Here is a 115,343-nt window from a genome sequence, read left to right as displayed (position 1 = left end):
TTTTAAATTAAACTTAATTAAAAATTACTGTCAACAATAGAACCGATCTATATTTTAAATCATCGTCATAGTTATTAAAGTTATTTTAATGTATTACAAGATCCGGGTTAATCTTTTGTAAAGAAAGAGATTGATCATTTGATATCATGATAATTTTTAGAAATTTAACAGCTGACTTTTAGAAAAAATGCTGAAAGCCATCCTCTAATAAATGTCCGATCAGCCTGAAAGCACTTTAAGAAAGATTATTCATATTGATATGGATGCTTTCTACGCGTCGGTAGAACAACGTGATTTTCCGGAATACAGAGGAAAACCACTTGTTGTGGGTGGCAAGCCAGATAGCCGTGGTGTAGTTGCCACAGCTAGTTATGAGGCCCGGCAGTATGGCATCCGTTCTGCAATGTCTTGCAGCAAAGCGTATCAGCTTTGTCCCACAGCCATATTTGTATACCCAAGATTTGATGCCTACACGGCGGTATCAAAGGCTATTAGAGAAATATTCAGCCGCTATACGGATATCATTGAGCCGCTTTCACTAGATGAAGCTTATTTAGATGTTACAGAAGATAAACTGGGTATTGGTTCGGCAATTGATATTGCAAAATCAATTAAAGATGCCATTAAAAATGAATTGAACCTTACTGCATCTGCAGGTGTTTCCATCAATAAATTTGTGGCTAAAGTAGCTTCAGATATGAACAAGCCTGATGGACTTACTTTTATAGGCCCTTCAAAAATTAAGGCCTTTATGGAGAAACTGCCAGTAGAAAAGTTTTTTGGTGTTGGTAAAGTTACAGCTGCAAAAATGAAGGCCATGCAAATTAATACTGGTGCAGATTTGAAAAACCTAAGCGAATCGCAACTCATTGCCCAGTTTGGAAAATCAGGCAAATTTTATTACAAAATAGTGCGTGGCTTGGATAACAGGCCAGTCCAGGCACACCGGGAAACAAAATCTGTTGGTGCAGAAGATACTTTATCTGAAGACACGAACGACTTGGCAATACTTCATGATTTATTAAAACAAATTAGTGAAACGGTAGCCGCCAGGTTAGAGAAGCATCAGTTAAAAGGTAAAACCATTACCCTTAAGATTAAATTTGAAGATTTTAAACAAATTACCAGAAGTCGCTCATTTTCAACACCATTTAATCAAGCTGCACAAATGCTCCAGGAGGCCGTAAAATTACTGGAAGAAGCTCAATTGGGCCATGCAAAAGTTCGACTGCTTGGCATTACGCTCTCACGTTTTTATGAAGATATACCAGCTGAAGATATTGAAAGCAATCAGCTAGAATTTGATTTCTAATAAGCATGAGCAATCAACTTCATTTTAATATCAGCATGATAGAAGTGAAAAATGGAGAGCGTCAATCATTTCTTTTAATTAAGCCTTCAATCAAAAATAGCAGATTAATTAAATCTTATCATTAATGTGTTTTTAACCATTCCAGTCTGCGCTGATCTGGCAAATGTTTTACCTTAAAGTTTTCAAATTTAGCTTCAAAGCCATTCCCATCCGGACTAGCTGCCATTAAACCCACCATTACCGGTGTATTATCCTGCAAAGGTGCATTTCGGGTCATAATGTAATTTTTATCATCCAGAGAGTAAAAAATCTCCACTGCATCAAGTCGGCGTACCACTTTAATCCAGATAAATGGCGGCACTTTTTCTAGCGGAAGCACACTCCAATCGCTTTTATCATGCGTAACTACTGTGCTGATGTTAAATTTCCCATCTACAAACTCTACCCCTGTTTTGATATAGTTCTGATGATCTATCCTGATCATTAACCCCATTTGATCAAATCTGGCTTTGTAGGCCCCGGTGAGTTTTACCTTGGCTTCGAATTCGCCACCATAGGTAGCATAATAAAATGGTGCATCATCAACAGTAAAGCCATAATGAGAAATACGCCAATAATCGCTATTTGGTGTAACCTGCATGGTTAAGGTATTGTTCTTAATTTCCCATTGATCTGGTTCATTAAACCATTGCATTTTTTCTAAACTTTGCGCCTTTACTTCGTTTAGTCCGCATAAAATACCTATTGCCAAAATAATTCTTTTCATTTAATATCATTGATTAATTTATGGTCATCACTAATTGTGGGGCATGCAAGTTATTGAAAACATTTAATCCCTTGCTCAATCACCATCCAAATGAGTAAGTTCGCAAAGTTATTTAACGCTTCAACCAATTTCAATGGTCATAAATAACCATCAATTTTTAGTTAAATGCGAGATCTGTTAGATATTAAACTCTTTTCTCAATCTTTTGAAAAGATCCAAAATCCTGTTCAAAAACTGGATAATGCGAAGCGTATTGCCCAGATGTATAGTCAATTCGAAAACTGCATTGCAGTGTTAAGCGATATGAAAGCCAGGAATAGCTTCCTTTACTATGGCGCTCTAGCCAGTCAGCTTGGACTCGCTGCACAGGATCAGGAAATCAAATCCATTTGGGAAGATCAATTATTAAGCAAGGTACATCCTGAAGATTTACAGAAAAAATACAGACTCGAATTTCAGTTTTTTCAACATCTGCATAACACAGACACTGAAGAACGAATGGATTATGAGGTCATCACTAAACTTAGGATTAAAAACAAGGAGGGTAAATATGTATTGATCAGGCACCGTTTATTGTATATCTCCAGTTCGGATGATGGCAGCATCTGGTTGGCACTGTGCCTTTACCATATGATTTATGACCACCCGGAATTTGAGATTCCACAAGGCATCATAATCAATAATAAAAGCGGAAAAATCATTGAGCAGAATGAAGCGCAGTTTAAAGTACTCCTTTCCCCAAGAGAAAAAGAGATTTTACAGTTAATTAAACATGGTCAAAGAAGCAAAGAGATTGCAGATAAGCTGGCGCTAAGCATCAATACCATCAATCGCCATAGACAAAATATATTTCAAAAGTTGAATGTAAGCAATGCAATGGAAGCTTGTAGAATGGCTGAAACCATGGGACTCGTATAAAGGTAAATAATATTTAACTTATTTAATCCTTATTAAGGTAGTTTTAAAGCATAAAGCTGTAAATACTTTCGACGGTCTTGAATCAGAAGTAAAAGACTTATCATTTCATTTAACGTAAAAATGACAACAAAACATATGATGTTTAAATTAAACATCATATGTTTGTATCATGAATTCATCTACAGGACAAAAAAGTCTTTCTCAGAAAATTTCCGCAGCCATTAGGGCAGATATTCTTGATGGCAAATTTGAGATAGGATCAAAGATTCCCTCAGAACCAGATTTAATGGTTAGTTATGGCGTAGGTCGTTCAACCATTAGAGAAGCCATTAAGTCTTTAAGTCAAGCAGGCGTACTTACAGTTAGACAGGGTTATGGCACAATTGTAAATGACGTTTCAAGTGAACCTATTGAGGAACGTTTAAAAAATTCTGATTTTAAGGAAATAAATTATGTTAGGGGTCTGCTGGAAAAGGAGATTGTGACATTGGCCGTGAAGAACAGAAATGATCAGCACCTGTCTTTAATGGAAAAAGCTTTAGCGAAAAGAAAGGCGGCTATAGTTGAAGGAAATCACGAAAACTGTATCGCAGCCGATTTGGAATTTCATACCAGGATTGCTGAAGCATCAGGAAATAAAGTGCTATTTGATTTATATAAAAGCTTTACCAGCATCATTCGCGACTTTTTTACACGACGTGAGCCTTCTGGACTTACTCAATTTGCCATGAGTCACCATTTACATGAAACACTTCTGGCTGCAATAAAGGAACAACATATGGATCAGGCAATAGCCACCATCGCATATATATTAAATAATAATCATTAATATTCTAAAAATGTCAATTCTAACTTTCACCATTATACTCATTTTAGGCGCATACCTCGCCGGCCTTGTTGGTTCATTAACCGGCTTGGGGGGTGGCGTTGTTGTAATCCCATTATTAACTCTTGTATTCCACGTAGATATCCGCTACGCCATTGGTGCCGCTTTACTGGCTTCCATAGCAAACTCCTCTGGCGCTGCAAGTGCTTACATTAAAGAAGGAATGACCAATATCAGGCTAGGTATGTTTCTCGAAATTGCCACAACTGTTGGTGCGGTAATAGGCGCATTGATTGCGGTATACACCCCAACAAATACTATAGCCATTCTATTTGGAGCCGTGCTACTTTTTTCTGCAGCCATGACACTAAGAAAGAAAAACCAGGAAGCTTTAACAGAAGGGAGCAAGTGGTCTGCCAGACTGAAGCTTGATAATAGCTATCCTACCCCTAACGGATTAGTGAATTACAAATTAAAGAATATAGGTGGCGGCTTTTCGATTATGACGCTTGCAGGGGTAATGTCAGGGCTATTGGGTATAGGATCGGGTGCTTTAAAGGTTTTAGCTATGGATACTACAATGAAAATACCTTTTAAGGTAAGTACAACAACCAGTAATTTCATGATAGGTGTTACGGCTGCGGCAAGTGCAGTGGTTTATCTGCAAAGAGGTTATATGGATCCGGGTATTGCCTTTCCTGTGGTACTTGGCGTATTGGGTGGCGCATTCACCGGAGCAAAACTATTAACCAAAATCAATCCGACAACCTTAAGATGGATCTTTTGTATCGCCATCACTTTTGTAGCAATTGAGATGATATACAACGGATTACAACACAATTTTTAATTGAAGGAAAAATGAATCAAAAAATAGAATCAGCATCATTACACGAAAAAGATGTAGAGAAAACTGTTGGAAAGTTATTAAGAACAGGCGTAATCATAGCCAGTTTGGTGGTTTTAGCAGGAGGTGTGCTGTACCTTAAAAAATTTGGTGGTTTAGCCAGACCAGATTATCATATTTTTAAAGGCGAAGAATCAAGTCTGGTTACTTTTAATGGAATTTTTAAAGGCTTTTTTACGGCCAAACCTGCAGGCATTATCCAGTTTGGCGTATTGTTATTAATTCTGACGCCAATTTTTAGAATATTATTTTCGTTAGTTGCCTTTGCTATCGAGAAGGACAGACTTTATGTTTGCATTACCTTAATTGTCCTAAGCATTATTTTAGCTAGTACATTTGGTGGGCTGAATATTTAAAAAATTGATTGAAACTGATAAAGTTAACACATTGACTTACAAAGTTTAGTAAGCCATTGAATAGGGAAACTTCGTCAGTCTGTTAAGAAAATAAAACTCCAATGAAACTGATGAAGTCTGTTGACCTTCAGACCTTTGAAACTTAATAAGCTAGACAATCACAGAGTATTCCCTAAAGCACTACCTCACTCCTTTTTAGAATAAAAGGCTCATTTATCTGCCTTATAGAAGATAATAATCATTTTTTTTAAACAATGTAACTTTTATAGTGAAACAAAATATATCGGTTCATGTTAGTATGAAAAAATTGATTAACATGAACAGAAAAATTACAAAACTAACGATGGTGATGGCTTTAGTAGGATTATCATCACAATTGTTTGCACAAGAATCAACGCCAACTACTTCTGGTAGATTTGGCAAACAACCCTTAAGAACCTGGAGTGTAGGTGCACAAGGTGGTATATTTAGCCAAAACACTATTCTTGGTGGTGGAAGCGTTACCGCAAGAGAATTTAAAAGTATCGGTTACGGTGCCTTCGTTAAAAAACAAATCTTACCAGCTTTAGGCTTACAGGCAGACTTTTTACGTGGTGAAATGAAAACTATCGTAGCACCTAACGTAGAACAGAAAAACAGCATCAACTGGGCTGGATCATTAACAGCGGTATTAAATATTGCTAACTTCAGCTTAAATACTGAAAACGCTGTATTAATTCCTTATATTAAAGCAGGTGCTGGTTATATGGCTTCTGATTCTCAAGTGGGAAGTACTCAGGTTTTTACGGACAGAGAAGGCTGGTACATCCCAACCGGAGTTGGATTTAAATTTGGTGTTTCAAAAGGAATCAACATTGATTTAGGTTATGATATCAACTTCATTAAATCATCTCCTACTGTTAAAAATGCATATAACGAAAGCAGATATTCTTACTCTCACGTAGGTTTAGAGTTTGCTTTGGGTAACAAAGAAAATTCTCAATTACAAAACTATAGCGCCATTGCGGATCTTCGCAAACAAAGTGCTGAAGAAAGTGCTGAATTAAGAAGAGCTTTATCTACTGCTGAGCAAAATGCACAACGTGACAGAGATCAATATGCTAAAGACATGGCTGATGATGATAACGATGGTGTAGCTAACAAATTTGACAAATGTCCTGGAACAGGTTCAGGAACTGTTGTTGATGGTTCTGGTTGCCCAATTAAAGTACAACGTGAAATCATCAGAGAAACTAAAGTAATCACTGAAGAAGATCGTAAAGTAGTTAAAGATGCAATTTCTAACTTAGAATTTGATTTAGGTAAATCTACTATCCGTTCTAAATCATATGCAAGCTTAAACAGGGTTGCTGGTTTATTGGTAGACAAAAACTTTAGCTTAAAATTAGCTGGTCACACTGATAATACTGGTGGCAGAGAGTTAAACTTACGTTTATCTAAAGAAAGAGCTGAATCTGTAAAAGCTTATTTAGTATCTCAAGGTGCTAATGCTTCTAGAATCGAAGCTACTGGTTACGGTCCTGATCAACCTATTTCTTCTAACAAAACTGCGACTGGTCGTCAAGAAAACCGTCGTGTAGAATTTACATTATACTAGTCAGTAGTAAAATGCAATAGAAAAGCCCTGATGAAAATCGGGGCTTTTTGTGTTTTAAGAACTTTAGGAGATGGAGAAAAAGATAAGAAACAATCTCTCCATCATAATATTTCCAATCAAGATTATAGATTAGGATAATCCTTTTTTATTCTTGTATGTCATTTTAGCTTTCGTACCTGCACTATAATTATAGTTTTTTAGATTGCTGGCTTTCTTCTCGTGAAATGCAGCACCTCGTTCAGACTGATCTTCACCATCATCACTTTTCTTTTTCTTTGGCTTGGCTGTAGGGTCAACAATTTTTACATCTTCTGGTAATTCCATTGCCTCCATCCGTTGACCAATAGCCTGCTCAATCTTTTTTACCTCAATTAGTTCTATATCCGTTGAAAAAGTAATGGCAACTACTTCTTCATCCTGATGTTTGATAATCCGTTGAATTAAAGTTTCCTTTTGTTCTGGTAATTCAAAATGAATAATAAAAGGAATGTTCTGAAGGTCAAGATCACCCAGGTTTTCATTAGCCACAATTAATACCCTTGAATTTGGATTGGATTTAAAGTCCTCAACATCATCATAACCTTTATCATCAAAAAACAATGATCGGTAAATGGTATATTCCTCATCATTGGAATGATTGAAGTTTTTATAAACTGTTTGTGCTGTTAATCGCGTATTAACGAACACCACAACTTTATCAAAAAATTCAGTGTCATTCATTAATAAGGTTAACAAATTTAGTTTAGTTCTAAAATTTGGAACCTGATATAACATTTGCTGATAAACTTCAGCTTGTTTCTCACCAATCTCATCAACTTCAATAGTTGTTGCTGAATCTTTCATAAACGGTGAAATCATGAGATTTAATTTCTCATGCATCACTTCAGTAAAAACAACGTGCTGAGCTTTATAAGCACTATTTGCTAACTCCACAACAGGTAATTGTAAACCCTTTTTAACGATTAATTCTGCATTATCAACGATGAACAACTGAATTTTATTGGTATTGAGTGCAAGTTTGAGGTATAAGGCTCGTGCCCTATCTGGAACAGCCACGATGATATCACAACCATCTGTAATCTCATTCATTTGAGTATCCACTGCTCCACGACTGTCGATTCCTAATATTCTGAAAGTTTTATTTCTATTTAATAAGTTAAATTGTTCAAGCACATGATCAACATGCTCAATGTCAGGAACAAGAATTAAAGCTCTCGGCGCTTCTTCAAAAGCATATTTCAACTTCATTAGGGTGGCTAAAACATAAGTTGTTGTTTTACCCGATCCCTCTGGTCCTACCGCAATAACATCCTGCCCACCTAAAATTCTTGACATGGTTTTGAGTTGGATTTCCTTTGGAGTTAAAAATCCTGCATCAGTCATGGCTGCAACCAGTGGCTTACTTAGTTTTAATTTATCTAATGACACGCTTATTTTTTTAATGTTTGAAAATGCAAATATCCTCAAAATAATTAGCTTTTAAGAAATTGAATTTAAAGGCCCACAAAACTATACATTCAAATCATACAAAACTTTAATGCTTAATCGCCATCATTTGAGAGATATATTAGAACCAATATCAATAAATCCCATATCAATCCATCCTAATTTGATATATTAAAAATTTATTTATCTGTAAATCAGTATTTTATTTAATTTAAATGCTAAAAGACTATAAAATCTATAGATATTATATACTAATTTATATATTTGTATAACATTAATCATTAACTAAATAAGTGTTAAACCATTAAAAGCTCAAGCGATGTCTGTTTATTTTCAATATCCCGCTATATCAGAATATCCAAATTTGATTGAAATAGCAACTCCTGAAGTTAAGGATCAGAAAAAATTGAAAGATGAAGATAACTTAAATGATGAACAGATAAGAGAACTGAGTGATTTTTTAGCACTTAAATTAATTTAACGAATACGGCCAGTTGACCGATTGGAAGGTTGAGGTTTCATAAACCTTTATATAATGGTTCGAATCCATTACTAGGCCACTAAGTGTATCTCATAGCACTTAAACCTGATGATGCTCAAATCAGGGAAATTTGGTTATCTTATATTTGTTTTGTTGTTAGCAAAGGCTATTCGCGATGAATAGCCTTAACTTTTAAAGCGGCATAGTATAATTACTCATACCCCCTATCACCAATCTATTAAGCAAATATTAAAAATTCTAAAATATTTTTTAATCCAAAACATTTTATTTTATTCATGGTTATCTATATAATTCACATTATACTAATCTATTACAGATTAATTTGTTTGGTTTAAGAAAGGGATTTATGGATATAAATCCCTTTTCTTTTTTGCAAATTTTTTAAAGCCTATATTAGTTGCTTCTAAATTATGTCTTAAATTTTGATGAACAGAAAACACTTCCTTTCTTCATTTATCGCGGCAGCAACGGCATTTCCTTCATTTGAAACGCTGGCCAGTGTAGTTGATAACGAACGCTCATCATTTAAAGTTCCCCCATTTTTAAATAAAGGAGATACTATCGGAATTACCAGTCCTGCGGGATACATTACCATAGAACAGATTCAACCTTCCATATTACAAATGCAAAGCTGGGGTTTTAATATCAAAGTAGGTGAAACTGTTGGAAAACGAGATTTTACATACGGTGGAACGGATGAAGAAAGGTTAGCAGATTTTCAAAAAATGCTGGATGATCCTAATATCAAAGCCATTATGTGTGCTCGTGGTGGATATGGTTTTGTACGGATTATTGATAAACTGGATTTTAATCATTTTATAAGATATCCTAAATGGATTATAGGCTTTAGTGATATCACCATTTTACACTGCCACCTGGCGAAAAATTATGGCATTGCTTCTATCCATTCTAAAATGTGCAATAGCTTTCCTGATGATTGGTTAAAAGCTGAATCGATTCAAATAGAAACCATTTTATCTATAAAAAGTGCACTAACTGGTCAGGCCATGACCTACTCAGCTCCTGCAAGCATAAATAACAAGCTAGGTAAAGTAAATGGGATCTTGGTTGGCGGAAATTTGAGTATTATAGAAACACTCGCTGGCACAAAATCGGATTTAGATACCAATGATAAAATCCTTTTTATTGAAGATACTGGCGAATATCTTTACAGCATTGATAGAATGCTTTGGAATTTAAAGAGAAGCGGCAAATTGAATAAATTAAAAGCGCTGATTATCGGTGGCTTTAAAGTTAAACCCGATGATGAAGGTGAAGCGTTTGGTAAAACCATCTACGAAATTGTCCTTGAGAAAGTTATAGAATATAACTACCCTGTTGCTTTTGATTTTCCAGTTGGTCATCAAAAGAATAATTATGCATTAAAATGCGGCGTAAATCATTTTTTGGAAGTAAGTGCAACTGGTTCAATATTGCAAACGATCTAATTTTAGTTTAACATATAAGCCGTAAGGACATTAAGCTTATGTGTCTTATGTGGTTAGTCTTTTTCTGTAAAAAACTACAAGTCCACAAACTTTGCAATAATCCAGTTATCTCAAAGTTTACACCTTTCATCTCTACATTTCTTCCACTCGTCTCAATTCATAAATAAATGAAATGTGCGGATATATTTTTGTGTTCAACAGATCAGAAAAAGACATAAAATTTATTCGCCATGAGCAAATGCATTAAATATTTTATCATCTTCATTTTACTGGTTACCTCAAACCGGATAAAGGCGCAGGAAGTTCCAAAAGTATGGGATTTAAAAACAGCTATTGATTATGCTAAAGAGAAAAATATCAGCATCAATACTTTAAGACTCAGTTCTCAAACTGTCGAGCAAAATTTAATTGCATCAAAATCGGCTGTTCTTCCAAATCTAACAGGTAATGTTTCACAGGCCTTAACCAATTATAAATCTGGTTTACAAAATACAAGTGGTTTTGGTTTGAGTTCAGATCTGACTTTGTACAATGGAAGTTATTTGAAAAACGATATTAAAGCGAAAGAACTCAATTTACAGACTGCAAATCTATCTGTTGAGGCAGCTAAAAATGACATTACCATATCCATCACTCAGGCTTATTTAAATATTTTACTGGCAAGAGAAAACATTACTTATTTAAAGGATCTTCTTAGTACAAGTGAGGCTCAGGTAAAACAATCAGAACAGCAATTTAAATTTGGAACCATCGCTAAAAAAGATCTCTTGCAGTTGCAGGCCACTTATGCCAATGATAAATACACTTTAATTACTGCTCAAAACACCTTACAGCAAAACATTTTAACTTTAAAACAATTGCTACAGATACCTACGGCAGAAGCCTTTGAGGTGAGCACTACAGATACTGTTCAAACACCACAGGTATTGGATAATTTAGCTTCCGCACAGGATAAAGCATTACGAACCCGTCCGGAAATAAAAAGCGGAGAATTAAATATTCAGCTTCAAGGTGTCGAACTTCAAAAGGCAAAATCTACACTTAGGCCAAGCTTAAGTTTAGGTGGTTCGCTTTATACCGGCTATAATAATAACAATCTAGGGAGTTATACGAATCAATTGAACAATAGCTTTTATCAGAACATTGGGTTAACACTATCCATCCCCATTTTTGATAGACGTATCACGAAGACCAATGTAGCAAAGGCGAACATCAATATTGAACAGGCACGATTATCACTTTTAGACACCAAAACAACGCTTACTCAAAACGTTGAACGGGCATACATTAATGTGCAAAATGCCAATAGCCAATATGCAGCTGCGCAAGAGCAGTTTAATTACACAAGTGAAGCCCTAAGAATTTCGAATGCAGCATTGAAAGAAGGCACAAATAATATTGTAGAAAACCTGCAGCAAAAGAATTTATACGTCCAGGCTTTACAGGCTTTTGTTCAGGCGAAATATACGGCTAACTTATACACTAAAATCTATAATTTTTATACAGGCGTTCCTATAACTAACTAAAACATCGAATTGGCTCAAGCCACATCAATTTAATATTCAAATCATGAAGAAGAAAACCATATTTATTGTCATAGGCATAGCAGTAGCAGCGTTTGCAATTTGGTACTTTGCTTTGCGTAAAAAAGAACAGTTGATTGTTCTCGAAACTGAGAAGCCAACTACCGGTTACATTTCGGAAAATGTAACTGCAACAGGAAAAGTTCAACCAGTTGATACCGTTGCCGTAGGTACACAGGTATCGGGCACAATTAAAACTTTATACGCAGATTTTAATTCGAAAGTTAAAAAGGGCCAGTTATTGGCTGAGTTAGATAAAACCTTATTCGAAGCATCAGTAAATCAATACCAAGCCAATTTAGTAAGTGCACAAAGTGCTTTGATTTATCAACAGGGAAATTTTAGTCGCCAAAGTAATCTGTATAAAGTAGGTGCGGTAAGTAAAGCCGACTATGATAATGCTTTATACACCTATAATGCATCTAAAGCCTCCGTAAATAGTATTAAAGCACAATTGGCTACTGCGCAGAAAAACCTCTCATTGGCAAGTATCTACTCACCTATTGATGGAACTGTACTTTCCAGAAGCGTGAGTGAAGGTACAACTGTAGCAGCAAGCTTTAGTACACCAACTATTTTTAGTATTGCAAAAGATTTAACCAAAATGCAGGTAGAAGCGTCTGTAGATGAGGCAGATGTTGGTAATATCACTAAAGATGAACGTGCCACTTTTACGGTTGATGCTTATTTAGATGATACATTTAAAGGAACTATTCAGGAAATCAGATTAAGCCCTTCAATTTCATCAAATGTTGTTACTTATAAAACCATCATAAAAACGGGAAATGATGACAATAAGTTGAAACCGGGCATGACCGCCAATATTACCATCTTCACGAAAGAAGTAAATAACGCCCTGCTTATTCCGGTTAAAGCAATTAAATATACGCCAGATTCTACTTTAAACGCAAAGTATAAAATGACATGGATAAATCCTGGTAAGAAACCAGCAGGTGTAAATGAAGCCTACGTGTGGGTTCAGAAACAGCCATACGAATTGATTCAGAAAAAAATTAAGACGGGAATTAATGATAATACACATGTGGAAGTTATAGATGGATTGGGAGCAAGTGATGTAGTGATTACCGGTTCACAAATGATGGGTAAAGCTGCAGGAAGTCAAAGCCAGTCAAGTCCTTTTATGCCAAAACGGCCAAGTGGAAATAAAAAGAACTAATGGAACAGAAAATATTAGATATCCGTGATTTGAAACGCGAGTTTGTGATGGGAGACCAAACCGTTCGTGCATTGAAAGGAATCACATTTGATATCAAAGCCGGAGAGTTTGTGACGATTATGGGAAGTAGTGGTTCTGGTAAAACCACATTGCTTAATATTTTAGGCTGCCTGGATAAACCTACTGAAGGCAGCTACCTCCTTGACGGCGTTGATGTTAAAAGTTTGAACAGGGATGAATTGGCTGGTTTAAGAAACACAAAGATTGGTTTCGTATTTCAGGCCTACAACCTGCTACCCCGAACATCTGCACTAGAGAATGTTGAACTGCCCTTATTTTACAATAAAACAATTTCAGCAGATGAGCGGCACAAAAGAGCTATAAAATCATTGGAGTCGGTAAAGCTTGCAGAGCGTTTTGATCACACCCCTAGCCAGCTTTCTGGCGGACAGCAACAACGTGTAGCCATTGCCAGGGCATTAGTAAATCATCCTGTAATGATTTTAGCAGATGAAGCAACAGGAAATTTGGATACCCGAACATCATACGAAATTATGGCACTGATGCAGGAATTAAATGCTGAAGGAAAAACAATAGTATTTGTTACCCATGAACCAGATATTGCATCATTTAGTACCAGAACGATTATGCTTAGGGACGGAAAGATTCAAAAAGACAGTATAAACACCAATCAACGTTCGGCGAAAGAGGCCTTAGCCAATTTGCCAGAATCTGATGATTATTAAATAAAAGATCATGGCCATTTTAAATTTATTAAGAATAGCATTTTTAGCCCTGCAAAGAAATAAGCTTCGTGCTTTCTTAACCATGCTCGGAATTATCATTGGCGTTGCATCGGTAATCGCAATGATGGCCATTGGCGAAGGCTCGAAACAAAGTATCAGGTCCTCTCTTTCGGGCATGGGTTCCAATATGATCACCATCATGCCACAAAGTAATGAGCCTGGCGGTGTTCGTTTACAAGGAAGCAGTATACAAACTTTGAAAATGGAAGATATTACCGCCATTCAAAAATTGCAATCAGAAAACATCAACGGTTTATCTCCGGTAGTGTCTACTAGCGGACAAGCCATTAAAGGTGCCTATAACTGGCCAACAACCATTACGGGGGTAAGTACGGATTATTTAAATATCCGCCAGTTAAAATTGAAAGACGGTATTCTTTTTTCGGAAAGAGATGTAAAAAGTTTTGCTAAAGTTTGTGTTCTTGGGCAAACGGTTATTGACAATTTGTTCCCTGATGGTAGTAATCCTATCGGTCAGATTATCCGTTTCAAAAGCATTCCATTTCAGGTAATAGGCGTTTTAGAAGCCAAAGGTCAGAGTAATTTCGGACAGGATCAAGATGATATTGTTCTGGCGCCATATACTACTGTTCAAAAACGGATTACTGCAACCAATTATTTGCAGAGCATTTATGCCTCAGCAACTACCGAAGCCAGCAGTGATGCGGCGACAGTTGAAATCACCAGGGCAGTAAGAGAAAGCCATAGGTTAACAGCTGCAGAAAGTGATGATTTTCAGGTGCGTACACAGGCAGAGTTAATTAATACCATCAGTGCAACAAGCAGTATGTTAACTGTCTTATTAACTGTGATAGCGGGTATATCACTTTTTATAGGTGGGATTGGGATTATGAATATCATGTATGTTTCTGTTACTGAGCGTACCCGGGAAATAGGCTTGAGAATGTCAATCGGTGCCCGTGGGCAAGATGTGCTGATGCAATTTTTAATAGAAGCGATTCTGATTAGTATTACTGGCGGGGTGATCGGTGTAGTATTGGGTATCACTTCGGCTTATCTCGTTTCATTTTTACTGAACTGGCCAATCATGATATCTGAATCATCAATCATCATTTCCTTCATTGTTTGCGCCATTACTGGTATTTTCTTTGGTTATTATCCGGCTAAAAAAGCATCAAATTTAGATCCAATCGATGCATTAAGATACGAATAGTATTAAGTTAATAAAGGACAATATTTTTTTGAATAACTGTAGAAATATTTGCACGAAAAATTCAGCACATCATCAATAAAACATAATAAATAATAACTTAGCGATGAAGAGCGTAAAACAGCAGATAATGACAATCAATTTCTCAAATAAGTGGGTTAAAGCTACATTGCATATTCTGGTGTGGGCTGTTTTAGTTACGTTGCCATATATCATGAATATAGACAGAGGTCGCCCTCCCCGATTATTAACCAATTATGAAGAAACTCAATTCTTAAGACTTAATTTTCTGAGTTACTTTTATTGGATAGCCGTTTTTTACCTCAACAGTAAAGTGCTAATCCCCTCCTTTTTCTATAAAAAGAAATATCTTTTATATTCTTTATCTTTTTTTGCTTGTTTGCTATTGGCGATTACCGTTCATGCAGTAATGTTTACAAGTTTGCTACCTGATTTGAATTTCAACATCGGTAGAACAATTTGGTTTAATACGCCAACATTTCTACTTACCATTGCAGCAAGTACAGCCTTTACCATGATCTCGGATAGAATGAGTGAAGAAAAAAGAATTTTACAACGAGAGCAGGAAAATATGAAGACTGAACTTTCTTTTCTCCGTTCACAAATCAGTCCGCACTTTATTTTTAACGTATTAAATAACATCGTTGCGTTGGTTCGTTTGAAAAGCAATGAGTTAGAACCAACGGTAATGAAGCTATCTGGCTTAATGCAATATATGTTGTATGAAACAGATGAGGAAAAAGTCTCTATTAAAACTGAAACTGAATATTTACAAGCTTATGTTGATTTGCAGAAACAACGCTTTGGTAAAAAAGTAAATATTGAAACATGCATTCAAATTGAAAATGAATTTGATGAAATAGAACCTATGTTGCTGATTCCCTTTATTGAAAATGCTTTCAAACATGGTGTCGGAATGATTGAAAATCCTCAGATTTTTGTTGATTTGAAAACAGAAGATGGAAAACTAACTTTCAGTGTCAGAAATAAATTTAACCCTGAAGAAAATGAAGTTAAAGATGAAGCTTCAGGTATTGGCCTGGTTAATGTAAGCAGAAGGTTAAATCTAATTTATGGCGATAATCATCAACTTATAATTGATAAAAACGGCAACTGGTTTAATATAAGCTTAACTTTAAAATTAACGATATGATCAGCTGTTTAGCCATTGATGATGAACCTTTAGCTTTGCAATTACTGGCAGATAACATCAGCCGGATTCCCTTTTTAGAATTAATTGAAAGTTGTGACGATGCCTTTGCTGCTAACAAAATAATGCAAGAGCAGCCGATTGATCTGATTTTTATAGACATTCAAATGCCTGGAATTACAGGGTTACAATTTATCCAAAGTCTGGTGAAAAAACCAATGGTCATCATCGTAACTGCTTATAAACAATACGCTTTGGATGGTTTTGCGCTGGATGTAGTTGATTACCTGATGAAACCAGTGTCACTTGATCGTTTTATGAAGGCTTGTAATAAGGCCAAAGATTTATATGAGTTAAAGCAATCGGCCACACAACCAAGTTTACCAAAACAAGATTATTTCTTTGTAAATGTTGGATATAGTCTAGTGAAGATTAACTTTCCAGAAATCACTTATATTGAAGGATTAAAAGACTATGTTCAGATTCATACTGCTACAAGTCCGAAAGCTGCAATAGTGAGAACAAGCATGAAAGCAATAGAAGAAGCCTTGCCAGCTGATTTTGAAAGGATCCATAAATCGTTTATTATAAATGTTAAAAACATAACGGCTATCCGTAAAAATGCAGTATTTATAGCCGATAAAGAATTACCTGTAAGTGAAAGCTACAAAGCTGTGATTGAGAAATTAATTAAATAATTTGTATTTGGAATACCAATTTAAATTTAACTTATCTGGTTTTTGGTCGAGATAGATAAACCGAAAAGATAGATTAATCTACAAAATAAATGAATATATTGTAACCATTACCATCATCTCTGCTTAGGCCATTACGGTGACAAATAATGCTAAACAGTTTTCACCTCATCTTCTGCATAATCCTCAATATCTGTGATATAATGATTAATCAGCAGGAAATCAAATAGCGGTTTTGCTTCTGGCGTAACTGGCATATTAGCTGTTGTTACCACTTCATTAGTATTTTTGTCTAAATAAGGATATGCAAATAACCGAACATTTGTATTGAACATATCATTCACATAGCTCAACAACTGACCCGAATAGTTCTCGCCTTTGAAATTGGTAGAGTTAAACACAAATTTCAGGTTGTTAATGTTCGTAGCCAATCCTACACTTTTAGGCTTGCATCGGGCCAGGTACTTCGCCAGGCGATTATGTCTTGTAAAATTAGATACAATCACAATATTTCCGGTATCGCACATCTCCTGAGCACGCTTAGCTACAGATTCAAGGTCGATATCATCAGGCGTTTCCTGCTCATCAGTTAATACATTGGTTAGTAATACTTCTATCATCACCGCAAGATTTCCTTCTTCAACTTGATTTGTACGCTTAAATTGATCAGTAGCTTTATTGAATAAACTGAAGTTTGGCAATGATTTCTGACCATATTTGGTCCTTAAAATCATAATGTCTTTCTTATACAATAAGTCCTTTGCCTGACGGGGATGTGCATCGGCATCAAAAATGGCAGCAGCAGAAAAATCTTTCATAATCATATACAGATTAAGTAAGATGTTATCTACACCCGGAAAAGCAGGGCCTTTTACAGAAATTAAATCAATTTCTACTGAGCCTATAGTGAGGTTATCTGCTAAAGATTCCACCATCAACTTAGGATCCTGATAATGATAAAATGCTGCGTAAAGCAAATTAACACCAATAATACCCAATACCCGCTGTTGCATATTTACATCTGTATCCAGCAGGCGAACATGGAAGAAAATTTCATTTGGTAACCCTCCAGGTTCATTTTGGAACCGAATGCCTACCCAACCATGTGGCTCATTGGTGCGTTTGTAATTAAGTGTTGTTACCGTATCAGCAAAGGCAAAGAAAGTTCTACTTTCATATTTCTCGCCAGATAACCGCTCATTTAGCAAACCAAATTCATGGTCGAGCATTTGTAAAAGCCTGTTTTGAGAAACGTAACGTCCATTTGATTCTGCTCCGTAAATGGCATCACTAAAAGTCATGTCATAAGCAGACATGGTTTTGGCTACCGTTCCGGAAGCAGCACCAGCATTAAAAAAGTTTCGAGAAACTTCTTGCCCAGCTCCAATCTCGGCAAACGTACCATAAATTCTGGGATCAAGGTTTATTTTAAGTGCTTTACGTTTGGTATCCAGGATTTCTCTTGCCATGGCGCAAAAGTACAAAAAATGATGTTAGTATAATTTGGGTATTCAAACTTAAAATGAATCTAAATACAATTGGCAATCTATTACGATAAATTTATTACAGCCATTTTCAAAAAATTGACAATAATATATTCCGTAGTAAAATAATCAAAATAGCCGTATAAAAATAAGGTTAGCACCATCCAGTGCTAACCTTATAAAACCTAAACTTAAACTATATATGAAATCTTTCTATTATTACGACACTACAATTTCCCTGTGTTTCAATTTGGCATCGTCTTTTTTACCAATACTGATATTTAAAATACCATCTTTATATTCGGCGTTAATGTTATCACCATCAGCAGAATCTGGTAAATTAAATGATCTTGCAAATGAACTATAGTCAAATTCTTTACGTGTAAAATCTTTTGCTGTCTGGGTTTCGTTCTTTTTAACTTCTGCCCAAACGGAAAGTGTGTCTTTTTTCAAGTTGATTTGAAAATCTTCTTTTTTTAATCCAGGCGCAGCCAACTCAATTACATAAGCGGTTTCATTTTCATAAATATTTACGTTTGGTGACTGGTTAACCATTTTGTTTTTAGTTACAGCGTCGCTAAACAATGAATCAAAAACATTGTTAAAGTAAGGAGCTGTGTTGCGGGTTCTGTTGTTAAAATTTACAAGTGTCATATCTCTAATTTTTTATTTTTTTAATTGATATTAACCCATATTCAACTTATATACCAAACCAAAATTTTATGATTTTTAAGACATTATGGCAAAATTTTATATACAAGAAAGACAAATTGTCAGAAATAAAATCTTTTTCAGATAAATTCAACTATAAAACCAATATTCATTTGCGTTTTATAGACTTTGATATGATGGGTCATGTAAATAATTCTGTTTATTTCACTTACCTTGAAATAGCCCGAACCAAGTATTGGGAAGAAATTGTAAAATGGGATTGGAAGAAAACAGGGATTGTTATTGCTCATGCAGAACTTGATTATATTTTACCCATTGTAATGAATGATAAAATTGCTGTTCATGTTAAAACTTCAAGAATTGGAACAACCAGTTTTGATTTAGAATATCAAATTGTAAAAATTATAGGTACAGAAGAAATAATTTGCAGTAAGGGCAAAACTGTTTGTATTGCGGTTGATTACCATACAAGCAGGCCTACAGCTATACCTGAGGCTGAAAAACAGAAAATGTTAGGCTTTGAACAGCTACCCCCAACCCCATGAAGGGGGCTTTTGACTTTCTACCGGCCTGCGAAGAGTATAAAAGAGAATGCTATTTTTTCTTTTTTTAACACGTATACTCCTTTTTTGACTCCCTAATAGACTTATTCTACTTTTCTTTCGCTTGGCCAACCTGCCTGTCGCTCCCCCTTTAAGGGGTTAGAGAGTTTGGCATGATCTTGCCAGGATTTAAAATCCCATTGGGATCGAAAACATTTTTGATGCCTCTCATTAGGTTTAAATGAATTTCAGAATATTTAATTGGCATAAATTCCTTTTGAACCAACCCAATCCCATGCTCGCCAGATAGTGTTCCACCTAAGGCAGTTGTTAATTCAAAAATTTCAATAATACCGAATTTGAGTTTATTTTTCCAATCCTCATCGCTCATTCCAGCTTTAATAATATTCACGTGCAGGTTTCCATCGCCGGCATGACCATAACAAACACTTTCGAAGCCATACTTAGAACCAATTTCTTTAATTCCGTTGATTAATGCGGGCAAAGCTGCACGAGGAACTACCGTATCTTCTTCCTTATAAACAGAATTTGATTTTACAGATTCGGCCATTGTTCTACGCATTCGCCACAATTCCTCTTTCTGCTGTGCCGTATCTGCAAATAAAACCTCAGTGCAATTGTGTTGCTCAAGTACAATATTGGCTTTTTCACAATTTTTGAAAATATCATCCAGATCATCGCCATCAAATTCAATCATCAGCAAAGCAGCTACATCATCTTTTAAATCAAATTTAATGTCGTCGTATTGAATCACCCACTCCACTCCTTTTCGCTCCATAAACTCTACAGCAGATGGCGTTACACCGGCTCTAAATATGGCTGAAACTGCTGCGCAAGCAGCCTCATTGGTACCGAAAGAACCCATCATTAAAACGGACTGACTTGGTTTTGGCAAAAGTTTGGTTACAATTTTGGTTACGATCCCCAAGGTTCCTTCTGATCCAATCATTAATTGGGTTAAGTTATAGCCAGAAGCATATTTTAAAGTATTGGCACCTGTCCAGATGATTTCTCCATTTGGCAAAACCACTTCCAGGTTTAAAATGTATTCGCGGATGGTTCCATATTTAACCACTCTTGGACCACCTGAACCATGAGCCACATTTCCACCAATAAAACAAGAACCTTTACTGCTGGGATCAACTGGATAAAGCAATCCCTCTACTGCCACTGCATTTATAAAATCTTCTGTAATTACTCCTGGTTCAACTGTTGCCTGCAGGTTTTCAGTATCAATATTGATGATGGATTTAAACTTTTCCATAGATAATGAAACCCCGCCGTAAATGGGTAAAGCCGCACCGCTTAAACCAGTTCCTCCACCCCGTGGCGTTACCGGAACATGATGTGCATTACAGATTTTAAGCAAAGCTGATATTTCCTCCGGCGAAGTTGGCTTCACTACTACTTCTGGTTGATAACGTAAGTCTTCTGTTTCATCATGACTGTAATGGTCTAAACTTTCAGCATCAGTAAATACTTTTTCATCGCCTAAGGCTAACTTGATTTCGGATAAAATTGCTGCATTTATTTTAGTAAAGGTCATTTCTATTTGGCTGAAGTGTATGACAATTGAACAAAGGAATACCCGATTTGCCCAGGCATTGGAGGGTTTAATTTTTTTATATTCACATTTACATGGTCCACAAAGGGATAAATATTGATCACTTTTGAGATGATATTTTTCAAAACTGTTTCCAAAAGCTTTTGAGTATTTTTCATCTCATTCAGGATAATCTCGTTCAAATCTTCGTAATTCACTGTTTGAGCAAGCTCATCATCAAAGCCCTGAGGTATAAATTCAGTCTCCAGATCGATTATAAAATGATTTCCAATTAATTGCTCTTCGGGATAATAGCCATGCAGAGCAAAGCATTTTACATCTTTTAAAGATACGGTTTGTTTGTATTGACTCATGAATGTTTTGTATGCTGCTAAATTAAATTTTTATTCATGAATATCATGCCCCTTGTGGTAAATTGTTACCTTTGAAATAAACGCTATTTCTTAACCAGATTAGAAAACGACGATGAGCATATTAGCAAAAAAAGACCTTTACGAGGCTCCCGACTATTATTTATTGGATGAATTGTTAACAGATGAGCATAAGTTAATTCGTGCAACGGCAAGAGAATGGGTAAAGAAAGAGGTAAGCCCAATCATTGAAGATTATGCGCAAAAAGCAGAATTTCCAAAGCATTTAATAAAAGGTTTGGCTGATATTGGTGCTTTTGGACCAACTATTCCGGTAGAATATGGTGGAGCGGGTTTAGATTATACAGCGTATGGAATCCTGATGCAGGAAATTGAACGTGGCGATTCAGGAATCCGCTCTACGGCATCCGTTCAAGGATCTTTAGTGATGTACCCGATTTATGCTTATGGAAGCGAAGCACAACGCAAAAAATACCTGCCCAAGTTAGCCAGTGGTGAAATGATGGGTTGTTTCGGATTAACGGAACCCGATCATGGCTCTAATCCAGGTGGAATGGTAACTAATATTGCGGATGCGGGTTCTCATTATATTTTAAACGGTGCAAAAATGTGGATCAGCAATGCACCTTTTGCAGATATTGCTGTAGTTTGGGCAAAAGATGAATCAGGAAAAATTAGAGGAATGGTTGTTGAACGTGGGATGGATGGATTTTCTACACCCGAAACACACAACAAGTGGAGCTTAAGGGCATCTGCTACAGGCGAACTTGTTTTTGATAATGTTCAAATTCCAAAAGAAAATGTCTTTCCGGAAATTAGTGGATTAAAAGGCCCACTAGGTTGCTTAAACCAAGCCCGTTATGGCATTGCCTGGGGTGCTTTAGGTGCTGCAATGGATTGTTATGATACTGCACTTCGGTATTCTAAAGAACGAATTCAGTTTGGAAAACCAATTGGGGGTTTTCAATTACAACAGAAAAAACTGGCCGAAATGGTTACAGAAATTACTAAAGGTCAATTACTGGTATGGCGTTTAGGTGTGCTGAAAAGTGAAAACCGAGCCACTGCTGAACAAATATCGATGGCAAAAAGAAATAGTGTAGAAATAGCATTGGATATTGCGAGAAATGCCCGTCAAATGCTTGGCGGAATGGGAATTACTGGTGAATATTCAATTATGCGGCACATGATGAACCTGGAATCGGTGGTCACTTACGAAGGAACGCACGATATACATTTGTTAATTACCGGAATGGATGTGACCGGGTTGAATGCGTTTAAATAAAGAGCAGTATTTTTGTGATTATCAAGATTGGCAGGATCTAGGTGCAGAATAAAAAAAAAGGATTTTCTTGATTATCATGATCAGTATATAGTGAAAGTGATGAGTAGAGAATAGCCTGAATAAAATGAAATAAATATTTATAATTCTCAACCACAATTTTTAAAGTTTATTCTAAAAATTCTACTTCTTATATTGCAACAACAAAGATTATGTAAATACCAACGTCCCCTATTGTTGTAGTTTTCATTCCATTAATTTAATAAAATGGATATAGAAGATTTAACTTATAAAATAAATGGTTGCGCTATGAAAGTACATAATGCTTTAGGCAACGGCTTTCAGGAAGTTATTTATCAAAGATGCTTAGCAATTGAATTAGAAAAAGCTGGTATAAGATTTAGAAGAGAAGTTGAGCAGGAAATTTTTTATGATGGTGTGGTTGTTGGAAAACGACGAGCAGATTTTGTAATAGAGGATATTCTCACTATAGAGTTAAAAGCCTTTTTTAATTTGGAAGCTGCTCATCTTGTTCAAGCAAAGAATTATGTTGTCGCTTATCATTTCAATATCGGATTATTGATTAATTTTGGCGCTACAAGTTTACAATTTAAAAAGATTTACAATCCGAAAATTAACAAATATAGATCAAGCCACGAAAAACGTAGTGATTTGCTAGATGAATAATGTTATTTATTTTTTTACTGCTATTAATTTTCACAATAACTAATATAATACTCTTTAAATAATAGATTAAAAAATTACCGGATCTGACTTTCTTTAACTATGATCCTGAATATTCCTAAAATCCTATAAATCCTGACCCAGAATGGACTATAAAAAATATACCTACCTACCCGCTACACCTGAAGAAGTATACTTAGCACTTACAAAAGACATCAGTATTAAACTCTGGACGGGTGCTGAAGTAGAATTTGAAGAAAAACCAGATACCGAATTTTCTTTTTGGGATGGTGATATTGTAGGTAAAAACCTTGAGTTTGAAACCAATAAAAAAATTGTACAACAATGGTATTTTGGCGAAAACGCTGAACCTTCTATTGTAACCATCAAACTCCATGAAGATAAAAAAGGTACATCATTAGAGTTTAAGCAAACCAATATCCCTGAAGCGGATTATAAAGATTTTACAGAAGGCATTGAAGAATATTTTATCGGTGGTCTGGTCGATTTCTTTGATGAATAAAACATAAACTTTGCCTCGCTGTTTAGATTTTAAACTAAAGACAAAAGCATGAACAGAACTGTAGGACTCGTATTAATTATTGCTGGCATCGCGATGCTCATCTGGACTGGCTTCTCCTATACTAAGAAAGAAAAAATAGTAGATGCTGGTCCAATTCAAATCTCTGCTGACCGTGAAAAGTCTGTAAACTGGCCACCTTACGCCGGCGGCATTATTTTGGTTGCCGGAGTAATTGTATTTGTGACGTCGAAGAGGAAATAATTGATATGTCGTTATTAAATACGAAGCAATCTATCTTGTTAATAAGATAGATTGCTTCGCAATGTAGAATTAGTATAATTATTATATTTCACTACTGTAAACAGATCTTATTGCATCTCTAAGATTATATTTTGAAGCCATCACTTCTCCATATGCACCAGCACTGCGGATAGCAAAAATATCACCCCTGAAAGATTCAGGCTGTTCTACTTCTTTGCCAAAACAATCTGTGCTTTCGCAGATTGGCCCTACGATGTCATATTTAACTGGGGTCTGAGATTGAAGATTGGAGATTTGAGATAAATTTTGAATTTTATGGTATGCCTGATACAGTGCCGGACGCATCAATTCGGTCATGCCTGCATCCAAAACCACAAAGTTTTTCTTCTTCCCATTTTTGATATATAAGGCCCTTGTAATAAGTGATCCAGTTTGTCCGACGAGCGCTCTTCCCAGTTCAAAATGAACTTCCTGTCCGGCTTTAACGTCTAAAAATTCATTGAATATTTTAAAGTATGACTGAAAATCAGGGATTTGATGATCTGGATGATAATAGTCGATACCTAAACCTCCACCTACGTTTAAAACTTTAACTGTAAAACCTTTATCCTCAAACCAGCTGGCAAATTCATTCACCCGAACACACAGGTTTTTGTATACATCGAGGTTGGTTATCTGAGAACCAATGTGGAAGTGGATTCCAATAAATTTCAGGTTTGCAGATGCTTTCAAAGTTTCGGCACATTCCGGTAAATCCCAGGAATTAATTCCAAATTTATTTTCATCTAAACCTGTGGTGATGTTGTGGTGCGTATGTGCATCAACATTTGGATTAATCCGAATGGCAACCTGAGCAACTTTTCCTTTTGCAGCAGCCAATTCGTTCAGCACTTCAAGTTCCTGAATAGATTCTACATTAAAGCAAAAAATATCCAGATCCAGGGCTTCGTTAATTTCTTTATCGGATTTACCTACTCCAGCAAAAACGATTTTCTGATGGTCGAAACCTACTTCTACTGCCCTTCTAACCTCTCCGGCACTCACACAATCTGCACCGAAACCAATGCCTTTAATCTCCTCCAGCAGAACAGCATTGAAGTTTGCTTTCAAGGCATAGTGGATATGAAATTGATACGGAGCCGCTGCTTCTGCACAAGTACGAAGAGTTTTTTGCAGTAAATCCGTATCGTAATAGTAAAAAGGGGTTTCTATATTGTTAAACTTTGATATATCTTTATCGACGAACATGTTCAAATTCCTTATTATAATTTTAATTTTATTCTTTGGGCTGGTATACTTAGGTAATTACCTCGATTTAAAGCACGGAAGAATTACCCAAAAACAATACAATGGAAAAATCCGATTTACTATCGTATTGCTCCTGATTGTACTGTTTCTATTATTTATTAAAAAATGAAGATTGTAGCCGCTACATTTATTTTACTCATCATTTCACTGGGATTATTCAATTCCTATAAAAAATACAAGAATGATTTACTTCCGAAAAGCTTTTTAGCGCTGCACATCTTACTTGGCCTTTTGGTCATCATTGGCGCACTCTACCTTCTATTCGAATAATCTATTATGTAAGCTTCTTAGTGCTTCGGTTTTATATTCACTCAGGATAAGTAAAGACACATTGTAATTGCTCCCGCCATAAGAAATCATCCGGATTGGAATATGCTTTAAACCTTCTAAAACCCTGCTGGCGAAACCATGTTTTTCTGAACCAAAATCACCTACCACACAAACAATACTGTGGTTGATATCTACTTCAACTGTTCCGAAACTTTCCAGTTCCTCAATAATCTTTGGAAGATTTCCGATTTCATCAATGGTTAAAGAAACGGCAACCTCAGAAGTCGTAATCATATCGATTGGCGTTTTATAGCGTTCAAATACTTCAAAAACACGTCGAAGGAAACCATAAGCCAATAACATACGGCTCGATTGAATACGAATGGCAGTAATACCATCTTTTGCAGCAATGGATTTGATCTTTCCCTTTTCACTATTATGCGTAATCAATGTTCCGGCAGCCGATGGCTCCATCGTGTTTAATAAACGAACAGGAATTTTATACTTCTGTGCAGGGAACACAGATTGCGGATGCAAAATTTTCGCACCAAAATAAGCTAATTCAGCCGCCTCATCGAAAGACAATTGCGCAATTGGCTTCGTTCCTTTTACCACCCGAGGATCATTGTTGTGCATCCCGTCAATGTCTGTCCAGATTTGAACTTCTTCTGCTAAAATTGCAGCGCCAAGTAAAGAAGCAGTATAGTCGCTACCACCACGACGTAAATTATCTACTTCACCAAAGCTATTGCGGCAAATGAATCCTTGCGTGATGAATAGTTTATTCCCTTTATGTTGTTCTAAAAGCGGGGTTAAATGCTTTGTAGTAAATGGAATATCAGGCTCATTGTCTTCATCAGTTTTCATAAAATCTAAAGCTGGTAACAACACAGACTCAATTCCAATTGACTTTAAATAAATGTGATATAAAGTGGTAGACAATAGTTCGCCTTGTGCCAAAACTACTTTTTCCTCAATTGGGGTAAAAATATCATTGGTTAAAACGGCTAAGAAACTAAAATGATAATCAATCACCTCATTTCCCATTTCCTGAAAATCAGCAGCAGGCAAAAGTTCAATTACAAAATCCTTATATTTTTGATATAAATTTTCTACTGCAGTACTTCCGTTCTTCTTATCTCCAGCTAAAAAATAATTAGAAATTTCAACTAAACTATTTGTAGTTCCAGAAACGGCTGATAACACTACAATCTGTTCTTCATTTGGATTAATAATATCCAATAACTTGGTCATGCGCTCGGGGCTACCAACAGATGTACCCCCAAATTTTAATATTTTCATCTACTTAAATTATTATATTAACTGTGATAAAAACTGCCAAAACTTTACATAATTCCTTTAGAATTGTGAAAAAGTCAAGATGATTTTACTTTAATACCGGAATTTCTTTATTATTGTATCGGGGCGTGAAAATAAGCAAAACAAGCTTAAAAGCAACATCCTCAACAAAATAAAATTTGGATAAATCGAAATAAATGAATTTCGACCAAACTTCAATGATGAAATTTTGTTCAACACCAGATATTTAATTAAAAAAAAGCTCAATGCAAGCAATTGACCAATCTACACAAGCCACCATTAACCAATGGTTAGGCGGTAATTACGACGAGAAAACAAAGGCAGAAATACAAACCTTAGTTGATCAAAATGCAACAACAGAACTTATTGATTCATTTTATAAAAGTTTAGAATTTGGAACTGGTGGTTTACGCGGAATTATGGGTGCAGGCTCTAACCGAATAAATAAATATACTATCGGTACTGCCACTCAGGGTTTAGCCAATTACCTCAACAACAAATATCCTGGTGAAAAAATCAGTGTTGCCATTGCACACGATAGCCGCAATAATTCTGATTATTTTGCCAAAATTACGGCTGATGTTTTTTCTGCTAATGGTATTTATGTTTACTTTTTTGAAGAATTAAGACCTACTCCTGAACTTTCTTTCGCAGTGCGTCATTTCGGTTGTAAAAGTGGTGTGATGTTAACGGCCTCGCATAATCCAAAAGAATATAATGGCTATAAAGCATACGGGGCTGATGGCGGTCAGTTCACTTCTCCTGATGATAAATTGGTGATTGATGAAGTAAATAAAATCAGCAGCATTGATGAAGTGAAGTTTGATCGTGTTGACGCGAACATTGAATTAATTGGAGAAGCGGTAGATAAATTATATTTAGATGGTATCACTGCACTATCTATTTCTCCTGAAGCCATTAAAAGACAACATGACTTAAAAATTGTTTATTCTCCTATCCATGGTACTGGAATTACTTTGGTACCTAAAGCACTCGAGCAATTTGGTTTTACCAATGTAACTATTGTGGAAGAGCAGAGTAAACCAGACGGAAATTTTCCAACGGTAGTTTATCCAAATCCTGAGGAAAAAGACGCTTTAACTTTAGCCATGAATAAGGCAAAAGAAATAGATGCCGATTTAGTGTTAGCGACAGATCCTGATGCAGATCGCGTAGGTATTGCGGTGAAAGACAATGATGGTGAATGGGTTTTATTAAACGGGAACCAAACGGGCAGTTTATTAATCAATTACCTTTTAACTGCATGGCAGGAAGCTGGTAAATTAGATGGCAACCAATTCATTGTAAAAACAATTGTAACTTCTAACCTGATTGAAGAAATTGCAAAGAAAAAAGATGTTACTTATTATAATACACTAACCGGGTTTAAATACATTGGTCAGGTAATGACTGAACTGGAAGGAAAAAAATACTTTATTGGTGGTGGTGAGGAAAGTTATGGCTACTTGATCGGCGATTTAGTTCGTGATAAAGATGCCGTTGTTTCCGCTGCTTTCATTTCTGAAATGACTGCTTACTATAAAGATAAAGGTGCCAGCTTATACAATGCCTTGTTGGATATGTATGTAGAATATGGTTTGTATAAAGAAGATTTAGTGTCGCTGACCAAAAAAGGCAAAACCGGCGCTGAAGAAATCAAAGCCATGATGGTGAAATTCAGAGAGAATCCGCCTGCTACGTTAGGTGGTTCTAAAGTTTCTGTATTAAAGGATTACGAATTAAGCCAGGAAACTGATCTAGTAACTGGAAAAGTAAGCAAATTGGATTATCCTACTTCTGATGTTTTACAGTTTATTACAGAAGATGGAAGTATTGTATCTGCCCGTCCGAGTGGTACAGAACCAAAAATAAAATTCTATTGCAGTGTGAATGCGCCATTGGCCGATCGAACTGATTTCCCTAAAGTAAATGAAGAATTAGGAGATAAAATTAAAGCTGTGATGGCTGATTTGCAGGCATAAGAGATAGTTGCTCACATCTAAAAATAAAAACCACAGGTGATGTTTTCATCTGTGGTTTTTTTAATAAGATGCTGAATCAAGTTCAGTAGGACGCACAAAGAAATTTTTAATAAATATAGATTTCAAGATTCGTCACCCTGAATTTATTTCAGGGCCTATCCAAAAAATCCTATTTAACTTTTTCTTTGCTAACCTCAATTTCGTTTGTACATTTGCAATCGAAGTACAATGTTTAAAAAAGCCCTTATATTTTTTCTGGTAATCTGTACCATATCAAATTGCTATATGCAGTTGATCGTTTATTCAGGCTATCAAATGAATAAGGAATACATTACCTCTGTATTTTGTATTAATAAAGCCCACCCTGAACTACATTGCGACGGACAATGTTTCTTAGCTAAAAAACTAAAAGATTTAGATGGCAAGAACAAACAAACTCAGGAAACGCTGAAAAGAATAATAGAGGCCGATCCAGAGTTTCGGGTTTTAGCAATCAATCATCACATTCCCTATTTCATAATCAAATCTGAAAGTCTTTATCTTGAAAAACCAATAAAAGATCTTTCTATTTCTATTTTCCATCCGCCGAAAACGGTTTAAGTAAATCTTGTTTCTTGCGATCGTTACCTTGATCCGATAGCTATCGGATCAGCATGACGACCGTATTAGAATTTCTTCAAATATTTTACTTATCCATTTTCAAAAATGAAAATTTCGACATACTTCTTGGCATTTTTATGCCCTATTATATTCCTTTCATCATGTAAAAAAGATGCAGATGAAACCGCAACCGATACAAAATCCAGTTTCACTTTAGAATTCGAACACCAGGTAAACGGAGTAGCCCTGAATTTAAATACTACAACTTATAAAAATGCTAAAGGCGAAGATTTTAAAATCAATGTATTCAAATATTATGTGAGTAACGTTAAATTAAGCAAAGCAGATGGAACAACTTACCTGGTTCCAGAAAGTTATTTTTTAATTGATGAATCAAAACCAGCATCAAAATTAATTACCGTAGGCGATATTCCAACGGGTGATTATACTAAAATTGAATATACCATCGGTGTAGACTACGCACGTAATTTTGCAGGTGCTCAAACTGGTGCTTTAGATCCAATAAATGGCATGTTCTGGACCTGGAACAGTGGCTATATATTTGTTAAACTAGAAGGTACATCTCCGCAGTCTACAGCCGCAAATCAGGCTTTAACTTTTCATATAGGTGGTGTGGTAGATCCTAATAATACAATCAGAACCTACTCAACTGAAATTAACGGTGCCAACCCACTAAGAATCAGAACAGATTCAAAACCAGATATGCACTTCATCGTAAATGCCGCTGCACTCTTTACTGGTACAACTGATGTTAGTTTTGCTACCTTAAATTTCACTATGGGTGGAGCCAATTCAGTTATTGTAGCCAACAACTATGCAAAAGGTTTATTCCGCTTAGATCATATTCATAATTAATGGTTAAGAAAATAGTTGTCTTCGCAGTACTTACTTTAAGTATTGCGTTGATGTATGCCTGTAGTAAAAACCAGGAAGAAATTAAGCCAGAAGAAAAACCAATAACATTTTCTATTCCTGCAAATTTTCCTACCCCGGCATACCAATTCGAACAAAATAAACTGAGTAACGCTGGCTTTGCTTTGGGTAAAAAATTATTTTATGATACCAGGTTATCTGCAGACAAAAGTGTGTCATGCGGCAGTTGCCATCAGCAATTTGCCGCTTTTGCAAATCTTGATCATAAAGTAAGTCATGGTGTAAACAACTGCCAGGGAAAACGAAACGCTCCACCCCTTTTCAATCTGGCATGGCAAAAAGCATTCTTTTGGGATGGTGGAGTGAAAAACCTGGAAACATCACCATTAAATGCCATTACAGATGCCTGTGAAATGGGTGCTGATATTCAAACCATCATTACTTTTTTGAAAAGTACCTCACCCTATCCAGATATGTTTAAACGGGCTTTTGGTACGGAGGAGATCAATTCTCAATTGCTACTAAAATCACTCACACAGTTTACTGGTGTATTGGTTTCGGGAAATTCGAAGTATGATCAGGTTATCCGTAAAGACGCTGGTGTTTCATTTACCGAAGAGGAACAATCTGGTTATAATATTTTTCGGGAGAAATGTAGTTCCTGCCATGCTGAACCATTTTTCACAGATTTTTCTTACCGAAATAACGGACTTGATTTAGTTAGCTCAGACGAAGGTCGTTCTCATATCACAGGTGTGCAGGCTGATTTTGGAACATTCAGAATACCGAGTTTAAGAAACATCGAATATACTGGTCCATATATGCATGATGGTCGTTTCTACAGCCTTGACGAAGTGCTAGAACATTATGATTCTGGCGTTAAAGCAAACAAAAATTTAGATCCATCACTTAAAAATGGCATTCAATTAAATAGTGTAGAACGCACACAAATTAAAGCTTTTTTAAAAACCTTAACAGACAATGAGTTTATTAAAAACAAATTATATAGCGAATCGTAAGTGGCTAATTATTATGTTGTTTCTACTTATTAGTAGCAACGTCTTTGCTTGTGATATCTGTGGCTGTTTTATGGGGATCACACCTTATTATAATCGAAATAGCATCAGTGTATTATACCGTTACCGATCATTTAATGGTTACGATAATCAATCACACTCATTATTCCCTAACGGAGGAAAGTTTTTCATTCCGGCAAGAAGTCAGAATTCACCGATCACTGGTCATGCCGGAAATCCAGATGACTACGAATTGTATCGTTCGTTGGAAATACGAGGTAAATATTTCATTAACAGCAGACTGGAAGTTAACGCCATACTCCCATATGTGTCAAATAGCGAACGTTATAATGGCTATACTTCAACCATTGGTGGCATGGGCGATATTAATCTTTATGCAGGCTATCACATTGTTCAAAAACTGGAAGATAATTTTAAACAACAGCTGATTGCTGGTGCCGGGATTAAATTGCCAACAGGCAAAAATGATTTTAAAAATATGGCTGGCATCCGCTATTCATCTTTAATGCAAGGTGGCACAGGGAGTACCGATGGTTTTGTATACCTGAATTATCTGGTAGGATTGGGAAAGTTTGGTGCCAGTTTAAATACCTCTTACAAAGTAAACGGGAAGAACAGCCGGGAAGAAAGTATTGCGAATAGCACAACGAGTTTCCTTAATATTTTTTATACCCAAAGAATCGGGAAAGACGTTCAGGTGATACCTTCTGCACAGTTTTTTTATGAATATTCTGCTGGTGAAAAGTATAATGGTATCGAAACAGGTGAACATGTGATGAACAATTTAATGGGTGGCGTTGGAGCAGATATCTTTTACAAAAATGTAGCACTAAATGCCGGAATCCAAAAAAACATCTGGGAAGCTGAAACCGATCACCCCATGAGTGCAGGTAAAGTTTATGTCGGAATTACTTATAATTTTTAAATACAAACCATATGAAAAATACAATAACACTAGCATTATGCTTAATCGTTTTCCTTTTTAGTGCCTGCAAAACAGAACCAGACTCTAAAGCGGTAAAAAAAGAAGTACTTAATCTCCATGATAAACTAATGGTTGATGGTGGAAAAGTGATGTCAAATAAAATGCGATTAGATTCCGTTTTAAAATCTGGTAAAATGAAATCTCCCCAGGATTCCATAAATATAGCTGATCTGATTACAAATCTAAATCAAGCTGATGAACGTATGATGGATTGGATGCATGGTTTCAAAGATGACTTTAAAGGCAAAAATGAACAGGAAGATTTGGACTACTACAAATCTGAAATGATGAAAGTTAGACAAGTTGAAGATGATTACATTAAAGTAACCAAGACATCAGATTCTATTTTAAACTTATATCATGTTGCTCCGGCTACAAAGATGAACACGGAACATCATAAACACTAAACAAGTTTCTAAGCCAGTCTTACCCTGAATTGATTTCAAGGTTTTAATAGTATGAAAGATGCTGAAATGAATTCAGCATGACGATTCATTTACAATTAATTCCCTCCTACAATACAGAGGTTGTATATTTACACATTAATAAAATAACATGAATAAAATTATTTCTTCGATAGCCGTTTGCTTGCTATCCATTGCTATACTTTCATCTTGTAAACAAGATAAAAAGCTTCCATTCTATGGTGAACGCCATGCTGAAACCGTTAGAGATGAAGCTGGAGTTGAAAAAATAGATACCGTTTATCAAACCATTCCTAACTGGGCTTTTTTAAATCAGGATAGTGTGCTTACGACTAATAAAGCTACAGATGGAAAAGTATATGTTGCAGATTTCTTTTTCACGTCTTGTTCGACCATTTGCCCTACCATGCACCGCAATTTAATGATAGTGTATAAGGAGTTTAAAACGAATCCTGATGTGATGTTTGTATCGCACACCATCGATTTTAAATATGACAAGCCATCTGTATTAAAAAAATATGCTCAAAAGTTAGGCGTAGATGGCGATAAATGGCAATTTTTATACGGCAGTAAAGACAGTGTTTATACCTTAGCGGAGAAAAATTATTTAGTAGCTGTTGGCGAAGACAGTACAGCGAAAGATGGTTATATTCATCAGGGTTACCTGGTATTAATTGATAAAGACCGACGGATTCGTGGTGCTTATGATGGTACGAAAGAAGATCAGGTGGAACAATTAAAAAAGGATATTCCAGTTTTATTGGCTGAATATAAAAAATAGTATTATCACTTTAATCGTCATTTCGAACGAAATAACATGGAGAACTTTTTAATTGATATACATTAATTTCTCCAGTTCATTCGGGATGACGATTTATTTAAGCTAAATCCATGCGCAAATATATTATTCATTTTATCTTTCTATTTGCTATCGTAGCAATAATTATTTCCTGTCAAAACCAGGAAACTATCGATTTGCAAAACTATATGTCTAATGGTAAGGATATTTATAAAACCAGATGTCAGAATTGCCACGGGGAAAATGGTGAAGGTTTAGGTAAATTGGCTCCACCTTTAACGGATTCAGTTTTTTTAAAAAACAATAAAACACGTTTAGCTTGCATCATTAGGAACGGAACTAACGAACAGATGGTCATCAACGGTAAAACATATCAGGAAAAGATGCCTGCATTTCCTGAACTAGCCGATATTGATGTTGCGCAAGTGATGGTTTATATTACCAACTCATTTGGAAACAACCAGGGATTTGTTCCATATAATAAAGTTTCTGTTCAATTACAGAATTGTAAATAATCTAAATTTTTAGTGTCTTTCTAATTTAAAACAGGCATCTTTGCCCAAAATGCAGGTTGTTCTATCGCTGTTTCGATTTATCGGAAGAGAGGAAAGTCCGGGCAACGCAGGGCATCCCGCTTTCTAACGGAAAGGGATTGAGGATTGAAAACCTGAATCACGGATTAGTGCAACAGAAAATATACCGTCTTAACATAAAGTTGGGATAAGGGTGAAAACGTGTGGTAAGAGCGCACGAGCATTGCAGGTGACTGTAATGGTTTGTAAACCCCGGGAGTTGAAAGACCAAATAGGCTAACGCATGTAGGGCTGCCCGTCCGATGTTAGTGGGTAGGTCGTTAGAGATAAACGGTAACGTTTATAGTGGATTAATGATAGAAATTCTGAGTAATCAGAAAACAGAACCCGGCTTATAGACCTGCATTTTTTTATTTAAATTAGATAGATATCATTCCCCTTTCTGATTATTTTAGAATTCACATTAATAGATTTTTATCTGTATGATGTATTTCCAGTTTTTAAGAGCATGTACAACTTTATCTTTTAAGATGATTAAAACATTTTAAAAGATTCACCGTTTATAGCCTTAATTATTGTATAAAAAACTATACATTAATTAAAAAATAATATATTCGCATCAGAACTTGAACAAATAAACATTAAATGGCCAAACTATTAATTATTGACGATGAGCGGGCAATAAGAAGTACCCTACGCGAAATCCTGGAATACGAAAATTACGATGTTGAAGATATTGACAATGGTATCGACGGCCTTGAAATGATCAAAAGGACTAATTTCGATTTGGTACTCTGCGATATCAAAATGAATAAGATGGACGGCATGGAGGTATTAGAGCAGGCCCAACTTCTTAAACCTGATCTGCCTTTCATCATGATTTCCGGACACGGAACAGTTGAAACCGCTATTGAAGCCAGTAAAAAGGGAGCTTTTGATTTCATTTCAAAACCACCAGATTTAAATCGTTTACTAATTACGGTTCGTAATGGTTTAGATCGTGGAAACCTGGTTACCGAAACAAAGGTTTTAAAACGTAAGGTTAGCAAAACACGCGAAATTTTAGGTAAATCTGAAAGCATTTCGAAAATAAAGGAAACTATAGAACGCGTGGCCCCTACAGAAGCCCGTGTGCTCATTACTGGTGCAAATGGTAGCGGTAAGGAATTAGTTGCGAGGTGGTTACATGAAAAATCCAATCGTGCGGATAGTCCGCTAATTGAAGTCAATTGCGCAGCAATACCCTCAGAATTAATTGAGAGTGAATTGTTTGGCCATGAGAAAGGATCATTTACCTCAGCTGTTAAACAACGAATTGGTAAATTTGAATTGGCTAATGGTGGGACACTGTTTTTAGATGAGATCGGTGATATGAGTCTTTCCGCTCAGGCGAAAGTTTTACGTGCGTTACAGGAACATAAAATATCACGTGTAGGTGGCGAAAAAGAAATTGAAGTTAACGTTCGCGTATTAGCGGCAACAAATAAAGACTTACTGAAAGAAATTGAAGACGGCAACTTCCGGATGGATTTATACCACCGCTTAAATGTAATCAATATTCATGTTCCACATTTAACAGAACGCACAGACGATATTCCAGTGATTGCACAAAACTTTTTAGAAAACATTTGTAGTGATTACGGAATGCCGGTTAAAAAGATAAATGATGCCGGAATGGCTGCTTTACAAGCTTTACCATGGACGGGTAATGTACGTGAATTACATAACATGATTGAGCGATTAATTATCTTGAGTGATAAAGTCATTACTGAAAATGACGTTCGTGCATTTGCCAATCCTGGCGGCGGAACCAATATTGGTGCAGCTACAAGTACGCAAATAGCAGGATCAAATAGTAACTCTTCGGGAATGTCGTCATCTTTTGATAGTTTTAATAACTTTCAGGATTATAAAGACCATGCTGAGAAAGAGTTTATAAAATTTAAACTGGAGAAAAATAATTGGAACGTTTCAAAAACGGCTGATGAAATAGATATCCAGAGAAGTCATTTATATAGTAAAATTGAAAAGTTCGGATTGAAAAGGGTTGATACCCCCTAGCCCCCTAAAGGGGGAATTCCTAGCGATCGCAATTACTAGAGCTTAAAAAGGTTTAAGGATCTTGATCATAAACAACAAAAGCAGGAATCAGTTCCTGCTTTTGTTGTTTAAGAATAAATTTTACTTTACCGTCATTGCGAAATCGATTTTTCATCGATTGAAGCAATCTCATTTGTGAAATGCTTTAGGCAAAGAATGTTGTTGCATAACTTCAATAACGACCAACCAGAAGTGCAAAAATAATTTATAATTAAAACTGACGAAGTTTCCTTTCACACAGGCCGGCAAAACTTCGTAAGTTATATCACGTTCATTCCGAAATCGATTTTTCATCTATTGAAGCAATCTCAACGACCAGCCAGAGTCGCAAAAATGATTTATAATTTAAACTGACGAAGTTTCCCTTCACACAAGCCCGCTAAACTTCGTAAGTTATATTCCCGTCATTGCGAAATCGATTTTTCATCGATTGAAGTAATCTCATTTGTGAAATGCTTTAGGCAAAGAATGCTCTTGCATAACTTCAATAACGACCAACCAGAGTTGCAGAAATGATTTATAATTAAAACTTACGAAGTTTTTCTTCACACAGCCCGGCAAAACTTCGTAAGTCATATCCCTGCTCTTGCGGACATTTTTTTTACCGTATTCGGATTTAACTCATATAGTCATTCTGACGCATTAATAGTGCCCTGTATTTATTGAAAATGGCTGTTTTAGATACGAAACCTATATAGCGGTTAGCCTCGTCAACTACGGGTAAAAGCCAAACGTTGTCTTGCTCCATTTTTTGCAATACAACCTTAAGATCGTCGTTTTCCATAATGGTATTTGGGGCAGGTTGTACCAGGCTGGTAGCTAATAAATTTGCTTTATCAGGATTATTAACCATTTCGCTAAAGAGTTCTTCTATATAAATAATTCCTTTAAAATCTCCCAGCTCATCAGTAACGGCACAAATATTTTTATGCGATTGAACGATCTCATTCATTTTTTCAGCAATTAGATCGCTCATGTATAGCTGAGGATACGATTTTTCGATCAGGTACTTGAGTTTCATTTGATTTAGAACCGTTGTATCCTTATCTTCATGAGATAACAATTCACCTTTATCTGCAAGAACTTTGGTATAGATAGAGTGTTTCTGCGAGCTTCGATTAATCGCATAAGAAATTGCCGTGGTAATCATTAACGGAACCATTAAAATATAACCACCGGTAATTTCTGCAATCAGGAAAATCCCTGTTAATGGGGCATGCATAATTGAACCCAAGGCAGCGGCCATACCGGCTACAATAAAATTAGAGACATTTAAATGTGCCAGACCAGAAAGATTGACCACATAGGCAAAAATAAAACCAATCAAACCACCCATAATCAGGCTGGGTGCAAATGTACCACCGTTACCTCCGGCACCAAGTGTAATTAGCGTAGCAAGCGATTTCATAAAAATAGTAACCACTGTAAACAGCACCACCATTGCCGAAATTGAATTGTAATCTTCAAAAATACTGTTGTTAATTACCGCAAGATAATCTCCTCTTAATAAATTTTTCATGGTGATATAACCTTCACCATACAATGTTGGGAAGAGAAATACCAGCACTCCAAGCATTAAACCACCCACAACCACTTTGGTGTATGGATGCTTAATTTTATAAAATAGCCCCTTTACCGCATAATTGGCTTTTGTGAAATAGATGGAAAAAAGGCCGATTAATCCTGCCAAAAGCACATAATAAAATAGGGCATTGATTTGCCAGCCTTCTGTAACCAGGAAAAATAGTTGCTGGGTATAAAATATCCTAGCCACTACCGCTGCTGTAGCCGCAGATAATAATAATGGAATAAAGGCCGGAATAGTAAACTCCGGCAATAAGATTTCGATTGCAAAAACGATTCCAGCTACCGGACTGTTAAAGGCTCCAGCGATACCTGCAGCAGCCCCGCAAGCTACCAGCATAGTAATTTCACGATATGAAAGGCCAAGAAAGCGACCAAGATTAGAACCTATTGATGCACCACTGGTTACAATAGGTGCTTCCAAACCCGTTGATCCCCCAAAGCCTACCGTAATAGCAGCTGTTATAATTTGTGAATAGATATTATGTGCTTCTACCCTGCTCGATTTTTTTGAAATAGCATAAAGCAATGGTGTTAGGCCTGTTTCAAACTTGCTTTTTCTGATGAAATATTTGATGTATAAAACCGTAAGGAAAATACCAATCATTGGAAAGATGAAATACAGGTAGTATTTATATTTCCAGTGCCAGTCTGATTGAAGGAACTCTTCAATATGGTGGGTTAAGCTTTTAATCGCAGCCGCTGCAAGTCCGGCAAGAATCCCCACGATTACCGCCAGTATAATTAGAAAATTACGGTTTGATATTTTTGACTTTCTGTATTGATTGATCTTATCAAGGTAATTGACAAAGCGGATGTACATTCTATTGGATTTTAATAGAGAGTTAATGTGCCAAATGTAGGCAAAAACGATATCCGAGACAATTTTTAGGTCAATTATTTATGCATCAAACTTATCTAATAGCTTAATCAAAGTAGCAAAATCTTTTGGATATGGCGCATCAATAACAATATCCTGATCATCCAATCCTTTGAAGACTAAATGCCTTGCATGTAAGGCAAAACGCTTCATAATTGGCTGTTCTTCTTCACCTTTGGTTAATTTATATCCACGTTTAATAGAAGAAAGAAAAACTGGCTTACCTTTATACATATCGTCACCTACAATTGCTGCCCGTTGTGTAGCCAGGTGAATCCTGATCTGGTGCATTCGACCTGTTATAGGCTTACATTCTACCAATGTATAGTGCTTATAATATTTTAAAGAATCAAAAATAGTTTCTGCTCTTTTACCCTCTGCACGATCAATGGTTACGTTTTTATTTCCATCATTCAGAATTGGTAAATCAACCAATAACTGATCGAAAATAACATGACCATCTACGACTGCGTGATAAGTTTTATTTACTTTCCTTCTTTCAAATTGCATGGAAGCATGACGGTAAGCTTCTGGATTTTTAGCAATAATTAAAGCACCCGATGTTTCTTTATCCAAACGATGGCAAACCTGAGCATCATCACTATATTGTTTGGCTAAACGCAAAACGTTGGTTTCGCCAGAACCACCTCTTTCATCTAGTGAGGCCAAAAAAGGTGGTTTATTGATGACAATAAAATCGTTGTCTTCGAAAAGGATAAGATCTTTAAAATTTGGATACTTCAAACTGTAATGTTATTAATGAGCCGCAAAAATAAGGATTTATTTTTATTGGTATAGAAATTAACGGCATAATAAGGATAAAGGGTATTGATGTACATATTTATTTAATCTTTCATCAGTAATGTTTGCGTCCATTAGATTACTAAAAACAGAAATAAACTTAAAATCAAAAAGCCGCAGGCTCTCTGATAATCAGCGAATCTGCGGCTTAAATATTTATGTCTCTTTCTATGATAGTTCGAACTTATATCCTACTCCTTTAACGGTTGACACATAAGTTTCACCTAATTTTTCTCTTAACTTACGAATATGAACATCAATTGTTCTGTTGGTTACTACAACCGAATCTTCCCAGATGTTTTTAAGAATAGATTCACGGGTATAGACTTTACCTGGTTTTGAAGCTAAAAGGTATAACAATTCAAACTCCTTCTTGGCTAAAACAACTTTATTTCCGCCCTGAAAAACCAAATAGGCTTCTCTGTCTATTACTAAATCACCGATTTCTAATTTGTTTTCAGAAACCTCTTCAGTACCTGCATTTCTTCTTAAAATCGCATTGATTCGACTTACTAATGCACGTGGTTTAATTGGTTTTGCAATATAATCATCAGCACCTACATTAAAACCTGCAATTTCAGAATATTCTTCACTTCTTGCTGTTAAGAACACCATAAAAGTATTTTTAAATTCAGGAATGGCTCTCATCAAACGACAAGCTTCAATTCCATCCATTTTAGGCATCATGATATCCAGAATGATTAAGTCAGGATGAACCTTCTTAGCTACTGTAATGCCTTCCTGGCCATTTGCAGCCGTAAAAACCTGATATCCCTCTTTCTTAAGGTTATATTCAATCAGTTCCAGAATGTCTGGTTCATCATCAACTATTAATATTTTCTGACCTGCGTTGTTCATAGTTAAATATTTGTTACGAAAGTACTGTCTCTGCTGTAACTATTCGTTAAGCCTAAGTTAATAAATTGTTAACGACTTAAATTAGTTTAACATTGAATTTGTTTTAACGTAACGTCTTGGCTAAGAAAGCCTCTAGTTCATCTCCACGAAGGTTTTTTGCAACGATTTTTCCAGCAGGATCAATTAAATATGATGTTGGGATCGCCTGAACCTGATATTTTTTAACCGTTTCTCCATTAAAATCTTTCAATTCTGAAACGTGTGTCCACATCAAACCATCAGCTTTAATGGCGCCTAACCAGGCAGCTTTATCCGTATCTAATGAAATACCCAGGATGTCAAAATTCTTTGTTTTGTATTTATTATAAACTTTGACCACGTTTGGATTTTCCTGGCGACAAGGCTGGCACCATGAGGCCCAAAAATCTACCAAAACATATTTGCCTTTATAATCTTCTAAGCTTACTGGTTTTCCATCTGCAGTATTAATAGTGAATGATGGCGCTACCTGTCCAACCTGAACAGCTTTTAGTAAAGCCATTTGTTTAATAAATGTATCTACAGTGGCATTTCCTTTAATCTCATCCTTAATTTCGTCGGCAAAAGCCACCAATTGGGCCTCAAACTCTTGTGGACTTAAGGTATTCATTGCATAAAAACTTGCTAACGTACCTTTGTTATCTTTTGCAAATTTAAGGATTGATGTATTTAGCTGATTGATATAAGATTCATACCGTGGCTTTGCTTCCTCTAATATAGCGGCTCTGTTTTGCGGTTGTTTAGCCACCTTTGCTTCAAAATCTGCCTGCAGTTTCTCTACCTGTTTAGCGAAATTATTTCTAAGGGTATTTAATTCAGATAATTTTTCAACTTCATTGGCACCTGATATTTTATAGGCCATGGTTTTATCTGCTAAATCTGCTTCCAGTTTGATGTCATCTCCGTTTTTAGCAATTAACATAAATTCATGGTTACCTACAGAAACCCTAAAAAAATCAACCGAAGGTGTTTTCCTGATAAATTTAAATTCACCTTTCTCTGATAAATTGGTTGAATCTATCGCTACCATCTGGCTATTTTCCATGCCAAACAGAAATACTTTTTTCTCAGTTCCCGGATTTTTGAATGTACCGTCAATCGTAAAACTATCTTTAGGTTTGCATGCCGTAAAAGCAATCGCGATCAACACGATCAGGCTCAAGTTCTTTAATTTCATTATTTAAGTTTTTCTAATATTAATTCATTTAGTTTTTTGGCATCTGCTTTACCTTTTGCCAGTTTCATGACATCGCCAACAAATAAACCTAAGACACCTTTTTTCCCCTTTTTATAGGCTTCTACCTGTTGCGGGTATTTATTTAACACTTCATCAATAAATCCATCAAGCTCATTGCTATTTTCCGTAATCAATAAATTTAACTGCTTTGCTAAACCCATAACATCTGCGTTATCGGTTTCTTCAATAGCTGGTAGTAATTGTTGAATAGCAATTTGCTGCGTAATTTTTTTTTCATCAACCAGGTTAATGGCTATCGCCAACTGATCTGGTTTAACTTTATAATCTGCAATCGCTATTCCTCTTTCACTTAAAACTGCACGGATAGGTCCGATTAGCCAGTTAATGAGTGTCTTTTTGATGTTAACGATAGGTAAAGCCTGATTAAAATAATTTAATAAATCTATGTCTTCAGCAAATAGCGTTGCATCAGCTTTATTGATTCCAAATTCCGCTATCATTTGTCTGGAAATTTCGTTCGGCAAAGCAGGCATAGCAGACTTAATTTCCGATAGCCATTCATCAGAAATATGAATAGGCGGTAAATCAGGATCAGCGAAATAACGGTAATCATTTGCTTCTTCTTTTGTTCGCATAGGCGAAGTAGTACCCTTATCTGCATCGAAATTTAAAGTGCTTTGGATAATCGATCCACCATTGCTCACTACCTCTATCTGTCTTGTAAATTCAAATTCCATTGCCCTGCGTACGTTACGCATTGAATTTAAATTTTTCACTTCGCAGCGGGTACCAAAAGCGTTTGTTCCATTTTCACGGATAGAAATATTGGCATCGCAACGTAAACTGCCCTCTTCCATGTTACCATCGCTAACATTTAAATGCCGTACCAGTTTTCTGATTTCACTCAATAATGCTGATGCTTCTTCTGGACTACGGATATCTGGTTCAGTTACAATTTCAATTAAGGGCACGCCAGCACGGTTCAAATCAACCAATGAGTAATGATCGTCCTGATCGTGGATGCTTTTACCCGCATCTTCTTCTAGATGGATACGGTTTATGCCAATTTTCTTTTTCGAACCATTGCTCAATTCTACTTCTAAGTGTCCGTTAATACAAATGGGTTGGTTATCTTGTGTAATTTGATATCCCTTGGGCAAATCAGCGTAGAAATAATTTTTCCTATCAAAATGATTTACCTGATTAATGGTACAATTTAATGCCAAACCAATCCGGATGGCCTTTGCTACCACTTCTTTATTTAATTTTGGCAAGGCTCCTGGTAAAGCCAGAGAAACTGTTGAAATATTTTGATTCGGCAAAGCCCCAAAAGATGCACTGTCAGCAGAAAATATTTTGGTATTCGTATTTAACTGAACATGTATTTCCAATCCTGAAACTAGCTCGTATCGGTTTTCGGGTATCCCTGAACTCATATAAAAATGATGCTTTAATGTATCGTACTGGCAAATATAACAAAGAATGTTAAATTGAATGGCCACAATCTAACCAGAATTTTGGCTAAGCAGCTATTTCTTAAAGGAAAAGCGTTTTGCAGGTGATGATTAAATTTAATTGTATTTCTTTATGTTAAAGATTAGAGTCATTTGAAAAGCTGAAAGATATTAGCGTTCCTTATTGATCTGCATTGATGAGGTTGGTTCTCCATAAAATATAACCCAGGCGGCCACAGCATTCTGCAACAAAATATTCTATATCTGCCGGAACATCATTTACAATGCGATAACGTATCTTAAACTTTGGATTATAACTTAAATAAACCACCAGGTCATCCTTTGAAAATCCACTTCCGGTTAGCGCCTTAAGATGTACCTCAGCAAGTTCTTTTGCCGCACGGTTTAAACGGTCATTCATGATTTTTGCCAGGTGTTTTGCAGGAACAAAATCAGTCTCTAATATAGCCAGCACAGTCACAGTCATTTCGCAAATTTAGACGCATTATCCAATTTTGCAAATGCTCCGCACTAAATTACTGAAACAGAGGTAATTATTTTATACGTGCATCATATGCATGATCAACAGCACGAGTAATTAATAAATACTCGTTAAAACCTTTTCTCGCCAAATCCTGTTCCATTAATATGAAATCTTTTAATCTTGTGGTAAGTCTTGATGGTCTCAATACACCCATAACAGTGAGCGAAGCTGATGGTATTTATGAGATCATTCATGAAGGACATATTATTGCTGCTTTAAGGCCACCCGGAGAAGATTGGCAATTGCTGCCTTTAGATGAATTGATCGAAGAAGTTTCCTTATTTGAAAGTGACCTTGATCCACAAAGTCACCGCATTGTATTGCATTCGCCCGTAATTAATCAAATTATTGCGGAGATTGAAAATCATTAGTGGTTGAGCAAGATTTATTTATTGTAATCAGGCCAAATACGATAACCATTCTATTATTAATAGCACTTTATTTTCTTTTTTATTTCAAGATATAGAAATCTTTAAGATACACTTGCTTAAGGCTTTGATGATGAGATGTAGAATTATAGAACTTTTATCGAAAAAATAGTGTTCTCATTAAAAACATATCTCTCACAACCATTATGATTGTACCTCTATTTAAAAAAAACAATTCTCTATTTCCATCATTACCACATCCTCTTTTACGTGTAACTGTTGTTATTCCGGTAAAGAACGAAGCAGAATGCATTATCGATACATTAGATGCCCTTCGTATGCAGAGCGATCCATCAGGAAATCAACTTGATAGCCATCGTTTTGAAGTATTGGTGTTGGCTAATAATTGTACAGACGAAACTTTCAAGATTTGTGAGACTTATCAATTGGCTTTTCCAGATTTTGCCTTTCAGGTTGCTGAAATCACATTTAAAGGCGATGATGCACACATCGGAACAGCCAGAAGGTTATTAATGGATTGTGCATACCAACGGCTGATTCAGGTAGCAGGAAATCGTGGAATTATAGTTTCAACAGACGGCGATAGTCAGGCAGACCCTACGTGGCTATATCATATTTTAGCAGAAATGGAAAATGGAGTGGATGTTGTCGGCGGCAGAATTTTACCAAGAGATACACCTGAACAATCTAAATTACATCATTTGAGGGATGTTACCTACCGATTATTCTCCAGCCGGTTAGAATCTGTACTGGATCCGTGTATATCAAATCCATGGCCCCGCCATTTTCAATGTTATGGTCCGAGTTTAGCTGTAACCTGCGAAATTTATGATCGGTCAGGAAGATTACCCGCAATTCCCTACCTTGAAGATGAAGAGTTTAGAAAGCGACTAAAACGGGTAGATGCCAAGTTCAGACATTCTCCAAATGTGAAGATTTATACTTCTTCCCGACTAAATGGAAGAGTAGAATTTGGTTTTTCTGTGCAGTTGCAGCAATGGCAGGATATGAGTGTTAAAGGAGATCAGCAATTGGTAGAATCACTAGAAACATTGATTTTTAAATTAAGCACTAAAAATTCCCTTCGCAAACTTTGGATTAGCCGTAAGCAATGTGCTGCATTTCATGCTGAATTAAATACCTTGGCTGCTGCACTATCAATTGACTTTCAGGCACTAAAGCTGGCTGTTCAAAACAATCAATATTTTGAAAGCTTATGGGAACAAATTGAAGAGCATCTATTATCATCCGGACATACTCAAATTATCATGGAACCCATATCAAAGGCCATTGCATCTGTAAGGCAGTATTTTTCAAAAGCTATTTTTCAGCCTGAACCAAATACTATGGGTATGAATGAATCAGACGAAATGCAAAGTATTGCGGTTTAGCAAATTTATAAATGATATCCGTTTTAACCATTGTTAAAGGAAGAGCAAATGCACTTCATCATTTACTGAAGGGTTTAGAAACAAGCAGCATTTTACCAGACGAAATGGTGGTGGTGTTTATGAATGAGCCTATTAGGAAGATGCCTATTCTTCCTTTCCCTGTTTACTGTTATACCATCATGGAATCTGCACATTTACCGCTTGCTGCTGCAAGAAATCTAGCAGCTGAAAAGGCCAGTGGCGATTTCTTAATCTTTTTAGATGTCGATTGTATTCCTTCAGCATCGCTCATTACTGACTATCAAGCACATCAAAATTCAAATGCTCTGCTGAGTGGGGAGGTGAAATATTTACGTATTGGCGCTACAGATCAGCATGATTTTTTAAATGCTATGGAAATCTGGAGCGATCCAGATCCCATTCGTAGCGACATGGATGTTATACCCTATTCACTTTTCTGGTCATTAAATTTTGCCTGTAGCAAAACCATTTATCAAAAAATCGGAGGTTTTGACGAAGGTTACAAGGGTTATGGCGCTGAGGATACAGACTTTTCTTTCTCCGCAGAAAAAATGCAGGTGCCCTTACAACATGTTTCAGCAAAGGCTTATCATCAATATCACGAAAGTTATTCTCCACCGCTCAATCACCTGGAAGACATTATCGGAAATGCAAACCGATTCTATCAAAAATGGAAAAAGTGGCCCATGGAAGGTTGGTTAACAGCTTTCAGCAATATGAACCTGATTGATTGGGGTAAACGAAAAATTACATTAAACAGAAAGCCGACTGATGAAGAAATTAGGGCTGCGTTAAAAAAATAAATTTAGCCATACAAGCTCTTACCAACAGCTATAATAGCATTTGCAGCATCCTCCAAAGCACTTTCAGCAATTACATCTTTCCAGTTTGGCACTGCATCTTCCATTTCAGTAAGAATGTAATTCCAATCCGTATTATAAAGTGATTCAGGCAAAACAATGCGCACACCTGGGATTGAAGAAATAGCATCTGCTTTATCTACTTGTTCTTCAAAAGGGCGAGCTTCTGGGATACCGATAAAACGTTTGTTTAGACTAGCCATTTCCATTACGGTGTTATGGCCGGTATTGCCGATTACCATACTACAAAGATCCAGCACTTCCTTGGGTTCATCCAGGTGTCCATGATATTTAATATGAGTATGTTCTATCGGTTTACCTTCAATTTTCCCGATGATGAGAAAATAAAAATCTGGGCTTGAAATGGCAAGAAACTCTAGAAAGGAAGTATTAATAGAGGTACCTCCACTCCCAACAATTACTGCTACATGATGTGGTATTTCAGTGTTAGATTTGCTTTGAGAAAATCTTGAAAAACCGCCAGTATAAATTGTTTTCTCTTCCACCCACTTTGCTGATAAAGGTGCAATTGAACTTGAAAATGGGGCAAGAAGACATTCAGCACTTTGATAAGCCATGAGGTGCGGTAAATCATCACGAAGCCCATGTTGTCGCATGACGATGGTTGGAATGCCTGCTAGCCTAGCTAATAAAGTTACTTCTACAGATACATCTACCACCAATATCATTGGAAAAGCTGATTTGAAAAACTCCGTCATGATGGCTACCCGGTCACTGATTCCCTTAACATTTAAAGGGGCATAATGTAACGCATCAACTGTATTTCCGTTCTGAAAATATAAATCTTGATCTTCCTCAGTATCCATTGGAAGATGGATGACATTAATGTTTTTAGGGAGTAAATGAGCAAAAGGCTTTAAATTACTGCCTAACAGGGTGATGTGATAGCCAGTTAAACGGGTAATGATTTGTGCTGTTCTGGTAAAATGACCAGCGCCATGATGGTGAACGTAAAATGCCAGGTTAAATTTCATAAAACTATGCTTGCTTCCTGTAAACGTCTAACCTGTAATCAGCTGTTCGATCACCCTTTATATGTAAGAGGCCCGCATTGGCAAAGCAATGATGAACCTCATCTCCGCTTAAGGGATAATCTGCTACAAAATGTGTCCAGTGAACCAGCACTAAAATACCTTTCGGCTCCAAGGAGCTGGTAATAAGATTTCTGGTTTGCAAAAGATCCTCCTTTGATAAATAGTATCCCACTTCACTCATTACAATTAAATCGAAGCTTCCATCCGGATAATCCATTGGAATTCCGCCATGAAGAAATTTAACTTCTTCTCGATCTTTCATTCTTAACATGGCCTTTTCCAATGCTATTTCGCTAATATCCATCGAGATCAGATGTTTACATTTTGTGCTCAGCATTTGCGTAAGTACGCCAATAGAACATCCTATCTCTAGCGCTCTTTCATAGTGCTCATCCGGAATCGCTGCTAAGGTCGCCGTATATTTATTTTTTTCATATTCACTGGTTTCGAACGACCAAGGATCTGAATGGGTGCTGTAAAGCTGCTCAAAATAATCTTTAGAAAGCGTACCTGCGGGATTAGTTTTAGTACGTTGCATAAAATATTCTTTCCCGGTTAAAAAATTTCCAATCATTTCTTCCGTGAGCATAAACCCTTCAGGATCATCATCAATCAATTGGGTAGTTTGAGATTGGTGTGCATGAATGGCTTTCTTTTTTTGTTGCAAATAATTATTAACTTCTAAGGACTTAAGTTCACCTGTTTCCAATTGTGGGACATCACCTTCACTGGCATTTTCATATAACCAGATCGGATATTCCCAGATGGTTGGTTTATAATCAGTCACATTTTTTAATGCAGCTAAAAGCAGTTGGAAAGTTGCCCGATGATCCCGATGTGGATCAAGTTCGTAGGGAACTAAAATGAGTTGAGGAAGAAAAGAAGATAAATCTACATGAAGTTTTTCTGATAATGCCTCAAATCCATCTTCACCCTTTGCAGGCATTGCAGAATCTTGGTTTTGATAGCCTGAAAGTTTATCTGGGCTTAAGCCTAAAAAACTTAAGGCACTAATCATTTCGGTGTAGCGCAATTTAGCCAGACGATCTACCGGATATGTAGCTGAATGATGAGATCGGCTACCATCTGTAGTTAGAGTAACATGAACATCACAGCCCTTTAGCACCAATGATTGGATTAAACCTCCACATGCCAATGATTCATCATCGGGATGTGGCGCTAAAATAAGGCATCGTTTAATGTTATTCAAAAATTGCTCATCAATATCTATTGCTGATGACCAGAATGCTGTTTTATCAAATATCATCATCGAAAGAAAAATCGTTGTGAATAAAAAATGCTGCTGCCTTGGTACGGGTGGCATCAGGAGCTGGCTGGCGAAGATAGAAAGTAAGATCGCGATGTAGTCGTTCCAGTTCAAATGGCTCCATCAAGCCACGGGCACCTACACACTTATTACTTTCGTCCATAATGTTTAAGCAAATCTCTTCAATTACAGTTCGGGTCATATTGGCGAATGCAATTAATGCCTGATCATGTGTACCAGCAGATGACCATTGATCGTAATACTTTCCAGCACGGTTAAGCCATAACTCTCCAGTAGTGAGGGCACTCATTATATTATAAATACGCATTTGCTGGAAAGGATCATCAGTACGTTTTAATTCTTTTAAATAGGCCAGCGTCTGGTTTGAAATTGCCTCTGCGCCACCTAAATGTACAGCTGCAAAACGAATGGCTCCCCCGTTAAAATATGGCTGTGTTAAATAAGTCCCGGGTCTTGCCAATAAATCCTGATCAGTTATCACATAATTGCTGAAATTTACTTTATAACTACCGGAAGCTTTCATTCCCAGCGGCTTCCAACTCTCACGGTCTATCTTATCTTGTGAAAGATTTTCCATGTTAATAATCGCCATTTGCCATCCCTTTTCTCCGTTACGAACGATTTCTCCGGAAATTAAGGCCCGGCTTACCAAATCTGCTCCAGAACAAAAAGTTTTACAGCCTTGAATGCAAAATGTGTCTTCCTCCATTTGAAAAGAAATGCCGTCTGCTGCCTGTGTATTCCAAACACCAAATAGATGACCCTGTTCTTCTACCTCTTTAAACCATCTTTCACGTTGCTCTTTTTCTGCATATAAATGAATGAGGTAAAGGGTATTAATATGTCCTTCATAGATTCTTCCTACAGATAGATTAGCCTTTCCTACTGCCTTTAATAATTTCAAAAGCGCCGGGGTTTTAGGCAAATTAAAGTCTAACGGATGTCCTGGCAAAACAATGGATAAAGCACCACATTCACGTAACCATATAAATTCATCACGAGGTCCCGCGGGATGATGCTCTGTGGCAGCAGCACGATTAGCTATCTTATTTAAAACAGAATTAATTTGGGCCTCATCATTACTTTTTATTTGGATATCTGCTGTAATACTCGTCATTATACTTCTAAAACTTTTTGTTTATTTTTCTGCTGTGCAACTTCAGCAAGCATTTTTTCGTAATTATCCATCATCTTTTCAATATCAAATCTGCTCCTGGCATAGTTGCTTACAAAAGTCCGATCCAATTGCATGGCGCTCTTTATGGCTGCGGCTAAATCTCCTACTTCAGGATAATCAACCAGGATTCCTGTTCCTTCGGCTACAATTTCTGGTAATGCGCCCATCTTAAATCCAGCTACTGGGGTTCCACAGCTTAATGCTTCTGCAACCACTAATCCAAATGGCTCTTGCCAGCAAGGACTTACGATACACACGCTTGCACCTCCAATTAAGGCATTTAAAGACTTTTGATCCTGAATACCCAATAACACTACATTCTCATCTACCAAACCTGAAACTTTCTCTTTAAAATATCGCTGATCTGCAATGGCACCTGCAACCTTTAATTTAACTCCGGCAATTTTTGCTGCCTGAATGGCGAGGTGAAGCCCTTTATCCGGATGGATTCTGCCAAACCAGATGGCATAAGGTTCTTCATTAGCCTTTTCATATGATTTCCATAAATCAAGGTCAATCCCATTTTCTATAACCTCACAATCTGTCATGAGATCACCCCAGTTGACCGCACTTTGCTTTGAAACGGTTACATATTGAATCACAGGGTTTCGGCGTTCTGCTTTGATGGCAAGCTGAAGCTCATAAAAAGGTGGCGTGTGCAATACCGTTAACATTGGTGTAGTAACTACATTGGCCATGGTAATGGGGATATAATGCAGGCTATTATTAAAAATAATATCCAGATGATAGTCGTCGATGCGAGACATGAGACCAAAGTAAGCATGATGTTCTGCAATATATTCTGAAGGTAAATCTCTTCGTTTAATGCGCATGCCGGTATTGTCATCGTAATCTTCATCTGATAAAATTGAATCTACAGGAAGATTTTCATCAGAACTTGAACTTGCAAATAAGATTACATCGTGACCTCGTGAAACCAGCCTTCTGGTTATTTCATGTGTAAATACCTCTAAACCACCAGCAAACGGTGCTACTATAGGATGTTTTAAGTGAGCGATAATTCCAATCCTCATATTTGTTTTAGCAATTTAATAATGGTTGATAGTTATTCTATAGACAATATTTTTAGTGCTTAAGTTTTATATTTCTTTTCCGCCTGTAGCATGTCATTTAATGGCGACATTAACAATGGATGGAAAGCATTGATAACATGTTGCTTATCGTATAAAATTCAAAAGCTTCTCTAGTGGGAGAAGCTTTTGAAATAACGTTTAATGATAATTCACTATGGATGTCCGTTTCCTCCGGCAGCACCATAAATCTGGCCAGTAGCATAACTGGCATCGCTATCTGCAAGCTGAACATAAATAGAAGCCAGTTCAGCAGGTTGGCCAGGGCGACCAAGTGGTGTAACTTCACCAAAATTCACAATGGCATCCTGTGGTTGTCCGCCGCTGGTTTGTAAAGGTGTCCAAACCGGACCAGGTGCTACCCCATTTACACGAATACCTTTTGGGCCAAGTTGTTTAGCCAGTGATTTTACAAATGCAACATTAGCCGCTTTCGTTTGCGCATAATCAAATAGATTTTCTGAAGGATCATAAGCCTGAACCGAACTGGTGGCTATAATTACTGAACCTTCTGGTAATAATGGCAATGCTGCTTTGGTTATCCAGAATGGCGCATATACGTTTGTTTTCATCGTGGTATCAAAATGCTCCGAACTAATATCCAATAATGAATCAACTGCTTGCTGATGCCCGGCATTGTTAACCAATATATCTATTCCACCCAGTTTATCAGCAGCTTCAGCCACTAACTTTTTACAGAAATCTTCGCTGGTGATGTCGCCCGCAATTCCAAATCCTTTTCTGCCGGCTTCTTCGATCAGTTTAAGCACTTCATCTGCATCTGATTGTTCCTGGGGTAGATAATTAATTACAACATCGGCTCCTTCTCTTGCGTAAGCAATAGCTGCTGCACGTCCGATTCCAGAATCACCTCCGGTAATTAATGCCTTGCGACCTAAAAGTCTGTCTGAACCTTTATAACTTTTTTCTCCATGATCTGGAATAGGATCCATTTTTGAAGCCAGGCCAGGCACTTCCTGAGGCTGTTTTACAAACGGTGGTTTAGGGTATTTATCTAATGGACTCACTAATGGTTTTTGATTTTGATTGAACATATCTTTTAATTTTTTAGCCAGTTAATTTCTTGAGTATAAATCTGACCATGCGTAATAAAATATTCTTAAAGGCTTAATTAAATTCGCCTGTTTGTTTATTTCAACATTAAAAAATTACCATTTGTTCAGAAAAAATAATAATTATAGCTTATTTGTTGTCTATCAGAATGAGGAAATGATATTCTATACTGTTCTGAATAAATTACAAACCTTATGATTAAAAGTGTTGTTTGATCAATATGGATTACTATAAAAAAGAAGATGGTCGAGATGAGACGAAAGTCGATCTTAATGATCCAAACGATATTTCCTATGCGGCACAACAAGCTGGAATTAGTCCTGAGAAATACAAGGAATATGCTAAGGCAGCTGGCACTAACGGAAGACAGGCTATTGCAAAATATATTGAAGAACATGCAAAAGAAGATCTTAATTCATAATTGCGAGTAGATTGACTTTGGTTAAAATAGTATGTCTTCTTTAGGCCATGCACGTAAATCAGTAAGTCATCAATATTATAAAATTAAATAAAAATTATTAATCATATCAATTACACATACACTATAAAAATGGAAAATAATAAAGAAATCATTAGCGACCTTAAAGGTTTAGTTTCAATAATAAATGATGGAAAAGAGGGTTACGAATCTGCTGCTGAAACAACGGAAAGTTTAGATTTGAAAGCCATTTTTCTTAAATATGCAGCAGAGCGTAAAGCTTATGAACTGGAACTTAAAGCACATTTAGCCACACATGGTGGAACATCTGACAATGACGAAGGTGGTATTTTAGGTGCCATTCACAGAACCTGGATTGATATTAAAGAGGCATTAAGTAGTAAAGAAGATGCTGCTATTTTAGGTGCTATCGAAACTGGAGAAAAAGCAGCAATCGAAAAATATGATGCTTTAATTGAGCACCCTGAAACACACGCTGATCATCTTGATTTATTGAATAAACAAAGAGATGGAATCCATAAAGCATTAACAGAAATTACTTTCCTAAAGACATCAAGATCATAAATATTGCCCCGCAGAAATGCGGGGCTTTTTTTTGGCTAATTGAATATAATTGCTTTATAGCTTTTCTATACTTAGAATCAATACTTATGAATGAATTTGACCTTAGCCTTTGGATTGCTTCGTTGTTCCTCCCCTCAATAACGATTGGTGAAAAGCGCAAGCCTATTAAACATTTATTGCAAATTACATGGAACATTACAAAGTAAAGTACGGAACTGATCACCAAACTTATGAATTTTTAGTCAGTGAATATCCTTATAGAGATGGGGAGACGTGTAAGTATACCGTATTTTTTGAAGGAAAAATTATCGCCTCATTTGAGCCAGATAGAAATCATGTATTAAATATCTGTAAGAATGATAGTGGTTTTGATAAGGAATTACTTGGTTTGCTCGCAGATGAAATTGAATATCGGCACCCAAATCTGATTCCTGATCCGAAGGACGGTTAAATAATATTAGAAAAAATCAATTGAAAGCTAATGCTTCGAAAATAGCTTTCTCTGGAGATTTCAGTTTGCAGTGATTCTTGGTTTTATTTATAGCTCATTTAAAAATGATCATTACTGATTACCAAATTTGTGGAATCTTCGAAAATCAGCGAGACATATACGCTTGCAATAATTAGTTGTATTATTTCCCGCAGATTATAAAGATAAGGTGCGCAGATTTAAAATGATCATTACTAATTACCAGATCTGCGAAATCCCCGAAAATCAGCGGGATATATTTTGATAAAATTTATTAAAAATTCATATCAAAAATGAAGGGAAGACCTAGGCCTCCCCTTCTATTACTTAACGATACTCAATAACAAACTCAGATTTTGGGTTTCTAACCTTTTTCATTCCGGCTAACCAGTCACCTTCACTGTCGCGGTACCCTAAATATAATAAGGTTACACTTCGAAGTCCTTTTTCTTTTAATCCTAAAACTTCATCAACAAGTGCGCTGTCAAAGCCCTCTGCTGGTGTGCTATCTACTTTTAATTCTGCAGCCATCGCAATTGACATGGCAAAGCCGATATAAGATTGATGTGCCGTATGAATGAAGTTTTTCTCAGCTTCTTCATTTAAATAAATGCCTTTAATTTTATCTGTATAACTGGAGAATCTTCCACGTGGTAATCCTCTCTCATCTGTAGTACGATCATAGATGGCGTCAATTCGTTCCTCGGTATAATTATCCCAGGCAGCAAATACTAAAACATGAGAACAATCTACCATAACTTCAGGGTTGAGAGCATTCTGGCTAAGTTTTTCTTTTAGTTCCTGATTGGATACCACCAAAACCCTAAATTGTTGCAAGCCCGAAGATGTTGGGGCTAATCTTGCTGCTTCTACAATCTTATCTATATTTTCTTCACTTACTTTTTTCGATGGATCGTATTTTTTTGTGGCGTATCTCCACGCTAATGATTCTAATAATCCCATTTTTACTGGTTTTAAATTAATAATTATTGCTTAATTAATGATTCGTAACTGTGATGGTTACTTCGATGTTTCCACGTGTAGCGTTAGAATACGGACAGATCTGATGTGCTTTGTCTGCTAAAGCCTGCGCTTCCTCGATGCTCACTTGTGGAATATTTACGGCTAACTTAACTGCCAGGCCAAAACCACCGTTTTCAATCTGGCCGATGCTTACTTCTGCCTTTACGCTGGTTTCTCCTGTAGCTACTTTACCTTGTTTGATAATTAAATTTAATGCGCTATCAAAACATGCGGCATAACCTCCGGCAAATAACTGCTCCGGATTGGTGTAGTTATCATCTGCACCGCCCAATGCTTTTGGCATGCGCACCTCTACGTCTAAAATGCCATTATCACTTTTAATGTGTCCATTACGTCCACCTGTTGCAGTTGCTTCTGCAGTATATAAAACTTTCATTCTGATTTTATTTTGATTTTATTTTTTTATCTGTAAAACAGCCCTTAAGTGGCTGAAGGTTTCAAAGCTGAATTTGCCATGGTATTTTCCAAAACCTGATGCACCCACACCTCCAAACGGAAGAAAGTGAGAACCTACATGAATGAGTGTACTGTTGATTTCTGCATCTCCGCTGGAAGTGCGATTTAACACATCATCTGCAAATGCCTGATTTTCTGAAAATACATATAAAGCAAGTGGCTTTGGTCTGCTGTTGATTTCATTAAATGCCTCATCAATGTTTGTGTAGGTTAAAAATGGAAGAATCGGACCAAATATCTCTTGTTGCATCACGGCGTCATTCCAATTTACGCCATCCATTAAAGTAGCTTCAAAATAACGGGTATCCAGGTCGTAATGACCTCCATAAACCAATTTTTCAGATGATGAGGCAATATAACCAGCAAGGTTTTTAATTTGACGCTGAGAAACAACTTTTCCAATTTTACCTAACGTTTGATCTTGGTAAGTCTCCCTAAGATACGCCTTCATTTTTAGAATCAATGCATCTTTAACTTCCTCATGTACATACACATAATCAGGAGCCACGCAGGTTTGTCCACAATTCGCCCATTTGCCTGAAGAAATTCGTTTCGCCGCAATATCCAAATCTGCATCCTGATGAACAATACATGGTGATTTTCCACCTAATTCCAAGGTTAATGGAATCAGTTGTTTTGCAGCAGCAGCCATTACAATCTTTCCAACGTTAGCACTTCCAGTGAAAAAGATATAATCAAATGGAAAAGTTAAAAGTAAGGTGTTTTCTTCAATAGCGCCTTCTACAACAGCCACATATTCGGGTTGGAAAGCTTCTGAAATAATTTGGGCGATTACATTTGAAACCGTTGGTGTGTTTTCTGATGGTTTAAGTATAACGGTATTTCCAGTCATTAAGGCACCAATTAGCGGACTAAACGTTAGCTGAACCGGGTAGTTAAAAGGGCCAATAATATAGGTTACTCCAAATGGCTGATGAGTAAGTTTGCTGATAACAGTCTCTCCACCCGGACGTGGCTTAGAAGGCACCTCGACAGGTTGAGCCCATTCCGCCACATTAGCGATACAATAATCAAGTTCATCCAGTACAAGTTGTACTTCAGCATATTCAGCCTCTTTTCTGTTTTTACCAAGATCTTCCATTAAGGCATCACAAATGGCATCAGTATGTTTCACAAAAATAGTTCTGAAACGTTTAAGCTTTTCAATTCTATAGCTAATATCCTGTGTTTGGCGTGTAGCAAAAAAGTTTTTCTGATTTTGAAATATATTTGTAATCTGTTGTTGATCTATTGATGTCATATTCTTTTTATTTTAATGAGATAATGATTTTTTTATATATCATTCCGCCATTATTCTTAATCTATCTTTTAAGTGCTTTAGTCACAATTTGCTTCAACTGATTCAAGTCATCTATAGAAAGTCCTAAGGCCTCTACCAGTTTAGCAGGAATGCAAGTCGCTTTTTCTTTCATTTTTTCGCCAATATCAGTTACTGAAATAATAACTACACGCTCGTCAGCTGTGCTTCTTGTTCTGGTTATTATCCTTTTTTGCTCCATCCTTTTCAGCAGTGGCGTGAGCGTACCACTATCTAAATAAAGCTTTTCACCAAGTTGATTAACCGTTTGTTGATTTTCTTCCCAAAGGATTAGCATCACCAAATATTGCGGATAAGTTAACCCAAGATCATCTAAAAATGGTCTGTATAGCTGAGTAACTTCCCTAGAAAGGGCGTATAAAGGAAAGCAAACCTGATTTTCTAACTTTAAAAGATTGTTCATTTTTCTATTGCATTACAAATATAGATTGTGCACAATATAATTGTGTATGATTTATGTAAATTTGGATTTAAATGTGTTCTCCTCTTTATTCTTTTGTAAAGAGGAGAACAACGATTTCATCACTATTTAATTAAATATATGTTTTGCCTGCAACGTGAATGGTAACAGAATTGAGTTTACTCAAGTTGCTTTAGCACCTCACCATCCCTCTTTATTTTCCCTGAATTGACATTCAAATCCAATACCCTGAGCAGTTCTTTTTTCATTTCTTCAGTTACCCTGCTAAAACCAAACAACCTGGCAATTAAAACTGTCGCAACCTCTGGTTGAATAGCAATTGATTCGCTTACCACTTTTGTAACTGCTAAAGTCATTTCTTCAGGAGATATGTAAGCTAGTTTCTTACTGCTACTATTTAAACCGGCTCTGTTTCTAATGATTGGATTCTCCATTTTAGGATGCCAAAGAAAATCATCCTTTTTTACAATCAGCCCACTGGTTACAGCATAATTAACCGCTGCATCTAAAGTATATCGAATGCGGGAGCCAATTTTGGAAATACCTGCGGCTTCAGCGATTCTTCTGCCTACTTCATCGAAATGAACCGGACTTTCTTTTTCCACTATTTCTGCGATCCAGTTTCCCAATTTACCAAAAGGAATAAGGTGAAGATCATCAATTTGCTGATCGATAATTAATTTGACTGGTTCATAAAAAGGAACAGTCGTATCTATTTCTATGGGCTCTTCTCTCACAAGGGTATTCAGTTCTGCATGAATTTCTTCTTCTATCTGATCATCAAGAGAGGTTTGTGTTTTCACCGTGGTGATGTAATCCAGCAGACGCTGAAACTCCCTTTCAGGGTTACGGTACCATTCTGTACTCCAGAGTTGGAACATCTTCCAGCCAATACCCTGCAAAACCTGCTTCCTTAACCGGTCACGATCACGTGCCGATTTTGATTTACCATACGAGTCTCCATCACAGTCGATGCCAATAAGATATCTACCTGGATGCTCCGGATCAACAACAGCAAGATCCAGATAAAAACCTTCTGATCCCACCTTATTTCTTACTGTATAACCAGCTTCCGTTAACCTGTTTTCTACCATTTGTTCAAAAGGACGTTCAGTTGGTACAGGTATATCCTGGTTTACACTAAATTTTCCGTGTTGTGCAAAATACAGGAAGTTTTTTAAAGCCCGGATTCCGAATTTTGTGGTTGCAGCAGCTTTAATGTCATCAGCTGTAATATTTGCAAATACTTCGCATCTGTATTTTGCCCTCGTGATGAGCACATTTAACCGCCGCTCGCCGCCTTCATTATTCAGTGGTCCAAAATTCATGGGTACAGTTCCATCTTCTATCCTTCCGTAACCAATGCTTATGAAAATAACATCCCGTTCATCACCTTGTACATTCTCCAGGTTTTTCACAAAAAAGGGTTCATCACTGTGGTTTCTGAAAAAACTTTCCGATTCAGGGTTTTTTCTTCGTTTAATTTCCAGCGCATTTTGAATGGCTTGCATTTGAGAGGTACTAAAAGCAATCACGCCAAGACTTTGCTTAGGATTTTGTAAAGCATGCCGGATAACCGCATCAGCTACAGTTTCTGCTTCCTTAGGGTTACTCCTGGTTTTTCCACGATCATAAATGGCATCCGGCAGGTGATGAAACGCTAAACCCATATGATACCTGGATCCGGGACTCGGGAAAACGACTAATTTATTTTCGTAGAATTCATGATTGGAAAGACTGATTAAAGATTCATGGCGACTTCTGTAGTGCCAGCGTAACATCCGTTGTGGTGCACCCTGACTATCAGTCATCCCCAAAATACTTTGCATATCTGCCGTTACATTATCTTCATCTTCAATGTCCGTATTTAGTTTATCAAAGAAACTGGTTGGTGGCAACTGTTTGGTATCTCCAACCACAACCAATTGTTTTCCTCTAAGTACAGCGCCTAAAGCTTCAACAGGACGTACCTGACTGGCTTCATCAAATATAACCAGGTCAAACTCAATTTCTCCGGGAGGAAGAAAACTGGCAATTGACATGGGACTCATCATAAATACAGGCTTGATGGCTTGGATAGCGAGTCCTGCTTCCTGCATCAATTTCCGAATGGGTAAATGCCTGGCTTTACGGTTAAATTCTGTTCGTAGCACACTCATTTGTCCACCACCTTCTTGCTTAGGTAAGGATTCATAATGTTTCAGCGCAACACGTGCCCTATTGTAAACCAGATTAAGCATATCCAGTGACCTGAATTTTTCTATGGTATCCTCATGACTAGTGCGTTCAAAACTTCGTAACGGTGGTCGTTCAGTCATTACTTGTGTAATAAGATGCTCATACCACGTTTTTTGCAATGCAACTTTTAAGTGGTTGGCAGCATGTTCCCATTGAGTAGCAAAATTTGTTAATGAACTAAACCCTTCTTTTTCAGCCGCTTCAGTAAGGTTATTCCATTGGATGGCATGATGAATTTCTACAAAACGATCAGACCAGAGCTGCAACAAATCAATTTGAACATTAAAATTTAGTGACTTGAGTTTTTTATCCTCTTTAACCAGCATATGATCAAAATCGAGCTTGGTTAAAAGAAGCTCAAAACTATCGGTTTGACTAGCAGCAGCTAATCTGAGTTTTTCGACCCAATCAGAAGCTATGCCTGGATGGTAATTCCTCCTTAATACCTCTAAAATTGTATCAGGATATACTTTATTGGAAATATCGATTTGAGTTTTGGAAAGAAATTTCAGAATCAGATTTAACTCCTGCCAACGGGTTTTCATTTTTTGCCAGCGGGTGCCGAATAATCGTTGTGCTAATGCCTCATATTCAGCAAGTGCAACACTTAGTCTATTGGCTTCTAAAATATCATCGGTGTATTGAATCTTCCTTTCCAGATCATCAGGCAATGGAATTTTTGAAAAAGAAGCTAACTCTTTTATACTTCTTTTGTAATCGCCAATGATAAATTTATACCATTTTTGACCGTGAGCTATTAAATTTTGGCGAATCTGCAATACATTTTGATTCCAGGCTTCTGGCAACAAAATATCTTCGTAAGCATGTTTAAGTGTGGCGAGCCTTTCTCCGGTTTCAAGCAAATCACGAATATCTTCATAATTCGATGCCCAAGCAGGATCTTGAATGGCAATTTCTCTTAATTCAGGACTTTCTGCAACCAATTTTGCAGTAGCGATTAACTTTTCAATTGCTGCTGCGTTAATGGGTTCTGGCATTAACAACCAGTTAGCAGCATCTTTAGAGGTGCTTTCTAATGTCATAGTCGCACTTAAAGCATTGCTGATTAAAACCTGATACCCCTCTTGCTCATGGGTTAGCAAAACTTTAAGTCTGGTGCCATAAAAAGTAAGGTGTGCGGGTACACCTATTTCCTTTATCCGGGCTTCAATTTCATCAGCTCTTTTTTCTGCACGACTCATACGGATCATATCCCAATCACTAATATCTGTTATGGGTACATTCAGTAATTTAACATCTGCATATTGATCTGCTATTTGTGAAAGGTAACCAATTACTTTTTGGGCCGATACTCCGCTTCGACCAATTTCCCGGTTAATTGAATTACAATAACCATTCAATTTACCACGATAAGCATCTAATTCTATCAACTCATTCTGAAGATGCGTTAATGCAGGCTTACCCAATTCGAGAATGCGCTTCAATTCTGCGTGCAGCTCCTTTTTGTTGGATTTATGACTGTGAAGTTCCAAACAGGCTTCTCCAAGGTGAATGGCATCAAGACGACGTTTCACCACTTCAAGTGCTGCCATTTTTTCTGCAACAAACAATACTTTTTTCCCCTGGCCTACTGCATTGGCAATTAGGTTGGTGATGGTTTGTGACTTACCTGTTCCGGGAGGGCCCTGAATAACAAGGTTTCTGCCCTCATGCACAGCCAACATGGCGAGTACCTGTGAGCTATCTGCATCTACGACCTGGAAGAGTTCGTGGGCGTTGGTTTCCTTGTCTAAATTATGATCATCATTTGCTGTAGGTTCGGCATCTGTAAAACCACCCCCAAATAAAGAATGGAGAATGGTATGATGTTCTGGTTTATCATCTTCCGGCCACTTATTACTATCCAGGTCATAATAAATCATAAATTTGCCAAAAGAGAAAAAACCAAGCTCAATAGCATCAGGCTCAATGCGCCATGATGAATGGTGTTTTACACGGGTTATAATATCATCCAGGTAAGCCTGGAGATTAAAATCTTCTATATCTCCTAAATCAGGGATAGTGATGTTAAAATCGGCCATCATTTTGGCTTGTAAGGAAAGGTTTGCTCCAATTTCTCCACCACTATATTTTAACCTGAAACGCTCGCTGGCACTCGATCTTTCTAACGATACCGGAATCAATATTATAGGTGCCTGACGTGGTTCTGTTGTATTTCCCTGCTCATACCAATTTAACATGCCCAATGATAAATACAAAATATTTACACCCTGCTCTTCTATACTGGTACGTGCAAAATAATACGTATTCAGAATTTTAGTCTGTAATTTTTGTTCGGTTTCACTGGTTTGAAGACGCGTATCGTTATAAGAATTTTCCTGCTCTTCTTTGGTAAGTTCCGGCCATTCTACCACGTCGTCATCATCCTTTCCAGGCCGACTTAAAAATGTCATGGTTTTATTTTGCCTGACCATTAGTTCGAAAATTGAGGTAGATTTTTCCTGAATCACGTGTATACCTCTGGCTTTCGGCACTTTATAATTCAGGAGCGTGTTGCGCATACCTAAATCCAATAATTCTTTTCTTGATGCTTCTAATTTGGGAAGGATGGATTCCTGCATGTTTTTTTCTTATGTGTAGATCATTCTAATATCTCCAAATATTTTGGATATACCAATAAAATTCTATCTGGTTGTGAATTGAAATATTTACCTGATTTATCTTTTAATTGAGCAATTATGGGCAGCATCTACAATTAACAAATCACAACACCTATGCTATACAATCTTATTGTGTTGTAATTTGTAAAAACATTCTAATATGAAATTCAGGTTTACAGTAAAATAATTTTGCGTATAAACATTTATATCATTGATACTGTAATGCTTAATAATGACTAAAATCATCATATTAATTTACCGCCGGATACGGATAAATCTATCTTTGTTGTTACGATTAATCCATTTAAATTAAGATGATGACAATTATCAATGCCTTTCAGCATTAAATTCTTCAAACCTCTGTTATTTCGGTTTCTAAATGCTGATTTTAGAATTGAATTTGGGTATTATTGTATCAGGCAGTTCAGCCTGAAAGATTAACGATGACAATCTTTCCCTTTCGGATGAAAGTAATTAATGAGTGAAAAAAAATCCTTTCTGAATAATCAACCAGAAAGGATTTTTTTTGAAATTTAGATTCTGCCATAATCACAAAGTATGCTTCTTATGGCTTACTGCTGCCGTTCAAAATCTGAAAATTTTACAGCTTTTATCTGAAAATTTTTCAGCAAAAATGAAATTTTTTCAGTCGATTGTACCTTCAATTACTCAAAAAGTCTATTGGCACAGCACTTGATTAACCCTTACTGTGCTCGCAGGAGTACATAGCAATAATTAATTGATTTATAGTCCATTTTTGATTAAACATTAAAAGGAGGAAAAACTATGACATTGGTTAAATTTAATCCAGAAAAAAAGAACAATGTATTAATGCCAGGCTTTAATGACATGTTCGAATCAGTTTTAGAAGACACATTTTTTTCAGGACGCAGGGTCCAAAACCTTCCATCTGTAAACATTGCCGATTCACCTGATGCCTACCAGATTGAGTTGGCGGCACCCGGACTTAAAAAGGAAGATTTTAAGGTAAGTGTGGAAAGAGATATGTTAACCATCTCTACTGAAAAACGTACAGAAAGTGAACATAACGAAAAATCCTATACCAGAAAGGAATTTAATTATTCTGCTTTCACCCGAGCATTTACATTGCCTGATAGTGCCGATGTAGAAAGGATTGAGGCCAACTATGCAGACGGGATTTTGAAACTCACCCTTCCGAAAAAAGAAGAAGCTAAAGCAGTTTCAAGAAAAATAGAAATTCAATAATTAAAGAATGCCGCGAAAGCGGCATTTTTTTTAAGAAAATCTTCGAGATTAACCTCATTATAGGCATCAACTGATCTTGTAAATGAATTTCCTGATGTAATTTCTGAAAGTGGTATTCTTGAGAAAGAAATTAAAACTTACAATAGCCACCATTGCGCAAAGCACACCTCCAATCACATCCAGCACATAATGATGACTATTATACACCGCTGCAAACCAGATCCCTAAGACCAGAATTGCAAAAAAAAGGTTTAGAATGCCCATCTTATTTTTTAAAGCATAATAAAGTACTATTAAGGGATAAGATGAATGTAGAGATGGCATGGCCGCAAAAACATTTGATCCTTTACTGTATATCCCCTGAAAAAGATGGATATTAAAGAAATGATCAAAGCGGGAAAGGCCACCTGTATTACCTGCTGTGGTGTAAATAAACTGAAAACCATGTGCCTGTACGTACCAGGGCGGAGCAGCTGGAAAACAATAATAAACCACGAAACCAAGTAGATTAACCCATAAAAAAGTGAGCGAGAAAAAAACAAACTGTTCCTTTCTCTTGAAAAAAAGATAAGTAGCAAAAGCCAAGGGCACGGGTACCCACATCAAATAAAAAAAACCGGTGAGCACATCCAGAAATGAATTGGTATTTAGTTTCCAGTATTCATTCGGCGTGAGGAGTTGTCCTTTGAAGTGAATCCCGAATAGTTTCTCTTCCAGATGATATAAATCTTCGATATGAACAGGCGTGAAAATGTAATTCGGAAAGGCTTTCATGTAATCGAAAATAACCCAATATACAATGAAGATAGAAAAGCCTAGAATGAACTTTCTTGTTCCCGGAGAGATATAAAAAAGCGAATTAAAAATAAATATCAAGATCAGCTGATCCACTTTAAAACCTACCAGTACAAATGATAGTAATAGGTAAGCCAGAGAAATAAATAAAGTGGTATAAATTGTTTTGAGCCCAAAAAACGAATTTTCCCGGGCGATGTCATCCTGCATATTATTTCTTATCAAAGTTGGATTGGAAAATATTATCCCAAAATGTCCAGCTTACACCATATCCTTTGGTTGCATCAGAATAGTGATGTAGCATATGGTGGTGCTTAAGGCGTTTCCAGAAACCATTTTTAAAGTTAGCATGATGCAAAGCATAATGCACCATATCATAAAACAGATATCCCAAAATAAATCCTGAAAAAAAAGGATAAACCATGTTATGAGGCAATAGCCAGTCAAAAAGAAAGTAAAAACCAAGTGCCATCGGAATACTGGCTGAAGGAGGCATTACGAGGCGGTTAGCATCGTTAGGATAATCGTGATGAACACCATGAAAAATGAAGTGAATCTTTTTACCCCATTCGGCCTCCGGCTCAAAATGAAATACAAAACGATGTAAAACATATTCGGTAATGGTCCAAATGCCTAAGCCAAACAAAAACCAGCCAATAAAGCTGAATACTGGCATTTCAACTTCCCAGATAGACTTATAAAACAAGTAAGCAATCACCGGGACATACACGATTAATGGTACATAGTATTTTACCTTCGAAAGGCCTTCCAGAAGATCGCTCTTAAACATCCTGATGGATGCTGATGAATTCGAAACAAAATTCTTTTTCATAATTTTTAAACTTTAATTCGCTCGATTAATACTTTTGATGGGTCGTTCGCATCTAAACCTTTAATCTCAACATATTTCACATTAGGCAGCCAAAAGGATCCACCTTCTATTCTGAGAAAAATTCTTTCGATTTGAACTTTCTTATTATTTACCGTTACAAAAACATGGTATTTTTTATCTGCTGCCGATTTATTAAGGTACATCGGCAGATTTTTACGTGCGGCAAACCGAAGTTCAAATTGCCCTTTTCCCAGGTTTTTAGTCTGTATTCCGTAAGCAAATTTCCGTTGGATATAGCCCAACTCCTTTTTCTCGCCCTGATCTCCATAACGCATCCAAAAAACATTTACAGGGTTCTCATTATTAACCTCACCATTATGATCTACATTTAACTGGCAAATAATGGTATTGGTATTGGGATCACGCTGTAAGTAAAATAACTGATTGCTGATATTCTTCGGTACAGGAAAGTTAAGAGGCGAAGGGTCTTGCGCCTTTGCGGGTAAAACACCCATGCCAACTAAACCCAATGATAAGGTAATGCCAATAATCATTGCCGCTTTATTGCTGATTTTCTTTTCAGCCAATTCCTGTGCTTCCAATCCTTTTTTGGCTTCTTGTAAACGCTTAACAGCGGTGATATTGGTCAAAAGCGCCATTATAGTAATTGGAATGGTAAAAACAGACATGGTTTCGAAAACATGAAAGGAAATACCCGGAATATAAATTTTATAATCTCCACCGATAAAATGCCCGGTTATGCCGCAGGCGATGGCAAAAATACCAATGGTTACTACACGCTCGGGGCGCTGCATTAAACCACCCTTACATTCTACTCCTAATCCTTCTGCCCTGGCCCTGGTGTAACTAACCATCATGGAACCAATTAAAGCAATAAAGGCAAAAAGGGAACTTAGGAAATAATGGTGCGAAACCAGGTAATAACAAATCCCGAGGAACATAATCATTTCACTATAACGATCCAACACCGAATCGTACAGCGCTCCAAACCTCGAACTCATGTTTCCTAATCGGGCTACCTGACCATCAAGCATATCAAAAAGGCCGGCAAAAAGCACCAACGCTCCACCCCAGCCTACATATGACATGTCTCCACGATTTGATTTTTCGGCACCTAATACAAAAATAACCGCCACGCCAATATTTAGAATTAAACCAATAGTGGTGACTGCATTCGGTGTTAATCCTATTTTAATTAATCCCCTCACAAAAGGATTAATTACTTTATAAATGCCTAGTTGTAAACTGTCTCTTAAGTTTGCTTTCATAACCAATTTTTAAAAATCGAATTTTACCCTCGCCCTGATTCCCCATTCCGACACCTCAGGATGATTAAGATAATTAAAACGCCTTACCAAATCAACCCTTAATAATTTAAAGATATTTCCAACCCCTACACTTCCTTCCATATAAGGATCATTTCCAAGTGCATAGGTACGTTTAGAACCATCTTCATAATCAGGCAGGCGGTATAAACCAGAGGTTAAAGCCGGATTATTTTCATCACGCAAACCGCCATATAATGCCTTAAATGAAACCACTTCCCGCAATTTTAATTTTTTAAGCAAAGGGATTTTATTAAAGAAAAAGCCATTGAAATTGTGATCTATATTAATGCTAACGTAATGATCACTGACAAATTCCAGGAAGTTCATCAGGTTATATGAATTAAGTTGATAGGCATAAGTTTGGTTGGCTCTATGGATATCCAATAACGGAAAGGGAACTTTCCCGGCAATGTAGCCACCTTCAAAAGTAACATCGCTATAGCCCAACTGAGAGAGATAGAATCTTTTATCAATACTACCCATGATGTTGTGGTAATTGTATTCGCCACCTAAAACACCTTTTAAACCAGCCGTATACTTTAAGTTAAATACCGGGTAACGGTCTGCAATTGGAGTCCGGTATATTTTACCCTGATAAAATTTTTCATTGGGTGCATAACGCAATTGAACCGATACTTCACTGGTCGTCAGTCTATTTACAAACTGACTTGCATCATTCTGATAATACAATCCGCCAGCAGGTGTCTGGCTCCATTTCTTTAAGCCAAAGGTATAGGAAAAGTGATTTTCAAACTCTTTAACGTAATCTACTCGATAAAAATCATTGTAGAGCAACATGTCATTTACACCACGTTTAAAGGATAGCAGAAAGTTATCTTCCTGTACAAATTGAAGCTCCTGCCCCGGAATTTTGGTATCTCTCTGGAAGCTGGCCCTGATGTAATTTTGTGGAAACTCGTAAATAGATTTATTATTGATGGAATAAGTTGCCGAAAGGAAGAATTTCCATTTTTCATCTTTGAATCCATAAGCTGCATAATTTTCAAAATAATATCGCTTACTTAATTCGGGTGTGGTTCTTCCGCCTAAACGCAACCTTAGCCCTTCTACATTATTAAAACTGTAGAATGTGTTTACAGGTCCAATTTCATAAGGCCCTAGATTTTGATAACCTGCAAAAAGCAAGGTAACAATTTTCATGGTTCGTTTAAATGAAGGAAGGTTTTGAAGGGTATCAATATTTTTGTAAATTTTTAACTGATTGGCTGAAATGGTATCCAATCTGTTTTGCTGCCAGTATAAATCGTTCTTTTTAGCAGCATCAGCTAAAACCACTTTACTTTTTCCCTCAAAAACGGTATCTGGTAATTTAGTATCAAACTGATAGTTTTTATAGGTGACGGTGCGCTCACCGGTAAAACCAATGCCCTTGCCTTTACCCAGTCCAAAATCAGATAGCAAATTACTTTTAGAGAGGTTATATTTTCCTAAAGCGTTGGGTTCGAAGTTCAAATCGATTTTCATTGCCCTGACGAAATTCAGATTGATATTTTTATTTACGCCTAATGTTGCACCTGTAACTGCATATTGCCCATCATTAGTTACATAGATCTTTCCTTCAAATAACATATCGCCCGTATTTCTGGGCGTAAAGGACAGTTCAATAATTTGAGGCTTCTGATTTTTTAGTGTATCGGTAATAAAAAACTTATAAAAATTTGGGGCACCATTTGCAATTGGACTTAAAAAGTCATTGCTCATCACAGAGATGTTATTTTGATAGATATCAATGTCCTGATACATTCGATCAAAGTAAGTTTTCATCCCTTTGTTATCAATGTACCGGTTATCAAACTCCACCTGTTTTTGTGCCTTCACCACCGTTTTGGATTTTAGTGGATCTTTACTCAAATACTGATCAGACAAGCTTTCCTGAATATATATAGGCAGTAAGTTTTTACCACCAATTAAGGTAGAATCTTGTTCCTGAAATAAAAACTGGTAATTACGGAACATTTTCTTGTTCTTAAACTTCTCAGAAACATTACTTACCGAAAACAACATTTTCTCATATTGCTGGTAAGCTACGGTTTGATAACTTTTAATTCTGTTTTCATCCTTATGCGCAATCACCTGGCGAATTAATTCAACAGCTGGATTATCTTTATTGCGGTACCTTACTTTTTTTCCACCAACTACCATTACCTCGTCTAATGAATTGGCACTGGGTGATAAACTAATATTAACCGTTTGGCTGATTGAAGGGGTAATATTTTTAGTTAATGTGTTATAGCCTACATAATTAAAACTTAAGGCAGATTGTGGTAGGTTTGAACTGATGGTATAATTTCCGTTAAGATCAGTCTGTGTTCCGATTTTAGTATCCTTAAAAAATACAGATACATATGGCAGGGTTTCTTTGGTACTGGCGTCGCGAACGGTACCGGAAACCACAGTGGATTGCGCAAAAATGTTTCTTATACCCAACAGATTAAAAATTGAGAATAAGAAAACTACGAATGGTATACTAAATTGACGTTTCATTTAACAGAGAAAATAAACTGTTTTTGCATGATATAATTATAGCTTATACCAACGATAATTGATACCAGCACTTTGGATCGCATATAATTGAGGTGATAAAAGTTGGTGAGCAGATAAACGCCTGTGGTTACCAGTGCTAAATTTCCAAGCCATACTAAAATATATTTCAGTACCTGCCATTTTAGCGCTTTGGTGTTTGCGTTAAAAACCCAGTTTCTGTTGATGTAAAAATTGATTATTCCACCAACGATTGTTCCGGTAATACTCCCTGCCAGGTACCATAGACCAAAAAGTTTTACTGTAGCAAAGGTAACTGAAAAATCTGCTGCCGAGGCCATTAACGATGAGGCCTGCGCTTTAAAAAACCGAAACATCGTTTATAATATTTTGAAAATGATCACCAGTTGAAGGATCACATTTGCATAAACTCCTGCAAGCACATCATCGGCCATTACGCCCAACCCACCAGGCAGTTCTTCCATTTTACGTATATAAAGTGGCTTCAGGATATCGAAAAACCGGAAGAGTACTAAACCTAAAAGAATATATTCCCATCTTACTGGCACACAGAGTAAAGTAATGCACATTCCGGCTACTTCATCTATCACCACACGTTGATGATCTTTGCCCCAAATCTCTTCTACCACATCTGCACTCCTCACACCTTGAAGCGTTATTAATATGGTAATCAGGATGGTATTGAGCCCTGGGTATTGATAACCAGCCTGGAAAAAGTACCAGCAAAGGCAGGTTGCTATTGCAGCATATGTGCCAGCGCCTTTACCAATGTAGCCAATTCCAAGGCTGGTTGATATAATTTTATGGATTAACACTATGCGGTTTCTACAACTTCTTCTTCGTAATCCTGCCCCAAATGAGTAATCAACTCTTCACCCATGATGTAACGCAAGGTATTCTGAAGTTTCATTAACTGCTTGAAAATATCATTTTCTGCTGGCACCCCAGGGATCGTTTGTGGTGATTTTAGATAAAATGATAACCATTCCTGAACGCCAGACATATTTGCTCTTTTTGCAAGATCAATGAATAAGGCTAAATCTAAAACAATTGGCGCAGCCAGGATAGAATCACGACATAAGAAGTTAATCTTGATCTGCATTTTGTAACCTAACCAACCGAAAATATCGATATTATCCCAGCTTTCTTTGTTATCACCATGTGGCGGATAGTAATTAATTCTGATTTTGTGGTACATATCACCATATAAATCCGGATTTACTTCTGGTTTAAAGATATCTTCTAATACACCCAACTTAGAAACTTCTTTGGTTTTAAAGTTATCTGGATCATCAAGTACCAAACCATCCCGGTTACCTAAAATGTTATCAGAGAACCAACCGTTTACACCCAATGAACGTGCGGCTAAACCTGGTGCCAATATGGTTTTCATTAAGGTTTGGCCTGTTTTAAAATCTTTACCTGCAATAGGTGTATTGGTTTCTTTAGCCAATTCAATTAATGCCGGAATATCTACAGTTAAGTTAGGCGCTCCATTTGCGAAAGGAATACCCAATTTTAATGCAGCGTAAGCATAAATCATACTTGGCGCAATTAACGGATCATTATCAATTAAACCTTGCTCAAATGCAGCCAGTGATTCGTGAACTGCAGAAGGTTCAAAATAAATTTCAGTAGATCCGCACCACACCAAAACAATCCGGTCACAGTTGTTGGTAGCTTTAAAGTTTTTGATGTCTTCCATCACTTCCTGGGCCAGCTCATATCTTGTTGCAGCTTCTTTAACATATGTGCCTGTTAAATTCTTCACATAGTTATGGTCAAAAGCTGCCCTCATTGGCTTGATGGCTTGCAATTCTTCGCGTACATCACGCAAAAGGTTTGCGTCTAAAACCCTTGCATTTAAAGCTGCTTCGTATACATTATCTTCATATACATCCCAACCGCCAAAAACCAGGTTTTCCAGATTGGCTAAAGGTACAAAATCTTTAATTTTTGGTTCTTTCTTTTCTGTTCTCTTACCAATTCTAATGGTTCCCATTTGAGTTAAAGAACCAATTGGTTTAGATATACCTTTTTTAATTGCAGCTACACCAGCAATCATGGTGGTGGCAACAGCGCCAAGTCCTGGCATTAATATTCCAAGCCTGCCATCAGCTGATTTTACATCTTCTTTCATTCTATTTTTATTTAAGCTTTTAATTTATAACCATTTATTGTCCTTATACCAGGTAATGGTTTCATTCAATCCACTTTCTAACTGGTAATGAGGCACAAAGCCAAGGTCTTTTTCTATCTGATCTATATTACAAGCCCAGTTCAGGGCTGTAATTTCGTTTATCTTATCTATATTTAATGCTGGTACTTTGTTAAAAAAGCCTAAAGTTTTTTCTAAAGTCCAGGCCAGTCCTTTAATGACCGGCATTGGTATTTCCATTACAAATGGCTTTTTATTTAAAGCCTTCCTTACGTAGGCAGCAAGTGAAAATTTGCTGTACACCTGACCATCAGAAAGGTTATATGTTTTATTAATCACATCAGAAGCCAGTGCTTTAATCATTATCCTGGCTAAATCTATCACGTATATAAAACTCAATTGTTGTTCCTGTTTACCCGCATGAAGTTCAAAGCCAGCGTTAATCCCTTTAATGAGGATAAAAATATCTTTCTCTCTTGGGCCATAAACAGCTGTGGGTCTGAAAACGATTAATGGTAAACCTAAAATCTGGCTTAAATAAGTCTCTGCGAGCGCCTTACTCCTGCCATAGTTGGTTACCGGCCTGCTGTAATTTTGATTATTGGTTATTGGCCCTCGGGCTGCCAGGCTACTTAAGAACACAAATTTTTCTATTTTATGTGTTGATAAGGATGCCGCTACAGCCAGGTTCCGGGTATAGGTAGCATTGGTTTGAAAATATTCTTCACGGTTTTTAGCCTTTGTTGTGGCTGCAGCGTGAATAATATAGTGATATTGATGTTCATCAATGTTCTGCCTTAGCTGATATATTGATTCGAAGTCCAGTTCTACGTAATTGATATCAAATCCATTAAGATGCTCCACTACACTTGATTTCCGGACGTTAATGTAAACTTCCAGATTATCTGCCAATGCTGCTTCAATTAAATGATAACCTACAAAACCTGTTGCTCCCGTAATCAATACCCGCTTTTTCATATTGCTTTTTCCAAAATCCTGTATTTGCGATATAGCTTTCCGCCGATATCCTCAATGGGTTTGTTTATCAATTCATTATGATCAAGTGTCCAGCTGGCTTCCGCATATTTCATATTTTTTGCAGCAAAACTTTTAATAATGTGCCCATACAAACAGGCCTCAATTCCCATTTTACGATAGCCATCAATTACGCCAAGCAATAAAATTCTGATGCCATCTATTTTCTTTTTCCCAAGGAGGAGTTTAACTAAACCTGTAGGAAACAAGCGTCCACGTTTAATTTTTTTCAAGATCTGGTTGATATCCGGAATGGCTAATGCAAATCCTACAATCTGACCATTTTGCTCTGCCATTACACAGAAATCAGGATCGAGAATTAACTTCAGGTCATTAGCCGTGTAGTCAAATTCCTTGTCGGTCATGGGTACAAAACTTAAATTTTTATCCCAGGCTTTATTGTATACTTCACGCAAGGCTTCACGCTCACTGTTGAAGTTTTTCATATTGATTTTACGAATGGTGATATCATTACGTTTTAGGCGCTCTTCAATCTTATCAATTAAACCAACTGACCGATCATTGTAATTGCCTGTGGTATAGCGGTAAGCCCGTAAATCTACATGTTTGGCAAAGCCAATCTGCTCTAAAAGCGTCAGGTAATAAGCTGCATTATAAGGCATCATTGCAACCGGAGGACCATCAAAACCTTCTATCAGTAATCCACAGGTTTCATTGGTAGAGAAATTAGTTGGCCCTAAAACTTTGGTTAGCCCCTTTTCCAGCAACCACTTTTCAGCAGCACCAAATAATAAAGCCGCTACTTCCTGATCATTAATGCAATCAAAAAAACCAAAAAAACCATCCTTGCCACCATAAACTTTGTTGTGATTGGTATTATTGATGGCTGCTATCCTACCCACTATCCTATCATTCTCATAAGCTAAAAACATTTGAATTTGAGAATGTTCATAAAATGGATGTTTACCAGGCGTAAGCAGATCACGCTGTGCAATAAACAGTTCCGGAACATAATTTATATCATTTGCATATAAATCATGTGGGAAATCTATAAATGATGCCAGCTGCTTTTTGGTAGAAACTTCGATTACCTTTTTCATGATTTAACACCGTCTAATTCTACATTAACAGTTTTGAAAGCTTCTACCAGCTTTTCTATAGCGGTTTCGATTTGTTCAAAACTATGTGTTGCCATCAGTGAAAATCTAATTAGAGATGAATCTGAAGGTACGGCAGGAGAAACCACCGGGTTTACGAAAACACCATTCTGTTGCAGAATATTGGTAATCATAAATGTTTTGGTATTGTCTCTGATATATACAGGGATGATGGGACTGTTGCTATGGCCAATATCAAACCCAGATTCTATGAGTAATTTTTTTGCATAATTGGTGTTATCCCACAATTTATCAATACGTTCTGGTTCAGATTCAATAATATCTAAAGCCGCAATTACACTGGCTACAGAAGCTGGCGGCATACTTGCGCTAAACATTAATGAACGGGCACGGTGTTTAATGTATTCAATGGTTTGCGCATCACCAGCAATAAATCCACCTAATGAAGCCAATGATTTACTAAACGTACCCATAATCAAATCAACACCATCGTTTAAATTAAAGTGAGATGCCGTGCCAGAACCGTTAAAACCGATCACACCTAAACTATGGGCGTCATCCATCATTACATTGGCTCCAAACTCATCGGCAATTTTCACCAGCTCAGGCAAGTTAACCAGATCACCTTCCATGCTAAAAATACCGTCAGAAACGATCAGTTTTGCGGCATCTTCAGGTAACCTGCTCAGCTTCCTGCGCAAGTCGTTCATATCATTGTGGGCATATTTTATCGTTCTTGAAAAAGAAAGCCTGCTGCCATCAATAATCGATGCGTGATCATATTCATCTAAAATAAGATAATCGTTCCGGTCTAATAAGCAGGAAATCACACCTAAGTTAACCTGAAAACCAGTACTAAATAATACGGCTGCTTCTTTAGACACGTATTCAGCTAACTTGTTTTCCAGTTGAATGTGAATGTCAAGCGAGCCGTTAAGAAATCGAGAGCCTGCGCATCCGGTTCCATATTTATCGATGGCCATTTTAGATGCTTCTTTAATTTTAGGGTGATTGGTTAAACCCAAGTATGAATTTGAGCCAAACATCAATACCTTTTTCCCGTCGATAATAACCTCTGTATCCTGTGCGGACTCTATAGATCTAAAATATGGATACAGCCCTTGTTCTTTAATCAGGGTTGCATCTTTAAATGCGTCGATTCTATCTCTTAATTTTTTGCGCATGTTTATATGGTAATGATTGCTTTTTTCACGTATTCTGGAAAACCTTTTCTAAATAGATTGTACGAAGATGAATCCTGAATTTAACGTTCAGGAAGAAGATCATCATTTCGAAACAATTTGATAACGCAATTTTAATCCAGATTAGCACCTAAAAAAAGGTTGAAATGTGGGAATTATTGGTCAAAATGTGGGATGTTAGAAATGTGACATTCAGATGAATTGACTTTTCGACTTACTGACTTTTTTTACAAAAAAGTAAAACAGCTGTTTATTCATTAAAAATAACTTAAAAACAAATAATAATCTGTTTATCAATTGCTTAATAAAACATATTATTAATCAAAAGATTGAATTCTGATCAGTGAATAGTCATTTTTGCAATAAAAAAATTGTAAAATGACCTAGAATATTACATTTGTCGAGGTCAATAACATCAGATATTCTTGGGCAACTTTTAATGAAGTAGTTTATGCTAAATGATTAGCGAAAATATGGGCTTTTGAGTAAATGGGTTAAGGCAATATTAACAACCTAATATCCATGCAACGAACTTTAAATCATAATATCCCACAAGAAATGGGATTAGTTTACAACTCAAAGGATAGTGAAGGATTGGAAGTTTCCAGAATTGACCAGCTTTCTAAGGGAGTTTGTAATAACCAACCTTTCAGAGCCGTATCTTTCGCATTCATATTGGTTATAAAAGGACGTATTAATATAAAAACCAACTTTAGAAATGAAACGTTAAAAGAGAAAGATATATTTTTCGTCTTTCCTGATTCTGTATATGAGGTGATGGATCATACAGATTTCTCATTCATCAAAATCACATTTAATAAAGATTACCTTTCTAAAGAAGGTATTTTTCTTACAGCTGCACAGCACTATACCGTATTTCAAAGTAAGTCTATTAATAAATTTTCCTTAAAAAGGGATGAATATAACGACTTGTATCATGATGTACTGGCACTGGAGAAAAAGTTAAAAATTGCTGCTGATATGCCCTACAGAAATGATATCATCAGAAATAGTTTTATTGAAATTCTTTACGATTTATTGCTATCACATAATAACCGTGACAATTTTGAGCCGCCAAGAAGAGACAGTAAATCTGAATTGACAACTAACTTTTTAAACCTGCTATCTTTACATTTTAAAAAAGAAAGGCTGGTTATATTTTATGCCAGTAAATTGTATATTACGCCAAGGCATTTATCGCAGGTTGTAAAATCAGTAACCGGAAAAACTGCTGGCGAACTAATTGATGAGATGGTAATTGGTGAGGCAAAAATTTTACTGGCCAATTATGCACATAATATTTCCAGTGTTGCAGAGGCACTTAATTTTGCAAATGCTTCTTTTTTTGGGAAATACTTTAAAAAGAATACCGGAATATCTCCGTCGGTTTACCGAATGGAAAACCGACTCCCTCATCAAACTATTTTCTAACTCACCATAGCATTTTCATACAAAAGGGAGAATTTTCGCTACATATTGACCTTGATGGTGGATTTGTTTTTAGAGACTTTTGATTCAAATTATTATCATGATCAGTCAGCCCGATATTCACATCCCATACCATCCCAAAAACCAATTGAATTCTGTAACCTTAAATTCATCTGGTTTAATAACGATGTTTATAAAATTTATCATTTATGGCGTAGCTATAGTTGGTTTAGCCCAGTTTCTGATGTTGCAGGTGATGAAAGAAGAACAGGGAATGAAGTTTTCTGAAGATTCTGCTGTAGAAACATTACAAAGTGTATTACTTCTTTTTTCTGGTATTGCCTTAACTTATGGCATTGCGGTTTATAAAAACTGGAGACCATTACTCGTATTAATTGCTGAATTTCTTTTTGTTTCGCTGGTACGCGAACAGGATGCTTACCTGGATCTGCACTATTTTGATGGCGCATGGCAAACCATTGTAATCCTGTCCCTGCCCTTTCCCATTTATTTTGCCATCATCAGGCGTAAAAAGCTAATGGATAATTTGAAAGTATACACTTCCTTATTTGCTTTTGGCATCATGATAGCTGGGTTTTTAACGACCTATATTTTCTCCAGGCTCTATGGGCGAAAGGTATTCTGGATGGCAGCCATGGAAAATGGTTACATGCGGGATGTAAAAAACATATCAGAAGAATCTTTAGAGACCTATGGTTATCTACTAATTTTTATAGCCAGTGTAGAACTTATCTTTTTAATCAGAAGATTGGATGTGCGATCAAAAAATGTAATTAAAGTGGCTTCAAACTCAGATGCTGCAACTTTTAAAATCGTTCAGCAGGAATCTAAGCAATATCATTCATCACTAAACTAAAGCATATTCAATAAAATAGGCTCACCACTATTAGCTTGCATTACATTGCATAATAACTTTGTGGTGCCAGTGGTTCAGGCACATTATCTTCTCCAAGTAGCTGTTTAATGTTAATTTCTATAGTGGTTGCAATGGTGGTTACCGCTGTATCAGTAGGTTTATTGTTAAAGGGCTCCTGCAGGTGAGTGGCAGATTTTTCGAGCAGAAAAAATGCAGATGATATCACCAGTAGTAATGGGATTTCAAAAAAGCTGTCAATATTGCGCAAAGCGATGGAGAGGGTTACCACGAAAATATAAATAAAGAAATGCAAAAATAAGCGGTAGGTTTTAGGAAAAACCGTGCTTTTGATCCGCTCTGCCATACCCATCGCATTTGAAAAATTAACAAGTGTGTTGTTAATTTGAATGTGGCTAAACAATTCAAGCTGACCTTTTTCACGAAGATCTGCTATTTGCAAGGTATTTAACTGTAGTAAGGCCAGTGGCTTATTATTATGTTTTTTAATAGCTTCTAAATCCTTTTCACTGATATAACGATCGAGGTTTTCTACGGCATTATTACCCCTTAAACTTTGCCCAAGGCTATAACACCAGGCAATATGCCGGTAAGCTAATGCTTTAATTTCACCATTATTGGCATTAGATATGAATGACTGTAATTGCAATACAAAACTACGGCTGTCGTTAACAATACTCCCCCATATTTTCCTGGCTTCCCACCACCGATCATATGATTGATTAATTTTAAATGAGAGAATTACGGAAATTGCTGTGCCAATAAATGTAGGGATGGCAATGGGCATTTCAGGAATCAAATTTTTATATTGTGCTGTGAGGTAGTTTACAAGCAATCCAATGATCAATACATAAAGTACCTCGAGCTTAATTTTATTTAAAATATATCTAGCAGGAATCGTCTTATTCAGGAGCATATCTTTCTATTAATATCTATTTTAAAACATCATATTCATCCGTTATAACGGTTAAAGCAGAATTAATGTTTTTAGCAGAGCGAGGTTTTAATCAATTCAGCTGGTGATTTTGTTTTGGAAGGATAAACCAAAATTCGCTTCCATTCCCGTCTATACTGTTTACACCAATTTCTCCACCATGTTTTTTTATAATTTCTGCTGAAATGTAAAGCCCTAAGCCAAGACCAGAATATTGGCTGCCTTTTGAATCTACACGGTAATAGCGATCAAAGAGGTGTTCAGCCTTTTCCTCATCAATTCCAGGTCCGGAGTCTATTACAGAAACCTTAACCACATCACCCTTATCAATAGCTTTAATTCTGATAATTTTCTCATCGGGTGCGTACTTAATGGCATTATTTACGAAATTAATAATCACCTGTTGTATTCGGTCGGTATCGCCATAAATATGAGCTGAAAGGTCTCCTTCTACCATAATTTGATAGATACCCTCGCGATTGATGTGTGCGCAACACTCATTCACTGCCTCTACAATATTAAAAGGCTGCTTATTCAAATGCAGCTGGCCTTCGTTCATTTTACTTGCATTAAGCAGGTCTTCAATTAAGATGGTAACCTTTTTAAGGCTTTTATTGGCCTGCTCAATTAGGCCAGACAGTTTTAAATCTCCATCTGGTTTATTTCGATCCAGTAATTGTAAAGTGCCACTCAGTATGGTAATGGGCGTGCGCAATTCATGACTGGCGATGCTAATGAAATCATCTTTATACTGGTCTGCTTGTTTTTCTTTGCTAATATCTTGTACAGTACCCAGAAGTTTCTGAATATTATTTTCATCTGCCTCAATGCTACCCTGCAACCTTACCCATTTAATTCCAGATGTAGCCATATTTACTCTGCCAACAAAATCGATGGAACTTTCTTCAGGCATTTGCTTTAATAGATTATGCAAATCCTTTGCGTCATCTTGAATAAAACAATCTGCCAGCATATTTATATTCAAGTGTGAAAGAGATGGATTAATTCCTATAACTTCATTAAGCCCTTCGGAGTGTACCAGATCTCCATTGTTGAGATTTAGTTCAAAAACAGCCATTCTGGAATATTGAAGTGACATATTCAGGCGTTTCTCACTTTCCTGGTAAATTTTCATAAAAGTATAATCGTCTAACACTGTATAGGCAAACCTTTTATGGCCGTCGTTAAAAAGAATGGTAGTTACATTCACCCATATCACTTCGCCATTCTTTTTTTTCAAACAGGCTTCCAGCTTAAAAAAAGGCTTTCCATGTGCCCACATTTCGTGTTGCAGCTTTTGCCAGGATTGAATATAGGGCTCAATAGCAAAATCAAGAATTTTCTTACCACAAATCTCCTCCCTTGTATATCCCATTAAATCTATTAAAGCATCGTTCACTTCTAAAATCACCAGATTTTCATCAATAATTTTAGTAGCGGCAGAGGTCAATGAAAAAATCTTTCTAAACCTTTTTTCACTTTCAATATACTTTGTCTTATAATTTTCCTCTGGTATAGCCGGTTCCATTTCTACTTTCCTTAATTCTATTGCAATAAAAATTCATTTAACTACAAAGCTTATGCGGAGCAATATCTATTAACTCATTAAATTGTTTACGGTGGTCATTAATTCTTCAAAATCAAAAGGCTTGGAAATGTAAGCTGTTGCACCAGCACTGGTAGCAATCTGCTTACCCTCTCTGCTTGCTGAAATGATAATGACCGGAAGCGTTTCTGTTTTAGGGTTTTTACGAATCATTTTAAGTACCTGATCACCAGATAATACAGGCATCCACAAATCCAGTACGACTAAATCCGGAGATTGCCTTTCTACGATTCCTTTAACATTTAAGCTGTTTTGTTCAGCAATTACCGTGTATGGAGAATCTTCAAATACCATTTCAAGCATATCCAGAATTCCTTCATCATCATCACAGATTAAAATTGTCTTGTTATTACTCATTATACGCTTCTAATTTGTTGTATTAATTGGTAAAGTAAAACTAAAAGTAGACCCTTTACCTTTCTCACTTTCAACCCAAAGAGTTCCATTATGGTTTTTGATAATCTGTTCACAGATATAGAGCCCGATACCCATACCTGGAAAGCGTTGCTGAATTTCTCCAGCCCTGAAAAAACGTTCGAAAATTTTCTTCTGATCTTCCAGGCTAATTCCCATTCCTTCATCCTTTACTGATACTTTAACGTATTCACTGACTTTAGAAATATGAACATGTACTTTTTCGGCATCTGGTGCATATTTTATCGCATTGGATAAAAGATTATTTAATACCTGGATGATATGAGATTCATCAGCAGCAACAATAATTCCGGAAGATCCTGTTATTTTTATTTCATGATTGCTGGATGCGGACTGAATAGCTTCTACAGTTTCCTTTACCATTTTATCAAATTCAAAAGGTAGTTTATGCAGTTCAATATTTCCCGTCTGGATTCTGGAAACATCCAATAATTCTGCAATCAGGTTATTGAGCCGATCAAGATATCGTGAGGTTTTAGAAAGCATATTTCGGAAACGTTCACCGGCATTTTCAGGCATTACCCTTTCCATCGCCTGAACGTATCCTTTAATAGTGGTTAAAGGCGTTTTAAGTTCATGACTTGCGATTGATAAGAAATCATCCTTTCTTCTTTCGATCTCTCTTTTCTCTGTAATATCTTCTATTGCCAATAAAATCTGATCTTTGAATTGCCCTTCCAGTTCTATCCGATAAGCATTAAGCAACATTAATTTCCTCCCGATATGCGGGAAATCGTGTTCTACTTCAAAGTCTTCTACCGGATTGTTGGTAGGAAGAATATCAATCAGTAATTCTTTCAATTTCGGAATATCCCATTGGTGGTTACCTAGTTTATATAAATTGGTACCTACAGTTTCCTCCTTGGTTACTTTGAAAGTTTTAATAAAATAATCATTGGCACTTACTACATTAAAATCCGGGTCCAATACCAGCAAACTTTCACGAACTGTTTGAATAATACTGGATAAAAAAAGTTCGCTTTCGCGTAAGTGGCGTGTACGGTCAGCAATTTGCTTTTCCATCAAATCCTGCTGCTGTTTTAAGTCCTGTTCTATTTTTTTACGTTTGGTAACATCATTCTGAACACCAATGAAATTGGTTATCTTTCCATCCTTCCCAACAACTGGTGAGATAAATAACTCGTTCCAAAAAAGATCACCATTTTTACGATAATTCCTAATTTCAACGGTACAACTTTCACCTTTTGAAACAGCATCGCGAATAATTGCTCTTTCTTGTTGTGTACGATCCTCTTTTTGTAAAAACCTGCAGTTATGGCCAATAATTTCAGAACGTTTATAGCCACTTATTTTTTCGAAAGCACTGTTGCAATAAATGATTGGGTTATCTGGTTCTAAATTATCTGTAATGATAATTCCTGAAATGGAAGCATCCATTGCTCTCGAAAGCAATTCAAAATCCTTTTTAATGTCGTTATTGGAGTGTGGTAATGCTCCATTCTCAAATATGTTCATGATCTTCTTTGTCTGTTCTATCAACTTTGAATTGATCATTAGCATTAGAAATACCCTAATCTATCCTCATTGATTTTTCATTGTTTGTTCTTTCTAAACTGAAATCGCGGACAATTAGATACATTAACTAAAAAAGCATTATTTAGTTTGTAAATGGAGAAGAAAAAAACAAGAAATATATCAAAATTGATGATTATAGCAATCAGGAATACAAAATATATTTTAGTAAAAAACATTCCTGATATCGTGGTGTTTAATTGGGTAAATAAATTCAATTGATATGGACAAGTTAGAATTAAAAGGAGCTTGGAATGAGCTCAAAGGAAAAGTGAAACAAGCTTACGGTGATCTTACTGATGATGACTTGAAGCACGAAGAGGGTAAAGATGAAGAACTTTATGGAAGATTACAGCAAAAAACGGGAAAAACCCGTGATGAAGTGGTAACCTGGTTAAAGTCATTGTAATAATTAAGCGCCATATGAAGATCTATTTCATGTGGCGTTTTCATTTAATCTCCTTTCAAGTATAGATAGAGATTAAACCAGCAATCTTCATTTACCTTACCTGACGTTTTGTTAATGCACATCTTTTACTGCAATAAATTACGTTATCCCAATTTCTCTCCCATTTTTTTCGCCACGTAAAAGATAACTGGCAAACCGGGCAAATTTTTTCTGGTAAGTTTTCTTTTTTAATGTTTTTCATTTCTTCTGTAGCCTGCTGATGCAAGATAAATAAACCAATCTTACTCGTTCAGTTTTATACCTAAAATTATTCACATTTCTAAACGCATAAAACAAACAAACCCCGCATGTTTTGCGAGGTTTGCTTTATCATCAGCTATCCATCCAGATGGCTGTATTGATTGATGCATTAATTGTGCATGCATCATGTTATTAATCTAAATCGTCCCGTTGATTTAATTCTAACGAGGTCATAATATACAATTATGGTGCCCAAGATTAAATTTAAATAACAAAGGGTGTTTTTACCTTTTAAATTCGTAAATCAATTACGCCTTGTGATGTATAGCTAGAAATACTTAAATAACAAAATGAGAGAGGCTATAATTAAAGGCCATACTTTAGAACATATCATCCTATTTCTATAAAAATTATGATCTTCATTAAATATCTGGAATTCGATAATTGGGGGTGTTCGTTTTGAATGTATAATACGCACACGAACTTTATTAGTCTATATGTGCTCAAACAGTGAATTTTAATTATATTTTCATTCACTTTCATAAATTAATTAACCTAAATTTATTTATAGCTAATGCATACATCCTCTCCAGATGTAGGTACGTTTTGCATAAGCATCAGGATATTTTTTCTTAATGGTTTTCAATTTATTTCTCATATCAAGTGATTTTACATCCGTGACAGCTGCAACAACAATATAATAGCCTCTTGCGAAACCTTTATAGGCATTAGAATACTCTACAGAAATATAATCATCATTAACAGCCGCACCATCTCCACGTGCCGGATAGCAAGGGTAACCATTTTCATCTCCACCAGCATCTTCCATACAATCACCTTTGCTCATAGATAAACCAATTTCATCATTTGGCATTAAACCTCTTAAATCTAATTTTTTATGAAGCAGAGCTGAAGCCTTTTTAGCCGTTGATAAGGCAGCTTTATAATCTTTTGTACTATTTAAAATAATGATATCCTTTGGTACTTCAACATTAAACTCATCTTGGGCGAAAGCAATATGAGTAGCAAACAGTAATAAAACAAAAAAAAATGTTTTTCTTATCATAAGATTTAGTTAGTGAAGTTTCTATTTAAAGATCTAATTAATTCTCCTCTTTATAAATGTCGAATTTTTGAAAAGGAATTTTTCCGAAATTTTTAACTGTTTTTACCTCAGTTTTAACTTCTTCAGGAGCCGTAGCATGAAAGCGTTCTCCACCATCCTTAAATAAGAACCAATTCTTTTCCGCAGGTAAATATTTAAAAGTAACTATTCTTGTCCAGCGCTGTCCGCTGCCACCATAGTGTTCAACAGAAAAGTAGCCATTCTTAATGGTTATTCCGGTAAATGGATCGCCCATCATGCCACCACAATCTACGCAATAAACACTATTATCACTTCTGGCTGCAAGTTTATAAGTTTTGTCGGCTTGTCCCAGCAAAATTAGCAAAGGTCTTTTTTCAGGATGGTTAATTACATCCGAAGTTTTCTCTTCGCCTCTCTTTTTCAGTACCAGAATTATGTCAGCATAAGCATCACGGTTTAAATCTCCCTTAGCCATTTCCAACGCATCAAAACCTTTCGGGATGTATTTTTTTAAAGCCGTAGGCACCTGCACATGATCATCTGTTTGAAATGGATTACTTAAATTAGCGATTAAGAAGTGCGTAAGTGTAAAAATAAACAAAGGTGTTTTCATAGATGTAAATTTATTTTAGATGGGTTTAGGATGTTTTAAATATGATGACGATTTATAATTTTAGTGCAGAAACTAGCTTACTACTCCATTTTTGCAAAATATTTTTAACTGAATTTATTTTGTTTAACCTTAAACTCCAAACGGGATAAGATTTTCCGGCTCCATCTGTCGGGAATTTTTGATATACTTCAAAACCTAAACTTAGATAGAAGGATACTGCCCGCTCATTCTGAGCATTTACATCAACCATCCAAACCTGATGATTTTTAATTGCAAAATCAATTAAGCTTTTACCAATCCCTTGCCTATAAAATTCCGGATGAACAAAAAGCAACTGAATTTTATAATTGGTTAGTGCAATGAAGCCTTGCATCCGATCAGCCTTTTCCATGCAAAATATTTGCATGTTGTGCAAACTATTTGATATCATGATGCGGTAATCATCAATATCTGTTTCGGTAATAAAATCATGACTTGCCCTTACAGAATCTTCCCATAACTTCAACACTTGTTGATGTTCCATTTGTTTCACCTTACGGATACCATTTCCAATCATTTCATTCAGCTTGGCTGATTAAAATTATAACAATTTCATATCAAAGGTGATTTTACCGTCAACTTTAGTGCTGTGTATACCGAACAAATATCTGGTATTGATGTTTAAATAAAAACTAAAAAAAAATGAGAAATATTATCGCCCTAATGTCAATGGTGTTATTTACATCATTACAAATTAAAACTGCTTATGCACAGCAGGAAGATGCAAGAATTTCAATTGTACTGAGTGTTAAATCACAAGGTAAAACAATCAATACGGCACTCAATAGTGTATCAACTACCCTTTCCAGGTACAATGATGAAACAGCTTTAAGTTTACCAGCTAAAGGCAAAGATTCTACTTCTACCAAGGCCAGCATGGCAACTTCTGGTTATAAGCCCGGCATTTTCTACCTGATTATGGATGCTAAAAATCTTCAGGATGATATGCTGAAACTATTAGCTTCTAAGAAAATAACTTTTGATGGTACCATTACGATAACAGATAGTTACGGTAAAATTCCAACCAGAACCATCAAGTTTTTAAATGGAAGTTTAAGCAGTTATTCTGATCAGTTTTCTTCAACTTATTATGGGGACTCTATTGGGAATGTTTCGTTGTCCCTCAATTGTACCGGGCTATCCATCAACGGGGTTATGCTGGAACAGTAAAAAATCCATATAAAAAACATCTAAGGTTTAGACTGCAAGCCTTTTACTCAAAAAATATGATAAAACTAGAAATACAGGCAAGCGCCACAGAAATTGAGGAGTTAATTACATTGTTAGGCAGTGACGCTAACTTTGATAACATTAGAAATCAGGTGATCAATTTTAGGGATCAGTCCAGACATCATCAAGCTGATGAGATACCTAAGGAAGGCGATGATGAATTTATCGAAAGATCGGAGTAATAATATTCTACAGTTTACTGGATTATGGCTTTGACAACTTCCTTTCCCATATGGTTTAAGAAGTTGTCAAAGCTTTTGCAAAAATTGTGGTATTGTTAAACTGCGGTACGTAATAATTCACGTTTACCCATCAGTTTAGAGACCATTTTATTTAAACGGTTGCGGTAATCTTCTCCCAGCCACTGCATATAATTTTTGGTAACCTTACCCAAACACTTTCCATATTGCTTTACCCTAAAGTCTATTTCTTTATCCAATTCATTACACAGTTGATGTGCTTCTGCAATGGTACCACTATTATCTACACACATCAATGCATGCTGGCGAATAGAATCGCGGATTACAATTTTTGCTTTCTGGCCTGATTCCGTTGCTGTTTGATATGCAGCTAATACATCAAAAGCAACCTCTAATGAATTGGGAAATTTAGCACGCAAATCTGGCGAGATCTGATGAATAACACTGGTAGATTTATGCAGGCTTTCATGATAAATAGCAGGATTTTCAAATACGTGTTGCCAGTCTATTGGTGCATTCCATTCTCCAAAACGTTCATTATTATTACCTAAGTCAATAATGTTGAATGTTTTTTTACCATTTAACCTTCTGGCTCCCCTACCAATCATTTGGTGATAAAGGGTAATGGATGTAGTAGCCCGGTAAAGTATTACAGACTGAATACTCGGTTCATCGAACCCGGTAGTTAAAATAGAAACCGAAGTTAAAATGGCGCCCTTCGTTTTTTTGTACCATTTTAGTATTTCCACTCGTTCGGTAACAGAAGTTTTGTTATCCAGGTGCCTGATAGGGTAACCAGCTTTGGTAAATGCTTCTAATACCCTTCTGGAAGTAAATATGCCGTTATTAAAAATTAATGTCTTTTTCTTTAAAGAATGAGATTCATAAGCATGAAGCAGCAGATCAAGCATTACCTGTGAACCATAAAGCTCATCTGAAGTGCTTACGGTAAAATCTCCGGAGATGCCTGTTCTAAGTGTATTCAATTCTACATCATAGCCATAAATTTTAGGTTTGGCTAAAAACCCCTGGTCAATCAATGATGAAATAGGTTCGCCAATAATTAATTCATCATAAAACTTATTCATTGGCAAATCTGCATTAGCCGAAAATGGTGTGGCCGTTACGCCAATAACCGCAGCATTTTCAAATCGCCCGAGCAGTTTATGAAACGAATTATGATGTGCTTCATCTACAATAACCAATCCTACATCAGCAGTATTGATTAATCCATCATCTATGCGATGTTTCAAGGTTTCAACCATTGCTACATAACACTCAAAAGTATCTTTTTTAGAGATCTTTTTCACACCGCTATTTACTACTTTGTTCATTACGCCACTGGCTTTCAACGCAGCGGTAGTTTGCCTGCAAAGTTCAGTTCTGTGCGTTAACACAATCACCTTTTTGCCATGGCTTTGAATAAAACGCTTCGCAATCTCGGAAAAAATGACAGTTTTTCCACCACCAGTAGATAGCTGATACAGTAATCTTGCTTTGCTGCTATTGTCTTCATTAAGCTTACTGAAAAGAAGATCAATATCTTGCTGCTGATAATAATAAAGTTTTCTTTTTGTAGCCTGGAGCATGGTTGTATTTTCGGTCAGATTCATACCATAAGAACCCTGTCTCAACAGAAAAAGTTTGAAATATAATCACAACCATTATATAAAAATTGAATTCACAAAACACCCTAAGAATTAAGGATTTATTGACCCTGATTACGATTTATTCTGTAACAAAGTGTTCATTGCGGCATCTCATTGCCTATATGAAAGCACTTTATTATCGTTTAAGGACCCATAAAAAACTTAATATTTTCATTTACCTTACCCGATATTTGATTGGATTTGCATTTATCCCATCAGGTTTAACCAAATTGAAAGGTTTCCGTTTTACGAAGGCTGGCACCGATACCCCTATCGGTTATTTCTTTGAAGCACTTTACCAAACCGGCCCTTATTGGCAGTTTCTTGGAGCTATACAACTCCTGGCAGCTTTCTTATTAATGAGCCAACGTTTTGCCACCTTGGGTGCAATTCTTTTCTTCTCCATTATGGGAAACATTTGGGTCATCACCATGAGCATGAATTTTTCAGGAACTTATATTATTACCAGTTTAATGTTACTTGCAAACCTGATTTTGATTGCATGGGATTGGTATAAAATAAAATTCATGCTGTATCCTGACAATTTCCAATATCAGTATAAAAACTTCATTATTCCCGCCATCAAACCAATCTGGATTACTATAGGTATCATAATTTTCTTCCTGTCTTTAGGCTCGATGATCATGCTATCACATTTCAAATAGATTCTAAATAAATAAATCATGTACGCAGGAATTTAACCCAAGGATTTGCTTTTATTAAAACTATGCCTGCTCATTTCTGTTAATGCTTTATACAAGAAAGACACATCATGACAGAAGATAAAAGACAACAGGCCATAAAATTATTGAAACAAGGATTAGAAACCGTAGAACAACGCGAGTATACCGAAATTGCTGAAATACCGATGACGGATGAAAATACATTCGAAATGAAATATAGTTTTGTACATGATGGCATTGAAGGAATCTGTACAATTGTTGGCCAAAGCCAAATTGTTGAATCAACTACAGGTGAAGAAGAATTAAAAATTACCTTGCTTAGCCAGTTTGACGAGGATTCTTTACATTATAATTCGATGACCGCAAAAGAGCAGGTTGATAATGATTTAATTAATGTAGAAGAATACCTTCATAGACACATTAATGAGGGATAGTCTTAAACCTGATTTTTAAGATTTTATAATAAATTAGGATGGGCAATTTAAAATTGCTCATTTTTTTTGCCTTAGCATTTAAGAGTATATTTCTTATAATTTAAGTAAATCTAATTAGAGATATAGGTGCTTTGAAAACCAAGATCAAATATTAAGGGTTCTATATCCATTATGAAGTCAGGCAACTTAGATAGATTTCTCGAAGCCCAAAAAAGCAGCTATGCTATGGCACTAAATGAAATTTTAAATGGAAGAAAAACCACACACTGGATGTGGTATATTTTCCCTCAGTTATCTTGTTTAGGTAGAAGTGAGATGGCTACCTATTATGGTATAAAAAACTTAATAGAAGCCGAAGAATATTTAAAACATCCTACGCTCGGTCAGCGTTTGCTAGAAATTTCAGCAGCATTACTAAAACATCCAAATAAAAGCGCAAAAGAAATATTTGGTTCACCTGATGACCTGAAACTGCATTCATCTATGACTTTGTTTTCAAAAGTTGACAACGCAGATTCAATTTTTAAAGAAGTATTACATCAATTTTATGATGATCTCCTTGATTTATTAACCATTAAAAGGTTGAATCAATAATCATTTGACAATAATTAGTATAATAAATTCTACATTCATTTTATTGGATTGATTTATCATATTTCAGATGCAGCTACAAATTTAAATAGTCAAAACGGCATCATTTTAGTAAGGTGGAGTCTTCTATCCTTATATATGAACGCTAATCATCTCGAAAAATCTAATATATTAATTAGATATTTAGAACAACATGGGCATGTACCAAAAGACATGGCCTCTTTAATTATCAACGAAACACGAGTAATCGAATTTAAAAAACGGAAGCACATTGTCAGTCCATTAGATATGCATCCAAATATGTATTATATCCTATCTGGAGCGGTGCGTGGTTTTACCCGGGAAGATGGTGATGATCTTACTACCTGGATTGCAACAGAAGGCCAAATTGTTGGCCTAACGCTTTTTTCAAAACAGTTTAATAGTTTAAAACCACAGTTTATTGAAACAATAGAGCCTTGCCAGGTTATATTAATTACCAATACATTAGTTAAAAAACTGCTTGAAGAATTTTCGGAAATGAGTATGATTTGTAGAAAATTACTATTTCTACATTACCATGAGGCTGAAGAAAGGAATTACTTAATTCGACTTAACAGTGCTGTTAAACGCCTCAATAGAATGAATGATACACACCCTCATTTCTATCACAGAATTCCCTTAAAATACTTAGCTTCCTACCTGGGGATGCGTATTGAAACGCTCAGCCGTCTGAGGAGTCAACTGGTAAATAGCTCCAGTAGCTGACATATATGCATGATTACAAATAGATAATTTATTATACAAATACCACCTAAACTGTATACAATAGCAAACATATTAATCAGAACAAAAGCCCTGATTAATATGTTGCGAAAATAATATATTGTGGATTAAGCCAAACTTTTTAATAAGGCATCAGCAGATTTAAAGGCAAGCGCCATCATGGTTAAGGTTGGATTTGCTGTGGCTGTTGTTGGAAAAGAACCACAACCTACAAGATAAAGGTTATCATGATCCCAACATTTCAGGTCAGCGTCAGTAACAGAAGTTTTTGGATCGTCTCCCATGCGATGTGTTCCCATCACGTGTCCGGCACCTTCTGAATAATAATTTTCACCATCATACTGAAAAAATCCTCCTGTACCTAAGGGCGTAGAATTGTCTTGAGTAGCATCGAGTGCCTCGAAAATTACACCAGTTGCCTCTGCCGCAGCTTTGAAACCTGCACGGGTATATTCATCCAGGTTATAATGTATCTCCGGACGTGGCAATCCTAAATTATCTGAACAGGTTGGAGAAGGAATGATAAAATTTTCTTCAGAAGGCATCTGCTCCACTAAAAAGCCAAGTCTAAACTGTTTGGTAAAATCAGTAATGATCTGTTGCCGCAACGCAGTTCCCATCAGTCCCATTTTACCTACATAATTCTGTACCTGGGTATATGGCGCTCCGGTTGGCCAGTTCCAGCCCTCATTCCCGATCTCAATCCGGTAAGCTGCACGCTCAGAACGAAATGAACCATCACGTGTCGTTTCAATACCCGAGGTAGATAATGGTCCTCTAAAAGGATAAACAGGCTTTGGCATACTGCCCCAACTTAGTTTTACCGGATGATCCATTAAATTTTTACCAACCTGACCACTAGAATTAGCAATACCTGTAGTAATTTGTTTGTTAGACATGAGCAATAATTTTGCAGCCTCAATGGCATGAGCTGCAATCACATATTTTGTTCCGGTTACCGTACCTCTTCCTGTTGCCGGACCGGTACGGGTTTCATATTGAATATAATCAATGCCGGTAACTTCCTTAGTAGCGGTATCAATTTGAATATTGCTGGCTACAGTTTGATACATAATATCCACATTGCCCGTTTCTAAGGCTTTACTTAAAGTAATCGTAGCATCGTATTTGGCTTGTATGGGGCATATTGGCGTACAATTCGTATTGCCCTGGCAAAGACGGCGACCATTGTTGTATATGGTACCATCCTTCATGATATTGGATTCGCCATTTCTACCTGCTGGTGTACCCGTAACGGTTAATACATTTCCATCTATAACTACATCTTTTAATTCTGTTGTCAGTATCTGATCAAGAACAGATGGTGGGATACGTTTCATGGGATATACATAATCTTCACTAAATGTAATGCCATGTACCATCTGTTCCTCAACATCCGCAGAAACACCAATTTCCAATTCTGCCTGGTCATAATAATCCGAAAGATCATTATAGGTAATGGGCCAGTCTACGCCTACGCCATATTCGGTATACATTTTAAAATCGTTAGGTACCAGGCGCAGGCAGGTTCCGAGCCAATGCCAGGAAGTTCCGCCAGCCAAACGTTCATAGGTACTGCCAAAAGGCATTGGGCCTTTCTGAATGAAATATCCATCGGTATCTATTGATTCTTCTACATGAGCACAATCTGCAGACGGTGCTGGCGGGTTGGTAATTTGTTTGATATCCAGTACGGATGGCCTAGGTGAATTATAGTTTTGTACATATGGTGCTTCGGGTGTTTTAGCCATGGCCAGAAAAAAGGTTTCCATAAAATCTTCCCGGTTATTGCTCTGCAAAGGTATTCCGCCTTCCAGGATTAATACTTTTTTTCCTGCTTCGCCCAATCGGTATGCCATGGCACTTCCTGCCCAGCCACCGCCTATAATGATGACATCATATTGTTTAGCTGTATTGCTCATTTCAAATTTCGTTTAAGGTAAATTGATAGATTTATTGAATTGGAGGGTTAAGTGCCGGAATTACGGGTGGCGTATTCCAGTAGCCAAAAACACCTTCACTATAACCCATTGGATGTGCCCCCATGGTATCCCATACTAAACTATTCTGATAGGCTTGTGCAGAAACAACAAAATCCTTATTTGGTGAAGTTCCTGGTGGAACAGTTAAATCATACCATATCCCCAAAAACCACATGTAAATAATGTTTTTGGCAACAGGTGCAAGTTCTGCATTTCCCATAATCTGCTGCTTTACCTGCGTTTCATAAGTAGGTTGTGGCATAGCTGAAATCGTATTCCAGGTGTTAGTAAGCAACTGTAAAGTGGTTACAGGCACTAATCCAGGAGTGTATAAAGTGGTAAGATATTCAGCAGCCTGATGTTGTGTATCTAGTTTCGGCAATATGGTTTCTTGTCCATAGCCGGTTAGCACCTGAGAAAGTGCCGCAAATTGTTCTAAATTCATGAGCGTTATAATTTGAGCGTTATTTCTTTTTGTTTCCGGCAGCCTGTTTATAAGCAGATGCCGTTCTTAATAAATAAGTAAAATCTGATGTACGGCCAGACCATGAAGTGGCCCCATTGTGGCAGCCTATACAGCTTGAAGTAACACCAGGAACATATGATATTTTCCCTTCTCTTACTACGCCCTGAATATAAGATTCAAGTGTTGAATTGGCCATATAGACCGGAAAAGGATCTCCGGTAGCGGATTGCTTGGCATGAACAGGCCATTGCGTACCCACCAGTTCATAATACTGCCAAACAGTTTTTGGGTTAACAGCAATGAGTTTTTTATGAAAGGCATCATTTAATGCCTGAGTACCCTCAAATATAGGAGTTAAACGTACAATCTGGCTTGGCGTTTGCCCTGGGATACTTGGATTCCACGGATGTGCAGGCGCATTGTTCATATTATTATTGCCTGCTGCTGCATTGTAGAAATTATAGTGAATATCCTTCACCTCATTAAAAGTCGGTGCATTATCTACCTGCTCAAAGGTAGACCAAATCCATTGTGGATTGTTTTGGCTTTTGGTACCAATGTGAAGTCCAACCAAACCTACCAATGCTGTATAAGTGGTATCCTTTACACTTTGTTTTGGAATCGCATTGACATGGATAGTAGCCCTTGTTTTATGAAAACGGGTGGTATCATCACCTTTACCCATAATTTTCCATGAGGCTTTAACCATAATGGCGCCATGTGCTTTCTTTTCATTATTACCAGATGGAAAGGCAATGGTATCAGTAAACTTCTGCTGTCCCTGATAATTATATAAAACGTTATTATCGATGTAATCAAACATCTTTTCGTTCATTACGATTTCAAATCGGGTATATTGTCCGTTCTGATCGATCAACGGACCAGTTAAGAAAGGCTGAGTTACATCCGTAAGCAATACCGTTGGCGTTTTGCCCACTTGTACCAGCACTTTATTTTTCTGCTGCAGGGCTGCATTCCAAGGTGCCGGCTTGCTACCATCAGGAAGAAAAACTTCTGCATTTTCTTTCCAGGTTTCCCATACCGTTGCATTATCTCCATGCTGCCCAATTATTTCGGTGCTATCCGGCGACCAGTTCAGGGCGATAAATGATTCCCAGGAGAAAAGGTCAAAATCTGCTCTGATCTGGGTTTGAAGAACCGTGTCTGTTGGTGCGATGGTGACATCGTAGGGCAAATTAGAACTTAATGTTGTTTGACCGGAATCAGTTACCGAGGTGTTTGTACTGTCTTTACCGGAGGAGGAAGGCCGACTTTTGCAGCCCCATGAACCTATACTGATATAGGTCAACCCAATCCCTACTGCAAGGAGCAGGGAAAGTAATCTTACTTTTTTCATGTTTTGAGAGTGTTAACTATTGTGAATTTACAGAAATTAAATTATTATTTACAAATAATAAATGAAGTTTTTTGAATTGTTCAGATCAGGAAAATAAATATTAAAATTGGACCAAATACGCCTAAAATTAATGGAAATAATAAGGGTATGATTTTAATAAGTCAGCAAGTTTCGGATTGTTTGGCTACTCAAAACTTAATTTATTTGTATCTAAAATTCACATAATGAAGAAATTTAAAATTGTTCCCATCTCTGCGGCATACGCTAATAAAATTAAACAAACCTTAAATGATGATTTTGGTCGCAAAGTGATTGAGCAGCTGGCTACTGGTTTTGGGCCTTGCCGCGTTTCTTTAAAACCTTTCGCTGTTGGCACCGATATCCGGTTATTATTTACCCATAGCCCATTTACCATTGATAATGTGTTTAATCAACCCGGGCCCGTATTTATACATCAAAAAGATATTGAACCCTACGGGAATATTCACCAATTCCCAACAGAAATCAAAGCAGATAAAGACAATTTTCCATTATCTTTAATTGGCTATTCAAAAGATCAACAAATGATTTTCACAAAATTAGTGGGCGATGCGGATGTTGATCATTTAATTGGTGAAATCTTCGACCAGCACCCTGAAATCGACTACCTTCATGCCAGAAATGCAGCCGCATGTTGTTATATCTGTAAAATTGAGCGTGTTTAAAACACGACACGAACCTGATGAATGAGATACTTCCAGTATTAAAGTCTGATTATTATCACACTCTAAATAAACCAATTACAGATCAAAATTTAATTTTTTAACCACTTTACAAGGCGAGCCAACTGCCAAAGAGTTGGGTGGAATGCTTTTGGTAACCACACTTCCTGCACCAATTGAACAACGATCACCAATGGTTACACCAGGAAGCAATATGCAGTCCCCTCCTATCCAAACATCATTTCCAATGGTTACAGGCTTGGCGAAACCAATGTGTTTGTTTCTATCGATGGGATTAATTGGATGGCTTGCCGTATAAATCTGAACATTGGGTGCAATAAAAACATTATTTCCGATGGTTACAGGGCAACAATCCAAGAGAACAAAATTAAAATTAATAAACACGTTGCTTCCAATTTTGGTATGGCATCCATAATCAATTCTAATTGCTTTTTCGATATGAACATTATCTCCAACATCTGCAAATATTTTTCGCTGTAGGTTTTCTTTGGTTTCTGTATCCCTCGGACTGGTATTGTTAAATAAATCTACAAGCTCCCTTACCTGATATCTGATTTCAACCAATTCAGGATCATTGATATTATAATGTTCACCAGCAAGCATCTTTTCTCTTTCAGATTTCATATGTTTTCTTCTTTAAAGGCTGAGTTTTTTTTACGATATCATCACCATAAGCTACGATATTAATAAAAATTTCGTAAAAAAAATATCATCCTATACAAATACTTTTATTAGTCTAAAAAATCACACTCAGGAAGGTGAAAAAGCTATTTTAAGTATAAATACCAATGCAGTTTAGGGTTAATTTAAATGGGGTGTTGATTTTTCTTTAGGGAATAATTTGGCTATTCTAGAAACTTTTCTATAAGTTTACCGCAACTTTAGGGGTGTCCTTTGCGGACTGAGATAATACCCTTTGAACCTGATGCAGTTAGTACTGCCGAAGGGAAAAGTGAATGATAACGCTATTATTTGGTGCTATCTTTTCTTTCCTCCATACGGGGCCATTCCTAAAAGTTGATTTTTTTTAGCTATAGAATGGAAATCACCGTAAATCAACAACATTATCAGGTTACCGAAGCTTGCAGCATGCAGGATTTAATAACTATTGTTTTAAACACACCGGCTACTGGCATTGCTGTAGCGGTGAATCAGACTATTATTCCTAAAACCAGCTGGGAAAAACAACTCCTCCATCCCGGCGATCAGGTCATCATCATCAAAGCCACTCAAGGCGGTTAACCATAAACCCAAAGAAAATGAAGCACGAAAAAATTCCAACAGACCAGGTATTGACAACCACACCCTTTGCGGCCTCTAAAAAAGTTTTTGTTCAGGGCAAGCTGCACAACATCAAGGTAGCGATGAGGGAAATCTCGTTAAGTGACACTAAACTGCATGGCCGTTTCGGTGAAACAGAACCTAATACGCCTGTAACAGTATACGACACCAGCGGTCCCTACACAGACGCAAATGCCACCATTGATGTAAAAAAAGGTTTGCCCAAATTACGTGAAGAATGGATTACCAATCGTGGAGATGTAGCGCAACTGGATCATATCTCATCACAATATGGACAACAAAGGCTTAACGATCAAAGCCTGGATCACCTTAGGTTTAACCATACCACTAAACCTTTCCGCGCAAAAGCGGGCATGAATGTCTCGCAAATGCATTATGCTAAAAAGGGCATTATTACGCCAGAGATGGAATACATTGCCATTCGTGAAAATCAGCAGATTGATCTTTTAAAAGAACAACTGAAAGAACAGCACGACGTTATGAATCATCAGCATCAGGGCCATAGCTTTGGTGCAAATACCCCAAAAGGTTTAATCACACCAGAATTTGTTCGCCAGGAAGTAGCTGCAGGGCGTGCGGTAATTCCCTGTAATATCAATCACCCGGAGATAGAACCCATGATTATTGGCCGGAATTTTTTAGTGAAGATCAATGCCAATATTGGTAACTCAGCGGTTACCTCCAGCATTGAAGAGGAAGTGGAAAAAGCGGTTTGGGCCTGCCGTTGGGGTGCAGATACCATTATGGATCTTTCTACCGGGAAAAACATTCATGAAACCCGGGAATGGATTATCAGAAATTCTCCTGTTCCCATTGGTACAGTACCCATTTACCAGGCTTTAGAAAAGGTGAATGGCAAAGCTGAAGATTTAACCTGGGAACTTTTCCGCGATACATTGATTGAACAAGCCGAACAGGGCGTAGATTATTTTACCATACATGCCGGTGTTTTATTGCGCTACGTGCCCTTAACCGCTAAAAGAATTACAGGTATTGTATCTCGTGGTGGATCCATCATGGCCAAGTGGTGCCTGGCGCATCATAAGGAAAATTTCTTATATACACATTTCGAAGAGATTTGTGAAATTATGAAAGCCTATGATGTATCATTTTCATTGGGTGATGGATTACGTCCGGGCTGTATTGCCGATGCAAATGATGCGGCTCAATTTGGTGAGTTGGAAACCTTGGGCGAACTTACCAAAATTGCCTGGAAGCATGATGTACAAACCATTATCGAAGGTCCTGGCCACGTACCGATGCACTTGATTAAAGAAAATATGGAAAAGCAGCTGGAGCATTGTTCTGAAGCACCATTTTACACTTTGGGGCCCTTAACTACCGATATTGCTCCGGGTTATGACCACATTACTTCGGCCATTGGTGCTGCTATGATCGGGTGGTTTGGTACAGCCATGTTGTGTTATGTTACTCCTAAAGAACACTTAGGTTTACCAAACAAAAAGGATGTAAAAGATGGAGTAATCACGTACAAAATTGCTGCGCATGCTGCCGATCTGGCCAAAGGACATCCTGGTGCACAATACCGTGATAATGCATTGAGTAAAGCTCGTTTTGAATTTAGATGGGAAGACCAGTTTAACCTTTCTCTTGATCCGGATACGGCCAAAGAATTTCATGATGAAACCTTACCAGCTGATGGCGCTAAAATCGCACACTTCTGCTCTATGTGCGGCCCGAATTTCTGTTCAATGAAAATCACTCAGGATGTTAGGGAATATGCTAAAGAAAATGGCATGGAAGAAACAGATGCATTAGCCAAAGGAATGGAAGAGAAATCAAAAGAATTTACACAAAAAGGAAGTGAAATTTATTTGTAATGGATTTGATTGTGATCTCCGATCCCCAATCTGTCGACAATGAAGCCGATATAATTAACCAGCTTTTTGATGCCGGATTAACTCGTTTTCATTTGCGAAAGCCGGAGTGGAATATCCACCAATGCATTCATCTGCTTCAAGGTATTGATCAGGTATTTCATACTAATATAGCTCTACATCAGCATCATATGCTTACAGATGATTTTAACATCAAGCGTTTGCATTATCCTGAAAGGTATCGGGTTAATTTAGGGGTTATAAAATGGAATGATCAAAAACAAAAGGATTATGTGTTGAGTACATCCATACATGATCTTGCTGAAATACCATTACTGGATGAATTTGAATATGTCTTTTTTAGCCCGGTATTTAATAGCCTATCCAAACCGGGTTATCAAGGCCAGGTAAAAAAAGGCTTTGTACTAAAAAAAACGAACCAACGGCCTAAGGTGATTGCACTTGGTGGCCTAGATGAAACTAACCTGAATAAGGCGAGAAAAATGAATTTTGATGGTGTAGCCATACTTGGTGCCGTTTGGAATACCCCTTCACAAGCTGTTGTTAATTTTCAAAGATTAAATAACATCATAAATAACCCAATGGAATGATTGACAGATTACACTATATTTCTCAGGAACCGAAAAACGGCACACACCTTACAGCAATTAAAGTGGCGCTTGAAGCTGGTGCGAAGTGGATCCAACTAAGGATCAAGAACCAGCCAAAGCCAGAAATTTTACAATATGCCATAGATGCTGTAGCCTTATGTGAGGCCTATGGTGCCAAGCTCATTGTAAACGATCATCCTGAAATTGCACTCAAAGCCAATGCATATGGCTTGCACCTGGGTTTGGATGATATGCCGATTGAGCAGGCAAGAGATATTGTTGGTAAAGAAATGATCATTGGTGGAACGGCCAATACCTTTGATCATATTAAACAGCGGGTTTCCGAACAGGTAGATTATATTGGTCTGGGGCCGTATAGATTTACCACAACTAAACAAAAGCTGAGTCCGATAGTGGGTTTAGAGGGTTATGCCGCCATTATAAAACAGGTCAATTTAGCCAATATTCATATTCCCATTATTGCAATTGGTGGGATTGAACTGGCCGACATCAATGCCATTATCAAGACTGGCCTGTACGGTGTTGCCGTTTCAGGAGCGATTACCCATGCAACCGATCCTGCAACTATGATAAGGCAAATGTACGTACAACTCAACAGTTCCAATTTAAAGGAAGCTTAAACGAAACAAAATGTTAAAAATAGCTGATAAAACTTTCAGTTCAAGATTGTTCACAGGTACTGGAAAATTCAGTTCTGCTGCTTTAATGGAGGAAGCCTTACTGGCATCAGAATCTGAACTCGTAACCGTAGCCCTTAAACGGGTTGATGTTAAGAACAATGAACATGACGACTTACTAATCCGTCTGAAATATCCGCACATCAATTTATTACCTAATACCTCTGGCGTACGCAACGCTAAAGAAGCCATTTTTGCAGCGCAATTGGCCCGTGAGGCTTTGGAAACCAACTGGATTAAACTCGAAATTCATCCGGATCCGAAATACCTTATGCCCGATCCTATTGAAACTTTAAAGGCTACAGAGGAACTGGCTAAACTAGGATTTATCGTATTGCCCTATATTCATGCAGATCCGGTTTTATGTAAACGCCTGGAAGATGCTGGTACAGCGGCGGTGATGCCACTGGGTTCGCCAATTGGCAGTAACAAAGGTTTAAAAACCATCGATTTTTTAGAGATCATCATTAGCCAAAGTAATGTTCCGGTGATTATTGATGCGGGAATTGGTTCACCATCAGAAGCTGCACGTGCCATGGAAATTGGTGCCGATGCCGTATTGGTGAATACGGCAATTGCGATTTCCAGTAATCCGACACAAATGGCTGTGGCTTTTAAAATGGCTGTAGAAGCCGGACGCATGGCCTACGAAGCTAAATTAGCCTTACCTGTTTCATATGCTGTAGCCAGCAGTCCACTAACTTCTTTTTTAGATGAATAGTTTTAATGATCTTTTTGAAACCTATAACTGGAATGAAACCAAAGCCAGTATCTATGCCAAAACAGCTGCTGATGTAGAACATGCATTGTGTGCAACGAAAAGAACTTTAGAAGATTTTAAAGCACTCATTTCACCGGCTGCGGAACCATACCTGGAGCAAATGGCTAAGATTAGCCAGCAGTTAACGCAAAAGCGTTTCGGCAAGGTATTACAAATGTATGTTCCGCTATATTTATCAAACGAATGCAGCAACATTTGCACCTATTGCGGTTTTAGCTATGATAATAAGGTAAGGCGCAAAACACTTTCTCCTATGGAGATTATGCAGGAAGTGGCTGCCATTAAGGAAATGGGCTATGAACATGTGCTGCTGGTTACTGGTGAAGATAATGTGAACGTACATACCGATTATTTTAAAAAGGTGCTAAAACTCATCAGGCCGCACTTTGCCCATGTATCTATGGAAATTCAGCCAATGGACCAGAAAGATTACGAGCAGCTGATTCCCTTTGGCTTAAATACGATTCTGGTTTACCAGGAAACCTATCATCAGGAAGATTACAAGAAGCACCACCCTAAAGGGAAAAAATCAAATTTTAAATATCGGGTGGAAACACCAGACCGACTGGGAAAAGCGAAAATCCACAAAATGGGATTAGGCGTTTTAATAGGCTTGGAAGACTGGCGCACCGATTGTTTTTTCACAGCACTTCATCTCCACTATCTGGAGAAAAAATATTGGCAAAGTAAATATAGCCTTTCCTTTCCGAGGCTTCGCCCCTACAGTGGTGGATTGGAACCTAAAGTTGAAATGAGTGACCGGGAACTGGTGCAACTCATCTGTGCTTACCGTTTATTTAATGAAGAAGTAGAACTGTCTATCTCTACCCGTGAATCACCAGCATTTAGGAATAATATCATCAAACTGGGTATTACCTCCATCAGTGCAGGCTCAAAAACCAATCCTGGTGGCTATACGGTTGCACCAGAATCATTGGAACAGTTTGAAATTAGCGATGAACGTAGCCCCGCCGAAATTTCCACAATGATTGCTGCCCAAGGTTATGAAGCTGTATGGAAAGATTGGGACAATTGCTTAGCTTAATTTATAAAAATGCTTAAACCTGAAGAATTAAAACAGTATCAACGCCAGATCATTTTGCCTGAACTGGGTATAGCCGGACAAGAAAAGCTTAAGAAAGCCAGTATATTGATGATAGGCGCAGGGGGGGTAGGTTGCCCGGTGCTGCAATATCTGGTTGCGGCAGGTGTTGGTCATATTGGCATTGCCGATAATGATGTAGTGGATTTAAGTAACCTGCACCGGCAAATCTTGTATAATAGTTTAGATGTGGGCAAACCCAAAGCGTTGACCGCAAAAGAGAAATTGGGGCATCTCAATCCTTTCGTAAAAATAACAGCCTACCAGGAAAGGGTAATTTTAGAAAATGCGGAAAGACTGATCTACCAATATGACCTGATTATTGATGGTTCTGATAATTTTCCTACCCGATATCTCATTAATGATACTTGTGTACAATTGAATAAACCGCTTATTTTTGGTTCCATCTTTAAATTTGAAGGTCAGGTAGCTGTATTCAACTACCAGCAAGGGCCAAATTACCGTGATTTGTTTGCAGAAGCTCCATCTGAAGGTGAGGTACCTAACTGTGCTGAGATTGGTGTAATTGGTGTGCTGCCCGGTATTATTGGTACCCTGATGGCCAATGAAGCCATTAAAGTGATCAGTGAAATCGGCGAAACACTTTCCGGAAAATTACTTACTATGAATGCACTGGATTGCAGCACAAACATTTTTAAAATCAGTTCGAGGAAACTTATAGCACAAACACCAGTAACGATAGCAAATAAATCCATTGAGCCGGAGGATAAAGAGATTTCAATCGATCTCCTTAAAAGCTGGATGAATAAAATACCTGACGAAGTTTTTTTAGTGGATGTACGCGAAGACTATGAATTTGAAGAATATAACATTGGTGGTACAAATATTCCTCTATATGAACTGAACGAACATATATCAGCTTTTCCGGTGGATCAAAAACTAGTTTTCATCTGTCAGACAGGTCAGCGGAGTAAAATGGCTATACAAATCGTAAAGCCATTATTCGATGGAAAAATTTTTAGTGTAAAAGATGGAATTTCATGAGCAAAACCTTTCAATATATTGCTGTACTAACCATTGCCGGATCAGATAGCGGAGGTGGTGCTGGAATACAGGCCGATTTAAAAACCTTTAGTGCCCTTGGCTGCTATGGCACGTCAGCCATTACAACCATTACGGTGCAAAATACTTTAGGCGTAACAGCTATTCATCCTATTCCAGCTGATATTGTACGTGGACAAGTTGTAGCTGTTTTGGAAGATATTAAACCTTCGGCAATTAAAATCGGGATCGTTCAATCTGCAGATCAAGTTCTGTCCATAGCTGAGGTATTGAAAACTTATCCTCACATTCCAGTCATTTTAGATCCGGTTATGGTATCAACCAGTGGTTTTCATCTGATCAATCAGGGCACGCTGGTTAGCCTTCAGCAAGCAATATTTCCTTTAACCAGTTTAGTTACTCCAAATTTAGATGAAGCAGAAATACTAGCCAATATGAAGATCAGCACTGTTGATGACATGAAAGAGGCAGCCAGTCGAATAATCCAAACCGGATGCAAGGCTGTTTTGGTTAAAGGTGGCCATTTGAATGGGCCTGATCTTTTTGATGTTTACCAGGATCGAAATGGTGTGGAACACATTTTTACATCTATCGCTGTGCAAACAAGTAACACTCATGGTACAGGTTGCACCCTTTCTGCAGCCATTGCAGCCTTTATAGCTTTAGGTCATAATATGCCCCAGGCAATTGAGAAAGCAAAAGGATTTGTTCAGCAAGCCATTATAGAAGGTAAGCATGTTAAAACCGGAGAAGGGAAAGGGCCATTAAATCATTTTTTTGATGCCCGGAATTTAATCAGGAAAGCGTGGAATACTGGCGATCACATGTATTTAGGGTAAGGAATCCCGTACCACAAAAACAGATCGGCATAATAACCAATCATTCCAAAACTATGAAAGCCCTTGGATGATCAGAATTACAAAAGAGAAGCGCTTTTTCAGCACAATTTCAAACTATATTTTAGTGGAGTCTCACTTTAACCACTTCGCCATTTTCCTTAACCTCTACAAATTCTTCAATTCTGTCTTGGTGGTCTACCGAATATTTTTTTGACTGATAATAATTGGTTTGACCGCCATAACTATTATAACCCGTTCCGGTATATTCATTATAATAGCCATTAGATGTCCAGTCTAAAAACCCTTGTAAAAAATATTTCCCAGGCTTCATTTCTGGAAAAGTAAATTTACCATCACTATTGGTAATTGCCTCTAGCCTATATCGGTAAGCGGCTGTAGACAGATAAACGTATCTTCTTTTTCTAGAGTTTTCCTTGTCTTTTCTCAATTGATACCAAGCTTCGAAATAAGGTGTAACAGGTAATAAAATTACCTTAATCTGGTTCGCCAGAATTCTTGCACCTGCTCTAAAACCCATATTATTTTTGGCTTTGGTGAAAGCTACGCCTTTTATCGTGCCTGTTCCTTTAGCCAGCATGCTTTTTGCTTGTAAAGAATCAAAAACAACCTCAGGATAGAAAATCTGCTTTTTATCTTTTTCTTCGGGTTCTTTATACTGCGCTAAAGACTGATACACCATGCTAATAGTTACCGCAACTGTTAAAACAAAGCTTTTTGAATTCATATGATTAATATTTAAACTTTTTATAATGTTTATTTATAGATTCAAATTAATACAAACTCATTTAGCCTGAACACCAAATAGCCGCATTTCCATCTGACCTGCAAAAAAGATAGACTGTCATCCTGAATGGTGTTCGATAGCAAGATGAATTTGAGACAAAGCTATGGGAAGGATAATCGAATTTAAATACCAGTATTTATTGTTTTTTTTCTACCTGTTTTCAGGTATTTTAATTGATGAATTGAGATCGGGTACATGATTGATTATCCCTATAATCATTCCTTAAACGATTAAAATCTACCAAAAAACCAGTAGATAGAATCCCTAAAAACCTGGTATTGACTTCCAATATGGAAGCTTATAATTTTGCGCTTCACTTATCAAAAAATCTATGAAACATTTATCGAAAACAAAATTTTTAAAATTTGCCGTAGCACCATGTTTAATGTTAATGATGTTCATTACATCATGCTCAAAAAGTAATGACCAGCCTGATAACAGTAATTCATATCCAAAAGATGTAAACGTAGAATATCGGGTTACTGCAATCAGCGGAGTTAATAGTGGAGATGTATTATATTCCAACGCCAGCGGTGGTAATACATCTGTTGATAATGTAAGCCTGCCCTACTCCGTTAAATTTAAAAGAACCGTTAAACAATCAGATAACCTGGCGATAAGTTATAGCACCATCGGATCGGGTGAGGTAAAAGTTGAAATTCTGGTAAATGATCAGATTGTGGAAACAAAATCTTTTTCAGGTACTTCTTACGTAACCGGAACCATCGTTTACCTGTTTCAATAATCATTTTCCTTGTTTAATTTTATGCAATTAAGACAAGGTAAACGATAGTAATTCTTTTCATATTCTTTAGTTTTAGTGCTAAGCCTCGGAAATTAATTGTTTTCGAGGCTTTGTGCTTTTATAGTAAGCCAGGTTAGTGCCGATCGTAATTTACGCTCGCTCAAAATAGGTCAAAGAATTTTAGCCTAATAAAATTATTTCTCATGACACGCATTAGTTCATTTTATTTAGATAAATATTTATATTAGTTAGCCTTAAATACGGGAACGAAATAAGGTATTAACGTTTACTCAATTTCTTATTAAAATGACGAATGACACGCTCATTAAATTAAATCCGTTCCAAAATATTGGAATGGCTTTCTCAGGTGGAGGCTTTAGGGCAGCATCTTATGCATTAGGTTCATTAAGTTACCTGGATAACCTCAAAATTGATGGTCAATCTGTAACCGACCGGATTAGTTTCATTTCCTCAGCTTCTGGAGGTACCATAGCATCCATGCTCTATGCCCGAAGTGTTCATCAGGACCTGCAGTTTATTGATTTCTACCAGAAGTTATACCATGACCTTAATGGCGAGGCAATTGTGGAGCTGGCCTTGACCACCCTGAATGACGATCGCCAATGGATGGAAGGACCTGATAACAAACAACGGAACTTGATCAATTCCTTTGCGAAGGCTTACGATCAAATCTTTTTCAAACAACAAACCATGTCTGTTTTTTTTGAAAAAACTTACCGGAAAAAGATGGAAGTCTGTTTCAATAGTACTGAGTTTTACAGGGGGCTTAGCTTTCGCTTTCAGACTGATGGCACAGATAATCAGCATCAGGTAATTGGTAATAATTACCTCTGGTTTAACAATAAGCAGTTGGAGATCTTCAAGAAAATTAAATTAGGAGACATTCTGGCTTCTTCCTCCTGCTTTCCGATTGGATTCGAAGCCATCGTATATCCATCCGATTTCAGTTATGCAGATTCGCCAGAAAATACATTGACATCGACTGAATTGAGAACTGCGCTTTATTATGAAAATTACAACGAAAAAAGTTTTCCTTTATCATTTGAACCAGTGGGCGGTTTAACAGCAGAAGAGGAAAAAGATAGCCATATCGATTCTTTTGCATTGATGGATGGTGGAATTACCGATAATCAAGGACTCTCCAGCCTGATGCTGGCCGATAAAAAAAGACGAAGCCGGGTGAAGCCGGATCCGTTTGACCTCATCATCATTACCGATGTAGCCAGTTACTTTATGGACAGTTATGAAAGTCCTTTAGTAGAACAGAAAGAAGGCTGGCAAAAAAACAACCTGAACGACTATCTAACAAAATTTAAAAAAATAGCTGGAGCGTTTAAACGCCTGCCCATACTATTTTCCATTGCTTTCATTTTATTTGCCGGATTAGGGTGGTTTTTAAAGCATTCTAATTTAAGCACCCTGTTTATCATATTAGCCAGTGTATCTGCAACTTTAACCATCTTAAGTAGTATTGTAGCTTATTCAGCAATAGGTAAAAAACTAATCAGGAACATCGTTGCTTTTGATTTAAAAGAGTTTATTTACGTCAAACTCGGTCTTCAAAAGTTTTTTTCTGCAATCATTACGGATAAGCTGGCAGGTTATCTGCAGTTCACAAAATTGAACGTGCTTGAGCAAATGATCAAAGCCAGATTAACTTCTGCAGTAACCATGATATCAGATGTTAATTTAAAACAGGTTAGAAGGCTGATTTACAAGATTTTTTATGAAGACGCTCAATGGGATAACAGACGGGTACCTAACTTTATTTACGAACTAAGTACCTATAACATAGCCGCCAGGAACAACCGCTTTAATAATCAATTGCGCTTAAAATGGTTGCCTACGCCTGCAGACAAAGTACTTCTGCTAGAGGGTTTAGAAAAGATTAATCCCATTGCCGAAATTGCACGCCTGGCCCCTACCACCCTTTGGTTCGATGCTATTCAGGTAAAAGATGAATTACTTAAAAAAATTGTTACTACAGGTCAGTTTACCACCTGTGCAAACCTTTTGGAATATGTCATTTCTTTAGAAAGGAAAAATGTTCTGTCTGATCCTGCCCATCAAGCTGAACTTGAAAACTTAAAAGGTATGTTGGAACGTGATTTTATAAGATTTAAAGAAAACCCATATTTTCTTTTTGATCAACTTGCAGATTTAAATATAGAACGTTCAATTCCTTAGCTTTCGCAAGAAAAAGATGGTTTAGATATTAGGCCCGAATATCAAAGCATTTCTAGACCTATCATTTTGAAAACCAGGATTTATATCAAAGTTCAGCTATAAATCCTGGTTTCCAGGTAAATATGAATGGTTTAGCACCGTTGCTTCTCCTTTCCCTAATTAATAAATTATATATCAGAGTAATCGGTTGGATAAATAAAAGTAGTTACATTCTTCGATACGTTATTCTGGTATTGAGGCAACCCACTTATCTTTTTATACTCAGGTCCGAATGCCGTCCAGTGATTGTCGCGATCGGCCTTATTGTTGAATGTTGTCAGGTACATCAGGTTTGGCATTTTACTTCCTGAAATGACCTGTCCGTAGAATACCGCGTTAAAATTAAGTTTCGTGAAAATACTAATCTCCAATTCATTAAACATGTAAATTTTATTTAGGGAAAGGTTTTCAGTACTCGCTTCATAACTTCTGAGTTCATAAACCCGTTCTGCCTTAGGTGATGATAATTTTGGTATTGCCGGAACTGGCATTCCCTCAAAAGCTTTTAAAAGAATAGACTCTATCCTTAAAAAAGGGGGCTGGTTAAATGCCGCATTTAAATAATCCTTCCCTGCATTAAGATAAGCTTGATCTTTTTCCAATGCCTGATCCAGTTTCAGGTAATGATCGATTTTTTTAAACGGTATGAATACATAAATTAATTGCTCCGAAGAATCCTTCTGAATGGGTTTAAAAACACCAACACCAGAAATTCCAAATCGGTGCAATGCCGGTAAATAAGCGTTTTCCAAATAAAAATCTACTGTCTTTTCCTGAGACGCATCTTTAATGTGGTAGATTTTGATCTGGTAATAATATTCTGCTTTCGCTGCAAACGATAGCTTACAGAGTAATATAATTGCAAAAGTAAAAAATAGTTTAATAACGAGGTATTTTAATTTGGTCATCATGGTTAGATTGTTGCTCAAGATAAGAGATTTTTTTTGGGATTATCCACAACGCTAATAGTTACATATGAAAACCATCAGGATATATCAACCATAAATCACTGATTATTAAAAATTTATACAATTTGTGCATCATTTTTTTTACATCTTTTTATTAATTTCCTCTTACTTTAATAATAACCGTATATTAGTAATCACTAGGTATTTAATTAAATATCGAATGTTAAAATAGTTATCTTTTGATCTAATCTTCGAAATACTAACATGAATTTGTAGTACGGATCAAGAAAAACAGTTTGTATTTAAAAGCAGACATCACAACAATTAAAAATGCTAATATTTTATTTGAAAAACACGATTCTAATTCACTAAATTTGGGATTAATTTTACCCAAAAATTATACGTCCCCAAACAAAGTCGCAATCCCTAACAATGAACAGAGTCATTCTATTTTTTGCTATTCTCTTATTTTCTGTAAATACTTATGCCCAGGAAAGCTTTATTGGAAATATTAATTATATGCTTTTAGAAAAGTACGTTGAACTGGCTAAACAAAACTATCCTAAACGGAAAATGTACAAAGCCAGTGAATTGAGTGCAAAAGCTAAGGTTGGCGTAGCAAGGGCTACTTATTTAGATGCATTTACTGCTTCCTACAACTATAGCCCCAATAATACCTACAAAGTAAATACTACGAACAACTTTACTTTAAATGGACTACAGCTTGGTATATTTTTTAATATGGGCATATTATTCAGAACACCTGCATATGTTAGGCAAGCTAAAGAAGAACATAATGAAAAGGTTTATCAGGCACAGGAGTATGACATTCTACTCACTTCTGAAGTAAAAAAAAATTATTATGAATATTTACGTCAGATGTCGGACCTAAAAGTTAAAGCGCAAACTTATACAGATAATAAAGCAGCGAGTGATGGGCTAAGGTATAAATTTGAAAAAGGTGAAGCAAGCCTGGATGATTATACTAAAGCGAAGACGATAACATCTTATGCTAACTCAGAAAGGTTATTGGCAGAAGTTAACTTATTAAAAGCCAAAGATTCTCTGGAAGCATTAATTGGTGAACCCTTAGAGAACGTGAAATAAACAAGTATGAATATTCAAGAATTTTTAAATCTCATGCGAAAATACAGGTGGCTGATTATTTCAGTTCCTGTATTGACACTCCTGATCACGTTTTTCTTTGTTAGAAATCTACCGAAAGAATATAAATCTGTAGCACAGATTTCTACAGGTTTATTAGATCCATCCCGCCAGGTGGCTTCAGAAGTACAAGGTTATTCGGGACCAGATATCATTATAAAACTGAACCAACAGTTTACCACCATTATTGATGTGATGAGAATGCCTAAGAACATGAGTCTGCTGTCATACAGATTGATTTTACACGACCTTAAGAATCCGCAGGCACCCTTTAAACCTTTAAGTAATGATATAAAAAACTTACGTGCTGCACAGAGGCAGGAAGCCATTAATTTATATGAGAGCCGTTTAATTAAGAGAGAGGTATTAACACCTTTAGACAATGGCAAGTTAATGCTTTACGACCTTGTGATGTCTATGAACTATGATGAGGAGAGCCTGAACAAAAAACTTAATATTACCCACGAGCAGAATAGTGATTTTATTTCAGTAGAATTTTTATCTCCTAACACCTTACTTTCTGTATTTGTGGTAAATACCCTTTCAAACGATTTTATCACGAACTATAGCCTAGATCAGATTAGCAATAAAAATACTTCCATTCTGGTATTGGATTCGCTCTTGCAGAAAAAAGAGGCCGTGATGAATGATCGAATACGCCAGTTAAAAGATTATAAAATTAAAAACGGTGTATTAAACCTTGATAAGCAATCGCAAATTATCTATCAACAAATTACTGATAACGAAAATAAAAAAAGCCAGGCTTTAGTTGACAAGCAAGCTGCATTAGCGGCATTAAAAAGTGTAAATGATAAGCTAGACGGTCGATTTAGTGATAAATATCTGGGTGCTGAAGTCATCTCTGATAATCAAGACATTATTCATTTAAAAAACAAAATCGAAGTAGCGGAAAATATATATCTGGATGGAGGCTATAAGGCTACAGATAAAAAGAAAGTAGATTCTTTGCAATCATTGCTAAGTGCAAAACTTCTAAAATCAAATGATCAGTACGTAAGCGACCCATTGGTTGCAAAACAAACACTGGTTCAACGGCGGATTTCTTTAGGGATAGACCTCGAAAAAACAACTGCAGGTATCAAAGACATCGACCAGGAATTGGCTAAATTAAATGCAAAGTTTACCGGAATGGTTCCTTTTGATGCAGGGGTTCAGGATTATGAACGCAATGCAGATGTAGCAACTAAAGAATATCTTGAATTATTAAGCCGATACAACCAAACCAGCCTGGATAAAAATATCGGCTTACGTTTGCAAATGGTACAAGAAGGTGTTCCTACCAAACCAGAATCCTCAAAGAAACCGTTGTACATGGCTTTAAGCGTAGTGGCCAGTTGTGCAATTTGTTTCTTCTTATTGTTGATTATCTATTTTTTAGATCATTCTATTAATGATGCGAAAGAACTTAAAGCTGCAACCAAAGGGAATGTACTTGGTGAATTAACTTTTATCAAACCAAAAAACAGAGAGATAGCCAAATTGTGGCAGGAAGAAAATCCTGATAAAGAATTTTCTTTATTCAAGGATCAAATACGTTTGTTACGCTTCGAAATTGATCATTTGCTTGATAACGGAAATCTAAAAGTATTAGGTATCACCAGTTTAGAATCCTCCAGATCTCCAATTTTCACCCTAATAGGCCTAACCTATTCATTTGCATCATTGGGCAAAAAGATTCTACTCATTGGTAATGATGAAATAGCCATCGAGCTGAAAAAGTTGAAAATCCCTACTGATCAGTCATTTGGAAATGTATTGGCCGGATCATCAATTACAGCAGATCAATCCATTACTTTTTTAAGCAATGATTTAGGTAGTAAGTCACTATTGGAAAATAGACATCAGGAAGGTATAGATCAAATATTTAATGCTTTTAATACGCAGTTTGATTTAGTTCTGGTGTATTTAGATCCGGTTAACAGTTTATCTGCCATTAAAGAATGGATCTATTTTACAGATCAATACATTGCTTTATTTATGGCCGGCGATTCAATTAACAAATTGGATCAAGAAAAACTTGTACAACTAAATGAAGATCAAAAGTTTGCAGGATGGATCATCAGCGGCGTTAAAGCTTAATAAGCGTATAAAATGCTCGACAAATTGAACACTTATATCAGTGATAATAAAAAAAAGATCATCTTTTTTATTGTCGCCATGTGTCTATCAATTGTTGTGGCAGGTTCCATCAGTAAATTTGGGTTGCTGGGTCCCTTCTTTGCAATAGCCATAGCGGCCTTAGGTACTTTTCTGGTATATGCTTTTAAAGATCCGCGACTTGCCTTTTGGGCCTATTTCGCCTATTGCTTTCTTCTTGGATTTTTAGTTAAATCTTTTCTGCAGATTCCTGTTGGGCTGGCTCTGGAAGCGCTACTGCTGCTAACATGGTGTAGCATACTGATCAATATGGATAAATTTAATTGGCAAAACATAAAAAATGAACATATTCTATTGTCATTAATTTGGTTCATCATTAGTTTCCTTCAAATATTAAATCCATACAGTGGAAGCGTTTTTGCCTGGTTCAATGAACTGAGATTTGTAGCCTTAAACTGGTTACTTATTTCCCCCCTAGTATTTTTAATATTTAACAGCCGGGCAGACTTGAACAGGTTTATTGTATTCATTTTCTTGTTTTCTTCACTGGCCTGTTTGTATGGGGTAAAACAACTTTATTTAGGGCTTACCAGTGGCGAGCAGCAGTGGATGGGAATGGGTAATGAGATGACACATATTATAAAAGGTAAATTGAGGGTTTTTTCCATTTATTCGGATGCTGGCCAGTTTGGTGCCTCACAAGCCATTATGGCCGTGATCTCAATGGCATTACTCATTGGCCCGTTTAGTTTTGGAAAAAAAATAATTATCGCATTATTCACACTTGTGTTTTTGTATGGAATGGCCATTTCAGGAACCAGAGGTGCGTTATTTGCATTGGCCGCAGGCGTTTCATCTGCCTTGTTTTTAAGTAAAAGTTTTAAAGTATTACTGGTGGGGGTTGTCTTTTGTTCAAGCAGCTTTTTTATATTGAAATACACCAACATAGGTGATCATATATTTCAGGTTAGTCGTTTACGTAGTGCATTAAATCCTGAAGATGCTTCTTTCAAAGTAAGATTGGATAATCAGCAAAAATTAAAAGCAATATTGAAAGACTTACCCTTTGGTGCTGGGTTAGGAATGAGCGGCATGAACGGAACCACTTATAACTCCGATAAAACCATAGCCAACATACAGCCTGATAGCTATTGGGTGAAAGTTTGGGTAATGTATGGCATCGTTGGGCTCCTCATTTGGTTTGCCTTAACCTCTTATATTATTGGTAAATGCAGTGGTATCGTTTGGAAGATAGAGGATCCAAAGTTAAGGGCTAAGATGATTGCCCTCACTTCAGGAACAGTAGCCTGTTTTATTTGTAGTTATGGAAACGAAGTAATGAATGGAATGCCTTCATCAATAATTATGTTTATGTCATGGTCATTTGTATATATTGCTCCATGGCTTGATAAGAAGTTAAAACCAACTGGATCTAATGGAAACAATCATACTTAATATTTTAAATTTATTTTTCTGGATTTTAGGCATCTACCTGCTTATAAATTGTCTGTATCTGGCTTTTTTCGCCATTGCTGGCCTGTTTCCATTACCAAAATCAAAAAAAGATGCAAAAGAGTATAAAAAAATTGCCCTGTTGTTTCCAACCTATCGGGAAAATATAGTCATTATCGAAAGTGTAAAATCTGCACTTATGCACCAATATAACGGAAGCTTTGAAGTAATCGTAATTGCTGACGGGTTATTGCCACAAACCAATGCTATTTTAAATGAATTGGGTGCAACAGTTATCGAAGTTTCTTTTGAAAAAAGCACTAAAGGCAAAGCCCTTAGCTTCGCTATGGAAAAACTTAAAAATAACGGTTTTGATATCGCGATGGTATTAGACGTTGATAATGTATTGGGTTTAGATTGTTTACACTACATCAACCACTCCTTTCAAAATGGAAATATGGTTATTCAGGTACATAGAACAGCAAAAGATGTAGATAGCAGTTTTGCTTTTTTAGATGCTTGTAATGAAGAAGTTAATAATCAAATTTACCGCAAGGGTCATGCAGTGATGGGCTTGTCTGCCGCACTGATCGGATCGGGAATAGCTTTCGATTTTTTCTATTTTTATCAAATATTAAGTGGTATCGGAGAGACTGTTGGAGAAGATAAAAAAATGGATTTTATCATCGCCAATGATAAAGTTAGGGTGGCTTATTTAAATGATGTTTTTGTTTATGATGAAAAAGTAGAAAATGCGCAGGTATTTACCAATCAGCGAACGAGATGGATTGCCTCGCAAATAGAGTTCTTAAAAGAATATGCCTGGGTTGGATTGGTGAAGTTATTTAAAGGAAATACAGAGTTTTTCAATAAAACATTACAAACCTTCTTAGTACCCAGAATATTGCTGCTGGCCTTGTTATTTATTATGGCTGCCCAATCATTTTTTAATCCTATCGGGCCAGGCAATGGCTTTTGGATCACCTTATTTTTGAGTATATGTTTCACATTATTTATAGCTGTACCTCGAAAATTCTACATGGATAAGCGGCTTTATTTGGCTATATTACAAATTCCGAGAGCAATGATTGGGATGGTGATTGCCTTATTTAGCATTGGTAAAGCTAAAAAATCTTTTATGGCAACGCCACATTATAATAAACCGGTAAAAGACAATAATTAATCATGCCAATAGAATTGCTCGCCATTACAGGCTTAATTTTTGGAATCCTGGGTTTTATTAAAGGTATTAACACTTCAAAACATACCATAAAAAAGTAGCCAATGTCAATTTTAAAAAACAGAGACATCATTATAGTAGGCCAGCAACCCTGGGATACAGCTATTGGCAGCAACTGCAAAGACCTGGCAATGGAATTTAGTAAAAACAACCGGGTATTATACATCAATGCTCCTTTAGATAGAAGGACAAGTTTGCAGCAAAGGAATGTTGAATCGGTAAAGAAAAGATTGCGGATTATTGCGGGTAAAGAAGAAGGACTGGAACAAGTAGCACCTAATTTGTGGGTCTATTACCCTAAAATAATTATTGAATCCATCAACTGGATTAAAGTGATGCCCATCTTTCGCTGGTTAAATAAATGGAACAATCAGAAATTTGCCAAAGATATCAATGTTTCATTAAAGAGATTGAATTTCAATGATTTTATATTATTCAATGACAACGATATCTTTAGGAGTTTTCATTTAAAGGAACTTTTAAAGCCAGCAATAAGTATTTATTATTCCAGAGATTACATTATTGCTACCCCCTACTGGCAATATCATGGGGAATACCTGGAGCCGCAGTTAATTGAAAAAAGTGATCTTTGCGTGGCAAATTCTGTTTTCCTGGCCAATTATTGCAAAAAATACAATCCAAATTCTTATTATGTTGGGCAAGGTTGTGACTTTAAACTATTTAAACAGGCTGATGATATATTAGTACCAGCTGACCTTTCAGTTATTAAAGGCCCGATATTGGGCTATGTTGGCGCCATATTATCGATAAGACTTGATGAACAGATTCTTTTACACCTTGCAAAGGCACGGCCAGACTGGAGCATTGTGTTGGTTGGACCAGAAGATGAAGATTTCAAAAAAAGTGAATTACATGAATTAAGCAATGTGCACTTTTTAGGAAGCAAAGGAACTGAAACTTTAGCGGCATACATTAATGGGTTTGATGTTTGTTTAAATCCTCAAACGATCAATCCGCTTACCATTGGCAATTATCCCCGAAAAATAGACGAATACCTGGCAATGGGTAAACCGACTCTTGCTACGAAAACAGAAGCCATGAGTATTTTTGAGCAGCATGTATACCTGGCCGAAACGAAAGAAGACTATGTAACTTTAGCAGAAAAAGCCTTAATAGAGCATAGCACAGCGCTGGCCAATGAGCGAATTAAATTTGCACATACCCATACCTGGGCAAAAAATGCTGAAGAAATTTATCAGGCCATCAATGATGTGGAAAGTAATATTATCAGTAATAAAAATTAGTTACGAGTCTTTAATAAATTTTAACTGATTTTCATCAATTAGAATAACATCAATATTTCAAACAGCAAAAATGTTTAACACTTCCATTATCACCGTCAATTTTCGTCAGGAAGCAGTAACGATTGAATTACTTAAATCAATCAGTCAATATTGCAGCGGCAAAAATGTTGAAGTGATCATTGTAGATAATGGAACAGAACAAAATCAGGAACATATTTTTAAACCTCACTTTGAAAACATTAAATACATCCAATCCATAGAAAACCTGGGCTTCGCTGGAGGTAATAACCTGGGAATTAAACAAGCGCACGGCGATTATTTGTTTTTACTGAACAACGATACCGAGTTACCTGCAGATTGTATCGAGACGCTATGTGCCGAATTTGAACAAAATGAAAATATAGGACTCCTGTCTCCCTTACTGTTATATTTCGACCGAAAGGATACGGTTCAGTATGCAGGTTTCACACCAGTAAATCACCTTACTGGCAGAAATTCCACTATTGGAGAGTTGGACCAGAATAAAGGGCAATATGCCAATAAAAGTTATCAAACCGGATATTGCCATGGTGCTGCAGTAATGTGCCGCAAAGAAGATGTATTAATGGCAGGATTAATGGACGAAAATTACTTCCTATATTATGAAGAGCTGGATTGGTGTGAAAAATTCAAAAGAATTGGAAAGCAAGTTTGGTTTACAGGAAAAACCCATGTTTACCACAAAGAATCAATAAGCGTTGGTATAGATAGCCCGCTAAAAATCTATTTCCACACCCGCAACAGAATGCTTTTCATGAGGAAAAATACAGGTTTGATAAATACCATACTTTTTTCTATTTATTATACGCTAATTTCCTGCCCTAAAGCAGTTTTGAAATTCATATTTAAGCGTCAGTTGTCTCTTGCAAAACAGGTGATCAGGGGCTTGTTATGGAATTATACCCATGATAAAAACAGTAAGAATTTAGGGTTTAAATTGAAGCGGTAACTTCATTTACCTTAACCTTTTTAAAACGGTTAAAACGGCATATCTGCTGAAATAATACATAGACATTAACAAACCTATCTTTTCACTTTCTCTTAAAATTTTCCAGGTTTTAACCACGGCTTTCATTTTATTGGAAGAGAGCGAATCTTTCCTAATTCTGTACAAAGCCAAAGGTTCGTTAATTCCATATCCCAGTTTATATTTCTTAAACAACTGAAGGAAAAAAATCCAGTCTTCGTGACCCGCCTTCGAAAATTTTAAATCGCAGATAGCACTTCTTAATATCATTGAAGTTGAAAAAATAATAACGTTATGTGATAACAATTGATGGTAGCTATAAGTAAACGGCGCTGGCGTTACCCCGGAAATAACTTCTCCTTCCTCGTTGATTCTATTATAAGCACAAAAAGTCATGGTGAGCATTTTATCTTCCATATATTCTACTTGTCGGCTCAGCTTATTTTCCAGCCAGATATCATCACTATCTAAAAAAGCAATATACTTTCCTTTCGATTTGCTCATGCCCAGGTTTCTGGCATTTGAAACCCCTTTATTTTCGGGCAAAGAAATAAATTGTATGTTGCTATACTTACTGGCAAAATCTTCTACGATGGTACAAGTGTTATCTGTTGATTGATCGTCGATGATGATCAATTCCCATGATTTATAATCCTGAGCAATAATAGAATTTAAGGTAGCCCTAATAAACTTTGAAGAATTATAGCAGGGTACAATAATCGATACGAGTGGTTCCAATTTGATTTATTTTATGAATCTGATGCGCGAGGACTAAAATAGAAAATTATTACAAACCTTTTAAGCGCTTCTATAAATTAAATAAAAACCAGTACTTTAGTAAGTCAGTTTATATGGATAGAAGACGCTTTGTAATCAACCTGGTTTCCAACCTTTTTAGTGCCCTTTCCGGCATCGGAATTTCTTTCTTTTTAACTCCCTATATTGTAGCGCATTTGGGTAAAGAGGCTTATGGTTTTTTTCCATTAACCAATAACTTTATCATGTATGCCGGAATTATAACTACCGCATTGAATTCGATGTCGAGTCGGTATATTACCATAAGTTTAGAAA

At 36.7% G+C, this 115,343-nt stretch carries 114 protein-coding genes, 1 tRNA gene, 1 other RNA gene and 1 riboswitch (2 of these 117 only partly in view); of the genes, 66 read left to right on the top strand and 50 right to left on the bottom strand.

Annotation, left to right across the window (positions count from 1 at the left end):
• A protein-coding gene (locus tag AN34_RS13630) for a PleD family two-component system response regulator (RefSeq protein WP_029286343.1) crosses the window boundary here: on the top strand, nucleotides 1–11 show its end. 349 nt of this gene lie to the left of the window's left edge; the window shows 11 of its 360 coding nt (coding positions 350–360); the start codon falls outside the window, past its left edge; its stop codon occupies nucleotides 9–11.
• Between the two features lie 200 nt (nucleotides 12–211).
• The gene (gene dinB, locus AN34_RS13625; RefSeq protein ID WP_029286341.1) at nucleotides 212–1,312 is read left to right on the top strand and encodes a DNA polymerase IV; all 1,101 of its coding nucleotides are present in this window, start codon (nucleotides 212–214) and stop codon (nucleotides 1,310–1,312) included.
• Nucleotides 1,313–1,433: 121 nt separating this feature from the next.
• Here dinB and AN34_RS13620 read toward each other — a convergent pair whose 3' ends face one another.
• Nucleotides 1,434–2,078, bottom strand: a complete 645-nt coding sequence (locus AN34_RS13620; RefSeq protein ID WP_029286339.1) for a DUF1349 domain-containing protein — start codon at nucleotides 2,076–2,078, stop codon at nucleotides 1,434–1,436.
• A 165-nt stretch (nucleotides 2,079–2,243) separates the two neighbouring features.
• On the opposite strand from AN34_RS13620, the gene AN34_RS13615 reads away from it, so the two are divergent.
• From AN34_RS13615 to AN34_RS13595, 5 genes are all read left to right on the top strand, one after another.
• Nucleotides 2,244–2,996, top strand: coding sequence for a response regulator transcription factor (locus tag AN34_RS13615; RefSeq protein WP_029286337.1), 753 nt, complete (start codon nucleotides 2,244–2,246; stop codon nucleotides 2,994–2,996).
• 169 nt (nucleotides 2,997–3,165) lie between these two features.
• Entirely contained in the window at nucleotides 3,166–3,825 is a 660-nt protein-coding gene (locus AN34_RS13610) for a FadR/GntR family transcriptional regulator (RefSeq protein WP_029286335.1), read from the top strand.
• 10 nt (nucleotides 3,826–3,835) lie between these two features.
• Nucleotides 3,836–4,669: a sulfite exporter TauE/SafE family protein gene (locus AN34_RS13605; protein ID WP_029286333.1), complete on the top strand. Its 834-nt coding sequence runs from the start codon at nucleotides 3,836–3,838 to the stop codon at nucleotides 4,667–4,669.
• Between the two features lie 11 nt (nucleotides 4,670–4,680).
• A complete protein-coding gene (locus AN34_RS13600) occupies nucleotides 4,681–5,082 on the top strand; it encodes a DUF1634 domain-containing protein (protein WP_029286330.1) in 402 nt (133 codons plus the stop codon).
• Between the two features lie 316 nt (nucleotides 5,083–5,398).
• Nucleotides 5,399–6,679 carry an OmpA family protein gene (locus AN34_RS13595; protein ID WP_029286328.1) on the top strand — a complete coding sequence of 427 codons (1,281 nt, stop codon included), beginning with the start codon at nucleotides 5,399–5,401 and terminating at the stop codon, nucleotides 6,677–6,679.
• A gap of 129 nt (nucleotides 6,680–6,808) precedes the next feature.
• On the opposite strand, the gene AN34_RS13590 is transcribed toward AN34_RS13595, so the two are convergent.
• Nucleotides 6,809–8,107: a DEAD/DEAH box helicase gene (locus tag AN34_RS13590; RefSeq protein WP_029286326.1), complete on the bottom strand. Its 1,299-nt coding sequence runs from the start codon at nucleotides 8,105–8,107 to the stop codon at nucleotides 6,809–6,811.
• A gap of 337 nt (nucleotides 8,108–8,444) precedes the next feature.
• Here AN34_RS13590 and AN34_RS21690 point away from each other — a divergent pair, with 337 nt between their 5' ends.
• The 9 genes from AN34_RS21690 (at nucleotide 8,445) to AN34_RS13555 (ending at nucleotide 16,681) form a co-directional block, all read left to right on the top strand.
• Nucleotides 8,445–8,606 (top strand): hypothetical protein, encoded by a 162-nt coding sequence (locus AN34_RS21690; RefSeq protein ID WP_157263312.1) that lies wholly within the window; start codon nucleotides 8,445–8,447, stop codon nucleotides 8,604–8,606.
• Between the two features lie 7 nt (nucleotides 8,607–8,613).
• Nucleotides 8,614–8,685, top strand: a tRNA-Met gene (locus AN34_RS21685).
• A gap of 367 nt (nucleotides 8,686–9,052) precedes the next feature.
• Entirely contained in the window at nucleotides 9,053–10,075 is a 1,023-nt protein-coding gene (locus AN34_RS13585; RefSeq protein WP_029286324.1) for an LD-carboxypeptidase, read from the top strand.
• A gap of 230 nt (nucleotides 10,076–10,305) precedes the next feature.
• Nucleotides 10,306–11,601, top strand: a complete 1,296-nt coding sequence (locus tag AN34_RS13580) for a TolC family protein (RefSeq protein ID WP_029286322.1) — start codon at nucleotides 10,306–10,308, stop codon at nucleotides 11,599–11,601.
• Between the two features lie 43 nt (nucleotides 11,602–11,644).
• Nucleotides 11,645–12,835 (top strand): efflux RND transporter periplasmic adaptor subunit, encoded by a 1,191-nt coding sequence (locus tag AN34_RS13575; RefSeq protein WP_029286320.1) that lies wholly within the window; start codon nucleotides 11,645–11,647, stop codon nucleotides 12,833–12,835.
• Nucleotides 12,835–13,581 (top strand): ABC transporter ATP-binding protein, encoded by a 747-nt coding sequence (locus AN34_RS13570; RefSeq protein ID WP_029286318.1) that lies wholly within the window; start codon nucleotides 12,835–12,837, stop codon nucleotides 13,579–13,581. The genes AN34_RS13575 and AN34_RS13570 overlap by 1 nt, the downstream gene beginning before the upstream one ends.
• 10 nt (nucleotides 13,582–13,591) lie before the next feature.
• Complete coding sequence (locus tag AN34_RS13565; RefSeq protein ID WP_029286316.1) at nucleotides 13,592–14,815, top strand: ABC transporter permease; 1,224 nt, start codon at nucleotides 13,592–13,594, stop codon at nucleotides 14,813–14,815.
• Between the two features lie 127 nt (nucleotides 14,816–14,942).
• Nucleotides 14,943–15,986 carry a sensor histidine kinase gene (locus tag AN34_RS13560; protein ID WP_029286314.1) on the top strand — a complete coding sequence of 348 codons (1,044 nt, stop codon included), beginning with the start codon at nucleotides 14,943–14,945 and terminating at the stop codon, nucleotides 15,984–15,986.
• Nucleotides 15,983–16,681: a LytTR family DNA-binding domain-containing protein gene (locus tag AN34_RS13555; protein ID WP_029286312.1), complete on the top strand. Its 699-nt coding sequence runs from the start codon at nucleotides 15,983–15,985 to the stop codon at nucleotides 16,679–16,681. Before AN34_RS13560 ends, AN34_RS13555 begins: the two co-directional genes overlap by 4 nt.
• 149 nt (nucleotides 16,682–16,830) lie before the next feature.
• Here AN34_RS13555 and AN34_RS13550 read toward each other — a convergent pair whose 3' ends face one another.
• Both AN34_RS13550 and AN34_RS13545 read right to left on the bottom strand, forming a co-directional pair.
• Nucleotides 16,831–18,147: a hypothetical protein gene (locus tag AN34_RS13550; RefSeq protein ID WP_029286311.1), complete on the bottom strand. Its 1,317-nt coding sequence runs from the start codon at nucleotides 18,145–18,147 to the stop codon at nucleotides 16,831–16,833.
• 234 nt (nucleotides 18,148–18,381) lie between these two features.
• Complete coding sequence (locus tag AN34_RS13545; protein ID WP_029286309.1) at nucleotides 18,382–18,816, bottom strand: Hsp20/alpha crystallin family protein; 435 nt, start codon at nucleotides 18,814–18,816, stop codon at nucleotides 18,382–18,384.
• 68 nt (nucleotides 18,817–18,884) lie between these two features.
• Between AN34_RS13545 and AN34_RS13540 the strand changes: the two genes are divergently transcribed.
• Entirely contained in the window at nucleotides 18,885–19,379 is a 495-nt protein-coding gene (locus AN34_RS13540) for a thioesterase family protein (protein ID WP_029286307.1), read from the top strand.
• A gap of 148 nt (nucleotides 19,380–19,527) precedes the next feature.
• Here the strand turns inward: AN34_RS13540 and AN34_RS13535 are convergent, their stop codons facing one another.
• Nucleotides 19,528–20,943: an FAD-binding oxidoreductase gene (locus AN34_RS13535; protein ID WP_029286305.1), complete on the bottom strand. Its 1,416-nt coding sequence runs from the start codon at nucleotides 20,941–20,943 to the stop codon at nucleotides 19,528–19,530.
• Between the two features lie 2 nt (nucleotides 20,944–20,945).
• Complete coding sequence (locus AN34_RS13530; protein ID WP_029286303.1) at nucleotides 20,946–21,314, bottom strand: dihydroneopterin aldolase; 369 nt, start codon at nucleotides 21,312–21,314, stop codon at nucleotides 20,946–20,948.
• Between the two features lie 112 nt (nucleotides 21,315–21,426).
• On the opposite strand from AN34_RS13530, the gene AN34_RS13525 reads away from it, so the two are divergent.
• The 4 genes from AN34_RS13525 to AN34_RS13510 all read left to right on the top strand — a co-directional run bounded on the left by AN34_RS13525 (nucleotide 21,427) and on the right by AN34_RS13510 (nucleotide 24,082).
• Nucleotides 21,427–22,617 carry an acyl-CoA dehydrogenase family protein gene (locus AN34_RS13525; RefSeq protein ID WP_029286302.1) on the top strand — a complete coding sequence of 397 codons (1,191 nt, stop codon included), beginning with the start codon at nucleotides 21,427–21,429 and terminating at the stop codon, nucleotides 22,615–22,617.
• A 264-nt stretch (nucleotides 22,618–22,881) separates the two neighbouring features.
• Entirely contained in the window at nucleotides 22,882–23,301 is a 420-nt protein-coding gene (locus tag AN34_RS13520; RefSeq protein WP_029286300.1) for a GxxExxY protein, read from the top strand.
• Nucleotides 23,302–23,443: 142 nt separating this feature from the next.
• Nucleotides 23,444–23,821: an SRPBCC domain-containing protein gene (locus tag AN34_RS13515; RefSeq protein WP_029286299.1), complete on the top strand. Its 378-nt coding sequence runs from the start codon at nucleotides 23,444–23,446 to the stop codon at nucleotides 23,819–23,821.
• Between the two features lie 48 nt (nucleotides 23,822–23,869).
• Nucleotides 23,870–24,082, top strand: coding sequence for a hypothetical protein (locus tag AN34_RS13510; RefSeq protein WP_029286298.1), 213 nt, complete (start codon nucleotides 23,870–23,872; stop codon nucleotides 24,080–24,082).
• An 81-nt stretch (nucleotides 24,083–24,163) separates the two neighbouring features.
• Here AN34_RS13510 and lysA read toward each other — a convergent pair whose 3' ends face one another.
• The gene (gene lysA, locus AN34_RS13505; RefSeq protein WP_029286297.1) at nucleotides 24,164–25,330 is read right to left on the bottom strand and encodes a diaminopimelate decarboxylase; all 1,167 of its coding nucleotides are present in this window, start codon (nucleotides 25,328–25,330) and stop codon (nucleotides 24,164–24,166) included.
• A gap of 165 nt (nucleotides 25,331–25,495) precedes the next feature.
• Here lysA and AN34_RS21680 point away from each other — a divergent pair, with 165 nt between their 5' ends.
• Nucleotides 25,496–25,660, top strand: a complete 165-nt coding sequence (locus AN34_RS21680) for a hypothetical protein (RefSeq protein ID WP_157263311.1) — start codon at nucleotides 25,496–25,498, stop codon at nucleotides 25,658–25,660.
• Here the strand turns inward: AN34_RS21680 and AN34_RS13500 are convergent.
• Nucleotides 25,649–26,962, bottom strand: a complete 1,314-nt coding sequence (locus AN34_RS13500) for an aspartate kinase (RefSeq protein ID WP_029286295.1) — start codon at nucleotides 26,960–26,962, stop codon at nucleotides 25,649–25,651. The genes AN34_RS21680 and AN34_RS13500 overlap by 12 nt on opposite strands.
• A 263-nt stretch (nucleotides 26,963–27,225) precedes the next feature.
• On the opposite strand from AN34_RS13500, the gene AN34_RS13495 reads away from it, so the two are divergent.
• The 10 genes from AN34_RS13495 to AN34_RS13450 all read left to right on the top strand — a co-directional run bounded on the left by AN34_RS13495 (nucleotide 27,226) and on the right by AN34_RS13450 (nucleotide 36,296).
• Entirely contained in the window at nucleotides 27,226–28,962 is a 1,737-nt protein-coding gene (locus tag AN34_RS13495) for a phospho-sugar mutase (protein WP_029286293.1), read from the top strand.
• Nucleotides 28,963–29,277: 315 nt separating this feature from the next.
• Nucleotides 29,278–29,562, top strand: coding sequence for a hypothetical protein (locus AN34_RS13490; RefSeq protein ID WP_157263310.1), 285 nt, complete (start codon nucleotides 29,278–29,280; stop codon nucleotides 29,560–29,562).
• A 105-nt stretch (nucleotides 29,563–29,667) separates the two neighbouring features.
• Entirely contained in the window at nucleotides 29,668–30,438 is a 771-nt protein-coding gene (locus AN34_RS13485; RefSeq protein ID WP_051666550.1) for an MbnP family protein, read from the top strand.
• Nucleotides 30,438–31,475, top strand: a complete 1,038-nt coding sequence (locus AN34_RS13480) for a cytochrome-c peroxidase (protein ID WP_029286287.1) — start codon at nucleotides 30,438–30,440, stop codon at nucleotides 31,473–31,475. The genes AN34_RS13485 and AN34_RS13480 overlap by 1 nt, the downstream gene beginning before the upstream one ends.
• Nucleotides 31,438–32,418: a transporter gene (locus tag AN34_RS13475; protein WP_157263309.1), complete on the top strand. Its 981-nt coding sequence runs from the start codon at nucleotides 31,438–31,440 to the stop codon at nucleotides 32,416–32,418. Before AN34_RS13480 ends, AN34_RS13475 begins: the two co-directional genes overlap by 38 nt.
• Before the next feature lie 11 nt (nucleotides 32,419–32,429).
• A complete protein-coding gene (locus tag AN34_RS21675) occupies nucleotides 32,430–32,885 on the top strand; it encodes a hypothetical protein (protein ID WP_157263308.1) in 456 nt (151 codons plus the stop codon).
• A gap of 148 nt (nucleotides 32,886–33,033) precedes the next feature.
• On the top strand, nucleotides 33,034–33,684 hold the full coding sequence (locus AN34_RS13460; protein ID WP_029286279.1) for an SCO family protein: 651 nt from the start codon (nucleotides 33,034–33,036) through the stop codon (nucleotides 33,682–33,684).
• A 110-nt stretch (nucleotides 33,685–33,794) separates the two neighbouring features.
• Nucleotides 33,795–34,217 carry a cytochrome c gene (locus tag AN34_RS13455; RefSeq protein WP_029286277.1) on the top strand — a complete coding sequence of 141 codons (423 nt, stop codon included), beginning with the start codon at nucleotides 33,795–33,797 and terminating at the stop codon, nucleotides 34,215–34,217.
• Nucleotides 34,218–34,265: 48 nt separating this feature from the next.
• Nucleotides 34,266–34,646, top strand: an RNA gene (gene rnpB, locus AN34_RS14175) — RNase P RNA component class A.
• 234 nt (nucleotides 34,647–34,880) lie between these two features.
• The gene (locus AN34_RS13450; protein ID WP_029286275.1) at nucleotides 34,881–36,296 is read left to right on the top strand and encodes a sigma-54 dependent transcriptional regulator; all 1,416 of its coding nucleotides are present in this window, start codon (nucleotides 34,881–34,883) and stop codon (nucleotides 36,294–36,296) included.
• A gap of 655 nt (nucleotides 36,297–36,951) precedes the next feature.
• On the opposite strand, the gene AN34_RS13445 is transcribed toward AN34_RS13450, so the two are convergent.
• The 6 genes from AN34_RS13445 to AN34_RS13420 form a co-directional block, all read right to left on the bottom strand.
• The gene (locus tag AN34_RS13445) at nucleotides 36,952–38,742 is read right to left on the bottom strand and encodes a chloride channel protein (RefSeq protein ID WP_029286273.1); all 1,791 of its coding nucleotides are present in this window, start codon (nucleotides 38,740–38,742) and stop codon (nucleotides 36,952–36,954) included.
• 78 nt (nucleotides 38,743–38,820) lie between these two features.
• Entirely contained in the window at nucleotides 38,821–39,543 is a 723-nt protein-coding gene (locus AN34_RS13440) for an RluA family pseudouridine synthase (RefSeq protein WP_029286270.1), read from the bottom strand.
• Nucleotides 39,544–39,768: 225 nt separating this feature from the next.
• Nucleotides 39,769–40,458: a response regulator transcription factor gene (locus AN34_RS13435; protein WP_029286268.1), complete on the bottom strand. Its 690-nt coding sequence runs from the start codon at nucleotides 40,456–40,458 to the stop codon at nucleotides 39,769–39,771.
• 103 nt (nucleotides 40,459–40,561) lie between these two features.
• Nucleotides 40,562–41,674, bottom strand: coding sequence for a TlpA disulfide reductase family protein (locus AN34_RS13430; RefSeq protein WP_029286266.1), 1,113 nt, complete (start codon nucleotides 41,672–41,674; stop codon nucleotides 40,562–40,564).
• A complete protein-coding gene (gene gatB, locus AN34_RS13425) occupies nucleotides 41,674–43,131 on the bottom strand; it encodes an Asp-tRNA(Asn)/Glu-tRNA(Gln) amidotransferase subunit GatB (protein ID WP_029286264.1) in 1,458 nt (485 codons plus the stop codon). The genes AN34_RS13430 and gatB overlap by 1 nt, the downstream gene beginning before the upstream one ends.
• Before the next feature lie 199 nt (nucleotides 43,132–43,330).
• Nucleotides 43,331–43,636, bottom strand: a complete 306-nt coding sequence (locus tag AN34_RS13420; RefSeq protein WP_029286262.1) for a hypothetical protein — start codon at nucleotides 43,634–43,636, stop codon at nucleotides 43,331–43,333.
• A gap of 161 nt (nucleotides 43,637–43,797) precedes the next feature.
• Between AN34_RS13420 and AN34_RS13415 the strand changes: the two genes are divergently transcribed.
• The 3 genes from AN34_RS13415 (at nucleotide 43,798) to AN34_RS13405 (ending at nucleotide 46,297) form a co-directional block, all read left to right on the top strand.
• A complete protein-coding gene (locus AN34_RS13415) occupies nucleotides 43,798–44,064 on the top strand; it encodes a hypothetical protein (RefSeq protein WP_029286260.1) in 267 nt (88 codons plus the stop codon).
• Nucleotides 44,065–44,267: 203 nt separating this feature from the next.
• Nucleotides 44,268–45,473: a glycosyltransferase family 2 protein gene (locus AN34_RS13410; protein WP_051666547.1), complete on the top strand. Its 1,206-nt coding sequence runs from the start codon at nucleotides 44,268–44,270 to the stop codon at nucleotides 45,471–45,473.
• An 11-nt stretch (nucleotides 45,474–45,484) separates the two neighbouring features.
• Nucleotides 45,485–46,297, top strand: coding sequence for a glycosyltransferase family 2 protein (locus tag AN34_RS13405; RefSeq protein ID WP_029286256.1), 813 nt, complete (start codon nucleotides 45,485–45,487; stop codon nucleotides 46,295–46,297).
• A 2-nt stretch (nucleotides 46,298–46,299) separates the two neighbouring features.
• Here the strand turns inward: AN34_RS13405 and AN34_RS13400 are convergent, their stop codons facing one another.
• From AN34_RS13400 to AN34_RS13380, 5 genes are all read right to left on the bottom strand, one after another.
• Nucleotides 46,300–47,349, bottom strand: a complete 1,050-nt coding sequence (locus AN34_RS13400) for a hypothetical protein (protein WP_029286254.1) — start codon at nucleotides 47,347–47,349, stop codon at nucleotides 46,300–46,302.
• Nucleotides 47,350–47,353: 4 nt separating this feature from the next.
• Nucleotides 47,354–48,679 (bottom strand): bifunctional PIG-L family deacetylase/class I SAM-dependent methyltransferase, encoded by a 1,326-nt coding sequence (locus AN34_RS21445; protein WP_197285517.1) that lies wholly within the window; start codon nucleotides 48,677–48,679, stop codon nucleotides 47,354–47,356.
• Complete coding sequence (locus AN34_RS13390; protein WP_036677165.1) at nucleotides 48,666–49,814, bottom strand: acyl-CoA dehydrogenase family protein; 1,149 nt, start codon at nucleotides 49,812–49,814, stop codon at nucleotides 48,666–48,668. The genes AN34_RS21445 and AN34_RS13390 overlap by 14 nt, the downstream gene beginning before the upstream one ends.
• Nucleotides 49,814–50,908 (bottom strand): glycosyltransferase family 4 protein, encoded by a 1,095-nt coding sequence (locus AN34_RS13385; protein WP_029286249.1) that lies wholly within the window; start codon nucleotides 50,906–50,908, stop codon nucleotides 49,814–49,816. Before AN34_RS13385 ends, AN34_RS13390 begins: the two co-directional genes overlap by 1 nt.
• 212 nt (nucleotides 50,909–51,120) lie before the next feature.
• Complete coding sequence (locus AN34_RS13380; RefSeq protein ID WP_029286246.1) at nucleotides 51,121–52,020, bottom strand: SDR family oxidoreductase; 900 nt, start codon at nucleotides 52,018–52,020, stop codon at nucleotides 51,121–51,123.
• Between the two features lie 239 nt (nucleotides 52,021–52,259).
• On the opposite strand from AN34_RS13380, the gene AN34_RS13375 reads away from it, so the two are divergent.
• From AN34_RS13375 to AN34_RS13365, 3 genes are all read left to right on the top strand, one after another.
• Nucleotides 52,260–52,460 (top strand): hypothetical protein, encoded by a 201-nt coding sequence (locus tag AN34_RS13375; RefSeq protein ID WP_029286244.1) that lies wholly within the window; start codon nucleotides 52,260–52,262, stop codon nucleotides 52,458–52,460.
• Between the two features lie 129 nt (nucleotides 52,461–52,589).
• Nucleotides 52,590–53,042 (top strand): PA2169 family four-helix-bundle protein, encoded by a 453-nt coding sequence (locus tag AN34_RS13370; RefSeq protein ID WP_029286242.1) that lies wholly within the window; start codon nucleotides 52,590–52,592, stop codon nucleotides 53,040–53,042.
• A 187-nt stretch (nucleotides 53,043–53,229) separates the two neighbouring features.
• Nucleotides 53,230–53,493, top strand: coding sequence for a hypothetical protein (locus tag AN34_RS13365; protein WP_036677163.1), 264 nt, complete (start codon nucleotides 53,230–53,232; stop codon nucleotides 53,491–53,493).
• 345 nt (nucleotides 53,494–53,838) lie between these two features.
• On the opposite strand, the gene AN34_RS13360 is transcribed toward AN34_RS13365, so the two are convergent.
• The 5 genes from AN34_RS13360 to AN34_RS13340 all read right to left on the bottom strand — a co-directional run bounded on the left by AN34_RS13360 (nucleotide 53,839) and on the right by AN34_RS13340 (nucleotide 61,591).
• Nucleotides 53,839–54,474 (bottom strand): nitroreductase family protein, encoded by a 636-nt coding sequence (locus tag AN34_RS13360; protein ID WP_029286238.1) that lies wholly within the window; start codon nucleotides 54,472–54,474, stop codon nucleotides 53,839–53,841.
• 34 nt (nucleotides 54,475–54,508) lie between these two features.
• A complete protein-coding gene (locus AN34_RS13355) occupies nucleotides 54,509–54,931 on the bottom strand; it encodes an organic hydroperoxide resistance protein (RefSeq protein ID WP_029286236.1) in 423 nt (140 codons plus the stop codon).
• An 18-nt stretch (nucleotides 54,932–54,949) separates the two neighbouring features.
• Nucleotides 54,950–56,272: an aldehyde dehydrogenase family protein gene (locus AN34_RS13350; protein WP_029286234.1), complete on the bottom strand. Its 1,323-nt coding sequence runs from the start codon at nucleotides 56,270–56,272 to the stop codon at nucleotides 54,950–54,952.
• A gap of 61 nt (nucleotides 56,273–56,333) precedes the next feature.
• Complete coding sequence (locus AN34_RS13345; RefSeq protein ID WP_029286232.1) at nucleotides 56,334–56,753, bottom strand: MarR family winged helix-turn-helix transcriptional regulator; 420 nt, start codon at nucleotides 56,751–56,753, stop codon at nucleotides 56,334–56,336.
• A gap of 176 nt (nucleotides 56,754–56,929) precedes the next feature.
• The gene (locus AN34_RS13340) at nucleotides 56,930–61,591 is read right to left on the bottom strand and encodes a DUF3320 domain-containing protein (protein ID WP_029286230.1); all 4,662 of its coding nucleotides are present in this window, start codon (nucleotides 61,589–61,591) and stop codon (nucleotides 56,930–56,932) included.
• An 825-nt stretch (nucleotides 61,592–62,416) separates the two neighbouring features.
• On the opposite strand from AN34_RS13340, the gene AN34_RS13335 reads away from it, so the two are divergent.
• Nucleotides 62,417–62,857: an Hsp20/alpha crystallin family protein gene (locus AN34_RS13335; protein ID WP_029286229.1), complete on the top strand. Its 441-nt coding sequence runs from the start codon at nucleotides 62,417–62,419 to the stop codon at nucleotides 62,855–62,857.
• A 66-nt stretch (nucleotides 62,858–62,923) separates the two neighbouring features.
• Here AN34_RS13335 and AN34_RS13330 read toward each other — a convergent pair whose 3' ends face one another.
• Genes AN34_RS13330 through AN34_RS13285 form a run of 10 tightly spaced genes read right to left on the bottom strand, consistent with a single transcriptional unit; the run spans nucleotide 62,924 to nucleotide 73,812 of the window.
• Nucleotides 62,924–63,877: a phosphatase PAP2 family protein gene (locus AN34_RS13330; RefSeq protein WP_231625553.1), complete on the bottom strand. Its 954-nt coding sequence runs from the start codon at nucleotides 63,875–63,877 to the stop codon at nucleotides 62,924–62,926.
• Nucleotides 63,864–64,484 carry a sterol desaturase family protein gene (locus tag AN34_RS13325; protein WP_029286225.1) on the bottom strand — a complete coding sequence of 207 codons (621 nt, stop codon included), beginning with the start codon at nucleotides 64,482–64,484 and terminating at the stop codon, nucleotides 63,864–63,866. The genes AN34_RS13330 and AN34_RS13325 overlap by 14 nt, the downstream gene beginning before the upstream one ends.
• 5 nt (nucleotides 64,485–64,489) lie before the next feature.
• Nucleotides 64,490–65,773, bottom strand: coding sequence for a DUF4833 domain-containing protein (locus AN34_RS13320; protein ID WP_036677159.1), 1,284 nt, complete (start codon nucleotides 65,771–65,773; stop codon nucleotides 64,490–64,492).
• A 9-nt stretch (nucleotides 65,774–65,782) separates the two neighbouring features.
• Complete coding sequence (locus AN34_RS13315; RefSeq protein ID WP_029286223.1) at nucleotides 65,783–68,338, bottom strand: DUF5686 and carboxypeptidase-like regulatory domain-containing protein; 2,556 nt, start codon at nucleotides 68,336–68,338, stop codon at nucleotides 65,783–65,785.
• On the bottom strand, nucleotides 68,335–68,712 hold the full coding sequence (locus tag AN34_RS13310) for a GtrA family protein (RefSeq protein ID WP_029286221.1): 378 nt from the start codon (nucleotides 68,710–68,712) through the stop codon (nucleotides 68,335–68,337). Before AN34_RS13310 ends, AN34_RS13315 begins: the two co-directional genes overlap by 4 nt.
• A gap of 3 nt (nucleotides 68,713–68,715) precedes the next feature.
• Nucleotides 68,716–69,171: a phosphatidylglycerophosphatase A gene (locus tag AN34_RS13305; protein ID WP_231625552.1), complete on the bottom strand. Its 456-nt coding sequence runs from the start codon at nucleotides 69,169–69,171 to the stop codon at nucleotides 68,716–68,718.
• Nucleotides 69,171–70,496: an inositol-3-phosphate synthase gene (locus AN34_RS13300; RefSeq protein WP_029286217.1), complete on the bottom strand. Its 1,326-nt coding sequence runs from the start codon at nucleotides 70,494–70,496 to the stop codon at nucleotides 69,171–69,173. The genes AN34_RS13305 and AN34_RS13300 overlap by 1 nt, the downstream gene beginning before the upstream one ends.
• Before the next feature lie 24 nt (nucleotides 70,497–70,520).
• The gene (locus AN34_RS13295) at nucleotides 70,521–71,492 is read right to left on the bottom strand and encodes an NAD(P)-dependent oxidoreductase (RefSeq protein ID WP_029286215.1); all 972 of its coding nucleotides are present in this window, start codon (nucleotides 71,490–71,492) and stop codon (nucleotides 70,521–70,523) included.
• Nucleotides 71,489–72,610, bottom strand: a complete 1,122-nt coding sequence (locus AN34_RS13290) for a hypothetical protein (protein ID WP_029286213.1) — start codon at nucleotides 72,608–72,610, stop codon at nucleotides 71,489–71,491. The genes AN34_RS13295 and AN34_RS13290 overlap by 4 nt, the downstream gene beginning before the upstream one ends.
• A complete protein-coding gene (locus AN34_RS13285) occupies nucleotides 72,607–73,812 on the bottom strand; it encodes a pyridoxal phosphate-dependent aminotransferase family protein (protein ID WP_029286211.1) in 1,206 nt (401 codons plus the stop codon). The genes AN34_RS13290 and AN34_RS13285 overlap by 4 nt, the downstream gene beginning before the upstream one ends.
• 540 nt (nucleotides 73,813–74,352) lie before the next feature.
• On the opposite strand from AN34_RS13285, the gene AN34_RS13280 reads away from it, so the two are divergent.
• Complete coding sequence (locus AN34_RS13280) at nucleotides 74,353–75,261, top strand: AraC family transcriptional regulator (RefSeq protein WP_082468400.1); 909 nt, start codon at nucleotides 74,353–74,355, stop codon at nucleotides 75,259–75,261.
• Between the two features lie 97 nt (nucleotides 75,262–75,358).
• Complete coding sequence (locus AN34_RS13275; protein ID WP_051666543.1) at nucleotides 75,359–76,135, top strand: hypothetical protein; 777 nt, start codon at nucleotides 75,359–75,361, stop codon at nucleotides 76,133–76,135.
• Between the two features lie 40 nt (nucleotides 76,136–76,175).
• Here AN34_RS13275 and AN34_RS13270 read toward each other — a convergent pair whose 3' ends face one another.
• From AN34_RS13270 to AN34_RS13255, 4 genes are all read right to left on the bottom strand, one after another.
• Complete coding sequence (locus tag AN34_RS13270) at nucleotides 76,176–77,069, bottom strand: bestrophin family protein (RefSeq protein WP_029286205.1); 894 nt, start codon at nucleotides 77,067–77,069, stop codon at nucleotides 76,176–76,178.
• A gap of 91 nt (nucleotides 77,070–77,160) precedes the next feature.
• Nucleotides 77,161–78,615, bottom strand: coding sequence for an ATP-binding protein (locus tag AN34_RS13265; RefSeq protein ID WP_051666541.1), 1,455 nt, complete (start codon nucleotides 78,613–78,615; stop codon nucleotides 77,161–77,163).
• Between the two features lie 69 nt (nucleotides 78,616–78,684).
• A complete protein-coding gene (locus tag AN34_RS13260) occupies nucleotides 78,685–79,050 on the bottom strand; it encodes a response regulator (RefSeq protein ID WP_029286201.1) in 366 nt (121 codons plus the stop codon).
• A gap of 9 nt (nucleotides 79,051–79,059) precedes the next feature.
• Nucleotides 79,060–80,604, bottom strand: a complete 1,545-nt coding sequence (locus AN34_RS13255) for an ATP-binding protein (protein ID WP_029286199.1) — start codon at nucleotides 80,602–80,604, stop codon at nucleotides 79,060–79,062.
• 280 nt (nucleotides 80,605–80,884) lie between these two features.
• On the opposite strand from AN34_RS13255, the gene AN34_RS13250 reads away from it, so the two are divergent.
• Nucleotides 80,885–81,070: a CsbD family protein gene (locus AN34_RS13250; protein WP_029286197.1), complete on the top strand. Its 186-nt coding sequence runs from the start codon at nucleotides 80,885–80,887 to the stop codon at nucleotides 81,068–81,070.
• A gap of 91 nt (nucleotides 81,071–81,161) precedes the next feature.
• Here AN34_RS13250 and AN34_RS21440 read toward each other — a convergent pair whose 3' ends face one another.
• The 4 genes from AN34_RS21440 to AN34_RS13235 all read right to left on the bottom strand — a co-directional run bounded on the left by AN34_RS21440 (nucleotide 81,162) and on the right by AN34_RS13235 (nucleotide 83,566).
• Nucleotides 81,162–81,311 carry a DUF2256 domain-containing protein gene (locus tag AN34_RS21440; RefSeq protein ID WP_082468414.1) on the bottom strand — a complete coding sequence of 50 codons (150 nt, stop codon included), beginning with the start codon at nucleotides 81,309–81,311 and terminating at the stop codon, nucleotides 81,162–81,164.
• A 570-nt stretch (nucleotides 81,312–81,881) separates the two neighbouring features.
• Nucleotides 81,882–82,376 (bottom strand): hypothetical protein, encoded by a 495-nt coding sequence (locus AN34_RS13245; RefSeq protein WP_029286196.1) that lies wholly within the window; start codon nucleotides 82,374–82,376, stop codon nucleotides 81,882–81,884.
• Nucleotides 82,377–82,413: 37 nt separating this feature from the next.
• A complete protein-coding gene (locus AN34_RS13240; RefSeq protein ID WP_051666539.1) occupies nucleotides 82,414–83,010 on the bottom strand; it encodes a hypothetical protein in 597 nt (198 codons plus the stop codon).
• 52 nt (nucleotides 83,011–83,062) lie between these two features.
• Nucleotides 83,063–83,566, bottom strand: a complete 504-nt coding sequence (locus tag AN34_RS13235; RefSeq protein WP_051666538.1) for a GNAT family N-acetyltransferase — start codon at nucleotides 83,564–83,566, stop codon at nucleotides 83,063–83,065.
• Between the two features lie 125 nt (nucleotides 83,567–83,691).
• On the opposite strand from AN34_RS13235, the gene AN34_RS13230 reads away from it, so the two are divergent.
• Both AN34_RS13230 and AN34_RS13225 read left to right on the top strand, forming a co-directional pair.
• Nucleotides 83,692–84,219 carry a hypothetical protein gene (locus AN34_RS13230; RefSeq protein ID WP_231625551.1) on the top strand — a complete coding sequence of 176 codons (528 nt, stop codon included), beginning with the start codon at nucleotides 83,692–83,694 and terminating at the stop codon, nucleotides 84,217–84,219.
• Between the two features lie 56 nt (nucleotides 84,220–84,275).
• On the top strand, nucleotides 84,276–84,461 hold the full coding sequence (locus tag AN34_RS13225) for a hypothetical protein (protein ID WP_029286187.1): 186 nt from the start codon (nucleotides 84,276–84,278) through the stop codon (nucleotides 84,459–84,461).
• Between the two features lie 95 nt (nucleotides 84,462–84,556).
• On the opposite strand, the gene AN34_RS13220 is transcribed toward AN34_RS13225, so the two are convergent.
• Nucleotides 84,557–86,092: a DEAD/DEAH box helicase gene (locus AN34_RS13220; protein ID WP_029286185.1), complete on the bottom strand. Its 1,536-nt coding sequence runs from the start codon at nucleotides 86,090–86,092 to the stop codon at nucleotides 84,557–84,559.
• A gap of 158 nt (nucleotides 86,093–86,250) precedes the next feature.
• Here AN34_RS13220 and AN34_RS13215 point away from each other — a divergent pair, with 158 nt between their 5' ends.
• The 4 genes from AN34_RS13215 (at nucleotide 86,251) to AN34_RS13200 (ending at nucleotide 88,583) form a co-directional block, all read left to right on the top strand.
• Nucleotides 86,251–86,793 (top strand): DoxX family membrane protein, encoded by a 543-nt coding sequence (locus AN34_RS13215; protein WP_082468399.1) that lies wholly within the window; start codon nucleotides 86,251–86,253, stop codon nucleotides 86,791–86,793.
• A 107-nt stretch (nucleotides 86,794–86,900) separates the two neighbouring features.
• Nucleotides 86,901–87,245, top strand: coding sequence for a hypothetical protein (locus AN34_RS13210; RefSeq protein WP_029286182.1), 345 nt, complete (start codon nucleotides 86,901–86,903; stop codon nucleotides 87,243–87,245).
• Between the two features lie 171 nt (nucleotides 87,246–87,416).
• The gene (locus AN34_RS13205; RefSeq protein ID WP_029286180.1) at nucleotides 87,417–87,839 is read left to right on the top strand and encodes a DUF1810 domain-containing protein; all 423 of its coding nucleotides are present in this window, start codon (nucleotides 87,417–87,419) and stop codon (nucleotides 87,837–87,839) included.
• A gap of 135 nt (nucleotides 87,840–87,974) precedes the next feature.
• On the top strand, nucleotides 87,975–88,583 hold the full coding sequence (locus AN34_RS13200; protein WP_029286178.1) for a Crp/Fnr family transcriptional regulator: 609 nt from the start codon (nucleotides 87,975–87,977) through the stop codon (nucleotides 88,581–88,583).
• 125 nt (nucleotides 88,584–88,708) lie between these two features.
• Here the strand turns inward: AN34_RS13200 and AN34_RS13195 are convergent, their stop codons facing one another.
• The 3 genes from AN34_RS13195 to AN34_RS13185 are packed head-to-tail and all read right to left on the bottom strand — an operon-like array spanning nucleotide 88,709 to nucleotide 92,406.
• On the bottom strand, nucleotides 88,709–90,523 hold the full coding sequence (locus AN34_RS13195) for a GMC family oxidoreductase (protein WP_029286175.1): 1,815 nt from the start codon (nucleotides 90,521–90,523) through the stop codon (nucleotides 88,709–88,711).
• Between the two features lie 31 nt (nucleotides 90,524–90,554).
• Nucleotides 90,555–91,028 (bottom strand): hypothetical protein, encoded by a 474-nt coding sequence (locus AN34_RS13190; RefSeq protein ID WP_051666536.1) that lies wholly within the window; start codon nucleotides 91,026–91,028, stop codon nucleotides 90,555–90,557.
• A 19-nt stretch (nucleotides 91,029–91,047) separates the two neighbouring features.
• The gene (locus tag AN34_RS13185; RefSeq protein WP_051666534.1) at nucleotides 91,048–92,406 is read right to left on the bottom strand and encodes a hypothetical protein; all 1,359 of its coding nucleotides are present in this window, start codon (nucleotides 92,404–92,406) and stop codon (nucleotides 91,048–91,050) included.
• Between the two features lie 224 nt (nucleotides 92,407–92,630).
• On the opposite strand from AN34_RS13185, the gene AN34_RS13180 reads away from it, so the two are divergent.
• Complete coding sequence (locus AN34_RS13180) at nucleotides 92,631–93,110, top strand: DUF1203 domain-containing protein (protein ID WP_029286169.1); 480 nt, start codon at nucleotides 92,631–92,633, stop codon at nucleotides 93,108–93,110.
• A 75-nt stretch (nucleotides 93,111–93,185) separates the two neighbouring features.
• Here AN34_RS13180 and AN34_RS13175 read toward each other — a convergent pair whose 3' ends face one another.
• Nucleotides 93,186–93,752 carry a sugar O-acetyltransferase gene (locus AN34_RS13175; RefSeq protein ID WP_029286167.1) on the bottom strand — a complete coding sequence of 189 codons (567 nt, stop codon included), beginning with the start codon at nucleotides 93,750–93,752 and terminating at the stop codon, nucleotides 93,186–93,188.
• A gap of 249 nt (nucleotides 93,753–94,001) precedes the next feature.
• Nucleotides 94,002–94,094: riboswitch (TPP riboswitch) on the top strand.
• Nucleotides 94,095–94,145: 51 nt separating this feature from the next.
• Here AN34_RS13175 and thiS point away from each other — a divergent pair.
• Genes thiS through thiD form a run of 8 tightly spaced genes read left to right on the top strand, consistent with a single transcriptional unit; the run spans nucleotide 94,146 to nucleotide 101,322 of the window.
• Nucleotides 94,146–94,370: a sulfur carrier protein ThiS gene (gene thiS, locus AN34_RS13170; RefSeq protein WP_255353657.1), complete on the top strand. Its 225-nt coding sequence runs from the start codon at nucleotides 94,146–94,148 to the stop codon at nucleotides 94,368–94,370.
• Between the two features lie 17 nt (nucleotides 94,371–94,387).
• Entirely contained in the window at nucleotides 94,388–96,271 is a 1,884-nt protein-coding gene (gene thiC, locus AN34_RS13165) for a phosphomethylpyrimidine synthase ThiC (protein WP_029286163.1), read from the top strand.
• The gene (locus AN34_RS13160) at nucleotides 96,271–96,879 is read left to right on the top strand and encodes a thiamine phosphate synthase (protein ID WP_029286160.1); all 609 of its coding nucleotides are present in this window, start codon (nucleotides 96,271–96,273) and stop codon (nucleotides 96,877–96,879) included. The genes thiC and AN34_RS13160 overlap by 1 nt, the downstream gene beginning before the upstream one ends.
• Nucleotides 96,876–97,520: a thiamine phosphate synthase gene (locus AN34_RS13155; protein ID WP_029286158.1), complete on the top strand. Its 645-nt coding sequence runs from the start codon at nucleotides 96,876–96,878 to the stop codon at nucleotides 97,518–97,520. Before AN34_RS13160 ends, AN34_RS13155 begins: the two co-directional genes overlap by 4 nt.
• Before the next feature lie 10 nt (nucleotides 97,521–97,530).
• Complete coding sequence (locus tag AN34_RS13150) at nucleotides 97,531–98,298, top strand: thiazole synthase (RefSeq protein WP_029286156.1); 768 nt, start codon at nucleotides 97,531–97,533, stop codon at nucleotides 98,296–98,298.
• Entirely contained in the window at nucleotides 98,291–99,403 is a 1,113-nt protein-coding gene (thiH, locus tag AN34_RS13145) for a 2-iminoacetate synthase ThiH (protein WP_029286154.1), read from the top strand. The genes AN34_RS13150 and thiH overlap by 8 nt, the downstream gene beginning before the upstream one ends.
• Before the next feature lie 9 nt (nucleotides 99,404–99,412).
• On the top strand, nucleotides 99,413–100,465 hold the full coding sequence (gene moeB, locus AN34_RS13140) for a HesA/MoeB/ThiF family protein (RefSeq protein WP_029286151.1): 1,053 nt from the start codon (nucleotides 99,413–99,415) through the stop codon (nucleotides 100,463–100,465).
• Nucleotides 100,462–101,322 (top strand): bifunctional hydroxymethylpyrimidine kinase/phosphomethylpyrimidine kinase, encoded by an 861-nt coding sequence (gene thiD, locus AN34_RS13135; protein WP_051666532.1) that lies wholly within the window; start codon nucleotides 100,462–100,464, stop codon nucleotides 101,320–101,322. The genes moeB and thiD overlap by 4 nt, the downstream gene beginning before the upstream one ends.
• Before the next feature lie 121 nt (nucleotides 101,323–101,443).
• On the opposite strand, the gene AN34_RS13130 is transcribed toward thiD, so the two are convergent.
• Nucleotides 101,444–102,067: a carboxypeptidase-like regulatory domain-containing protein gene (locus AN34_RS13130; protein ID WP_051666530.1), complete on the bottom strand. Its 624-nt coding sequence runs from the start codon at nucleotides 102,065–102,067 to the stop codon at nucleotides 101,444–101,446.
• Between the two features lie 391 nt (nucleotides 102,068–102,458).
• On the opposite strand from AN34_RS13130, the gene AN34_RS13125 reads away from it, so the two are divergent.
• A complete protein-coding gene (locus AN34_RS13125) occupies nucleotides 102,459–102,872 on the top strand; it encodes a hypothetical protein (protein ID WP_055726071.1) in 414 nt (137 codons plus the stop codon).
• A 306-nt stretch (nucleotides 102,873–103,178) separates the two neighbouring features.
• A complete protein-coding gene (locus AN34_RS13120; protein ID WP_029286143.1) occupies nucleotides 103,179–105,080 on the top strand; it encodes a patatin-like phospholipase family protein in 1,902 nt (633 codons plus the stop codon).
• Nucleotides 105,081–105,247: 167 nt separating this feature from the next.
• Here AN34_RS13120 and AN34_RS13115 read toward each other — a convergent pair whose 3' ends face one another.
• Nucleotides 105,248–106,048 carry an NIPSNAP family protein gene (locus AN34_RS13115; RefSeq protein ID WP_231625550.1) on the bottom strand — a complete coding sequence of 267 codons (801 nt, stop codon included), beginning with the start codon at nucleotides 106,046–106,048 and terminating at the stop codon, nucleotides 105,248–105,250.
• 411 nt (nucleotides 106,049–106,459) lie between these two features.
• Here AN34_RS13115 and AN34_RS13110 point away from each other — a divergent pair, with 411 nt between their 5' ends.
• The 6 genes from AN34_RS13110 (at nucleotide 106,460) to AN34_RS13085 (ending at nucleotide 114,254) form a co-directional block, all read left to right on the top strand.
• On the top strand, nucleotides 106,460–107,134 hold the full coding sequence (locus AN34_RS13110) for a TolC family protein (RefSeq protein ID WP_029286138.1): 675 nt from the start codon (nucleotides 106,460–106,462) through the stop codon (nucleotides 107,132–107,134).
• 6 nt (nucleotides 107,135–107,140) lie between these two features.
• Entirely contained in the window at nucleotides 107,141–109,291 is a 2,151-nt protein-coding gene (locus AN34_RS13105) for a hypothetical protein (protein WP_029286136.1), read from the top strand.
• A gap of 12 nt (nucleotides 109,292–109,303) precedes the next feature.
• Nucleotides 109,304–110,764, top strand: coding sequence for an O-antigen ligase family protein (locus AN34_RS13100; protein ID WP_029286134.1), 1,461 nt, complete (start codon nucleotides 109,304–109,306; stop codon nucleotides 110,762–110,764).
• Nucleotides 110,745–111,944: a glycosyltransferase family 2 protein gene (locus AN34_RS13095; protein ID WP_051666528.1), complete on the top strand. Its 1,200-nt coding sequence runs from the start codon at nucleotides 110,745–110,747 to the stop codon at nucleotides 111,942–111,944. The genes AN34_RS13100 and AN34_RS13095 overlap by 20 nt, the downstream gene beginning before the upstream one ends.
• A 101-nt stretch (nucleotides 111,945–112,045) precedes the next feature.
• Entirely contained in the window at nucleotides 112,046–113,266 is a 1,221-nt protein-coding gene (locus AN34_RS13090; protein ID WP_029286130.1) for a glycosyltransferase, read from the top strand.
• A 70-nt stretch (nucleotides 113,267–113,336) separates the two neighbouring features.
• On the top strand, nucleotides 113,337–114,254 hold the full coding sequence (locus AN34_RS13085; RefSeq protein ID WP_029286128.1) for a glycosyltransferase family 2 protein: 918 nt from the start codon (nucleotides 113,337–113,339) through the stop codon (nucleotides 114,252–114,254).
• Between the two features lie 6 nt (nucleotides 114,255–114,260).
• Here the strand turns inward: AN34_RS13085 and AN34_RS13080 are convergent, their stop codons facing one another.
• A complete protein-coding gene (locus tag AN34_RS13080) occupies nucleotides 114,261–115,010 on the bottom strand; it encodes a glycosyltransferase family 2 protein (protein ID WP_051666526.1) in 750 nt (249 codons plus the stop codon).
• A gap of 113 nt (nucleotides 115,011–115,123) precedes the next feature.
• On the opposite strand from AN34_RS13080, the gene AN34_RS13075 reads away from it, so the two are divergent.
• Nucleotides 115,124–115,343 carry the start of a lipopolysaccharide biosynthesis protein gene (locus AN34_RS13075; protein ID WP_029286125.1) on the top strand. 1,307 nt of this gene lie beyond the right edge of the window, so only the first 220 of its 1,527 coding nucleotides appear in the window; its start codon is at nucleotides 115,124–115,126; its stop codon lies beyond the right edge, outside the window.

Origin of the sequence: Pedobacter sp. R20-19 (genome assembly GCF_000708265.2) — a bacterium.
Classification (GTDB): domain Bacteria; phylum Bacteroidota; class Bacteroidia; order Sphingobacteriales; family Sphingobacteriaceae; genus Pedobacter.
This window is presented reverse-complemented; position numbering and strand designations above follow the sequence as displayed.

Bases quoted from the DNA above. Each gene is read 5' to 3' on its own strand.
- AN34_RS13200 (WP_029286178.1), top strand. From the start codon at position 87,975: ATGAACGCTAATCATCTCGAAAAATCTAATATATTAATTAGATATTTA.
- AN34_RS13605 (WP_029286333.1), top strand. From the start codon at position 3,836: ATGTCAATTCTAACTTTCACCATTATACTCATTTTAGGCGCATACCTC.
- AN34_RS13500 (WP_029286295.1), bottom strand. From the start codon at position 26,962: ATGAAAATATTAAAATTTGGGGGTACATCTGTTGGTAGCCCCGAGCGC.
- AN34_RS13090 (WP_029286130.1), top strand. From the start codon at position 112,046: ATGTCAATTTTAAAAAACAGAGACATCATTATAGTAGGCCAGCAACCC.
- AN34_RS21440 (WP_082468414.1), bottom strand. From the start codon at position 81,311: ATGAAAAACATTAAAAAAGAAAACTTACCAGAAAAAATTTGCCCGGTT.
- AN34_RS13415 (WP_029286260.1), top strand. From the start codon at position 43,798: ATGAAATCTTTTAATCTTGTGGTAAGTCTTGATGGTCTCAATACACCC.
- AN34_RS13600 (WP_029286330.1), top strand. From the start codon at position 4,681: ATGAATCAAAAAATAGAATCAGCATCATTACACGAAAAAGATGTAGAG.
- AN34_RS13530 (WP_029286303.1), bottom strand. From the start codon at position 21,314: ATGAGTCAATACAAACAAACCGTATCTTTAAAAGATGTAAAATGCTTT.
- gatB (WP_029286264.1), bottom strand. From the start codon at position 43,131: ATGAGTTCAGGGATACCCGAAAACCGATACGAGCTAGTTTCAGGATTG.
- AN34_RS13485 (WP_051666550.1), top strand. From the start codon at position 29,668: ATGAAAATTTCGACATACTTCTTGGCATTTTTATGCCCTATTATATTC.
- AN34_RS13540 (WP_029286307.1), top strand. From the start codon at position 18,885: ATGATTTTTAAGACATTATGGCAAAATTTTATATACAAGAAAGACAAA.
- AN34_RS13320 (WP_036677159.1), bottom strand. From the start codon at position 65,773: ATGAAAGCAAACTTAAGAGACAGTTTACAACTAGGCATTTATAAAGTA.
- AN34_RS13235 (WP_051666538.1), bottom strand. From the start codon at position 83,566: ATGATTGGAAATGGTATCCGTAAGGTGAAACAAATGGAACATCAACAA.
- AN34_RS13480 (WP_029286287.1), top strand. From the start codon at position 30,438: ATGGTTAAGAAAATAGTTGTCTTCGCAGTACTTACTTTAAGTATTGCG.
- AN34_RS13110 (WP_029286138.1), top strand. From the start codon at position 106,460: ATGAACAGAGTCATTCTATTTTTTGCTATTCTCTTATTTTCTGTAAAT.
- AN34_RS13520 (WP_029286300.1), top strand. From the start codon at position 22,882: ATGGATATAGAAGATTTAACTTATAAAATAAATGGTTGCGCTATGAAA.
- thiD (WP_051666532.1), top strand. From the start codon at position 100,462: ATGAGCAAAACCTTTCAATATATTGCTGTACTAACCATTGCCGGATCA.
- AN34_RS13105 (WP_029286136.1), top strand. From the start codon at position 107,141: ATGAATATTCAAGAATTTTTAAATCTCATGCGAAAATACAGGTGGCTG.
- AN34_RS13355 (WP_029286236.1), bottom strand. From the start codon at position 54,931: ATGAAAGTTTTATATACTGCAGAAGCAACTGCAACAGGTGGACGTAAT.
- AN34_RS13215 (WP_082468399.1), top strand. From the start codon at position 86,251: ATGAAAGCACTTTATTATCGTTTAAGGACCCATAAAAAACTTAATATT.
- AN34_RS13525 (WP_029286302.1), top strand. From the start codon at position 21,427: ATGAGCATATTAGCAAAAAAAGACCTTTACGAGGCTCCCGACTATTAT.
- AN34_RS13230 (WP_231625551.1), top strand. From the start codon at position 83,692: ATGAGAAATATTATCGCCCTAATGTCAATGGTGTTATTTACATCATTA.
- AN34_RS13570 (WP_029286318.1), top strand. From the start codon at position 12,835: ATGGAACAGAAAATATTAGATATCCGTGATTTGAAACGCGAGTTTGTG.
- AN34_RS13405 (WP_029286256.1), top strand. From the start codon at position 45,485: ATGATATCCGTTTTAACCATTGTTAAAGGAAGAGCAAATGCACTTCAT.
- AN34_RS13460 (WP_029286279.1), top strand. From the start codon at position 33,034: ATGAATAAAATTATTTCTTCGATAGCCGTTTGCTTGCTATCCATTGCT.
- AN34_RS13185 (WP_051666534.1), bottom strand. From the start codon at position 92,406: ATGAAAAAAGTAAGATTACTTTCCCTGCTCCTTGCAGTAGGGATTGGG.
- AN34_RS13435 (WP_029286268.1), bottom strand. From the start codon at position 40,458: ATGAACAACGCAGGTCAGAAAATATTAATAGTTGATGATGAACCAGAC.
- AN34_RS13345 (WP_029286232.1), bottom strand. From the start codon at position 56,753: ATGAACAATCTTTTAAAGTTAGAAAATCAGGTTTGCTTTCCTTTATAC.
- AN34_RS13300 (WP_029286217.1), bottom strand. From the start codon at position 70,496: ATGAAAGAAGATGTAAAATCAGCTGATGGCAGGCTTGGAATATTAATG.
- AN34_RS13620 (WP_029286339.1), bottom strand. From the start codon at position 2,078: ATGAAAAGAATTATTTTGGCAATAGGTATTTTATGCGGACTAAACGAA.
- AN34_RS13250 (WP_029286197.1), top strand. From the start codon at position 80,885: ATGGACAAGTTAGAATTAAAAGGAGCTTGGAATGAGCTCAAAGGAAAA.
- AN34_RS13315 (WP_029286223.1), bottom strand. From the start codon at position 68,338: ATGAAACGTCAATTTAGTATACCATTCGTAGTTTTCTTATTCTCAATT.
- AN34_RS13210 (WP_029286182.1), top strand. From the start codon at position 86,901: ATGACAGAAGATAAAAGACAACAGGCCATAAAATTATTGAAACAAGGA.
- AN34_RS13240 (WP_051666539.1), bottom strand. From the start codon at position 83,010: ATGAAAACACCTTTGTTTATTTTTACACTTACGCACTTCTTAATCGCT.
- AN34_RS13335 (WP_029286229.1), top strand. From the start codon at position 62,417: ATGACATTGGTTAAATTTAATCCAGAAAAAAAGAACAATGTATTAATG.
- AN34_RS13375 (WP_029286244.1), top strand. From the start codon at position 52,260: ATGGATTACTATAAAAAAGAAGATGGTCGAGATGAGACGAAAGTCGAT.
- AN34_RS13280 (WP_082468400.1), top strand. From the start codon at position 74,353: ATGCAACGAACTTTAAATCATAATATCCCACAAGAAATGGGATTAGTT.
- AN34_RS21690 (WP_157263312.1), top strand. From the start codon at position 8,445: ATGTCTGTTTATTTTCAATATCCCGCTATATCAGAATATCCAAATTTG.
- AN34_RS13125 (WP_055726071.1), top strand. From the start codon at position 102,459: ATGAAACATTTATCGAAAACAAAATTTTTAAAATTTGCCGTAGCACCA.
- AN34_RS13155 (WP_029286158.1), top strand. From the start codon at position 96,876: ATGATTGACAGATTACACTATATTTCTCAGGAACCGAAAAACGGCACA.
- AN34_RS13365 (WP_036677163.1), top strand. From the start codon at position 53,230: ATGGAACATTACAAAGTAAAGTACGGAACTGATCACCAAACTTATGAA.
- AN34_RS13555 (WP_029286312.1), top strand. From the start codon at position 15,983: ATGATCAGCTGTTTAGCCATTGATGATGAACCTTTAGCTTTGCAATTA.
- AN34_RS13085 (WP_029286128.1), top strand. From the start codon at position 113,337: ATGTTTAACACTTCCATTATCACCGTCAATTTTCGTCAGGAAGCAGTA.
- AN34_RS21680 (WP_157263311.1), top strand. From the start codon at position 25,496: ATGAAGATTGTAGCCGCTACATTTATTTTACTCATCATTTCACTGGGA.
- AN34_RS13130 (WP_051666530.1), bottom strand. From the start codon at position 102,067: ATGAATTCAAAAAGCTTTGTTTTAACAGTTGCGGTAACTATTAGCATG.
- AN34_RS13510 (WP_029286298.1), top strand. From the start codon at position 23,870: ATGAACAGAACTGTAGGACTCGTATTAATTATTGCTGGCATCGCGATG.
- AN34_RS13295 (WP_029286215.1), bottom strand. From the start codon at position 71,492: ATGAAAAAGCGGGTATTGATTACGGGAGCAACAGGTTTTGTAGGTTAT.
- AN34_RS13175 (WP_029286167.1), bottom strand. From the start codon at position 93,752: ATGAAATCTGAAAGAGAAAAGATGCTTGCTGGTGAACATTATAATATC.
- thiH (WP_029286154.1), top strand. From the start codon at position 98,291: ATGAATAGTTTTAATGATCTTTTTGAAACCTATAACTGGAATGAAACC.
- AN34_RS13310 (WP_029286221.1), bottom strand. From the start codon at position 68,712: ATGTTTCGGTTTTTTAAAGCGCAGGCCTCATCGTTAATGGCCTCGGCA.
- AN34_RS13360 (WP_029286238.1), bottom strand. From the start codon at position 54,474: ATGGGATTATTAGAATCATTAGCGTGGAGATACGCCACAAAAAAATAC.
- AN34_RS13100 (WP_029286134.1), top strand. From the start codon at position 109,304: ATGCTCGACAAATTGAACACTTATATCAGTGATAATAAAAAAAAGATC.
- AN34_RS13450 (WP_029286275.1), top strand. From the start codon at position 34,881: ATGGCCAAACTATTAATTATTGACGATGAGCGGGCAATAAGAAGTACC.
- AN34_RS13490 (WP_157263310.1), top strand. From the start codon at position 29,278: ATGAATAAGGAATACATTACCTCTGTATTTTGTATTAATAAAGCCCAC.
- moeB (WP_029286151.1), top strand. From the start codon at position 99,413: ATGCTTAAACCTGAAGAATTAAAACAGTATCAACGCCAGATCATTTTG.
- AN34_RS13195 (WP_029286175.1), bottom strand. From the start codon at position 90,523: ATGAGCAATACAGCTAAACAATATGATGTCATCATTATAGGCGGTGGC.
- AN34_RS13390 (WP_036677165.1), bottom strand. From the start codon at position 49,814: ATGACGAGTATTACAGCAGATATCCAAATAAAAAGTAATGATGAGGCC.
- dinB (WP_029286341.1), top strand. From the start codon at position 212: ATGTCCGATCAGCCTGAAAGCACTTTAAGAAAGATTATTCATATTGAT.
- AN34_RS13595 (WP_029286328.1), top strand. From the start codon at position 5,399: ATGAACAGAAAAATTACAAAACTAACGATGGTGATGGCTTTAGTAGGA.
- AN34_RS13245 (WP_029286196.1), bottom strand. From the start codon at position 82,376: ATGATAAGAAAAACATTTTTTTTTGTTTTATTACTGTTTGCTACTCAT.
- AN34_RS13325 (WP_029286225.1), bottom strand. From the start codon at position 64,484: ATGAAAAAGAATTTTGTTTCGAATTCATCAGCATCCATCAGGATGTTT.
- AN34_RS13160 (WP_029286160.1), top strand. From the start codon at position 96,271: ATGGATTTGATTGTGATCTCCGATCCCCAATCTGTCGACAATGAAGCC.
- AN34_RS13120 (WP_029286143.1), top strand. From the start codon at position 103,179: ATGACGAATGACACGCTCATTAAATTAAATCCGTTCCAAAATATTGGA.
- AN34_RS13095 (WP_051666528.1), top strand. From the start codon at position 110,745: ATGGAAACAATCATACTTAATATTTTAAATTTATTTTTCTGGATTTTA.
- AN34_RS21675 (WP_157263308.1), top strand. From the start codon at position 32,430: ATGAAAAATACAATAACACTAGCATTATGCTTAATCGTTTTCCTTTTT.
- AN34_RS13575 (WP_029286320.1), top strand. From the start codon at position 11,645: ATGAAGAAGAAAACCATATTTATTGTCATAGGCATAGCAGTAGCAGCG.
- AN34_RS13580 (WP_029286322.1), top strand. From the start codon at position 10,306: ATGAGCAAATGCATTAAATATTTTATCATCTTCATTTTACTGGTTACC.
- AN34_RS13585 (WP_029286324.1), top strand. From the start codon at position 9,053: ATGAACAGAAAACACTTCCTTTCTTCATTTATCGCGGCAGCAACGGCA.
- AN34_RS21445 (WP_197285517.1), bottom strand. From the start codon at position 48,679: ATGATGATATTTGATAAAACAGCATTCTGGTCATCAGCAATAGATATT.
- AN34_RS13205 (WP_029286180.1), top strand. From the start codon at position 87,417: ATGAAGTCAGGCAACTTAGATAGATTTCTCGAAGCCCAAAAAAGCAGC.
- AN34_RS13430 (WP_029286266.1), bottom strand. From the start codon at position 41,674: ATGAAATTAAAGAACTTGAGCCTGATCGTGTTGATCGCGATTGCTTTT.
- AN34_RS13220 (WP_029286185.1), bottom strand. From the start codon at position 86,092: ATGAATCTGACCGAAAATACAACCATGCTCCAGGCTACAAAAAGAAAA.
- AN34_RS13380 (WP_029286246.1), bottom strand. From the start codon at position 52,020: ATGTTCAATCAAAATCAAAAACCATTAGTGAGTCCATTAGATAAATAC.
- AN34_RS13265 (WP_051666541.1), bottom strand. From the start codon at position 78,615: ATGGAACCGGCTATACCAGAGGAAAATTATAAGACAAAGTATATTGAA.
- AN34_RS13190 (WP_051666536.1), bottom strand. From the start codon at position 91,028: ATGAATTTAGAACAATTTGCGGCACTTTCTCAGGTGCTAACCGGCTAT.
- AN34_RS13275 (WP_051666543.1), top strand. From the start codon at position 75,359: ATGATCAGTCAGCCCGATATTCACATCCCATACCATCCCAAAAACCAA.
- AN34_RS13270 (WP_029286205.1), bottom strand. From the start codon at position 77,069: ATGCTCCTGAATAAGACGATTCCTGCTAGATATATTTTAAATAAAATT.
- AN34_RS13180 (WP_029286169.1), top strand. From the start codon at position 92,631: ATGAAGAAATTTAAAATTGTTCCCATCTCTGCGGCATACGCTAATAAA.
- AN34_RS13150 (WP_029286156.1), top strand. From the start codon at position 97,531: ATGTTAAAAATAGCTGATAAAACTTTCAGTTCAAGATTGTTCACAGGT.
- AN34_RS13615 (WP_029286337.1), top strand. From the start codon at position 2,244: ATGCGAGATCTGTTAGATATTAAACTCTTTTCTCAATCTTTTGAAAAG.
- AN34_RS13255 (WP_029286199.1), bottom strand. From the start codon at position 80,604: ATGAACATATTTGAGAATGGAGCATTACCACACTCCAATAACGACATT.
- AN34_RS13290 (WP_029286213.1), bottom strand. From the start codon at position 72,610: ATGAAAAAGGTAATCGAAGTTTCTACCAAAAAGCAGCTGGCATCATTT.
- AN34_RS13285 (WP_029286211.1), bottom strand. From the start codon at position 73,812: ATGCGCAAAAAATTAAGAGATAGAATCGACGCATTTAAAGATGCAACC.
- AN34_RS13225 (WP_029286187.1), top strand. From the start codon at position 84,276: ATGATAAAACTAGAAATACAGGCAAGCGCCACAGAAATTGAGGAGTTA.
- AN34_RS13445 (WP_029286273.1), bottom strand. From the start codon at position 38,742: ATGTACATCCGCTTTGTCAATTACCTTGATAAGATCAATCAATACAGA.
- AN34_RS13475 (WP_157263309.1), top strand. From the start codon at position 31,438: ATGAGTTTATTAAAAACAAATTATATAGCGAATCGTAAGTGGCTAATT.
- AN34_RS13350 (WP_029286234.1), bottom strand. From the start codon at position 56,272: ATGACATCAATAGATCAACAACAGATTACAAATATATTTCAAAATCAG.
- AN34_RS13550 (WP_029286311.1), bottom strand. From the start codon at position 18,147: ATGGCAAGAGAAATCCTGGATACCAAACGTAAAGCACTTAAAATAAAC.
- AN34_RS13495 (WP_029286293.1), top strand. From the start codon at position 27,226: ATGCAAGCAATTGACCAATCTACACAAGCCACCATTAACCAATGGTTA.
- lysA (WP_029286297.1), bottom strand. From the start codon at position 25,330: ATGTTCGTCGATAAAGATATATCAAAGTTTAACAATATAGAAACCCCT.
- AN34_RS13385 (WP_029286249.1), bottom strand. From the start codon at position 50,908: ATGAGGATTGGAATTATCGCTCACTTAAAACATCCTATAGTAGCACCG.
- AN34_RS13340 (WP_029286230.1), bottom strand. From the start codon at position 61,591: ATGCAGGAATCCATCCTTCCCAAATTAGAAGCATCAAGAAAAGAATTA.
- AN34_RS13515 (WP_029286299.1), top strand. From the start codon at position 23,444: ATGGACTATAAAAAATATACCTACCTACCCGCTACACCTGAAGAAGTA.
- AN34_RS13420 (WP_029286262.1), bottom strand. From the start codon at position 43,636: ATGACTGTGACTGTGCTGGCTATATTAGAGACTGATTTTGTTCCTGCA.
- AN34_RS13535 (WP_029286305.1), bottom strand. From the start codon at position 20,943: ATGACCTTTACTAAAATAAATGCAGCAATTTTATCCGAAATCAAGTTA.
- AN34_RS13370 (WP_029286242.1), top strand. From the start codon at position 52,590: ATGGAAAATAATAAAGAAATCATTAGCGACCTTAAAGGTTTAGTTTCA.
- AN34_RS13560 (WP_029286314.1), top strand. From the start codon at position 14,943: ATGACAATCAATTTCTCAAATAAGTGGGTTAAAGCTACATTGCATATT.
- AN34_RS13455 (WP_029286277.1), top strand. From the start codon at position 33,795: ATGCGCAAATATATTATTCATTTTATCTTTCTATTTGCTATCGTAGCA.
- AN34_RS13565 (WP_029286316.1), top strand. From the start codon at position 13,592: ATGGCCATTTTAAATTTATTAAGAATAGCATTTTTAGCCCTGCAAAGA.
- AN34_RS13610 (WP_029286335.1), top strand. From the start codon at position 3,166: ATGAATTCATCTACAGGACAAAAAAGTCTTTCTCAGAAAATTTCCGCA.
- AN34_RS13410 (WP_051666547.1), top strand. From the start codon at position 44,268: ATGATTGTACCTCTATTTAAAAAAAACAATTCTCTATTTCCATCATTA.
- AN34_RS13400 (WP_029286254.1), bottom strand. From the start codon at position 47,349: ATGAAATTTAACCTGGCATTTTACGTTCACCATCATGGCGCTGGTCAT.
- AN34_RS13545 (WP_029286309.1), bottom strand. From the start codon at position 18,816: ATGACACTTGTAAATTTTAACAACAGAACCCGCAACACAGCTCCTTAC.
- thiC (WP_029286163.1), top strand. From the start codon at position 94,388: ATGAAGCACGAAAAAATTCCAACAGACCAGGTATTGACAACCACACCC.
- AN34_RS13260 (WP_029286201.1), bottom strand. From the start codon at position 79,050: ATGAGTAATAACAAGACAATTTTAATCTGTGATGATGATGAAGGAATT.